111 protein-coding genes, 1 tRNA gene and 3 pseudogenes (1 of these 115 cut by a window edge) are annotated in these 114,983 nt (G+C 64.1%); 50 read left to right on the top strand and 65 right to left on the bottom strand.

The window, feature by feature from the left end; all coding sequences use genetic code 11:
* On the bottom strand, positions 1-440 hold the 5' portion of the coding sequence (locus MNAB215_RS12545) for a M18 family aminopeptidase (RefSeq protein WP_077081965.1). It extends 817 nt beyond the left edge of the window; only the first 440 of its 1,257 coding nucleotides appear in the window; its start codon is at positions 438-440; its stop codon lies off the left edge, out of view.
* Between the two features lie 227 nt (positions 441-667).
* Between MNAB215_RS12545 and MNAB215_RS12540 the strand changes: the two genes are divergently transcribed.
* Together MNAB215_RS12540 and MNAB215_RS12535 are read left to right on the top strand one after the other, a co-directional pair.
* On the top strand, positions 668-1,687 hold the full coding sequence (locus MNAB215_RS12540) for a Dyp-type peroxidase (RefSeq protein WP_077079149.1): 1,020 nt from the start codon (positions 668-670) through the stop codon (positions 1,685-1,687).
* Complete coding sequence (locus tag MNAB215_RS12535; protein ID WP_077079148.1) at positions 1,684-2,484, top strand: family 1 encapsulin nanocompartment shell protein; 801 nt, start codon at positions 1,684-1,686, stop codon at positions 2,482-2,484. The genes MNAB215_RS12540 and MNAB215_RS12535 overlap by 4 nt, the downstream gene beginning before the upstream one ends.
* Here the strand turns inward: MNAB215_RS12535 and MNAB215_RS12530 are convergent.
* A complete protein-coding gene (locus tag MNAB215_RS12530; protein ID WP_077079147.1) occupies positions 2,481-4,193 on the bottom strand; it encodes an MOSC and FAD-binding oxidoreductase domain-containing protein in 1,713 nt (570 codons plus the stop codon). The genes MNAB215_RS12535 and MNAB215_RS12530 overlap by 4 nt on opposite strands.
* Positions 4,194-4,229: 36 nt before the next feature.
* The gene (locus MNAB215_RS12525; RefSeq protein ID WP_077081964.1) at positions 4,230-4,946 is read right to left on the bottom strand and encodes an SDR family oxidoreductase; all 717 of its coding nucleotides are present in this window, start codon (positions 4,944-4,946) and stop codon (positions 4,230-4,232) included.
* A gap of 136 nt (positions 4,947-5,082) precedes the next feature.
* On the opposite strand from MNAB215_RS12525, the gene MNAB215_RS12520 reads away from it, so the two are divergent.
* The 7 genes from MNAB215_RS12520 to MNAB215_RS12490 all read left to right on the top strand — a co-directional run bounded on the left by MNAB215_RS12520 (position 5,083) and on the right by MNAB215_RS12490 (position 10,911).
* Positions 5,083-5,952 (top strand): alpha/beta fold hydrolase, encoded by an 870-nt coding sequence (locus MNAB215_RS12520; RefSeq protein WP_077079146.1) that lies wholly within the window; start codon positions 5,083-5,085, stop codon positions 5,950-5,952.
* An 85-nt stretch (positions 5,953-6,037) separates the two neighbouring features.
* On the top strand, positions 6,038-6,730 hold the full coding sequence (locus MNAB215_RS30220) for a TetR/AcrR family transcriptional regulator (RefSeq protein WP_077079145.1): 693 nt from the start codon (positions 6,038-6,040) through the stop codon (positions 6,728-6,730).
* Positions 6,727-7,407 (top strand): TetR/AcrR family transcriptional regulator, encoded by a 681-nt coding sequence (locus tag MNAB215_RS30215; RefSeq protein WP_077079144.1) that lies wholly within the window; start codon positions 6,727-6,729, stop codon positions 7,405-7,407. The genes MNAB215_RS30220 and MNAB215_RS30215 overlap by 4 nt, the downstream gene beginning before the upstream one ends.
* Positions 7,408-7,503: 96 nt before the next feature.
* On the top strand, positions 7,504-8,532 hold the full coding sequence (locus MNAB215_RS12505) for a zinc-binding dehydrogenase (RefSeq protein WP_077081963.1): 1,029 nt from the start codon (positions 7,504-7,506) through the stop codon (positions 8,530-8,532).
* A gap of 10 nt (positions 8,533-8,542) precedes the next feature.
* Positions 8,543-9,247, top strand: coding sequence for a haloacid dehalogenase type II (locus MNAB215_RS12500; RefSeq protein WP_077079143.1), 705 nt, complete (start codon positions 8,543-8,545; stop codon positions 9,245-9,247).
* A gap of 164 nt (positions 9,248-9,411) precedes the next feature.
* Complete coding sequence (locus MNAB215_RS12495; RefSeq protein ID WP_077079142.1) at positions 9,412-10,413, top strand: hypothetical protein; 1,002 nt, start codon at positions 9,412-9,414, stop codon at positions 10,411-10,413.
* Between the two features lie 30 nt (positions 10,414-10,443).
* Positions 10,444-10,911 (top strand): cupin domain-containing protein, encoded by a 468-nt coding sequence (locus MNAB215_RS12490; RefSeq protein ID WP_077079141.1) that lies wholly within the window; start codon positions 10,444-10,446, stop codon positions 10,909-10,911.
* Here the strand turns inward: MNAB215_RS12490 and MNAB215_RS12485 are convergent.
* Positions 10,905-11,303 carry a VOC family protein gene (locus tag MNAB215_RS12485; RefSeq protein WP_077079140.1) on the bottom strand — a complete coding sequence of 133 codons (399 nt, stop codon included), beginning with the start codon at positions 11,301-11,303 and terminating at the stop codon, positions 10,905-10,907. The two genes, MNAB215_RS12490 and MNAB215_RS12485, sit on opposite strands and share 7 nt — an antisense overlap.
* Before the next feature lie 255 nt (positions 11,304-11,558).
* Between MNAB215_RS12485 and MNAB215_RS12480 the strand changes: the two genes are divergently transcribed.
* Entirely contained in the window at positions 11,559-12,029 is a 471-nt protein-coding gene (locus MNAB215_RS12480) for a hypothetical protein (RefSeq protein WP_077079139.1), read from the top strand.
* A gap of 25 nt (positions 12,030-12,054) precedes the next feature.
* Here MNAB215_RS12480 and purQ read toward each other — a convergent pair whose 3' ends face one another.
* From purQ to MNAB215_RS12465, 3 genes are all read right to left on the bottom strand, one after another.
* Positions 12,055-12,729: a phosphoribosylformylglycinamidine synthase subunit PurQ gene (purQ, locus tag MNAB215_RS12475; protein WP_077079138.1), complete on the bottom strand. Its 675-nt coding sequence runs from the start codon at positions 12,727-12,729 to the stop codon at positions 12,055-12,057.
* Entirely contained in the window at positions 12,726-12,965 is a 240-nt protein-coding gene (purS, locus tag MNAB215_RS12470) for a phosphoribosylformylglycinamidine synthase subunit PurS (protein ID WP_077079137.1), read from the bottom strand. The genes purQ and purS overlap by 4 nt, the downstream gene beginning before the upstream one ends.
* A gap of 63 nt (positions 12,966-13,028) precedes the next feature.
* Positions 13,029-13,763: an ATPase gene (locus MNAB215_RS12465; RefSeq protein ID WP_174604587.1), complete on the bottom strand. Its 735-nt coding sequence runs from the start codon at positions 13,761-13,763 to the stop codon at positions 13,029-13,031.
* Between MNAB215_RS12465 and MNAB215_RS12460 the strand changes: the two genes are divergently transcribed.
* Positions 13,740-14,378 (top strand): MBL fold metallo-hydrolase, encoded by a 639-nt coding sequence (locus MNAB215_RS12460; RefSeq protein WP_077081961.1) that lies wholly within the window; start codon positions 13,740-13,742, stop codon positions 14,376-14,378. The genes MNAB215_RS12465 and MNAB215_RS12460 overlap by 24 nt on opposite strands.
* 30 nt (positions 14,379-14,408) lie before the next feature.
* Here the strand turns inward: MNAB215_RS12460 and MNAB215_RS12455 are convergent, their stop codons facing one another.
* Together MNAB215_RS12455 and MNAB215_RS12450 are read right to left on the bottom strand one after the other, a co-directional pair.
* Positions 14,409-16,076, bottom strand: a complete 1,668-nt coding sequence (locus MNAB215_RS12455) for an FAD-binding dehydrogenase (RefSeq protein ID WP_077079136.1) — start codon at positions 16,074-16,076, stop codon at positions 14,409-14,411.
* A 49-nt stretch (positions 16,077-16,125) separates the two neighbouring features.
* Positions 16,126-16,830 carry a DUF2334 domain-containing protein gene (locus MNAB215_RS12450; protein ID WP_077079135.1) on the bottom strand — a complete coding sequence of 235 codons (705 nt, stop codon included), beginning with the start codon at positions 16,828-16,830 and terminating at the stop codon, positions 16,126-16,128.
* A gap of 483 nt (positions 16,831-17,313) precedes the next feature.
* Between MNAB215_RS12450 and MNAB215_RS12445 the strand changes: the two genes are divergently transcribed.
* Positions 17,314-18,930 (top strand): DHA2 family efflux MFS transporter permease subunit, encoded by a 1,617-nt coding sequence (locus MNAB215_RS12445; protein WP_108637616.1) that lies wholly within the window; start codon positions 17,314-17,316, stop codon positions 18,928-18,930.
* 31 nt (positions 18,931-18,961) lie between these two features.
* Here the strand turns inward: MNAB215_RS12445 and MNAB215_RS12440 are convergent, their stop codons facing one another.
* Positions 18,962-21,124, bottom strand: coding sequence for a S9 family peptidase (locus tag MNAB215_RS12440; RefSeq protein WP_077079133.1), 2,163 nt, complete (start codon positions 21,122-21,124; stop codon positions 18,962-18,964).
* A complete protein-coding gene (locus MNAB215_RS12435; protein WP_077079132.1) occupies positions 21,121-22,014 on the bottom strand; it encodes a phosphoribosylaminoimidazolesuccinocarboxamide synthase in 894 nt (297 codons plus the stop codon). Before MNAB215_RS12435 ends, MNAB215_RS12440 begins: the two co-directional genes overlap by 4 nt.
* A gap of 52 nt (positions 22,015-22,066) precedes the next feature.
* On the opposite strand from MNAB215_RS12435, the gene MNAB215_RS12430 reads away from it, so the two are divergent.
* Positions 22,067-22,687 (top strand): hypothetical protein, encoded by a 621-nt coding sequence (locus MNAB215_RS12430; protein ID WP_077079131.1) that lies wholly within the window; start codon positions 22,067-22,069, stop codon positions 22,685-22,687.
* 3 nt (positions 22,688-22,690) lie between these two features.
* Here MNAB215_RS12430 and MNAB215_RS12425 read toward each other — a convergent pair whose 3' ends face one another.
* Positions 22,691-23,935, bottom strand: coding sequence for a cytochrome P450 (locus MNAB215_RS12425; protein ID WP_077079130.1), 1,245 nt, complete (start codon positions 23,933-23,935; stop codon positions 22,691-22,693).
* Complete coding sequence (gene purB, locus MNAB215_RS12420) at positions 23,932-25,350, bottom strand: adenylosuccinate lyase (protein WP_077081960.1); 1,419 nt, start codon at positions 25,348-25,350, stop codon at positions 23,932-23,934. The genes MNAB215_RS12425 and purB overlap by 4 nt, the downstream gene beginning before the upstream one ends.
* 210 nt (positions 25,351-25,560) lie before the next feature.
* Between purB and MNAB215_RS12415 the strand changes: the two genes are divergently transcribed.
* Entirely contained in the window at positions 25,561-26,307 is a 747-nt protein-coding gene (locus MNAB215_RS12415; RefSeq protein WP_077079129.1) for a DUF429 domain-containing protein, read from the top strand.
* Here MNAB215_RS12415 and MNAB215_RS12410 read toward each other — a convergent pair whose 3' ends face one another.
* Complete coding sequence (locus MNAB215_RS12410) at positions 26,308-26,934, bottom strand: TetR/AcrR family transcriptional regulator (protein ID WP_077079128.1); 627 nt, start codon at positions 26,932-26,934, stop codon at positions 26,308-26,310.
* A 51-nt stretch (positions 26,935-26,985) separates the two neighbouring features.
* On the opposite strand from MNAB215_RS12410, the gene MNAB215_RS12405 reads away from it, so the two are divergent.
* Both MNAB215_RS12405 and MNAB215_RS12400 read left to right on the top strand, forming a co-directional pair.
* Positions 26,986-27,897: an alpha/beta hydrolase-fold protein gene (locus MNAB215_RS12405; RefSeq protein WP_077079127.1), complete on the top strand. Its 912-nt coding sequence runs from the start codon at positions 26,986-26,988 to the stop codon at positions 27,895-27,897.
* A 19-nt stretch (positions 27,898-27,916) separates the two neighbouring features.
* Positions 27,917-29,500 (top strand): gamma-glutamyltransferase family protein, encoded by a 1,584-nt coding sequence (locus MNAB215_RS12400; RefSeq protein WP_077079126.1) that lies wholly within the window; start codon positions 27,917-27,919, stop codon positions 29,498-29,500.
* On the opposite strand, the gene purD is transcribed toward MNAB215_RS12400, so the two are convergent.
* The 5 genes from purD to MNAB215_RS12375 all read right to left on the bottom strand — a co-directional run bounded on the left by purD (position 29,497) and on the right by MNAB215_RS12375 (position 34,459).
* Positions 29,497-30,765 (bottom strand): phosphoribosylamine--glycine ligase, encoded by a 1,269-nt coding sequence (gene purD, locus MNAB215_RS12395; RefSeq protein ID WP_077079125.1) that lies wholly within the window; start codon positions 30,763-30,765, stop codon positions 29,497-29,499. The two genes, MNAB215_RS12400 and purD, sit on opposite strands and share 4 nt — an antisense overlap.
* Before the next feature lie 167 nt (positions 30,766-30,932).
* Complete coding sequence (locus MNAB215_RS12390) at positions 30,933-31,370, bottom strand: carboxymuconolactone decarboxylase family protein (RefSeq protein WP_077079124.1); 438 nt, start codon at positions 31,368-31,370, stop codon at positions 30,933-30,935.
* On the bottom strand, positions 31,371-32,228 hold the full coding sequence (locus tag MNAB215_RS12385) for an NAD(P)-dependent oxidoreductase (protein ID WP_077079123.1): 858 nt from the start codon (positions 32,226-32,228) through the stop codon (positions 31,371-31,373).
* Positions 32,225-32,974, bottom strand: a complete 750-nt coding sequence (locus MNAB215_RS12380; RefSeq protein WP_077079122.1) for an SDR family oxidoreductase — start codon at positions 32,972-32,974, stop codon at positions 32,225-32,227. The genes MNAB215_RS12385 and MNAB215_RS12380 overlap by 4 nt, the downstream gene beginning before the upstream one ends.
* 18 nt (positions 32,975-32,992) lie before the next feature.
* On the bottom strand, positions 32,993-34,459 hold the full coding sequence (locus MNAB215_RS12375) for an aldehyde dehydrogenase (RefSeq protein ID WP_077079121.1): 1,467 nt from the start codon (positions 34,457-34,459) through the stop codon (positions 32,993-32,995).
* A gap of 222 nt (positions 34,460-34,681) precedes the next feature.
* On the opposite strand from MNAB215_RS12375, the gene MNAB215_RS12370 reads away from it, so the two are divergent.
* The 9 genes from MNAB215_RS12370 (at position 34,682) to MNAB215_RS12330 (ending at position 41,613) form a co-directional block, all read left to right on the top strand.
* Positions 34,682-35,320 (top strand): TetR/AcrR family transcriptional regulator, encoded by a 639-nt coding sequence (locus tag MNAB215_RS12370; protein WP_077079120.1) that lies wholly within the window; start codon positions 34,682-34,684, stop codon positions 35,318-35,320.
* The gene (locus MNAB215_RS12365; protein ID WP_077079119.1) at positions 35,317-36,534 is read left to right on the top strand and encodes a cytochrome P450; all 1,218 of its coding nucleotides are present in this window, start codon (positions 35,317-35,319) and stop codon (positions 36,532-36,534) included. The genes MNAB215_RS12370 and MNAB215_RS12365 overlap by 4 nt, the downstream gene beginning before the upstream one ends.
* Positions 36,535-37,359, top strand: a complete 825-nt coding sequence (locus tag MNAB215_RS12360) for an SDR family oxidoreductase (protein WP_077079118.1) — start codon at positions 36,535-36,537, stop codon at positions 37,357-37,359.
* The gene (locus tag MNAB215_RS12355; RefSeq protein WP_077079117.1) at positions 37,356-38,708 is read left to right on the top strand and encodes a cytochrome P450; all 1,353 of its coding nucleotides are present in this window, start codon (positions 37,356-37,358) and stop codon (positions 38,706-38,708) included. The genes MNAB215_RS12360 and MNAB215_RS12355 overlap by 4 nt, the downstream gene beginning before the upstream one ends.
* Positions 38,709-38,714: 6 nt before the next feature.
* On the top strand, positions 38,715-38,921 hold the full coding sequence (locus MNAB215_RS12350) for a ferredoxin (protein WP_077079116.1): 207 nt from the start codon (positions 38,715-38,717) through the stop codon (positions 38,919-38,921).
* Positions 38,922-38,923: 2 nt separating this feature from the next.
* Complete coding sequence (locus MNAB215_RS12345) at positions 38,924-39,469, top strand: nuclear transport factor 2-like protein (protein WP_077079115.1); 546 nt, start codon at positions 38,924-38,926, stop codon at positions 39,467-39,469.
* A 153-nt stretch (positions 39,470-39,622) separates the two neighbouring features.
* Complete coding sequence (locus MNAB215_RS12340; RefSeq protein ID WP_077079114.1) at positions 39,623-40,750, top strand: NDMA-dependent alcohol dehydrogenase; 1,128 nt, start codon at positions 39,623-39,625, stop codon at positions 40,748-40,750.
* 10 nt (positions 40,751-40,760) lie between these two features.
* Positions 40,761-41,177: a ketosteroid isomerase family protein gene (locus MNAB215_RS12335; protein WP_077079113.1), complete on the top strand. Its 417-nt coding sequence runs from the start codon at positions 40,761-40,763 to the stop codon at positions 41,175-41,177.
* Between the two features lie 31 nt (positions 41,178-41,208).
* A complete protein-coding gene (locus MNAB215_RS12330; protein WP_077079112.1) occupies positions 41,209-41,613 on the top strand; it encodes an HIT family protein in 405 nt (134 codons plus the stop codon).
* Here the strand turns inward: MNAB215_RS12330 and MNAB215_RS12325 are convergent.
* Both MNAB215_RS12325 and phoP read right to left on the bottom strand, forming a co-directional pair.
* A complete protein-coding gene (locus tag MNAB215_RS12325; protein ID WP_077079111.1) occupies positions 41,610-43,037 on the bottom strand; it encodes a sensor histidine kinase in 1,428 nt (475 codons plus the stop codon). The genes MNAB215_RS12330 and MNAB215_RS12325 overlap by 4 nt on opposite strands.
* 110 nt (positions 43,038-43,147) lie before the next feature.
* Positions 43,148-43,867 (bottom strand): two-component system response regulator PhoP, encoded by a 720-nt coding sequence (gene phoP, locus MNAB215_RS12320; protein ID WP_077079110.1) that lies wholly within the window; start codon positions 43,865-43,867, stop codon positions 43,148-43,150.
* 159 nt (positions 43,868-44,026) lie between these two features.
* Between phoP and MNAB215_RS12315 the strand changes: the two genes are divergently transcribed.
* Positions 44,027-44,746: a hypothetical protein gene (locus tag MNAB215_RS12315; protein WP_077079109.1), complete on the top strand. Its 720-nt coding sequence runs from the start codon at positions 44,027-44,029 to the stop codon at positions 44,744-44,746.
* Positions 44,747-44,774: 28 nt separating this feature from the next.
* Positions 44,775-44,846, top strand: a tRNA-Thr gene (locus MNAB215_RS12310).
* Between the two features lie 211 nt (positions 44,847-45,057).
* Here MNAB215_RS12310 and MNAB215_RS12305 read toward each other — a convergent pair.
* The 3 genes from MNAB215_RS12305 to MNAB215_RS12295 form a co-directional block, all read right to left on the bottom strand.
* Positions 45,058-46,266, bottom strand: a complete 1,209-nt coding sequence (locus tag MNAB215_RS12305; RefSeq protein WP_077079108.1) for a site-specific integrase — start codon at positions 46,264-46,266, stop codon at positions 45,058-45,060.
* Positions 46,267-46,291: 25 nt separating this feature from the next.
* On the bottom strand, positions 46,292-46,480 hold the full coding sequence (locus tag MNAB215_RS12300) for a helix-turn-helix domain-containing protein (protein ID WP_077079107.1): 189 nt from the start codon (positions 46,478-46,480) through the stop codon (positions 46,292-46,294).
* An 854-nt stretch (positions 46,481-47,334) separates the two neighbouring features.
* The gene (locus MNAB215_RS12295) at positions 47,335-47,601 is read right to left on the bottom strand and encodes a DUF7161 family protein (protein WP_077079106.1); all 267 of its coding nucleotides are present in this window, start codon (positions 47,599-47,601) and stop codon (positions 47,335-47,337) included.
* 685 nt (positions 47,602-48,286) lie between these two features.
* Here MNAB215_RS12295 and MNAB215_RS29425 point away from each other — a divergent pair.
* Positions 48,287-48,574, top strand: coding sequence for a helix-turn-helix domain-containing protein (locus MNAB215_RS29425; RefSeq protein WP_131829108.1), 288 nt, complete (start codon positions 48,287-48,289; stop codon positions 48,572-48,574).
* Between the two features lie 1,001 nt (positions 48,575-49,575).
* Here MNAB215_RS29425 and MNAB215_RS12290 read toward each other — a convergent pair.
* The 10 genes from MNAB215_RS12290 to MNAB215_RS12245 all read right to left on the bottom strand — a co-directional run bounded on the left by MNAB215_RS12290 (position 49,576) and on the right by MNAB215_RS12245 (position 58,913).
* Entirely contained in the window at positions 49,576-50,208 is a 633-nt protein-coding gene (locus MNAB215_RS12290) for a hypothetical protein (RefSeq protein ID WP_245830280.1), read from the bottom strand.
* 37 nt (positions 50,209-50,245) lie between these two features.
* The gene (locus MNAB215_RS12285) at positions 50,246-50,944 is read right to left on the bottom strand and encodes a hypothetical protein (protein ID WP_077079105.1); all 699 of its coding nucleotides are present in this window, start codon (positions 50,942-50,944) and stop codon (positions 50,246-50,248) included.
* Between the two features lies 1 nt (position 50,945).
* Entirely contained in the window at positions 50,946-51,914 is a 969-nt protein-coding gene (locus tag MNAB215_RS12280; RefSeq protein ID WP_425436441.1) for an MlaD family protein, read from the bottom strand.
* Positions 51,911-52,906: an MlaD family protein gene (locus MNAB215_RS12275; protein WP_083746108.1), complete on the bottom strand. Its 996-nt coding sequence runs from the start codon at positions 52,904-52,906 to the stop codon at positions 51,911-51,913. Before MNAB215_RS12275 ends, MNAB215_RS12280 begins: the two co-directional genes overlap by 4 nt.
* Positions 52,903-54,036: an MlaD family protein gene (locus tag MNAB215_RS12270; protein WP_083746107.1), complete on the bottom strand. Its 1,134-nt coding sequence runs from the start codon at positions 54,034-54,036 to the stop codon at positions 52,903-52,905. Before MNAB215_RS12270 ends, MNAB215_RS12275 begins: the two co-directional genes overlap by 4 nt.
* Positions 54,036-55,004, bottom strand: coding sequence for an MlaD family protein (locus MNAB215_RS12265; RefSeq protein ID WP_077079103.1), 969 nt, complete (start codon positions 55,002-55,004; stop codon positions 54,036-54,038). Before MNAB215_RS12265 ends, MNAB215_RS12270 begins: the two co-directional genes overlap by 1 nt.
* The gene (locus tag MNAB215_RS12260; RefSeq protein ID WP_077079102.1) at positions 55,001-56,008 is read right to left on the bottom strand and encodes an MlaD family protein; all 1,008 of its coding nucleotides are present in this window, start codon (positions 56,006-56,008) and stop codon (positions 55,001-55,003) included. Before MNAB215_RS12260 ends, MNAB215_RS12265 begins: the two co-directional genes overlap by 4 nt.
* Positions 56,005-57,141, bottom strand: a complete 1,137-nt coding sequence (locus MNAB215_RS12255; RefSeq protein WP_077079101.1) for an MlaD family protein — start codon at positions 57,139-57,141, stop codon at positions 56,005-56,007. Before MNAB215_RS12255 ends, MNAB215_RS12260 begins: the two co-directional genes overlap by 4 nt.
* 12 nt (positions 57,142-57,153) lie before the next feature.
* Positions 57,154-57,933 (bottom strand): MlaE family ABC transporter permease, encoded by a 780-nt coding sequence (locus tag MNAB215_RS12250; protein ID WP_108637756.1) that lies wholly within the window; start codon positions 57,931-57,933, stop codon positions 57,154-57,156.
* Between the two features lie 92 nt (positions 57,934-58,025).
* Positions 58,026-58,913 carry an MlaE family ABC transporter permease gene (locus MNAB215_RS12245; protein WP_083746105.1) on the bottom strand — a complete coding sequence of 296 codons (888 nt, stop codon included), beginning with the start codon at positions 58,911-58,913 and terminating at the stop codon, positions 58,026-58,028.
* 858 nt (positions 58,914-59,771) lie between these two features.
* Between MNAB215_RS12245 and MNAB215_RS12240 the strand changes: the two genes are divergently transcribed.
* Positions 59,772-60,077, top strand: a complete 306-nt coding sequence (locus tag MNAB215_RS12240) for a hypothetical protein (protein WP_077079100.1) — start codon at positions 59,772-59,774, stop codon at positions 60,075-60,077.
* Between the two features lie 264 nt (positions 60,078-60,341).
* On the opposite strand, the gene MNAB215_RS12235 is transcribed toward MNAB215_RS12240, so the two are convergent.
* Positions 60,342-60,716 carry a DUF732 domain-containing protein gene (locus tag MNAB215_RS12235; RefSeq protein WP_077079099.1) on the bottom strand — a complete coding sequence of 125 codons (375 nt, stop codon included), beginning with the start codon at positions 60,714-60,716 and terminating at the stop codon, positions 60,342-60,344.
* Between the two features lie 647 nt (positions 60,717-61,363).
* Here MNAB215_RS12235 and MNAB215_RS12230 point away from each other — a divergent pair.
* The 3 genes and pseudogenes from MNAB215_RS12230 to MNAB215_RS12220 all read left to right on the top strand — a co-directional run bounded on the left by MNAB215_RS12230 (position 61,364) and on the right by MNAB215_RS12220 (position 63,597).
* Positions 61,364-62,104, top strand: a complete 741-nt coding sequence (locus MNAB215_RS12230; protein ID WP_077079098.1) for a hypothetical protein — start codon at positions 61,364-61,366, stop codon at positions 62,102-62,104.
* A 76-nt stretch (positions 62,105-62,180) separates the two neighbouring features.
* Positions 62,181-62,920: pseudogene (locus tag MNAB215_RS12225) on the top strand (CoA transferase subunit A); the annotation flags it as partial.
* 60 nt (positions 62,921-62,980) lie between these two features.
* Positions 62,981-63,597: pseudogene (locus MNAB215_RS12220) on the top strand (3-oxoacid CoA-transferase subunit B).
* A 120-nt stretch (positions 63,598-63,717) separates the two neighbouring features.
* On the opposite strand, the gene MNAB215_RS12215 reads toward MNAB215_RS12220, so the two are convergent.
* The 11 genes from MNAB215_RS12215 to MNAB215_RS12165 all read right to left on the bottom strand — a co-directional run bounded on the left by MNAB215_RS12215 (position 63,718) and on the right by MNAB215_RS12165 (position 74,272).
* Entirely contained in the window at positions 63,718-65,649 is a 1,932-nt protein-coding gene (locus tag MNAB215_RS12215; protein WP_342743201.1) for a flavin-containing monooxygenase, read from the bottom strand.
* Positions 65,650-65,896: 247 nt separating this feature from the next.
* The gene (locus tag MNAB215_RS12210) at positions 65,897-67,471 is read right to left on the bottom strand and encodes an aldehyde dehydrogenase family protein (RefSeq protein ID WP_077079096.1); all 1,575 of its coding nucleotides are present in this window, start codon (positions 67,469-67,471) and stop codon (positions 65,897-65,899) included.
* A 28-nt stretch (positions 67,472-67,499) separates the two neighbouring features.
* Entirely contained in the window at positions 67,500-67,985 is a 486-nt protein-coding gene (locus tag MNAB215_RS12205) for a MaoC family dehydratase (protein WP_077079095.1), read from the bottom strand.
* Positions 67,982-69,238, bottom strand: coding sequence for an acetyl-CoA hydrolase/transferase family protein (locus MNAB215_RS12200; RefSeq protein ID WP_077079094.1), 1,257 nt, complete (start codon positions 69,236-69,238; stop codon positions 67,982-67,984). The genes MNAB215_RS12205 and MNAB215_RS12200 overlap by 4 nt, the downstream gene beginning before the upstream one ends.
* Positions 69,235-69,663: a nuclear transport factor 2 family protein gene (locus MNAB215_RS12195; protein WP_165691569.1), complete on the bottom strand. Its 429-nt coding sequence runs from the start codon at positions 69,661-69,663 to the stop codon at positions 69,235-69,237. Before MNAB215_RS12195 ends, MNAB215_RS12200 begins: the two co-directional genes overlap by 4 nt.
* Before the next feature lie 18 nt (positions 69,664-69,681).
* Positions 69,682-70,107: a MaoC family dehydratase gene (locus MNAB215_RS12190; RefSeq protein ID WP_077079092.1), complete on the bottom strand. Its 426-nt coding sequence runs from the start codon at positions 70,105-70,107 to the stop codon at positions 69,682-69,684.
* Positions 70,104-70,553 (bottom strand): FAS1-like dehydratase domain-containing protein, encoded by a 450-nt coding sequence (locus tag MNAB215_RS12185; protein ID WP_077079091.1) that lies wholly within the window; start codon positions 70,551-70,553, stop codon positions 70,104-70,106. Before MNAB215_RS12185 ends, MNAB215_RS12190 begins: the two co-directional genes overlap by 4 nt.
* Positions 70,553-70,975: a Zn-ribbon domain-containing OB-fold protein gene (locus MNAB215_RS12180; RefSeq protein WP_077079090.1), complete on the bottom strand. Its 423-nt coding sequence runs from the start codon at positions 70,973-70,975 to the stop codon at positions 70,553-70,555. The genes MNAB215_RS12185 and MNAB215_RS12180 overlap by 1 nt, the downstream gene beginning before the upstream one ends.
* Positions 70,972-72,138: a thiolase domain-containing protein gene (locus MNAB215_RS12175; RefSeq protein WP_077079089.1), complete on the bottom strand. Its 1,167-nt coding sequence runs from the start codon at positions 72,136-72,138 to the stop codon at positions 70,972-70,974. The genes MNAB215_RS12180 and MNAB215_RS12175 overlap by 4 nt, the downstream gene beginning before the upstream one ends.
* A complete protein-coding gene (locus MNAB215_RS12170; RefSeq protein WP_245830277.1) occupies positions 72,138-73,010 on the bottom strand; it encodes an SDR family NAD(P)-dependent oxidoreductase in 873 nt (290 codons plus the stop codon). Before MNAB215_RS12170 ends, MNAB215_RS12175 begins: the two co-directional genes overlap by 1 nt.
* Positions 73,011-73,033: 23 nt before the next feature.
* Positions 73,034-74,272, bottom strand: coding sequence for a cytochrome P450 (locus tag MNAB215_RS12165; protein WP_077079087.1), 1,239 nt, complete (start codon positions 74,270-74,272; stop codon positions 73,034-73,036).
* A gap of 318 nt (positions 74,273-74,590) precedes the next feature.
* Between MNAB215_RS12165 and MNAB215_RS12160 the strand changes: the two genes are divergently transcribed.
* From MNAB215_RS12160 to MNAB215_RS12150, 3 genes and pseudogenes are all read left to right on the top strand, one after another.
* The gene (locus MNAB215_RS12160) at positions 74,591-74,914 is read left to right on the top strand and encodes a 2Fe-2S iron-sulfur cluster-binding protein (RefSeq protein ID WP_077079086.1); all 324 of its coding nucleotides are present in this window, start codon (positions 74,591-74,593) and stop codon (positions 74,912-74,914) included.
* Positions 74,914-76,203: an NAD(P)/FAD-dependent oxidoreductase gene (locus MNAB215_RS12155; protein WP_077079085.1), complete on the top strand. Its 1,290-nt coding sequence runs from the start codon at positions 74,914-74,916 to the stop codon at positions 76,201-76,203. Before MNAB215_RS12160 ends, MNAB215_RS12155 begins: the two co-directional genes overlap by 1 nt.
* A gap of 154 nt (positions 76,204-76,357) precedes the next feature.
* Positions 76,358-77,119 (top strand): annotated as a pseudogene (locus MNAB215_RS12150) (3-hydroxyacyl-CoA dehydrogenase).
* A 69-nt stretch (positions 77,120-77,188) separates the two neighbouring features.
* Here the strand turns inward: MNAB215_RS12150 and MNAB215_RS12145 are convergent.
* The 9 genes from MNAB215_RS12145 to MNAB215_RS12105 form a co-directional block, all read right to left on the bottom strand.
* Positions 77,189-78,805, bottom strand: coding sequence for an AMP-binding protein (locus MNAB215_RS12145; RefSeq protein WP_077079084.1), 1,617 nt, complete (start codon positions 78,803-78,805; stop codon positions 77,189-77,191).
* Entirely contained in the window at positions 78,792-80,432 is a 1,641-nt protein-coding gene (locus tag MNAB215_RS12140; protein ID WP_077079083.1) for a GMC family oxidoreductase, read from the bottom strand. The genes MNAB215_RS12145 and MNAB215_RS12140 overlap by 14 nt, the downstream gene beginning before the upstream one ends.
* Positions 80,433-80,465: 33 nt before the next feature.
* Positions 80,466-81,632, bottom strand: coding sequence for an acyl-CoA dehydrogenase family protein (locus tag MNAB215_RS12135; RefSeq protein ID WP_077079082.1), 1,167 nt, complete (start codon positions 81,630-81,632; stop codon positions 80,466-80,468).
* A gap of 18 nt (positions 81,633-81,650) precedes the next feature.
* Positions 81,651-83,087: an aldehyde dehydrogenase family protein gene (locus MNAB215_RS12130; RefSeq protein ID WP_077079081.1), complete on the bottom strand. Its 1,437-nt coding sequence runs from the start codon at positions 83,085-83,087 to the stop codon at positions 81,651-81,653.
* Complete coding sequence (locus MNAB215_RS12125; protein WP_077079080.1) at positions 83,084-83,890, bottom strand: SDR family oxidoreductase; 807 nt, start codon at positions 83,888-83,890, stop codon at positions 83,084-83,086. Before MNAB215_RS12125 ends, MNAB215_RS12130 begins: the two co-directional genes overlap by 4 nt.
* 4 nt (positions 83,891-83,894) lie before the next feature.
* Entirely contained in the window at positions 83,895-85,076 is a 1,182-nt protein-coding gene (locus MNAB215_RS12120) for an amidohydrolase family protein (RefSeq protein ID WP_077079079.1), read from the bottom strand.
* Between the two features lie 90 nt (positions 85,077-85,166).
* A complete protein-coding gene (locus MNAB215_RS12115) occupies positions 85,167-87,287 on the bottom strand; it encodes an acetate--CoA ligase family protein (RefSeq protein ID WP_077079078.1) in 2,121 nt (706 codons plus the stop codon).
* Entirely contained in the window at positions 87,280-88,533 is a 1,254-nt protein-coding gene (locus MNAB215_RS12110) for a cytochrome P450 (RefSeq protein ID WP_077079077.1), read from the bottom strand. Before MNAB215_RS12110 ends, MNAB215_RS12115 begins: the two co-directional genes overlap by 8 nt.
* On the bottom strand, positions 88,530-88,976 hold the full coding sequence (locus tag MNAB215_RS12105; protein WP_245830275.1) for a nuclear transport factor 2 family protein: 447 nt from the start codon (positions 88,974-88,976) through the stop codon (positions 88,530-88,532). Before MNAB215_RS12105 ends, MNAB215_RS12110 begins: the two co-directional genes overlap by 4 nt.
* Positions 88,977-89,160: 184 nt before the next feature.
* Here MNAB215_RS12105 and MNAB215_RS12100 point away from each other — a divergent pair, with 184 nt between their 5' ends.
* Positions 89,161-90,285, top strand: coding sequence for an acyl-CoA dehydrogenase family protein (locus MNAB215_RS12100; RefSeq protein WP_077079076.1), 1,125 nt, complete (start codon positions 89,161-89,163; stop codon positions 90,283-90,285).
* Positions 90,286-90,441: 156 nt separating this feature from the next.
* On the opposite strand, the gene MNAB215_RS12095 is transcribed toward MNAB215_RS12100, so the two are convergent.
* Both MNAB215_RS12095 and MNAB215_RS12090 read right to left on the bottom strand, forming a co-directional pair.
* On the bottom strand, positions 90,442-90,909 hold the full coding sequence (locus MNAB215_RS12095) for a nuclear transport factor 2 family protein (RefSeq protein WP_077079075.1): 468 nt from the start codon (positions 90,907-90,909) through the stop codon (positions 90,442-90,444).
* On the bottom strand, positions 90,909-92,114 hold the full coding sequence (locus MNAB215_RS12090; RefSeq protein ID WP_077079074.1) for a sulfotransferase family protein: 1,206 nt from the start codon (positions 92,112-92,114) through the stop codon (positions 90,909-90,911). The genes MNAB215_RS12095 and MNAB215_RS12090 overlap by 1 nt, the downstream gene beginning before the upstream one ends.
* A gap of 570 nt (positions 92,115-92,684) precedes the next feature.
* Here MNAB215_RS12090 and MNAB215_RS12085 point away from each other — a divergent pair.
* From MNAB215_RS12085 to MNAB215_RS12060, 6 genes are all read left to right on the top strand, one after another.
* Positions 92,685-93,572: a TetR/AcrR family transcriptional regulator gene (locus tag MNAB215_RS12085; protein ID WP_131829107.1), complete on the top strand. Its 888-nt coding sequence runs from the start codon at positions 92,685-92,687 to the stop codon at positions 93,570-93,572.
* Entirely contained in the window at positions 93,572-94,552 is a 981-nt protein-coding gene (locus MNAB215_RS12080; RefSeq protein ID WP_077079072.1) for a DUF7065 domain-containing protein, read from the top strand. Before MNAB215_RS12085 ends, MNAB215_RS12080 begins: the two co-directional genes overlap by 1 nt.
* 81 nt (positions 94,553-94,633) lie before the next feature.
* Entirely contained in the window at positions 94,634-95,095 is a 462-nt protein-coding gene (locus tag MNAB215_RS12075; RefSeq protein WP_131829106.1) for a hypothetical protein, read from the top strand.
* Positions 95,092-96,096, top strand: coding sequence for a phosphotransferase family protein (locus MNAB215_RS12070; protein WP_077079070.1), 1,005 nt, complete (start codon positions 95,092-95,094; stop codon positions 96,094-96,096). The genes MNAB215_RS12075 and MNAB215_RS12070 overlap by 4 nt, the downstream gene beginning before the upstream one ends.
* Before the next feature lie 147 nt (positions 96,097-96,243).
* The gene (locus tag MNAB215_RS12065) at positions 96,244-97,479 is read left to right on the top strand and encodes a DUF1214 domain-containing protein (protein ID WP_217348931.1); all 1,236 of its coding nucleotides are present in this window, start codon (positions 96,244-96,246) and stop codon (positions 97,477-97,479) included.
* Positions 97,476-98,426 carry an oxidoreductase gene (locus MNAB215_RS12060; protein WP_077079068.1) on the top strand — a complete coding sequence of 317 codons (951 nt, stop codon included), beginning with the start codon at positions 97,476-97,478 and terminating at the stop codon, positions 98,424-98,426. The genes MNAB215_RS12065 and MNAB215_RS12060 overlap by 4 nt, the downstream gene beginning before the upstream one ends.
* 177 nt (positions 98,427-98,603) lie before the next feature.
* Here MNAB215_RS12060 and MNAB215_RS12055 read toward each other — a convergent pair whose 3' ends face one another.
* The 6 genes from MNAB215_RS12055 to MNAB215_RS12030 are packed head-to-tail and all read right to left on the bottom strand — an operon-like array spanning position 98,604 to position 103,760.
* Positions 98,604-99,347 (bottom strand): SDR family NAD(P)-dependent oxidoreductase, encoded by a 744-nt coding sequence (locus MNAB215_RS12055; RefSeq protein ID WP_077079067.1) that lies wholly within the window; start codon positions 99,345-99,347, stop codon positions 98,604-98,606.
* Complete coding sequence (locus MNAB215_RS12050; protein ID WP_083746104.1) at positions 99,340-99,768, bottom strand: MaoC family dehydratase; 429 nt, start codon at positions 99,766-99,768, stop codon at positions 99,340-99,342. The genes MNAB215_RS12055 and MNAB215_RS12050 overlap by 8 nt, the downstream gene beginning before the upstream one ends.
* Positions 99,765-100,277, bottom strand: coding sequence for an FAS1-like dehydratase domain-containing protein (locus tag MNAB215_RS12045; protein ID WP_077079066.1), 513 nt, complete (start codon positions 100,275-100,277; stop codon positions 99,765-99,767). Before MNAB215_RS12045 ends, MNAB215_RS12050 begins: the two co-directional genes overlap by 4 nt.
* Entirely contained in the window at positions 100,277-101,536 is a 1,260-nt protein-coding gene (locus MNAB215_RS12040) for an acyl-CoA dehydrogenase family protein (RefSeq protein ID WP_077079065.1), read from the bottom strand. The genes MNAB215_RS12045 and MNAB215_RS12040 overlap by 1 nt, the downstream gene beginning before the upstream one ends.
* Positions 101,533-102,501: a hydroxymethylglutaryl-CoA lyase gene (locus MNAB215_RS12035; protein WP_245830273.1), complete on the bottom strand. Its 969-nt coding sequence runs from the start codon at positions 102,499-102,501 to the stop codon at positions 101,533-101,535. Before MNAB215_RS12035 ends, MNAB215_RS12040 begins: the two co-directional genes overlap by 4 nt.
* A 20-nt stretch (positions 102,502-102,521) precedes the next feature.
* A complete protein-coding gene (locus MNAB215_RS12030; protein WP_083746103.1) occupies positions 102,522-103,760 on the bottom strand; it encodes a CaiB/BaiF CoA transferase family protein in 1,239 nt (412 codons plus the stop codon).
* 242 nt (positions 103,761-104,002) lie between these two features.
* Between MNAB215_RS12030 and MNAB215_RS12025 the strand changes: the two genes are divergently transcribed.
* Positions 104,003-105,328 carry a TetR-type transcription factor C-terminal domain-containing protein gene (locus MNAB215_RS12025; protein WP_077079063.1) on the top strand — a complete coding sequence of 442 codons (1,326 nt, stop codon included), beginning with the start codon at positions 104,003-104,005 and terminating at the stop codon, positions 105,326-105,328.
* 125 nt (positions 105,329-105,453) lie between these two features.
* Here the strand turns inward: MNAB215_RS12025 and MNAB215_RS12020 are convergent, their stop codons facing one another.
* Positions 105,454-106,596: an acyl-CoA dehydrogenase family protein gene (locus tag MNAB215_RS12020; RefSeq protein WP_077079062.1), complete on the bottom strand. Its 1,143-nt coding sequence runs from the start codon at positions 106,594-106,596 to the stop codon at positions 105,454-105,456.
* 174 nt (positions 106,597-106,770) lie between these two features.
* Between MNAB215_RS12020 and MNAB215_RS12015 the strand changes: the two genes are divergently transcribed.
* The 6 genes from MNAB215_RS12015 (at position 106,771) to MNAB215_RS29420 (ending at position 111,913) form a co-directional block, all read left to right on the top strand.
* On the top strand, positions 106,771-108,204 hold the full coding sequence (locus MNAB215_RS12015) for an OB-fold domain-containing protein (RefSeq protein ID WP_245830271.1): 1,434 nt from the start codon (positions 106,771-106,773) through the stop codon (positions 108,202-108,204).
* A gap of 1 nt (position 108,205) precedes the next feature.
* A complete protein-coding gene (locus MNAB215_RS12010; RefSeq protein WP_077079060.1) occupies positions 108,206-109,420 on the top strand; it encodes an acetyl-CoA acetyltransferase in 1,215 nt (404 codons plus the stop codon).
* A gap of 298 nt (positions 109,421-109,718) precedes the next feature.
* Positions 109,719-110,225 carry a hypothetical protein gene (locus MNAB215_RS12005; protein WP_217348930.1) on the top strand — a complete coding sequence of 169 codons (507 nt, stop codon included), beginning with the start codon at positions 109,719-109,721 and terminating at the stop codon, positions 110,223-110,225.
* Positions 110,209-110,820, top strand: coding sequence for a cytochrome c oxidase subunit 3 (locus tag MNAB215_RS12000; protein ID WP_342743252.1), 612 nt, complete (start codon positions 110,209-110,211; stop codon positions 110,818-110,820). Before MNAB215_RS12005 ends, MNAB215_RS12000 begins: the two co-directional genes overlap by 17 nt.
* Before the next feature lies 1 nt (position 110,821).
* Entirely contained in the window at positions 110,822-111,088 is a 267-nt protein-coding gene (locus tag MNAB215_RS11995; protein WP_077079058.1) for a cytochrome C oxidase subunit IV family protein, read from the top strand.
* A 411-nt stretch (positions 111,089-111,499) separates the two neighbouring features.
* Positions 111,500-111,913 (top strand): hypothetical protein, encoded by a 414-nt coding sequence (locus MNAB215_RS29420; RefSeq protein WP_083746099.1) that lies wholly within the window; start codon positions 111,500-111,502, stop codon positions 111,911-111,913.
* Between the two features lie 170 nt (positions 111,914-112,083).
* Here the strand turns inward: MNAB215_RS29420 and MNAB215_RS11985 are convergent, their stop codons facing one another.
* Positions 112,084-112,398 (bottom strand): hypothetical protein, encoded by a 315-nt coding sequence (locus MNAB215_RS11985; protein WP_077079056.1) that lies wholly within the window; start codon positions 112,396-112,398, stop codon positions 112,084-112,086.
* 687 nt (positions 112,399-113,085) lie between these two features.
* Here MNAB215_RS11985 and MNAB215_RS11980 point away from each other — a divergent pair.
* Complete coding sequence (locus tag MNAB215_RS11980; RefSeq protein ID WP_131829105.1) at positions 113,086-114,693, top strand: hypothetical protein; 1,608 nt, start codon at positions 113,086-113,088, stop codon at positions 114,691-114,693.
* The last annotated feature ends 290 nt before the right edge of the window (positions 114,694-114,983 follow it).

Here is a 114,983-nt window from a genome sequence, read left to right as displayed (position 1 = left end):
AGCTGCGGCACCCGCAGGATCGGATCGTCGATCCGGACCAGCCGAGCGGTGACCGCGCCGCCGTCACGCACCGACAGCCTGCCGCTGATACCCAGGTCGCGGTCCAGCCAGGAGTTGAGCCACGCACCGCCGTACGGCTCCAGCGCGACGACCCGCCACCCGGCGACCACCCGATCGGGGTGTTGTTTGACGCGCAGGTTGGGACTGTCGGTGTGTGCGCCGATGATCCGGAAGGCGCCGCGCACGTCGGCGGCGTTCCAGGCGATCAGTGAAGCCGCGCGAATGGTGAAGTAGCGGCCCGGTTCGGCGGGCCACGGGTCGGCTTCGCGGAGTTCGGTGTATCCAGAGGCGATTAGTCGGCCGGCCACCGTGGCGCAGGCATGAAACGGAGACGGAGAAGCGTCGATGAATTCGCAGAGGCCTGCGGCGCTGGCCGACATGTTCACCATCATGGCTGTCCGTGACCCACGCAGTTCGCGCTGGGTCCGTATTGCGCGGCTCCTTGCTCGCGGACTTCCTGCGCTCGCCGTCGCCGCGCTGGGTCCGTATTGCGCGGCTCCTTGCTCGCGCACTTCCTGCGCTCGCCGTCGCCGCGCTGGGTCCGTATTGCGCGGCTCCTTGCTCGCGCACTTCCTGCGCTCGCCGTCGCCGCGCTAAGGTCACCAAGGTGTCTCCGGTTCAGCCGCAACCCATCCTCACGCCGTTGACGCCTGCCGCGATATTCCTGGTGGTCACCATCGATGCCGGCGGCGAGGCAACCGTGCACAACGCACTTCCCGACATTTCGGGGCTGGTGCGCGCCATTGGCTTTCGCGACCCGACCAAGCATCTGTCGGTGATCACCTCGATCGGCGCCGAGGCGTGGGACAGGTTGTTCGGTGGGCCGAGGCCCGCCGAACTGCATCCGTTCGTCGAACTGACGGGGCCGCGACACACCGCGCCCGCCACACCCGGGGATCTGTTGTTCCACATTCGGGCCGAGAGCCTGGACGTATGTTTCGAGTTGGCCGGCCGCATTCTCAAGTCGATGGCCGGCGCGGTGACCGTCGTTGACGAAGTGCACGGCTTTCGGTTCTTCGACAACCGCGACCTGCTGGGCTTTGTCGACGGCACCGAAAACCCGGACGGCCCAATCGCTGTCAGCGCCACGGCAATCGGCGAGGAGGATCCCGACTTCGCCGGAGGATGCTACGTGCATGTGCAAAAGTACGTGCACGACATGCAGGCTTGGGATTCGCTGTCGGTCACCGAGCAGGAATTGGTGTTCGGTCGGAGCAAGCTCGAAGACATTGAGATGGACGACGACGTCAAGCCCCCGAACGCGCACATTGCGCTCAACGTGATCGAAGACGAGGACGGCAACGAGCTCAAGATCGTGCGAGCCAACATGCCGTTCGGTGAGGTCGGCAAGGGCGAGTACGGCACGTATTTCATCGGCTATTCGCGCACGCCCGGGGTGACCGAGCAGATGCTGCGCAACATGTTTCTCGGCGATCCACCCGGCAACACCGATCGCGTGCTGGACTTTTCCACCGCGCTGACGGGCGTGCTGTTCTTCACCCCCACTGTCGACTTCCTCGACGATCCACCGGACCTGCCCGCGCCCCTGGAGACAGAGCCGCCGGCCTTACCCGCCGTGGGCCCCGGCTCACTTTCGATCGGCAGCCTGAAAGGAACCCCTCAATGACGAACAACCTCTACCGCAATCTGGCGCCAGTCACCGACGTCGCTTGGACCGAAATCGAATTGGAGGCCACGCGGACGTTCAAGCGCCACATCGCGGGGCGGCGGGTGGTCGACGTCAGCGAGCCGGGCGGTCCGGTCACGGCGGCGGTCAGCACTGGCCGGCTGATCGACGTCGAGGCGCCGACCGACGGCGTGGTGGCTCAGCTACGGGATAGCAAACCGCTTGTCCGCCTGCGGGTTCCGTTCACGCTATCCCGTGTTGAAATCGACAATGTCGAACGAGGGGCGCAGGACTCCGATTGGGATCCAGTCAAAGCCGCCGCCAAGAAGCTTGCCTTCATCGAAGACCGCGCGATCTTCGAGGGCTACGCCGCCGCGTCGATCGAGGGCATCCGCTCGGCCAGCTCGAACAAGCCGCTGACGTTGCCGGCGGATCCCAGCGAAATCCCGGACGTCATCACCCAGGCGATCACCGAACTGCGGCTGGCCGGCGTCGACGGACCCTACTCCGTGCTGCTATCGGCCGACGTCTACACCAAGGTCAGCGAGACCACCGCACACGGATATCCGATCCTCGAACACATCGACCGACTGGTTCCCGGCGACATCATCTGGGCCCCGGCCATTGACGGCGCCTTCGTGCTGACCACCCGCGGCGGCGACTTCGACCTTCAGCTGGGCACCGACGTGTCGATCGGCTACCTCAGCCACGACGCCGACACCGTGCAGCTGTATCTACAGGAGACGCTGACCTTCCTCTGCTACACCGCCGAGGCGTCCGTCCCGCTGAGCCTCTAGAGGTCCAGCACCAGGTCACTGGATGGAGCCGCCGAGCAGATCAACACGGTTGATGGAGCTGGCGGCTCCAGCGGCGTCTGCACGTATGTCGTCGTACCGGCCACCACTCCGGTCTCGCACACGTGACAGACTCCGCTCCGGCAAGCAAACCGAGTGGGCACATCACACGCTTCGGCCAGATCCAATATGTTGCCGTAGTCCGATGACCAGTTGACGGTAAGTCCGCTGCGGGCAAAGGTGATTGACGGTCCGGTCCCCAACTTTCCGGACGGCGGGTGGGGTGGCCGACGCGGCGCTTCGTCGACGATTCCGGGATTGATCGGCGGCAATGCGCCGAACAGTTCGCTGTGGATGCGGGCGCCGTCCAGCCCAGCCCCGGTGAGCGCGTCGCGCATATCAGTCATGAATTGAGTTGGGCCGCAAAGGTATGCGTTGGCACCAGGCGGCAGACCCAGCGCCGCGATTGCCGACTGGTCTAGCCGTCCCCGCGACTGCGTAAAAATCACGAGCTGCCGAGCGTGCGGCAACGAGTCGATCAGAGCCGTGACTTCAGCTGCGAAAGCTTGGGTTTCGCGATTCCGGGTGGTGTGCAGCCAGCAGATCTCGCGGGTGCTTCGAGCGGCCGACAACGCGTGCAACATGGCCAACACCGGAGTGATCCCAATTCCCGCAGAGATCAGCACCACCGGATCGGTGGCGTCGGTGAGATAAAAGTCGCCACGGGGGGCGGCCGCCTCGATCACGGATCCGGTCTCGATGTGGGCGTGTATCCATTGGCTCACCACGCCGTCATCTTCGCGCTTGACGCTGATACGGTATTCGGCCGCGACGGGGTCGCCCGATAAGGAATAGCTGCGCAGTGGTGTCGGCTCGGCAACACCGGGGAACCGCACCGTCAGGTACTGGCCCGCACGTGGCGGTGGCAACGCGCCGCGGTCGTTGGCCCGCAGTCGGATCGACATCACCTGCGGGCTCTCGTGGTGTACGGCGATGACCAGCAACGGGCGGAATCCGTCCCACCCCGGCTCGACTCCGACGGGCGGAGCTGGGTTGATCGTTGCTGCGTCGAGCGTGTGCAGCATGTCGTTGAACGATTGTTGCCAGCCGGGGCTCAGTGCGGGGACGTCGACGATCTTGCGGAGTTGATCGATGTCGCGGCCGGGCAGATACAGCAAGGCGTCGACGTCGGCGACGCTGAGTTCGTGAGGGCCACGTCGGGTCCGCACGATGTCCTCGCCGGGACGCACGTGGCCCTCGGTGATGACGCGAAGGTAGAAGCCCGGACGGTGCTGGGCGACAAGCAGATTGGGCATGTCAGGTTCGCCGAGCCGAAGGCCGACACGAAAGCAGGTGACCCGCGGTTGGGTGACCTCGAATTCGGCGTCTCCAATGCGGTATCGATCACCAATGCAGACTTCGGCATCGGCGAGCCCGGTGACGGTGAAGTTCTCCCCGAAGTGGCCTGGGACCAAGTCGTCGCGATTCAGGTAGCTCTTCCAGAAGTCGTAGGACTCGGTCTGGTACACCATGACAGCGCGCTGTTCACCGCCGTGGCCGGTCAGGTCGCCTTGGCCGTCGCCGTCGATATTGAGCCTTCGCACCATAACCGGCCCCTCGACGGGGGTTTTCCAAACGCCGGTGTGCACTGTTTTGTCGCGCCATCGCACGTTCTTGGGCATTCCCACGTTGACCGATACAAGCCTGCCCACTGCGTCTCCTTGGGGACTTAGACCTCGCGGAGAAGCCTAGGTCAGCGGTTCGCCGCCGTCGACCTTGAGCGTCATGCCGGTCATGAAACTATTAGTCATTGCAAACAACACCGCGTTGGCGATGTCGTCGGGTGTTCCTATCCGCCCGACCGGATTGCCGGCAGCGATGTGCTCGAAGTACTCCCGCTTGCCGTCCGCGCCGAGCCCGTCCCATGCGCCGGTGTCGATCACGCCGGGCGAAATCGCGTTGACTCTTATCGGGGCGAGTTCAACGGCCAACCAGCGGGTCACGAAGTCGACCGCGCCGTTGGTGATGCCCACGCCCAGATAACCGACGTTGTGTTTGAACGCATGGACCCCCGAGAACAACACGAACGATCCGCCCGGATTAATTTGTGGGGAAAGGTATTTCGCCAGCATCGTGGGCCCGATCACTTTGGTGTCGAATGACTGCTGGAGGTTGCCGCGCTGCAGGTCGGCCAAGTTGCCGCGGGCGCGCGCCGACGCGGTCGACACCACGTGGTCGACGGACCCCACCCGCTCGGCAAGTGCGGCGATGGACGCGTCGTCGGTTAGGTCGACGGCCTCGGCGCTGATGCCGGGGTCCTCGTAGGCGCTGGCGAGTTTGCTCCGATCGCGTCCCGCCGCGATCACCCGCGCGCCCTGAGACCGCGCGAGCAGGACGATTGCCCGCGCGATGCCGCCGGCGCGTCCCACCACGAGGACGGTCTTGTCGTGCAACGTGTTAGCCACCCGCACTCCTTCAAAATGGGACAGCCCGCCCAGAATAATGGGCGCCCGGTCGAGTGGTCAACCTATTGCAGCCCGCCGATTGGGGTGCATAATGGGATATTCATCCCAAAAAGCCATCCGGTGCAGGAGGAATCTCATGCCGGTCGTTCATCATCGTTACGCCACCGTCGACGGTCATCGGCTCTTCTACCGCGAGGCGGGCGATGCAGCGGCACCCACACTCGTTCTGTTGCACGGCTTTCCGACCAGTTCGCACATGTTCCGAAATCTGGTTCCGGCGCTTGCCGATCGCTACCACGTGATCGCACCCGACCATCTCGGGTTCGGGCTCTCCGACGCACCACCCGTCGACCAGTTCGACTACACCTTCGATGCCCTAACCGACCTGACCGCGGGCCTGCTGGGCAGCCTCGGTGTCGAGCGGTACGCGATCTACGTGCAGGACTACGGCGCTCCGATCGGCTGGCGGTTGGCGCTGCGCGAACCGTCCGCCATCACGGCGATCGTCAGCCAGAACGGCAACGCCTACGACGCTGGGTTCGTGGAGAGCTTCTGGAAGGTGGTCGAGGCCTATCAGCGCGAACCGACCCCCGACACCGAGGCGCCGGTTCGGCAGTTCCTGACGCTGGAGGCCACCCGGTGGCAGTACGTCACCGGCGTACCGGACGAGACGCTCGTCGACCCCGAGTCCTGGCATCACGACTACGCGTTGATATCCCGGCCCGGCAACGACCTGGTGCAGCTGAAGCTGCTGCGCGACTACGCGACCAACGCGCCGATGTACCCCCGCGTGCACGAATATTTTCGCGCCAGCCAGGTTCCGTTGCTGGCGGTCTGGGGTAGCGGTGACGAGATCTTCGGGCCGGCCGGCGCCGAAGCCTTCGCCGACGACCTTCCCGATGCGGAAATTCATCTGCTCGAGGGCGGGCATTTTCTGCTGGAGTCCGCTCTCGATGAAGTCGCCGGGCTGATCCGAAACTTCCTCGAGGATCATGTGACCGCCTGACCGGGCCCGCGGGCCGCCCGGCCCATCCCGGCTCTTTGGGCCAAATATCCCATAAGTCGAGGCGGCCGCGGGTTAGCCTGACGCGATGGCCCATCCCGATGTTCAGGACGAACAACGGTTGACCGCCAAGGGGCGCGCCACCCGCGACCGGATCGTGCAGGCCGCCGCCGAACTGATCGTCACCGAAGGCCTGTCGGCCGCGAGCATGGAAAACGTGCGTGGGCTCGCGTCGGTCAGCGGCTCGCAGCTCGCGCACTATTTCACCGACAAAGGCGCGCTGATTCGCGCGGTCATCCGCCGCCAGATCGGCGTGGTCCTCGACTTCCACCGCCAACCCAAGCTCCGCGATCTGGATTCGTTCGATGACTTCGAACGCTGGATCGATCTCAACATGCGGTACCTGAGAAGCATCGGAACATCGGGCGGCACTCCGACCTACCACGCCCTGACCGCGCAGCTGGCCAAGTCCGACGAAGCAACGCGCGCCACGTTGGGGGCGGGCTACTGGCAGTGGGTCGAGTTGCTCGAATCGGCGATTGCGCGCATGAAAGAAAGCGGTGTCCTGCAGGCGGACGCCGACCCGCGACGCCTGGCGCTGACCATCGTCAGCGCCCACCAGGGTGGGGCGACATTGTCCTTCACCTATCGGGCGGAATGGCCGCACGCCGACGCCACCCGATTCGCGGTCAACTATCTGCGGATGTTCGCCACCGACGGCACCGCCCGGGTCCCGCGGCCTGCGCGGCGGCCCCGGGGCAGGCGCTCGACGGCACCGTGAACGATGACAGCACATCGCGATTCACCCGCAAGGGACTGGCGACGCGGGCGCACATCGTCGCCGTCGCCGCGCGGGTCATGTTCGAACGCGGCGTCGCGAATACCAGCATCGAGAAGGTGCGTAACGCCGCCGGGGTCGGCGGATCGCAGATCTCGCACTACTTCCGGGACAAACGTGAGCTGACCCGCCAGGTCATCGCGTCCCGTCGGGGCGATGTCATCGCATTTCACACCCAACCGCAACTGGGCGCGCTCGACACTCTCGACGCGCTGCAGGCGTGGGCCGATGCCTGCGTGGCCGACATCGACACCGTCTACCGGCTCGGCGGATGCGTATACGGCTCGCTGGCAGGCGAATTGAGCGACGCCGACGATGAAGTCCGCGACGATCTCGCCGACGGCTACGACCAGTGGCTCGAGCTATTCCAGAGCGGTCTCGCGGCGATGCGACGCCGGGGCGAGCTGCGCCCCGAGGCCGACCCGCGTCATCTCGCGGTCTCGCTGGTCGTCGCTCACCAGGGCGGTGCGATGGTCACGCACGCCACCGGCGACGCTGAACCACTGCGGGTGGCCGTCAACGCCGCTGTCGACTATGTTCGCTCCTTCGCCGCAACGAATTCCGCAGCCAAGCCACGAAGAGGTGGGTCCGCCCCGCGTCGGCGCCGACCCCAGGCCTAGACATATTTGGGCACCCTCACCCATAATATTGGGTTGTATGCCCCATTTTTACGTGCGGGAAGAGGCTGGCTAATGAACACGGGCAATACCGCGACCATGCTGCCGGCACACCCGGCCGTCGTTCGGGAGCACCCCGGCGGGGACAGCATGCGGGCGATCATCCTGAGCGGGTTCGGCGGGCTCGATCGCCTGGTCTACGCCGACATCCCCAAGCCGCTGCCGAAGGACGGCGAGGTGGTGATCGCGGTGAGGGGCTTCGGCATCAACCACGCCGAGATGCATATGCGCCGTGGCGAGTGGGCCGAAGCCGCGGAAGTCAGCGGCATCGAATGCGTAGGCATCGTTGACTCCTGCCCGGGCGGGGAATTTCCCGTCGGCGCCAAGGTCGCCGCGCTGATGGGCGGGCTGGGTCGGACCATCAATGGCAGCTACGCCGAGTTCACCCGCGTGCGCGCCGCAAATGTGGCACTCATCGAATCCGACCTGGCCTGGTCGGATTTGGCGGCATTGCCCGAAACCTACGCGACCGCTTGGACATGCCTGTTCCGCAACCTCGATCTGAAGGAAGGGCAGACGCTGGTATTGCGTGGTGCGACATCGTCGTTCGGCCAGGCTGCCCTGAAGATGGCGGCCGCTGCGGGAGCGCGAGTCATCGCCACCGCGCGCAGCCGCGAACGTTTCGCCATGCTCGAGAAGCTGGGCGCCACGCGCGTCGAACCTGAACGCCCCGACCTCGCCGGGCACATTGCCGAGGCCAGGCGGATTGACGCGGTACTCGACCTCGTCGGCAACAGCACCATCCTCGACTCCCTGGACATGTTGCGCCGCGGCGGCACGGCCTGTCTGGCAGGATGGCTGGGTGGCCTCGATCCAATCGGCGACTTCAACCCGCTGCTGCGCATGCCCAGCGGCGTCAACCTGAACTTCTTCGGCAGCTTCGTATTTGGCACGCCCGGATTCCCGTTGTCCGACGTACCACTGGCCGACATCGCACGCCAGGTCGCCGAAGGCGAGCTGGATGCCAAACCCACGCGCGTCTTCTCGTTCGACCAGATTCACCAGGCGCACCGAGTAATGGAAGCAGGCGAAGCCGGCGGCAAAATGGTCGTCGTCATGGATCGCTGAGCAGCCGCACATGCCACCACATGCAGCTCGCCCCACACCGTCTGTACTTGTCTTCGATGTCAATGAGACGCTGATCGATATCGAGTCCATAGCCCCGCTTTTCGGCGAGCTGTTCGGCGATGAGCGCGTGCTGCGTGAATGGTTCGGGCAGCTCGTCACGTACTCGATGACAATTACGTTCGCCGGATACTACGTCGACTTCTTCAGGCTCGGCCGGGGCGTATTACGCATGCTCGCCGACATCCACCGGGTCGACCTCACCGACGACGACGTGGCGCGCCTGCAGACACAGATGCGCACCATGCCCGCGCACCCCGATGCCGTCGACGGACTCACCGCATTGCGCGATAACGGTTTTCGTCTGGTGACGCTGACGAATTCACCGCACCGGTCCGGCGTGCAGACTCCACTCGACAATGCCGGGCTGGCAGACCTTTTCGAGGCACAACTCAGCGTCGAATCCGTGCGCGCCTTCAAGCCGTCACCGTCGGTCTACCGATACGCCTGCCAGGAACTCGGCGTGGCGCCCGCGGATTGCATGATGGTGGCCGCCCACGCCTGGGATATCGTCGGCGCGCAAGGTGTGGGCATGCGCGGCGCTCTCATTACCCGGCCCGGTAATCCACCCCTGCCCGTTGACGGCCTGCCAAAGCCCGACCTCGTGGTGGGTGACCTGCGCCAGCTCGCCGAACGGCTGATCACCGGGCAACGCTGAGCTGTACCCTTCGACACGTGCGGGGCTGCTCTCCCCTCCCCTTGCGGGGCTCCGCCGGGTGCGCGTGGGTGCGCTCGGTGACTGTGGCGCGCGCACTCGCCGTTCTTCTTGCGATGGTTCTCCCCGCCTGGCCGTGCCCCCAGCCGCTCGCCAAGGCCGTTGCCGTGAAAGAACCACTGCGCGGCCTGATCTCGATGGGGGCCTACCGGTTCGCCCCGGCCTGGGGCGAACCCGACAACTCGCTGGAGACGGTGCGGCAAAAGCCCGGTCTGCTTCAGGGCATCGTCATTCTGGCGTCGTGGCGCTCGCTGGAGCCCACGCCGACGTCCGGCCTCGCAGACGACAACGAGATCGATCAGGGTCTTGCCAACGTGCGAAAGTACAACCAGGACTACCCGGATACACCGCTGGCGGTGAAGATCCGGGTGTGGGGCGGCTTCTGGGCACCCGACTGGGTGATGGACGACAGCGGAGGCAAGATCCCGGTGGTGCACACCAACTTCCGCGGTGTCACCAAGGACCGGACGCTGGGCCACGTCTGGGACGACAAGTACCACTGGCACTGGGCGCATCTACAGCAGATGCTCGCCGCCAAGTACGACAGCGATCCACTCGTCCACGAGGTCGCGGTCACCTCGTGCATGATGTTCACCGCCGAGCCGTTCTCCATCGACACCCGGCCACCCGCGGTCGATCCGCTGCGCAAGGCGGGCATGACCGACGCGAAGTACCAGGGCTGCCTGAACAAGATCGTCGACGACTACGCGCCGTGGAAGACGACGCGCTTCGAGACACCGCTGAACCCGTTCAAGGGCACCGACAGCGGCCACCCGAAGCATGACGTGGGCTTCACGCTCGGGTGGATGGCCGACTGCCGACAGCGCGCCGGCGAGCGCTGTGTCTTCGACAACCACGATCTGGATGTGCCGTCGAAAGTGAACAAGGACCTGCAGACGATCTACGCGGCGATGAAGAAAAGCGGCGCCGAAGTCGAATTCCAGACCGGCGGCGCCTCCCCGCCCGACCTCGGCGCGGTCGTCGGCTACGGCGTCGAAATGGGCGCGACCAGCATTGAGCTCTACCAGGACTTTGGTGGGTTTACTCAGGTGCCGGACGACGACCTGCACAAGTACGCCGCGATGCTCGAGCACAACGACGCACAATAAGGGAGCAGACAATCGCAGAGAGGAACGCACATGGCCACCGCGGATGGATTTCACCCGGATTTCGCCGAGACCACGCAGCAGCCAGCCACCAACCGCGTGCACCACATCAAGGCATCGGAGATCAATTCCGACACTGCGCAATCGGAGGGCCTTCGCCGCTTCGCGGCACTCAGCGGCCGGTCGGTCGGCGCTGAGAAGCTGTGGATGGGAGAGACTCACGCATCACCCGAAAGCGCCTCGGCCAACCACCATCACGGCGATTCGGAGACCGCGATCTATGTCCGCAGCGGCAACCCGGAGTTCGTCTTCCACGATGGCGTTCAAGAGGTGCGCATCAAAGCCCAGCCCGGCGACTACGTGTTCATCCCGCCTTATCTGCCGCACCGGGAAGAAAATCCCGATCCCGACAACACAGCAGAAGTCGTGATCGCACGCAGCAGCCAAGAGGCCATCGTGGTGAATCTACCTGAGCTGTACCCACTCTCAGCTAGTCAGTAGACGGCGATCTCGACCAGATTGCCGTCGGGGTCCCGGCAGTAGTGCGATGTCATCGGGCCCAGGGCACCGGTCTTGGTCACCGGGCCCGACGTCACGTCGACCCCACAGTCGGCGAGGTGGGCGCGTACCTGCTCCGGCGTGGCTTGCGTGATGAAGCACAAGTCCTCGGACCCGGCGGCTTCGACCGAACCGGTGACCCACTCGGGATCGTCGGCCAACGCCCCGAGCGGTCGAAGATTGATTTTCTGATTCCCGAACGACAGCGCGGTCCGATGGTTCGGCCCGAACGTCTGGCGCGTCATGCCCAGCACCCGCTCGTACCACGCCCCGGTGGCCTCGACGTCGTGGCAATTGATGACGATGTGGTCGAACCGTTCTACCGCGAATCCCACTGTTACCCCTCCCGGTTCGCGACGTATAGTAGCGCGGATATCGAGCGGGCGATGCGCGAAAATCATTCGATCTCAGCGTAGCCCGACTGCCTGATCGACCGGATTCCGGTGCCGGGCACCGCCTTTGCGGGACGCTGGTTTGCGACCGTCCGGTGACCGGCTCGTTATATCCTCAGCCAATTCTCACCAGATTCTTCGGCGCCGTCTAGCGCGGCTCCAAGGATTCGCAAAGGCCCAGGCCTCACCATTGGTTTCATGACGACTGAAGCGTTGTCCGCAAGCCTGATCGAACGTTACCTGTGCACCCGTGGCAGCCGGTATTTCCGCGGCCAGCACGACGGTGAATTCTTCTACGTCGCCAACACCCGTCCCCGGCGGCTGCATGTCCACCTCGGGATCTCCCGTTGGCACAGCGACGAGTTCACGATTCAAGTCACCCCCGGCTGTTTCTTTCCCGCCACCGAGGCCGCCGAACTTGCCGACCTCGCCGACCGCTGGAATCAGCAAACCCGCGGCGTCGTGGTGACCGTCCGCGGATCCTCTGACCCACAGCGGATCGGCGTCGTGGCGCGAAACTCCCGCAAGATCCGGGAGCCTGTCGACTTCGAAGACTTCGCCACCCGCGTCGACCACACCATCGCGGCCGCGATCGAATTCTTCGCCGAATTGTCCCCCGATACCGAGTGCCCGTCGACCGAGCGGCCCCTGGTGTTAGACGCCGGCTGAGCGCGTGGTGCTGCAGGTGTTTCGCTTAGGCCGCCAGCACCGAATCGAGAGCTGAATAAAACAGGCCCAACCCGTCGTCGGACGGTCCGGTCAGCGCTTCGATCGCGTGCTCGGGATGCGGCATCAGTCCGACGACCCGGCCGTTGGCCGAGCTGATGCCCGCGATGTTGCGCAGCGAGCCGTTGATGTCGTCGTGGTAGCGGAACACCACCCGGCCCTCGCCTTCCAGTTCGTCGAGCACGTTCACGGGGGCCACGTAGCGCCCCTCGCCGGATTTCAGCGGGACGAGCAGATCGGCGTCGCTGTCGAAACGCGATGTCCAGGCGGTCGCGTTCGATGCCACCCGCAGCCACACGTCGCGGCAGACGAAGTGCAGGCCGGCATTGCGGGTCAGCACCCCGGGCAGCAGCCTGGTTTCACACAGCACCTGAAAACCGTTGCAAATTCCCAACACCGGCATGCCGCGGCCGGCCGCGTACACCACCTCGGACATCACCGGGGCGAACCTGGCGATCGCGCCGGCCCGCAGGTAGTCGCCGTAGGAAAACCCGCCGGGCACCACCACGGCGTCGACACCCTTGAGATCGGCGTCGGCATGCCACAGGCTCACCGCCTCGGCGCCGACGCGGCGCACCGCCCGGGCGGCGTCCACGTCGTCAAGCGTCCCGGGAAAGGTGATCACACCGATGCGTGGTGTCACAGTGCTTCCCGGATGATCGTCCAATCCTCGATCACCGTGTTCGCCAACAGCGATTCGGCGATTTCGGCAAGCACGGAATCATCGACCGTGTCGTCGACTTCGAGCTCAAACCTCTTGCCCTGGCGTACATCTGAAATCCCGGGATGACCGAGCCGGCCCAGCGCGCCGACAATGGCCTGGCCCTGCGGGTCGAGAATCTCCGCTTTAGGCATCACACTCACGATCACCCGCGCCACAGTCGCCTCCTGTCCAGATCCGCCCCGGCGCCAACTCTACCGGCGCCGGGTACGGCACGCGGCTCACTGACACGAGGCGATATATGCCTCGCACAGTGGCGCGATCATTGAATCCAACAGCTGATTGTCCGCCATCGAGGGCCAGGGCACTTGCGGCGGCCCGGACGACCACAGCGTGAGCTCGCTGACCGTGCTGCTCGCCGGGTGCGCGATCAGGTAACTGTGCATGACCACGGGTCCACTGATCACCGCGGACATCCGGTCCGGTTCGTCTGTGGTGAGCGACGGCGACTGCAGCGGCGCACCCAGTTGGCAGCCGCGCAGCGCGGCGACCCCGGTGCTGAACACCGCCGCCGCGATCGAGCCGCCGCGCGCCGTGTCGCCGCGCCAGTGCAGGATCTGCGCCTGTAGTTGCCATTGACCGTCCGGGTGGGCCACGGTGACCCGGGCGGCGACCGCCGAGGCGCGGGGGTCCTGCGGCAGCTGCCGCGCCCCACACAGCTCCTCGAAGCGGAAGCGTGGGCCGTTCCCCGCCCCCGTCACCTGCACGGCCTGGGACCCCAGCGTGGGCCAGTTGTATACGGAGTTCAACGGCACCGCGCGCTGAGGAATCCACGCGGTGTTGGGGATCTGATCGCACACCGGGGGGCAGGCCTCCGGCTCCGCCGAGGCCGGTACCACCACGATCAACGCAAACACCAGGCCTCCGGCGAGCAGCATCGTCGCCAGCGCTACCCGCACCACAACCACCCCCGCCGGGGCACAATCAGAAGCATGCAACTGACGCATTTCGGGCATTCCTGCTTACTTGCTGAGTTCGACCACACTAGCGTGCTCTTCGACCCCGGCACCTTTGCGCACGGTTTCGAGGGAATCACCGGCCTGTCGGCCATCCTGATCACCCATCAACACCCCGACCATGTCGATATGTCCCGGTTGCCGTCGCTGCTTGAGGGCAATCCGGATGCCGCGCTGTATGCCGATCCGCAGACCACAGCCCAGCTTGGCACGCCATGCCAGGCGGTGCATGTCGGCGACGAGTTGCAGGTCGGCGAGCTGACCGTGCGGGCCGTCGGCGGCCGCCACGCCGTGATCCACCCGGAAATCCCTGTGATAGAAAACATTTCGTATCTGGTCGGCGACGGCGAGCATCGCGCTCGGTTGATGCACCCCGGTGATGCGCTGTTCGTGCCCGACGAGCCGATCGATGTGTTGGCCGCGCCCGCGGCGGCCCCCTGGATGAAGATCTCCGAGGCCATCGACTACCTGCGCGCGGTGGACCCGGCACGCGCGGTGCCCATTCACCAGGGAATCGTCGCACCGGAAGCTCGGGGGATTTACTACAGCCGCTTCACCGAGATGACCAGCACCGACTTCCAGGTACTGCCCGAAGAAAGCGGCGTGACCTTCTAGCGGCGGAAACTTCGACCGCGAGCAGACGGGCTAGCTGATGTCATCGGCAACACCGCGGCCGGCGGCCCGGCCAGAGAAAATGCAGCCGCCCAGGAACGTGCCCTCCAGGGCCCGGTAACCATGCACCCCGCCGCCGCCGAACCCGGCGACCTCGCCGGCGGCGTACAGTCCGGTGATCGGGTTGCCGTCGGCTTTCATTACCCGCCCGGCCAAGTCAGTCTCGATGCCGCCCAACGTCTTTCGGGTCAAGATGTGCAGCTTGACCGCGATAAGCGGTCCGGCCTTCGGATCGGTCAGCCGGTGTGGTGCCACCACCCGGCCCAACCGGTCACCCAGATAGCCGCGCGCGGCGCGAATCGCAGTGATCTGACCGTCCTTGCTGAACTTGTTCGCGACCTCGAGATCGCGAGCGGTGACCGCGGCCTCCACCGTCGCATAGTCCAGCGGCTGCACATCGGGCAGCTTGTTCATCGCGGTCACCAACTCGCGCAGCGAGTCTGCGCTGACGAAGTCCACACCCCGATCAATGAAGGCCTGCACCGGTCCCGGCGGTCCGGAACTGGCCCGGTTCCGCAGCAGCTCACGCACGCTCTGCCCGGTCAGGTCGGGATTCTGCTCCTGGCCGGAGAGCGCGAACTCCTTCTCAATGATCCTGGCGTTCAACACAAACCAGGTGTAGTCATACCCGGATTTGATGATGTACTCGCACGTGCCGAGCGTGTCGAAACCGGGATACAGCGGTATCGGCAACCGCTTGCCCGACCCGTCGAGCCACAGTGACGACGGGCCCGGAATGATCCGGATGCCGTGCAGCGGCCAGATCGGCTCGTAGTTGGTGATGCCCTCGGTGTAATGCCACATCCGGTCGGGATTGATCACCCGCGCACCGGCCCGCTCGGAGATGGTGATCATCCTGCCGTCGACGTGGGCGGGCACCCCGCTCAGCAATTGCCCGGGGACCCTGCCCATCCGCTTCGGCCAGTTCTTTCGCACCAAATCGTGGTTGCCGCCGATCCCCCCGCTGGTCACAATCACTGCTGATGCGCGAAATTCGAACTCCCCCAGCTCTTTCCGCGATGACAGCATACCACGCGGTTCAGCCGAAGGCTCCAAGATGCAGCCGCGCACCCCGGTCACCGCACCGCCCTCGACGATCAACTCGTCGACGCGGTGGCGGTGCGCGAAGCGGACCGCCGAGCGGTCCCGCAGCTGACGGGCGAAGATTTCGACCAGTGCTGGTCCAGTACCCCACGTGAGGTGGAAGCGGGGCACCGAATTGCCGTGCCCCTGAGCGTCATAGCCACCACGCTCGGCCCAGCCCACCAGGGGGAAGATTTTGAGGCCCCGATCGCGCAGCCAGCTCCGCTTCTCCCCCGCCGCGAAGTCGACGTAGGCATACGCCCACTGCCGCGGCCAGTAGTCCTCTTCCCGGTCGAAACCCGCCGTGCCCAACCAGTCCTGCAGCGCGAGTTCGTGGCTGTCCCGGATGCCCAGGCGACGCTGCTCGGGGCTGTCGACGAAGAACAGGCCGCCGAACGACCAGAACGCCTGCCCACCCAGATTCGCGCTGTTCTCCTGGTCGAGGATCAGCACCCGCAAGCCGCGGTCGACCAGCTCACAGGCGGCGACCAGACCCGACAGCCCGGCACCGACAACAATCGCGTCAGCGGCGAACCCCGCAGCCGAAGAATCGCTCATGCCGCAACAGGGTAGCCCCCGCGCGAGGCGATTAACCGGACGGCTTTAATCAGGCGGCGTCAAGAATCGCCTTGCCGGCCTGCCACCGATACACCGTCGGCGTGCAGCCGTGCATGGAAGCCAGGTCGACGGCGTCCAGCATCGCCTGCAGCGGGCCGGGCTTGCGCAGCTGACGGGCGGCGACCGCCACCCGGACGATCCCACCGCGACGGGCGATCCGCTCGGCGGACAGCACCACCATGCGGCACCACCACGGCTCGGTCAGGAAGCCCTCCCCGATGCCGAGCACGCGAGCACGGACGGTGGTATGCCTGACCAGGTCGGTGACCCCATGCAGATCCGCCAGTAGCCGAAACCCATTGCCCGGCAACGCCTTGACTACGCCCGGTGACACCACCCAGCCCGGAGCCGCGAACAACCGGGTACGTAGCCCGAGGTGCTCGAGCACCCGGTCGGCCCCCATCAGCCGCAGATTGGCCTCGTGCGCGCGCAGCGTCGCGAATTCGCCACGCCGCTTCTTGGTGGGCGCGTCGTCGTAGCCGTGCAGCACGATCGCGTCGCCACCGGTCCGCCGATCGATCAGCCATTCGACGGTGCGCGGGTCGCGGTCGAGCTGGTAGTCGGTGGACAGGCGCGGAGCCACCAGCAACGACACCGGAACTTTGCGGGCATCCATTTGTGCGCAGAACGCCTCGACGTCGCCCAGGGTGCGTTCGCCTATCCCTGAGACCGAGACGATTAGTTTCCCAGACACACTCGCAGTTTGCCCAGTTCAGATGTCGGGACGGTGAAGTACACGCAGACGGCAGGCGTATATCGGAGCCGGTTACCTGCCCTGTATGGGGTGGATGCTGCTCCGGCCCATCGGTGTTGGGTCGTTCGGCCGAACGACCCCGCCCGACAGCACGGCCAGCAAACCCGTGACGGGATCCAGCGATCGGATTCGATGTGCTTGGGGCGCAGGGAAAATGCGTGACCCGGGCGATCGCCGCTTGGGCCACCACCGGCCATACCCCCGCGATAAGCGGTTGGGCGGTCGAAAGATTGGGCTCCAGCGCCCACCATCGCGTTGCTTTGTGCGGCGGGGCGCCAAACATACTGCCGGCCGGGGCCGACGAATGGGAGGCGCGGTTGACCCTGCCCACGCGAGCGCCTGGACCCACCGCGGCCCCCTCCGGCCGGCGGGCGCGGTGTGAGCAAGTTCGCGTCAGCGGCGGCATTACAAAATCGGTTCGATATGCTAAGCAACGCCATGGAGAAGGCCCAGACCACCGCGGCCGATGCAGCGCCGCCCGATACCTTCGCACCGCAGCTAGACGCGGGCGAAGGCGTCTATCCGTACAAGCTGGACGCGAGGCTGCTGCGGATCTCCGGAGTATGCATCCTGGCCACGGTGATGGCGATCCTGGACGTCACCGTCGTCAGCGTCGCGCAGCGCACCTTCATTGCCGAGTTCTCCTCCACACAGGCCGTGGTCGGGTGGACGATGACCGGCTACACGCTCGCGTTGGCCACCGTCATCCCGCTGACGGGATGGGCGGCCGACCGGTTCGGCACCAAGCGCCTCTTCATCGGCACGCTGGTGGCCTTCATGCTGGGCTCGCTGCTGTGCGCATTCGCGTCGACCATCTTGCAGCTCATCGTCTTTCGGATGGTGCAGGGCGTCGGTGGTGGAATGCTGCTGCCCCTGGGATTCGTGATCATGACCCGCGAAGCGGGACCTCTGCGGCTCGGGCGCCTGATGTCGATCATGAGCATCCCCATGCTGCTCGCCCCGATCGCCGGACCGATCGTCGGCGGCTGGCTCATCGACACCGCCAGCTGGAAGTGGATCTTCCTGATCAATCTGCCAATCGGGCTCCTCACCATCGCCCTTGCCGCAATCGTGTTCCCGAAGGACCACTCCGCCCCGTCGGAAACGCTGGACCTTGTCGGGGTGCTGCTGCTCTCACCCGGCCTGGCGACGTTCCTTTTCGCGGTGTCGTCCATCCCGCGCTGCGGGACCGTGGCCGATCGCCGCGTATTGATCCCGGCCGCCATCGGCCTGGCGTTGATCGCCGCATTCGTGATGCACGCGTTGCACCGTGCCGATCACCCACTCATCGATCTGCATCTGTTTCAGAATCGGGTGATCACCTACGCCAATGTGACGATGCTGATCTTCGCGGGTTCGTTTTTCGGCGCCGGGCTGCTGGTCCCGAGCTACTTACAGCAGGTCTTACACCTGACGCCGATGCAGGCCGGGGTGCACCTGATCCCCCAGGGGCTCGGAGCCATGCTGACCATGCGACTGACCGGTCCGCTGGTGGACAAACGGGGACCAGGCAAGATCCTGCTGGTCGGGATCGCGCTGATCATCGCGGGCCTGGGTTCCTTCGCGTTCGGTGTGGCCAGGCAGGCCCCGTACGAACCCACGCTGCTGGTGGGTCTGGCCATCATGGGCCTGGGGATGGGCTGCACCATGATGCCGCTCTCAGTCGCGGCGGTGCAGGCACTGACCGAACACCAGATCGCGCGGGGCACAACGCTGATGAGCGTCAGTCATCAGGTGGGCGGCTCGCTGGGAACGGCGATCATGTCGATGATCCTGACCAACCAGTTCGATCGAAGCGAAAACATCACCGCGGCACACAAACTCGCGGTGCTACAGCAGAAGGCCGCCAGCGGCATACCGGTTGACCCTGCCGCGATACCCCGCGAGTCACTGGCCCCCGACTTCTCGGCCCGCGTGCTCCATGACCTTTCACACGCCTACACCTTGGTGTTCGTGATCGGCCTGGCTTTGGTGGCGATCACGTTGATCCCGGCGTCGTTCCTGCCGAAGAAGCCGGCCATTCAGGCACCCGCCGGATAGGGGCGACTGCCGCGGGCCGATGACCACGCGGCTATTCGTGCGCGGCGTTACCGAGATCGTCTTTCTGGCCGCCGCCGTAGTGCTCGCCGTCGGCAGCGGCTAGCAGCCAGGCGTATTGGAATGCCGTTTCTTCCCATGCCCGGTAGCGACCGCTGACGCCACCGTGTCCCGCCGACATCTGAGTCTTAAGCAACACCGGATTGCCGCTCGCATTGGCGTGCCGCAGCGCCGCGACCCACTTGGCCGGCTCCACGTAATAGACCCTGGTGTCGTTCAGCGACGTCATCGCCAGGATGGCCGGATAACGCTTGGTCTCGACGTTCTCGTAGGGTGAATAGGACTTCATGTATGCGTAGACTTCGCTGTCACTCAACGGGTTTCCCCATTCGTCCCACTCGGTGACGGTGAGTGGCAGCGAGGGGTCCAGGATGGTGGTCAGCGGATCGACGAACGGTACTTGTGCCAAGATCCCGGCGAACAGATCCGGTGCCAGGTTGGCCACTGCTCCCATCAGCAGCCCGCCCGCGCTGCCACCCAGCGCGACCAGCTCTTCGGGTCGAGTCAGCCCAGTACTCACCAAATGCCTTGCCGCCGCGACGAAGTCGGTGAACGTGTTCTTCTTCTCCAAGAGCTTGCCGTGCTCGTACCACAGCCGGCCCATCTCGCCGCCGCCGCGGACGTGGGCGATGACGAACACCATGCCGCGGTCCAGCAGCGACAACCGGGCGATGGAAAAGCTCGGGTCGGTGCAGATCTCGTAGGCGCCATATCCGTAAAGCAGTGTGGGCGCTGGGAATTCGACATCGGCGCGGTGCACGATCGACACCGGGATCCGGGTGCCGTCATCGGCGAGTGCCCAGTCGCGGCGCTCGACGTAGTCACTCTGCCGGTAGTCACCGAGTACCGGCTGCTCGCGCAGGAGGGTGCGCTCGCCGGTGCGCAGGTCGATGTCGTAGACCCGCAACGGGGTGACCAGCGATCCCGCTCTGATCCGCAGCTTGGGCGAAACCCAGTTGGGGTTGCCGCCCAGACCCGACGACATCAACTCGGAGTCGAATTCGATCTCCTCAGGTTCACCGTAATCGCCGCCGGAATCGATGGGCCACAATTGAATCCGTGGCAACGCCGCTCGGCGGTAGCTGACCACCAGATGATCGGCGAAGGCATCCACACCTTCGAGGCGTACGTCGTCGCGGTGCGCAATCAGGGTGCGTTGCTGCGTCGGGTCGCTCACCGGGGCCTCGGTCAGCGTGAAGTTCACCGCGCCGTCGTTGTGCAGGATCAAGAAGCGGTCCTGTCCTGCCACCACCGCGTGCTCCACCGAGTACTCGACGCCTTCGCGTCGGGGTAGCACAACGGTGAACTCCGCATGCGGGTCCGCGGAGTCGGCGTAGCGGATCTCGGAGGTGATCGACGATCCCGAGGCGATGATCACGTAGGCCTCGCTGCGGGTGAGCCCGGCACCGAGCCAGAACCGTTCGTCGGCTTCGTGATACACCAGCTCCGCCGGCTCGCCGGAGCCCAGCCGGTACCGCCACACCTTGTCCGGTCGGTGCGCGGAATCCAGGGTCAGGTAGTACACGGTGCAGTTATCGGCGGCCCAGGTCACTCCCGCCGCGATGTCGGCGATCTGGTCGGGAAGCTTCTCGCCGGTGCGTAAGTCCTTGAACTGCAAGTGGTATCGTTCGTCGCCGACGGTGTCGACAGAGTACGCGAGCAGGTGGGCGTCCAGGCTGACCGAGGCGGCGCCGAGGGCGAAGAAGTCGTGCCCCTCCGCCTCGGCGTTGGAGTCCAGCAGGATCTGCTCACCGGGCACTTCCGTGTCCTCGTCCAGCACCGGTGGATCCCAGTCGTCGGGATCCGATACCGGACAACGGCATTGGACGCGATACTGCTTTCCCTCAAAGGTGCGGGCGTAGTACCACCAGTCACCCTGCCTGGTCGGCACGCTGAGATCGGTCTCCTTGGTGCGTGCCTTGATCTCGCCGAAAATCTTTTGCCGCAAGGGTTCCAGATGCGCGGTGCTCTGGTCGGCGAAGTCGTTCTCGGCCTCGAGGTAGGCGATGACTTCCGGGTTCTGCTTGTCGCGCAGCCATTCGTAGGGATCGATGAAGAGATCCCCGTGGTACTCGCGACGGGTCTCCACGCGTTTGGCGACAGGGGGCAAGGACGGCGGGGTACCGGTCCGCGTCATGCGCCCCCACCGATCCAGTCGTCGAATGACAAACCCGAAATCCTTTCGTAGGCGTTGATATAACGATCGCGGGTGGCGTCGATGATGTCATCTGGAAGCGGCGGCGGAGGCTGCGACCCGTGCCTGTCCCACCCCGACTCCGGGCTGATCAGCCAATTGCGGACGAATTGCTTGTCGAAGCTGGTCTGAACCACACCGGCTCGATAGTCGGCGGCCGGCCAGTACCGCGAGGAATCCGGAGTGAAGATCTCGTCGCCCAGCACCAGGTCTCCGTTGCGGTCGGTGCCGAATTCGAACTTTGTGTCGGCGATGATGATGCCCTTGGTCAGGGCGTGGTCGGCGGCCTGAACGTAGATCTGCAGCGTCCGGTCACGGAGTTGGTTGGCCCGCACGGCGCCCACCGTCTCGATCACGTGAGCGAACGATACGTTCTCGTCGTGATCGCCCAGTGCGGCTTTGGTCGCCGGGGTGAACAGTGGCGTGGCGAACCTGCTCGCCTCGACCAGGCCAGGCGGCAGCGCGATGCCACAGACTTTGCCCGTCGCCTGATAGTCAAGGAGTCCCGAACCGGTCAGGTAACCGCGGGCGACGCATTCCACTGGCACCATCTCGAGCTGGCGCACCACCAGGGCACGGCCCAGTACCTCGTCGGGGATGCGTGGGTCATCCGGCGGCCCGGCCAGGTGGTTGGCAGCCTCGACGAGGCCGAAGAAGAACACGCTCATCGCGGTCAGAATGCGACCCTTGTCCGGGATCGTGCTGTCCAAGACGTAGTCGAATGCGGAGATCCGGTCGCTGGCGACCAACAGCAGGTGCTCGTCGTCAACGCGGTACAGCTCGCGGACCTTGCCGCTGGCCAGATGCTGATAATCGGACAGTGCAGGGCGCATCGGGTCAGCCTATCGGGCGCCGCAGGGGCCGCCCTGTGCTGGGATCAGCGTTATGACATCCCGGTTCTTGCCCTACGCCACCACACCCGGCCGATTGCTGGCCCAACTGTTCAGCGATGCCGCGATCGTTGTGTGGACCGCGATATGGGTGCTGGTCGGCACCGCCGTGTACGACGCGATCTCGACGCTCGCCGACGCCGGACGGCAGGTCGAGAGCGGCACGAACGGCGTCGCAGGCAACCTGGCATCGGCGGGCCATGGAGCGCAGGACATTCCGGTCGTCGGCGATACCGTCAGCAAGCCGCTCAACTCGGCCAGTCAGGCCGCGGTCGACATCGCGAACGCCGTGCACGATCTGGATACGACGGCCAGTTGGCTGGCCTGGCTACTCGCGATGGCCGTTATCGCACCGCCGATCCTTCTCGCGGTGCTGCCGTGGCTTTTTCTGCGGCTGCGGTTCTTCCGGCGCAAGTGGACGGTGACCGCCCTGGCCGCTACCCCGGCCGGCGAGCAGCTGTTGGCGCTGCGGGCGCTGACCAGCCGGTCACCGCGCAAGCTGATTGCCGTCAGCGCCGACCCCGTCGGTGGCTGGCGTCGTGAGGATCCGTTCACCATCCGCGCCCTGGCCGCACTCGAACTGCGGTCGGCAGGCATCACGCTTCGCGCGCGCTAGAGGCTAGGCCTCGAGCAGTTCCACGACGAGATGACGAATGCCGGTATGCCGGTTGCTGCGCGTCCATTCGACGGGCTGCACCAACCGCGCACCGCTGAAGCGCGACAGCAGCTCCTCGAACAGCACTCGCAGCTCCAGCCGGGCCAGGTTCGCGCCTAGGCAATAGTGCACGCCCTGACCGAAGCCCAAGTGCGGGTTGGGTTTACGCGCGACATCGAACTCGTCCGCGTGGTCGAACACGCCCCCGTCGCGGTTGGCTGAGCCCTCCCATACCTGGACCTTCTGCCCGGCCTCGATGGCCTGGCCGCCGAGGGTGACGTCGCGGGTGGCGGTGCGCCGTTTGGACGGCGACGGCGACGTCCACCGGACCATCTCCTCGACGGCGGTCGGTAGCGTGTCGAGATCGGCTCGCAGCACACGGAATTGGTCCGGATGCTGCGCCAGCGCCAAGAGTCCGCCCGCGACGGAGTTGCGGGTCGTCTCCGCACCGGCACTGAACAGCAGGCTGAAGAACAGGTACACCTCGATATCCGACGGGACCGGTCCGTCCACCTCGTCGACCGTCGCGTTGGCGACGACGGACAACATGTCATCGGTCGGCTCGGCGCGCTTCGACGCGATCAGCTGCTGGCCGTAGGAGTACATCCGCGACCCGGCTTCTTCGACCGACAGTTGGGAAAGGGCGGCCTTGCGCGAGCCGCCGAAGTCGAATTGCGGCTCGATCGCCTCGAACAGCCAATGCCGTTCGGATTCCGGCACTCCCAGCAGAATACAGATCATCTGCATCGGCAGTTCGGCGGCGACGTCCACCACAAAGTCGAACGGCTCGCCCGGCTGCACCGCATCCAGCAGCCGGCAGGTCCGGGTGCGCAGATCGTCCTCGACGCGGCGGATCATCCGCGGCGTCAGCCCGGAGCTGACGAGTCGGCGGATCTGCGAATGCCGCGGGTCGTCCATCATATTGAGCACTTGCCCCGCAATGGACAGGTCCTGCAACAGCGTGCCGCCGTAGGGTCGCGACCCTCCGGTGACCGACGAATAGGTTACCGGATCCTTCAGCACCGCAAGCGTTTCCGGATAGCTGGCAACCGACCAGAAGCCCTCGCCGTCGGGGGTGTTATCGGTCGGCTCATGCCAGTACACCGGGGCCTCGCGCCGGTGTACGGCGAACAGGTGATGCGGAAAACCGTTGGCGAAGTTGTCAAGATCGGTGAAGTCGATCTTGGACAATGCGCGGGCGAGCGTCACAGGATGGCACCCGGAGAGTATTTGGCCGCATCCGGGTATCGGCTCACCAACGCCTCGACCGCCGCGGCCACCTCGTCGACCTGGTCGCCGGCCGCGCCGGTGAACGCCTGCTTGTCGGCCAGCGCCGCGTCCAGCGCCGCCCGGTCCAGCGGCAGCCGTTCATCAGCGGCCAACCGGTCCAGCAGGTCGGGCTCGGCCCCGTGTTCCCGCATGGCCAGTGCGGTCGCGACGGCGTGTTCGCGGATCACGTGGTGGGCGGCTTCCCGGCCCATGCCGGCTCGCACCGCGGCCATCAACACCTTGGTGGTAGCCAGGAATGGCAAGTAGCGGTCCAGCTCGCGAGTGATCACCGCCGGATAGGCGCCGAACTCGTCGAGCACCGTCAGGAATGTCTCGATCTGACCGTCGACGGCAAAGAAGCTGTCCGGCAAGGCAACTCGGCGTACCACCGAGCAGAAGACGTCGCCCTCGTTCCACTGCGCACCGGCCAGTTCGGCCGCCATCGACGCGTAGCCGCGCAGCACCACCTGTAACCCGTTCACCCGTTCACAGCTGCGGGTGTTCATCTTGTGCGGCATCGCCGACGAGCCGACCTGTCCGGGTGCGAACCCCTCGGTGACCAGTTCATGCCCGGCCATCAGCCGGATGGTGTGCGCCATCGACGACGGTCCTGCGCCCAGCTGCACCAGCGCGGAGAGCACGTCGTGATCCAACGAGCGCGGATACACCTGCCCGACACTGGTCAAAACGTTTGTGAATCCCAGGAAGTCAGCGACGCGCCCTTCTAGTTGGGCCAGCTTCGCGGTGTCGCCGTCCAACAGGTCCAGCATGTCCTGCGCGGTGCCCATCGGGCCCTTGATACCGCGCAGTGGGTAGCGGTCGATCAACTCTCCGAGCCGCGTCAGCGCGATCAGCGTCTCTTGCGCCGCCGAGGCGAACCGCTTTCCCAATGTTGTTGCCTGCGCGGCGACGTTATGACTGCGCCCGGCCATCACCAGGTCGCGGTAGGCCACCGCCCGCTCGGCCAGCCGTGCCGCCACCGCTACGCCGTGGGAAAAGACCAACTCCAGCGACTGGCGGATCTGCAGCTGCTCGACGTTTTCGGTCAAGTCGCGGCTGGTCATGCCCTTGTGCACCTGCTCGTGCCCCGCCAGCGCGTTGAATTCCTCGATGCGGGCCTTGACGTCATGGCGCAGCACTTTTTCGCGGGCGGCGATCGAGGACAGATCCAATGTGTGGAGCACTCGCTCGTAGTCGTCGACCGCGCCCGCGGGCACCGCGACACCCAGTTCCGCCTGAGCCCGTAGCACCGCCAGCCATAGTCGGCGCTCCGCGACGACCTTGGCCTCCGGCGACCAGATCGCGACCATCTCGGGGCTGGCGTAGCGGGCGGCCAGCACATTCGGAATGCTCACAAACACACAGCTTACGGTCGGCGGACTCGCATTTTGATGTCTGCTCCGACGAGCACACGATTTGCCCGCCTCGGAGCGACAAATCACCAGGACTCCCGGGTTCCGCGCCGGAAAGCCCCCACTTTGTCGCTCCGAGGCGGGGCACACCGGATATCCCTTGCGGCAGAGGCGATATGACGAACGTGGCGAGAGCGCCAGTAGTCTGTGCCGATGTACTTCGTCGGCGTGGACCTCGCCTGGGGCGTCCGCAACCCGACCGGCGTCGCCGTCGTCGACGATGACGGCCGGCTGGTACATGTCGGCGCGGTGCGCGACGACGACCACATCCTCGCCGCGGTGCGCCCGTACACGCGCGACGTTTGCGTGGTCGGTTTCGATGCGCCTCTGGTCGTGAACAACCCCACCGGCCAGCGTCCCGCCGAGACCGCCCTCAATCGCGACTTCCGCAGGTTCGAGGCCGGCACTCACCCGTGCAACACCGGAAAGCCCGAATTCGCCGACGGTCCGCGCGGCGGACGTCTGGCGCAAGCCCTCGGCCTCGACATGAACCCGCGATCATCCGCTCCGCGGCGCGCCATCGAGGTCTACCCTCATGCGGCGACGGTCGCGTTGTTCCGGCTCGAGCGCACGTTGAAATACAAGGCCAAGCGCGGCCGCGGCGTCGACCAGCTCAAATCCGAGCTGCTGCTGCTCATGGACGGCATCGAGCGGCTCGCACACGCCGATGTGCCGTTGCATGTCACCGGCAGCGCCGCCTGGGTCGAGCTGCGCCGGTGGGTGGTCGCCGCGCAACGCAAAAGCGAGTTGCGCCGCGCCGAGGATCCGGTTGACGCCGTCGTGTGCGCGTATGTCGCCGTGTACGCCCACCGCCGGCCGGCTTCGATCACGATCTACGGCGACGTGGCGACCGGATATATCGTGACGCCGTCGCTGCCGGCTGACCTGCTCAGCCGGTGATCAGATCCGTACGGGCCGCTCGTCAATCGGTGCGAGCACCTCGATGAGATCGACCATTGTGGTCAGCGCCGCCGCGCGCGGATCAGCGCCCTCGACCAGGGCGGTGACCACGGCACCGTCGACGGCGCAGATCAGCGTGCAGACCAACTCGATGTGCACACTGCGGCCCGACCGTTCGATGGCGTCGGCCACCGCCTCGGCGCGCTGCCGCAGGCTGCGGCGCATGGTCTCGCGCAATGCGGGCAGCCGCGTGCAGGCGATATGCCGCTCGTACCGGGATGTCAGCTGCTCGGCGAGTCCGGGACTCGCGAGGTCTCCCACCAGCAGATCAACCAGCAACTCACCGGTGGCCTCGGGCCCGCGGCGCCTGCGCGACAGCGCGTTGACGCGCGACCGCAGCTGCGCCACCTCGATCATCCCGAGATGCTCGACCGCCTTGGCGATCAAGTCATCGAGCGAGGAGAAGTAATAGGTGGTCGAGGCCAGGGGCAAACCCGCCCGACGGGCGACGGCTCGGTGTCGCACCGCCTCGAACCCGCCCTCTTCAAGCAGCTCGGCGGCGGCGCTCACCAGAGCGTACCGTCGACGTTCTCCTTTCGGAGTAGCTGCTGAACTCACGCCGAACATGCTGCCAGTCAAAGTGGTACTGCATTGCCATTTCGGCCAAACGGCCATGGCATGATGGCCCGCATGCCCGACTTGAGCCGCCGCGCCGTGCTCGGTCTAGGTGCCGGCGCCATCCTCGGCGCGGCCGGCGGATATGGGCTCGACAACCTGCTTCGGAGCCAGAAAACGCGGACCATCCCGGTGGCGACGGCCAGCACCCAGGCCCGGTTAGCGCCGCCCCCACCGCTCGAACCGGCCCCCCCGGCCGATCCGGCGCCCACCATGACAACGGGCTCGTTCGTGTCGGCGGCGCGGGGCGGGATATCGACCAACTGGGCTATCGCACGTCCGCCCGGTCAGACCAAGGCGCTGCGGCCGGTCATCGCGTTGCACGGTAAGGGCAGTGACGCGGCCACCGTGATGGCCGGCGGTGTCGAGCAGGGTCTGGCCCAGGCCGTCAACGCGGGGCTGCCGCCGTTCGCGGTGGTGGCCGTCGATGGCGGGGGCGGCTATTGGCATAAGCGGGCGTCCGGCGAGGACAGCGGGGCCATGGTGCTCAATGAGCTGATCCCGATGCTGGACAGCCAGCGTTTGGACACCTCACGGGTGGCGTTCCTGGGCTGGTCGATGGGCGGCTACGGTGCCCTGCTGCTCGGTGGCCGCCTCGGACCGGCACGCACCGCGGCGATTTGCGCGGTGAGCCCGGCGCTGTGGATGTCCTCCGGAGCGGCGGCGCCCGGAGCGTTCGACGGGCCCGACGATTTCGCGGCCAACTCGGTGTTCGGGATGCCCGCCCTGGCATCCATCCCGATCCGGGTGGATTGCGGCGACAGCGATCCGTTCTACTCCGCGACCAAGCAGTTCGTTGCCCAATTGCCGAACCCGCCCGCGGGTGGCTTCTCGCCCGGTGGGCACAATCCAGAGTTCTGGAGTTCGCAACTGCCGGCGGAGCTGACCTGGATGGCGCCGCTGCTTACCGGCTAGCGGCGTTACGCTCGCGGACGTGACCACGCCTTTCAATTGGACCTTGCCCTACGCCTGGCCGCGAAAGCCCGTCCTGGCGGCCAACGTCGTGTGCACATCACAACCACTGGCCGCCCAGGCGGGTCTGCGGATGCTCGCCGAGGGCGGCAGCGCCGCCGACGCCGCCATCGCCACCGCCATCACCCTGACGGTGGTGGAACCGGTTTCCAACGGCATCGGCTCGGACGCGTTCGCCATCGTCTGGGACGGGCAACAATTACACGGCCTCAACGCATCTGGCCGCTCGCCCGCGGGATGGACAGCAGAATATTTCGGCAACAATGCCATTCCCGCCGTCGGCTGGAACTCGGTCACCGTGCCCGGCGCGGTGTCGTCGTGGGTGGAGCTGCACGCCAAGTTCGGAAAGCTGCCCTTCACAAGGCTTTTCGAGCCTGCCATCGCATATGGCCGCGCCGGCTTTCTGGTCTCGCCGACCGTCGCCGCGCAGTGGGCAGAGCAGGTGCCCGTGTTCGCATCACAGCCCGGGTTCGCCGAAGCATTCCTGCCCGCCGGGCGAGCGCCACTGCCCGGCGAGCGGTTCAGGCTTCCCGATCACGCGGCCACGCTGGAGCAGATCGCCGCGACCAACGGCGAGGCGTTCTACCGTGGCGAGCTCGCAGCCAAACTCGAGGCCCACTCGACGGCTCATGGCGGTGTCATGCGCGCCGACGACCTTGCCGCACACCGCGCCGACTGGGTAGGGACCATCAGTGGCACCTACCGCGGTTACACCATCCACGAGATACCACCAAACGGGCAGGGCATTGTCGCCCTGATCGCGCTGGGGATACTGCAGAACTTCGATATGGCCTCGCTGCCAATCGATTCCGTCGACAGCGTGCACCTGCAGATCGAGGCAGTGAAGTTGGCCTTCGCCGACGCCGAGGCCTACGTCGCCGACATCGACGACATGTCGCTACGGCCCGATCAGCTCCTCGATGACGAGTACCTGAAGCAGCGGGCGGCGCTGATCGATCCGAAGCGGGCCAAGCCCGCCGCCGCCGGTGCCCCGAATGGCGGCACGGTATATCTGACCGCCGCAGATGCCGCGGGGATGATGGTGTCGATGATTCAGTCGAACTATATGGGATTCGGCTCCGGCGTGGTGGTGAGCGGCACCGGAATTTCCCTACAGAATCGCGGTGCGAATTTCGTTGCTACATCAGGTCATCCGAACCGAGTCGGTCCGAACAAGCGTCCATACCACACGATCATCCCGGGCTTCGTCACAAAAGACGGCGCGGCGGTGATGAGCTTCGGGGTGATGGGGGGACCGATGCAACCGCAGGGCCACGTCCAAGTCTTGGCGCGCATCGCCGACCACGGACAGAACCCGCAGGCGGCGTGCGACGGCCCCCGGTTCCGCTGGGTGCAGGGCATGCAGGTCAGCTGCGAAAGGGGCTTCCCGCCGGCCACGCTCGACGAACTTCAGCAGCGCGGCCACGACCTACTCGCCGTGGACGACTACAACGCATTCGGTAGCTGCCAAGCGATTTGGCGGCTCGACGAGGGCTATTTCGCTGCCAGCGACCCGCGCCGGGACGGTCAAGCCGCAGCGTTCTAGACGCTGATCTTGCCCTCGGCCGCCCGCAGACCGATATCGCTACGGAAGTGGCTGCCGGGCAGCCGAATTGACTCGATAATCCGATACGCGTCCGCACGCGCCGCGGCCAGGTCGGCGCCGACGCCCACCACCGAGAGAACCCGGCCACCGGAGGAGACGATGGCGCCGTCGTCGCGGCGGGCCGTGCCGGCATGCAGCACGCCATCGGCCTCGGAGCCGACGATGACGTCGCCGACCCGGGGGCGTCCCGGATAGTTCTCGGCGGCCAGCACCACCGTCACGGCAGCGCCGTCGCGCCAGCGCAATTCGCCAAACTCGGCGAGCGTGCCGGCGCCTGCGGCGTGGAGTAGCTGGCCCAGCGGCGAATCCAGCAGGGCGAGCACCGCCTGGGTCTCGGGATCCCCGAAGCGGCAGTTGAATTCGACGACCGCCGGCCCCTTCGTCGTAATGGCAAGGCCGGCGTAGAGCAATCCGGAGAACGGGTTGCCCCGCTTAACCAGTTCGGCCGCAACGGGTTCGACGACGTTGCTGACCACGTCGCGCAGGAGGCTCTCGGGCAGCCACGGCAGCGGCGCGTAGGCCCCCATGCCGCCGGTGTTCAGTCCGGTGTCGCCCTCACCCACTCGCTTGAAGTCCTGTGCCGGCAGCAGCGGCACCACGGTCGCACCGTCGACGACGCAGAACAGTGATACCTCGGGGCCGTCGAGGAAGGACTCCAGCAGCACCGGATGCCCGTCGTCGAGCAGACTCGCCGCATGCGCACGCGCTGCGGCGCGATCGGCCGTCACCACCACACCCTTGCCCGCGGCCAGGCCGTCGTCCTTGACCACCCAGGCCGGATCGCCGGCCGGTGGCCCGAACCGGTCCAGCGCCGCATCCAATTTCGCTGGGCTGTCGACGGTTTCGCTGCGGGCAGTCCGCACGCCCGCCGCGCCCATCACGTCCTTGGCGAAGGCCTTGGAACCCTCGATACGGGCCGCGTCCGCGGAGGGCCCGAAGCAGACGATGCCGGCGGCCCGCACGGCATCGGCGACCCCGGCCACCAGCGGCACCTCAGGACCGATGACCACCAGGTCCGCGGCGACCTCGCGGGCCAGCGCAACGACGTCGTCGCCGGACGCGACGTCGACATCGTGCTGCTCGGCGATTCGTGCCGTACCCGCGTTGCCGGGAGCAACGATTACCGCCGTGACCTGCGGATCCCTGCGAAGCGCCAGCAGCAGGGCATGTTCACGGGCACCGGAGCCGATTACCAGAACGCGCACGACACGTCAGACTAGCCGCAGATGACCGTGGGTGGTCACAGGAGTCGCCGGATTCGGCGGACACAGGCGGTCTGCGACTTGATAGCGAATGCGCTATCACATTTGTGGTTTGGCTGGCCAGAAGTTTCCTGGTGCCATCGGGACTGATGTGACTTGCCGGCCCGACGTTAGTCGAGCGTCTTACCCGAGTTCATCTTGATCGCGGCGTTGACGTTGGCCTTCTTGTCTTCTCCGACGCCCTTCTCCGCGGCCTTCTTGCGCTTGGCGACAACGGTTGAGACCGCGCCATTGAGAGCAGAGCCCAACGGGAAGCCGAGATAGTGGGTGAGGAAGACCGCCATCTCTTTCAGTTCGGTCTCGGTGAGCTCGCCGTTGAGCAGTGCGGCGTTGATCTGGATCTCGGCGAGGTCGCGACTACCGGTAGCAGTCACGGCGGTCAACGTCATGATGCGCTTGTCGCGCATGGACAGCCCCGGTCGTGTCCAGATGTCGCCGAACAGGTGATCAACGGTCAGGTCGAAGAACGCGTCGCCCTCGATGTTGGGCATCTCCCAGCCGTAGACCTCATTCATCTTCTCGAGGCCCTTGCGGCGCAGCTCGTCCATCTACGTCTCTTTCTCTGTATGCGGAACGCCGAGGCCGGCCGCCAGGCGCTCGTATGCTGCCTGAGCCAGCGGCAGGTCGACTGACACCGCCTCACCCAAAGCTAGCGCCAGGCTCAGATCCTTCTCGCCCAGGCCCCGGGTGTGCAGGAAGGGCTGGTACAGGAAGTGGTCCGGCTGAAGGTCTTTCATGTCGTCGCGGACCATGATCGCTCCCGGCCCACTCGTGAGAGCATCGGTGTGGCGCACCACCCTGCCGAGTGCCTGCAGGTCCAGCCCGGCCGCCTCGGCGAGTTTCATGGCCTCGCATGCCGCCACGTACGAGGTGAACGTCAACATGTTGCGGGCCAACTTCATTCGGGTGCCCGCACCAGGTTCGCCGGCATGGATGACCACCGCCGCCCAGTGCTTGAATGCCGGCTTGATCCGTTCGTACACGTCGCGGTCGGCGCCCACCATAGTGGCCAGCTCACCCTTCGCGGCGGCCGCGGCGCCACCGCTGACCGGCGCGTCGACAAGATGGATGCCCTGCTGTTTGAGTTCGGCTGCGAGTTCGACGGCGGTGGTGTCGCTGATGGTCGAGTGAATCGCGATGACCGTTCCCGGCTTGGCGTGCGCCGCCAGCTCGCCAACGACCTCACGCACCTGCGCGTCGTCCAGGACGGTGACATGAACGATGTCGGCGGCGGCGACGTCGGCGACGCTGTCGGCCAGGCTCGCGCCCTTCTCGACCAGCGGCGTCATCGCCTCGGTTCGAATGTCGTAAACCGTGACCCCGCCAGGCCATTCGGTCATCTTGGTGGCCATCGGCGCACCCATATTGCCCAGCCCGATGTAGCCCAGGCGCAATTCGTCACTCATGACCGGAAGATCTGTCCGCCGTCGACGTTGAAGATCTGCCCGGTGATCCAGGACGCCTCGTCCGACAGCAGGAACAGGCACATGCCGACAAGGTCTTCGGGCTGACCCATGCGCGACAACGGAATTCCCTTGACGATATCGGCGACCATCTCCTGCGGGGTGGTGCTCCGATTGGCCTCGGTATCGATGGGGCCCGGGGCGATCGCATTGATCCGGATGTTCTGGCCCCCGAGCTCGGTGGCCAGCTGTTGGGTGAGGCCGTTGATACCGACCTTGGCAAGCCCGTAGAAGTTCGAGTACAACCAGGCCGCGGTGGACGACTGGTTGATGATCGCTCCGCCGCCGCGCTTCGCCATCTTCTTGTACACCGCGCGCGTACACCACAGCGCGCCATCGAGATTGACGCTCATGAACTTCTTGTAATACTCAGGGTCGACAGTAATCAGAAAGTCGAGCTTCATTCCGCCGAAGATCGCGGCATTGTTGACCAGGTAGTCGATGCCGCCGAACTCGGCCAGCGTGCGGTCGGCCATCGCCTTGGCCGACGCCGGATCCGACACGTCGACGGGCAGAGCCAGCGCGGTACCGCCTTCGCCCTTGATCCCGTCGGCCACCTTCTCGGCGCCCGCCACGTTGATGTCGGCGACGACGACCGCCGCGCCCTCCCGGGCGAGCGCCTCGGCATAGGCCTGCCCGATACCGCCACCCGACCCGGTGACGATAGCGACCTTGTTCTCAAATCTCATGCTCTCGAGCTCCTCTGGTTAGACGGCTGTCGCAATGGTCTTGGTTTCCAGGTACTCCTCGAAACCGGCCAGACCCATCTCGCGGCCGTTCCCGGACTGCTTGTACCCGCCGAATGGCGCGTCGGCTGAATACCAAACGCCGCCATTGACATTGATCGTGCCGGCCCGGATCCGCGAAGCGACCCCGGCCGCCCTGGCCGGGTCAGCGCCGAACACGGTGCCCGACAAGCCGTACGGCGAGTCGTTGGCGATGCGCACGGCGTCGTCGTCGCCGTCGTAGGCAATCACCGTCAGGACAGGACCGAAGATCTCCTCGCGCGCACAGCGCGCGTCGTTGCCCAGGCCCGCGATCACGGTGGGCTCGATGAAGAAGCCGACTTCCCGATCGGCGGGCCGGCCGCCACCGGTTGCGAAGGTCCCGCCCTCGGCGATCGCCGAGTCGAGGTAGCCCTGGATCCGGTCGCGCTGGCGCGCCGAAATCACTGGACCACAAATGGTTCCCTTGTCGGTGGGGTCGCCGGCCTTGATGCCGCCCATCGTTGCGGCGGCGATGGCGACGGCCTCGTCATATTTCGCGCGCGGGACGAGCAGCCGGGTGGTGATGGCGCAGCCCTGCCCCGCATGCATGCACACGGAGAACCCGGCCACGCCCACCGCGCCGCCCAGGTCGGCGTCGTCGAGCACGATGAACGCCGACTTGCCGCCCAGCTCGAGGAACACCCTCTTGATGGTCGGGGCGCCGTCGGCCATCACGGCGCGGCCGGTGGCCGTTGACCCGGTGAACGAGACCATGTCCACCCGAGGGTCTTTCGACAGCAGCGCGCCAACGCTGTGGTCGCTGGAGGTGACGATGTTGATCACGCCGGGCGGAAAGTCGGTGTGTTCGGCGATGAGTTCGCCCAGCACGGCGGCGCACCAGGGCGTGTCGGGGGCGGGTTTCAAGATGACGGTGTTCCCGGCGGCCAGCGCGGGCCCGATCTTCGCCAGGTTGATTTGGTGGGGGAAGTTCCACGGGGTGATGGCGCCGACCACACCGACGGCCTCACGAGCGATGGTGCGCCGGGTCGGGATGCCCATCGGCGACGCCTCGCCGAGATCCTGGCTGTACTCATAGGATTCGGCGGTATCGGCCGCAAACGACAGGTCGTTGACCGGAACTTCGAGCTGAGCGATCCCGGTGAGCATCCGTGGCGCGCCGACTTCGGCGATGGTCAGGTCGCGCAGCTCCTCGAGGTGCTGCTTCATGGCCTCCTGCAACTGCCGCACGCACCGCACCCGCAACTCGGTGTTGCGCGACCAATCGGTGTCGTCGAAAGCGCGCCGCGCGGCATCGATGGCGCGGCCCATGTCGTCGATGCCGGCGTCGGCCGCGACTCCCAACACCTCCTCGGTGGCCGGGTTGATCGTCGGGAAGGTCCCGGCGCTGCCGGTCGACACCTTGCCGTCGATAAAGAGTCCGCTGACACCGTCGGCCAACAAGGCCATCTCCCGCTCCCGTCTATGCGTGGCAAATCCAGGGTGAAATCTGCTAGGCAATCTAAGTGGACAGTTGTCCGATATTGCCCCATCGCACGATAGACCTCAGGTCGTCGGCGGTGCAAGAGGCGAACTCGACCGCGAGGACGAAGATCCGAAAAACAGCTCATTAACCCCCATATTTGACTGACGGGCTTGCTTCGTATCGCATCTTTCCGATAGCTTGGACATGTGTCCAGCGATGCCGTGGTTACGGTCACATCCCCGGCCGAGCAACCGCCCGGTCAGGCCACGCGCAACCGTCGCCAAGAGGAGACCTTCCGCAAGGTGCTCGCCGCCGGCATCGAAACCCTTCGCGAAAAGTCGTACGGGGACCTGACGGTGCGCGCGGTCGCCGCCCGCGCCAAAGTCGCCCCGGCCACCGCCTACACCTATTTCTCGTCGAAGAATCATTTGATCGCCGAGGTCTACCTCGATCTGGTCCGGCAGGTCCCGTATTTCACCGACGTCAACGACCCCATGCCGACGCGCGTGGACAAGGTGTTGCGCCATCTGGCACTGGTGGTCGCCGATGAGCCCGAGGTCGGGGCTGCCTGCACGACGGCGTTGCTCGGCGCCGGCACCGATCCCGCCGTGGGCGCCGCACGTGACCGGATCGGCGCCGAGATTCACCGCCGCATCGCGACCGCCATCGGACCCGGCGCCGACCCCAGCACGGTGTCAGCGCTCGAGATGACGTTCTTCGGCGCACTCGTACAGGCCGCCAGTGGCCAATTCACTTATCACCAGATCGCCGACCGGTTGGCTTATGTGGTGAGTCAGCTCTTGCCCGGCGCCGGAACGACAGGCCAGGAGACAACAGCCCAATGACTGTCCATGCTGGAGACCACGAACTGGTTCTCGATCCTTACAACTACGACTTCCACGAGGACCCCTACCCGTACTACAAGCGGCTGCGCGACGAGGCCCCGCTGTATCGCAATGAGGAGCTTGGCTTTTGGGCCTTGTCCAGGCACGCCGACGTCCACCAGGGGTTCCGCAACAGCACCACGCTGTCCAACCGCTTCGGCGTCTCGCTGGACCCCGCGGCGAGGGGTCCACACGCCTCGAAGACCATGTCGTTCCTGGCGATGGACGACCCGGCACACCTGCGGCTGCGTACTCTGGTGTCAAAAGGCTTCACGCCAAGGCGGATTCGTGAGCTCGAGCCCCGAGTCACCGAGATAGCGCACCAGCACCTCGACGTCATGGTGGAGAGAGCAGCCGACGGAGTTGTCGACTACGTGAACGAGTTCGCCGGCAAGCTCCCGATGGACGTCATCTCCGAACTGATGGGGGTCCCCGAGCCGGATCGAGACCAGGTGCGGGCCTGGGCCGACGGCGTCATGCACCGCGACGAGGGCGTCACCGACGTTCCGGCCGCCGCGGTCGAGGCGTCGATCAACCTGATCGTCTACTACCAGGAGATGGTCGCCGAGCGCCGCGAGAAGCCGACCGACGACCTGACGACCGCGCTGCTGGAAGCCGAGATCGACGGCGACCGCCTCACCGACGACGAAGTCCTCGGCTTCATGTTCTTGATGGTGATCGCCGGCAACGAGACCACCACCAAACTCCTTGCCAATGCCGCATTTTGGGGCCACAAGAACCCCGACCAGTTGACCCCGGTCTACGCGGACCTCTCGCTGGTGCCGGCGTGGGTGGAGGAGACACTGCGCTATGACACCTCGAGCCAGATCCTGGCCCGCACCGTCGCCGGCGAGCTGACGCTCTACGACACCACGATCCCCGACGGCGACATCCTGCTGCTGCTGCCCGGGTCGGGGCATCGCGACGAGCGGGTGTTCGAGAACCCCGACGACTATGTGATCGGCCGCGAAATCGGGCCTAAGCTCCTGAGTTTCGGCAGCGGCGCGCACTTCTGCCTGGGCGCGCACCTGGCCAGGATGGAGGCCCGGGTGGCGCTCACCGAACTGTTCAAACGGATCAAGGGCTTCGATGTCGACGAGGCCAACTCAGTTCGTGTCCATTCCAGCAGTGTGCGCGGGTTCGCACACCTACCGATGACTTTGGAGGTTGCCTAAATGCCCCGCTTTGCCCCCCTTCCCGAACGCCGGCCGGCAATCGTTGCCGGCGCCTCCTCCGGCATCGGAGAGGCCACCGCCGTCGAACTCGCGGCGCACGGCTTCCCGGTCGCGCTGGGCGCGCGCCGGGTCGAGAAGCTCGACGACATCGTCGGCAAGATCAACGCCGAGGGCGGCGAGGCGGTCGGATTCCACCTGGACGTCACCGATCCCAACTCAGTGAAATCCTTTGTCGCACAGTCGGTCGATGCGCTCGGTGACATCGAGATACTGGTGGCCGGCGCCGGCGATACCTACTTCGGCAAGCTCGCCGAGATCAGCACCGACGAGTTCGAGTCGCAGCTGCAGATCCACCTCATCGGCGCAAACCGGCTGGCCACCGCGGTGCTGCCGGGGATGCTCGACCGGCAGCGCGGCGACCTGATCTTCGTCGGCTCAGACGTGGCCCTACGCCAGCGACCGCACATGGGTGCCTATGGCGCGGCCAAGGCCGCGCTCGTCGCGATGGTCAACAACTTGCAGATGGAGCTCGAAGGCACCGGAGTGCGGGCCTCGATCGTGCACCCGGGTCCGACGAAGACCTCGATGGGCTGGAGCCTGCCGGCCGACAAGATCGGCCCGGCGCTCGAGGACTGGGCCAAGTGGGGCCAGGCCCGCCACGACTACTTCCTGCGCGCCGCGGATCTGGGACGTGCCATCAGGTTCGTCGCCGAGACACCGCGCGGCGGCTTCATCGCAAACATGGAGCTTCAGCCCGAAGCCCCGTTGGCCACGACCAAAGAACGCCAACAACTGAAACTGGATGAGAAGGCATTGGATTCATGACGACTGCTATCGTGCCGCGGGTTTCCGGCGGCGAAGAAGAGCACGGCCACCTCGAGGAATTCCGCACCGACCCAATCGGTTTGATGAAGCGTATCCGCGAGGAGTGCGGTGATGTCGGCTGGTTCCAGCTCGTCGACAAGCACGTCATCTTCCTGTCCGGCGCCGACGCCAACGAGTTCTTCTTCCGGTCCGCCGACGAGGATCTCGACCAGGCCGAGGCATATCCGTTCATGACGCCGATCTTCGGCAAGGGCGTGGTGTTCGACGCCAGCCCGGAGCGGCGCAAGGAGATGCTGCACAACTCCGCGCTGCGCGGCGAGCAGATGAAGGGTCACGCCGCCACCATCGAGGGCGAAGTCAAGAAGATGATCGCCAACTGGGGCGACGAGGGTGAGATCGAGCTGCTCGACTTCTTCGCCGAGCTGACCATCTACACCTCGACGGCCTGCCTGATCGGCCTGAAGTTCCGCGAGCAGCTCGATCACCGGTTCGCGGAGTACTACCACCAGTTGGAGCGCGGCACCGACCCGCTCTGCTACGTCGACCCGTACCTACCGATCGAGAGCTTCCGTCTTCGCGATGAGGCGCGCGTCAAACTCGTTGCGCTGGTGCAGGAGATCATGGATCAGCGTCTGGCCAATCCGCCGAAGGACAAGGCCGACCGCGACATGCTCGACGTGCTGGTGTCGATCAAGGACGAGGACGGAAACCCACGATTCTCTGCCGACGAGGTCACCGGGATGTTCATCTCGCTGATGTTCGCCGGGCACCACACCAGTGCGGGGACCTCGGCGTGGACGCTGATCGAGTTGATCCGCCACCCCGACGTGTACGCCGAGGTGCAGGCCGAGCTCGACGAGCTGTACGCCGACGGCCAGGAGGTGAGTTTCCATGCGCTGCGCCAGATTCCGAAGCTGGACAACGTGGTCAAGGAGACCCTGCGGCTACACCCGCCGCTGATCATCCTGATGCGGGTCGCCCAGGGCGAGTTCGAGGTCGAGGGTTTCCCGATCCACAAGGGAGACTTCGTCGCGGCCTCGCCGGCGATCAGCAACCGAATTCCGGAGGACTTCCCCGACCCGGACGCCTTCAAGCCGGACCGCTACAACAAGCCCGAGCAGGCCGACGTGGTGAACCGGTGGACGTGGATTCCGTTCGGCGCGGGCCGACACCGTTGCGTCGGTGCGGCGTTCGCGCAGATGCAGATCAAGGCGATCTTCTCGGTTCTGTTGCGCGAGTACGAGTTTGAGATGGCACAGCCCGCTGACAGCTACCACAATGACCACTCCAAGATGGTCGTGCAGCTTGCCAGGCCGGCCAAGGCGCGCTACCGCAAGCGGAAAGCCTGACCGGTCATGGGTTTTCGGATCGAAGTTGATCTGGACTTGTGTCAGGGCCACGCCATGTGCGAACTGGAGGCGCCCGACTACTTCCAGGTGCCCAAGCGGGGCAAGGTCGAGATCATCGACCCCGAACCGCCCGAAGACGCCCGCGACGAAGTCGAGCGCGCGGTCGATATGTGCCCAACGCATGCCCTGTTCATCAAAGAGAAAGAAGACTGACAATGGCGTCACACTCCCGCGCGGAACTCGAGGCATGGGCCGACCGCTGGCTGCAGGCCAACAAGGACTGCGAAAAAGCCGGTGACTGGAAGCCGCTGGCGGACTTCTACACCGATGACGCCACCTACGGCTGGAACATCGGCCCCAAAGAAGACGTGATGTGCGTCGGCATCGACGAGATCCGCGACGTCGCACTGGGTCTGGAGATGGAAGGCCTGGAGAACTGGGTGTACGAGTACCAGAAGGTGCTGATCGACGAGAAGCAGGGCGAGATCGTCGGCTTCTGGAAGCAGATCATCAACAAGACCGACGGCACCCGGGACGAGATCTACGGCATCGGCGGCAGCTGGTTCCGGCTCAACGCCGACGCCAAGATCGAATGGCAGCGCGACTTCTTCGACTTCGGTCACGTCGCGAAGGGGTTCGCGAGCCTGATCGAATCCGGCGATCTCAGCCCCGGCATGCAAAAGCGGATCGAGCGCAGCGTCGCCGGCGAGAAGCTGCCCGGCTACTACCCGCTGGGTCAAGCGCCCTCCCCGATCTGGTGATCTCCCGACCGGTTGGTGGTCCCCCGGGTGTTTACTCCTCGGTGACGCACGTCATAATGGTGTCCGAATGAGAACACGTTCTAAATTGCCGTACCGCACCGGTCGGTCCCTTTCCCCGACACTCGGGTCAGGGCATGCTGATGGAGGTCTTTCATGAAAACAAAAGGCGCGCTGATCTGGGAATTCAATCAGCCGTGGTCGATCGAGGAGATCGAGATCGGCGACCCCGTCAAGGACGAGGTCAAGATCCAGATGGAAGCGGCCGGCATGTGCCATTCCGACCACCATCTAGTTACGGGCGGCATCCCGATGGGTGGCTTCCCGGTGCTCGGCGGACATGAGGGTGCGGGCATCGTCACCGAGGTCGGCCCCGGCGTGGAAGACCTCGCCCCGGGTGACCACGTGGTGCTGTCATTCATCCCTTCCTGCGGGCAATGTCCGACCTGTCAGTCCGGCATGCGCAACCTCTGCGACCTGGGTGCCGGGCTGCTCGGCGGCGCGGCGGTATCCGACGGCACGTTCCGCATCCAGGCGCGCGGCCAGAACGTCTTCCCCATGACGCTGCTTGGCACGTTCTCGCCGTACATGGTCGTGCACCGCAGCTCGGTGGTGAAGATCGATGAGTCCGTGCCGTTCGAGGTCGCTGCCCTGGTGGGCTGCGGCATCACCACCGGCTACGGCTCCGCGGTGCGCAGCGCCGACATCCGGCCGGGCCAGGACGTCGCGATCGTCGGTGTCGGCGGCGTCGGCATGGCAGCACTGCAGGGCGCGGTGAACGCGGGTGCCCGGTACATCTTCGCGATCGACCCAGTGGAGTGGAAGCGCGACCAGGCCCTGAAGTTCGGTGCCACCCACGTCTACCCCGACATCTTCGCCGCGATGGCCGGTATGGCCGAGGTCACCTGGGGTCTGATGGCCCACAAGGTCATCGTCACCGTCGGTGAGCTGCACGGCGCCGACGTCGACAACTACCTGAACATCACCCAAAAGGGTGGCACCTGCGTGCTGACGGCCATCGGCAGCCTGCTGGACACCAACGTCAACCTGAACCTGGCGATGCTGACCCTGATGCAGAAGAACCTCCAGGGCACCATCTTCGGCGGTGGGAACCCGCAATACGACATCCCGCAGCTGCTGTCGATGTACAAGGTCGGCAAGCTGAACCTGGACGACATGATCACCCGCCAGTACAAGCTGGAGCAGATCAACGACGGCTACCAGGACATGTTGGACGGCAAGAACATTCGGGGTGTCATCCGGTTCACCGACGCCGACCGGTAAGGGCACGACCATGACCCAAACCGCCCAATCCGCTGCACTGACGGCGTCGCAGTCGTCCTGGCGCTGCGCACAAGGCAAAGACCGGGACGGCTGGCTGGCACTGATGACCGACGATGTGGTCATCGAAGACCCGATCGGCAAGTCCGTCACCAACCCCGACGGCACCGGGGTGCGCGGCAAGGAGGCCGTCGGCGCGTTCTTCGACAACAACATCGCCCAGAACCAGCTCACCATTACCTGCGAGGAGACCTTCCCGTCGAGCTCACCCGACGAGATCGCTCATATTCTGGTGCTGCAGAGCAAGTTTGAGGGCGGGATGACCAGCAAGGTGCGCGGCGTCTTCACCTATAAGGTCAACGACGCCGGGCTGATCACCAACATGCGCGGGTACTGGAACCTCGACGTCATGGAGTTCGGCCAGGAGTAGCCAGCCGATCCGGCCGCCCTATGCTGGGCCCATGGCATCGATCTTCACCAAGATCATCAACCGTGAACTACCCGGCCGTTTCGTTTACGAGGACGACGATGTTGTCGCGTTCCTGACCATCGAACCGATGACGCAGGGCCACACACTGGTGGTGCCGCGCGCCGAGATCGATCAGTGGCAGGCCGTCGAGGAGGGCGCGTTCGCTCGCGTCATGGGGGTGAGCCAGCTGATCGGCAAGGCCGTCTGCAAGGCGTTCCGGGCCGAGCGGGCCGGGTTGATCATCGCTGGGCTGGAAGTGCCGCACCTGCATGTGCACGTCTTCCCCACCCGCAGCCTCAGCGACTTCGGCTTCGCCAACGTCGACCACAACCCGTCACCGGAATCCCTCGACGCGGCACAAGCCAAGATCAAGGCGGCGTTAGAACAGCTGGCTTAGCCCACCTGGGCGGGGACATCGCTGACGCGCGGCAGTGTGACGCGAAAGCAGCAACCTTCACCGGGTGCGGTTTTCACGGTGACGACACCGCCGTGTGCCTGGACCAGCGAGTTGACGATCGATAGTCCCAGTCCGGTACCGCCGCTGGCCCGTGCCCGCGACGAGTCGGTGCGATAGAACCGCTCAAACACCCGCGACGCGTCCTGCTGGTTCATGCCGGGTCCCTGATCGGCCACTTCGATCACTGCGTCGTCGCCCTCGGTGCCGACCCGGACGACGACGGCGGCGCTGGTCGGCGTGTGCTGCAACGCGTTGGCGACCAGGTTGCTGAGCACCTGACGGATCCGCGCCTCATCACCGAGCACCTCGGGGGTGCCGGGACCGTCGAGGACTTCCACGGTGATGCTGCGCCGGGGATCGATGGCCTGCCCGTCGTGCACGGCATCGCTGGCCAGCGCCAACAGGTCAACTCGGTGGTGTTCCAGCGGCCGCTGCACATCGAGGCGGGCGAGCAGCAGGAGGTCGTCGACCAGCAAGCCCATCCGGCCGGCCTCGCTTTCGATCCTCGACAGCAGCATCGACACATCGCGGGTGGCTCCCTGCCGATACAGTTCGGCGAAGCCGCGGATGGTGGTCAGCGGCGTGCGCAGTTCGTGGCTGGCGTCGGTGATGAACCGTCGCATGCGGTCTTCCGATCCGCGGGCTTTTTCAGCCGAGGCCTCCGAGGAGGCCATCGCCTCTTGAATCTGGGCGAGCATTCCGTTGAGCGCCAACGAAAGTCGCCCCACTTCAGTCCGGGGATCCCGTTGCGAAACACGACGATCCCATTGGCCGGCGGCAATCGCCGCGGCGGTTTGTTCGACCTCGGCCAACGGCCGCAGGCTGCGCTGGACGACCGCAAAGCCCGCGATTCCAACGACCACCAGCACGGCCACGCCGATGCCCACTTGCAGCCAGACCAGCGACCGGACCGTCTGGTCGACGTCGGACAGGTCGACGGCCACGGTGGTCAAGCCGTGGGGCCCTCGCACCGTCACCGCCCGCCATTGAATCTGGGAGCCGTTGACCGACGGCAGCGTCGTCGGATTGGGACCTACGTCGTTGCCCGGCGGCAGCGCTGGTTCGGCGTTGCGGTCGTTGATGGCCGTGAAAGGTTCGCCGTCGTTGTCGATGCCGCGCACGTAGAACTTCGACGGCGGCCGCTCGGGGTCCGAACCCAGATAGGGGCGCGGTGGGCGGCGCGGGGCGACGGCCCAGCTACGGGATGCCTCGAGCAAGGTCTGGTCGATGCGGCTGACCAGGCTGTGCTTCAGGATCGAGGTGACCATGATCCCCGAGATAGCCAGACCACAGGCGACCAGGACAAGGGTGGCGGCGACCAGGCCCACCCGCAGTGGCAAACCCCGCCGATGTTGAGTGGCCATACCTTCAACCAATCTTCACTGGCTAATTGCGCGCAAGCTTAGCGCGGCTCGCGCAGCACATATCCGACTCCGCATTAGCGGGGCTCGCGCAGCACATATCCGACTCCGCATTAGCGGGGCTCGCGCAGCACATATCCGACGCCCCGCAGGGTATGCAGCAACCTTTTCTCGCCGGTGTCGATCTTGCGGCGCAGATACGACACATAGGACTCGACGACGTTGACGTCGCCGCCGAAGTCGTAACGCCAGACGTGGTCGAGAATCTTCGGCTTGCTCAGCACGGTGCCCGCGTTGATCACGAAGTAGCGCAGCAACGTGAATTCGGTGGGCGACAGCGATATCGGCTCGCCGGCCTTCCACACCTCATGAGTTTCCTCGTCGAGTTCGATATCGGCGAAACTCAGGCGGGCATTGCGGGGTTCGGCGCCGCCCTTACCGGCCCGCCGCAGGATGACCCGGAGTCGGGCGACGACCTCCTCCAGGCTGAACGGCTTCGTCACGTAGTCGTCGCCACCGAGGGTCAGACCCGCGATCTTGTCCTGCAGGGAATCGCGGGCGGTCAGGAACAACGCCGGGGCATCGATGCCGTCGGCCCGCAACCGCCGCAGCACCCCGAAGCCATCCATGCCGGGCATCATCACGTCGAGGATCACGGCGTCGGGCCGGGCTTCACGGGCACGGTCCAAGGCTTGGGCGCCGTTGGTCGCCGTCGCAACCTCAAATCCCTGGAACTTCAGGCTCACCGAGAGCAGCTCGACGATGTTGGCCTCATCGTCCACCACGAGCACACGTGCCTCCGGTTTGGTTTCGGTTTGGGTCGCCGCCGTCATTGGTCACACTTCCATCTCTAACTTGAGTATTGCCTTCGCAATCATTGTGTAATTGCTGGGAGCTCGTTGCCAACCGTCTGCAAGTAGTCTGCCAGAAATGTTTGCGTTTGCTTTGACGGGCCTGGGTTTATAGGGGCGCGTCGTGCATAAACTCGAGGTATGAATCTCGCCAAAAGCATGGTGGCTGTCGCAACCGCCCCCGCACGGGTGGGCCTTGCCGCCGCGGAGGCGAGCCTGAACCTCGCGAGTGTGGCGGTCGGTGTGGCCAAACGGTCGTTGGGTGAGGGAGACGGCAGGACGAACGCCGTGACCTCCATGCTGGGGATCGACGACACGATCCTTCGGGCCAATCGGATTGCCAGACTTTTGGACGACGATGCGCCACTGGGACGCGCGGTGGCTCCCGACGGGCCGATCGACCGCTTGCTTCGTCCGGGCGGGGTGGTCGACATGTTGACGTCGGAGGGCGGTTTGCTCGACCGCCTCACTGCCGAAGGCGGCGGACTGAATCGCGCGCTGCAGCCAGGTGGGCTGGCCGATCAGCTACTGGCGGAGGCAGGGTTGATCGATCGGCTGCTGTCCGAGGATGGGCTCGCCGATCGGCTGCTGTCCGAAGGCGGACTGGTCGACAAGCTGACCGCCAAAAACGGCCCACTGGACCAACTTGCCGACGTCGCCGACACCCTGGCCCGGCTGACGCCGGGGATGGAAGCCCTCGAACCGGCCATCGCCACGCTGCAGGACGCGGTCATGGCGCTCACCATGGTGGTCAATCCGCTGAGTAGTATCGCCGACCGCATCCCGCTGCCCGGCCGCCGACCACGTCGCTCGCCGTCGCGCCCGGTGCCGTCACAGCGCATCATCGACAGCGACGGGTGACCCGTTAGGCTGTCACCCGATTTACCCGGCCTCCTTAGCTCAGTGGTAGAGCACTCGCCTTGTAAGCGAGCGGTCGTCAGTTCAATCCTGACAGGAGGCTCGACAAAAACGCAGATCAAAGCTGCTATCTCGCGATCCTGCAGCAATCAAGATGGCACTCTTGCCGTCATTTGCCGTCAACTTGATCCTTGCCGTCAACGCCGGGAGGCGGAAATTGACTTCGACCCGCACGTGGGGACGAAGAAACCGGTTCGAGAACCGCGTTCGATGCCCGGATCGGCCAGGAAGGACCAAATCGCAGGTCAGACGACCTACTGTGCGGACTTCTTTGCCCTCGTCCACGACGAGATGCTCTTGGCCGCGAGGGCGAGCTTCTCCGGTTGGTTGTGCACGTAGGTGCGCATTGTGAACGCGGTGTCGGCGTGCCCGAGCCAGGCCGAGATGATCGCCACTGGCACATTGTGCTCCAGGTGCATGAGCGTGCCGCAGGTGTGCCGGGCGTCGTGCAACCGGATGCGCTTCACGCCCGCCTTCGCACACGCGGCCGCCCAGTAATCCGACACCGTGTCGGGGTGGTAACGCCGCCCTAGCGGGTCGACGACGACGTGGCCGCTGCGCTCATATGCAGGCCCGGCGGCGAGCTGCTCAACGGCCTGCATGCGCGTGGCAGCCCTGAGTGCCGCCAGCAGCTCCGGGGTCAGCGGCAGCACACGGGTTGAGGTCTCGGACTTCGTGCCACCCTCGACGACCTCACCGTCGACGACGACGCGGGTGATCTCGATGTTGATCGTATGTGCCTCGAAGTCGATGTCGGTCCAGCGCAGCCCGCACAGCTCACCGCGCCGCAAACCAGCCAGCGCAAGGTGCCACACGTGTGCGAGCCGGTCCTCGGCGAAGGTGTCGAGGAGCCTCTCGACCTCGACGGTGGTGAAGGTCTGCATAGGCACCTTGCTGACCGGCAGTCGGTCGACGAGCGCGGCCACGTTGTAGTTGACCTTGCCCTGCTTGAGCAGCTCGTTCAGCATCGATTCGAGGTAGTTAAGCATCGGATTGATCGTGGTAGCTCTCCACGGCCGCCGATAATGTCCCCGCACACCGCGGCCCTCCTTGACGTGGACTGGCACGACGCCGCCCGCCATCAGGTCGGTGACGAGTTCATCGAGATGCCGCTTCTCCAGCGCCTGTATCGGCATTCCGCCGTGCCGGTCGCGCAGTGGCTGCAGACCATTGCGGTAGGCGGCCTTGGCCGACTTGCGCAGACCGTGTCGGCCGGCCAGCCAGTTCGTGCAAGCCTGTTCGACGGTGAGGGTCGAGCGCATCACGTAGGTGCCCCGAGCGGTCTGGTACTGGAAGTCGCGCAACGCGTCGCGCGCTTCTTTCTCGGTGTCGAATCGCTTGTCGAGCTTGGGGCGCTGTTTGGTGATCGAGTCGACGCGGCCGTTTTCCTTGACGTGATAGCGGACCTTGCCGTTCTTGAGGGTGATCTTCTTGATCTGCGGGGGGAGCTGTTGGCGCGGCATAGTTCGCGGGTCCTTCCTGGCATCTCTATCCGGTAAGGCGCTGCGCGCTTTCGTCGAGACGTGTGATGAAGTCGTCGAGCGCTGCGTCGGTAACAAATCGGCGTGAACCGATTTTCACACTGCGCAGCTCCCCCGAGTCGATCAGCTCGTACAACTTTGTGCGGCCGATGCCGAGGCGTGCCATCACCACCGGGACCGCAATCAGCTCGGCCATTGCATTCCTCCTGTAGGTCTACCTCTTCGAGGTAGGTCCTTCTCACTCGTCCTGTCCCATTCGCGTGTCGCGTCCAGGCGCGCCACTCGACGGGCTTCGATCGCGGCGTCGTCGGTGTGGCGATCGTTCATACCGCGATCCTCCCGCCCGCATGAGGCATCCGTCTATCGCCAAGGGCCGAATCGCCCACGTAAAACCCTGATTCGTCGGCGACCCCTTACCGAGCGGTGGGCACGGTCGTGGTCGATCCCGATTGCCTCAGTCGTGCCGGTGAGCCTGTAGGTCAGCATGATGACCGAGGGCTTCCGCGGGAACCGTGGATTGGTGCCATCGAGCCCCAGCGTCAGACGTTTGAGTCTCCCGCCTTCCCCACGACGAACTCCCAATTTGGTTGTGCGGGAAGGGGAGACAAGCACTATGGAAGTCGTTCATGCCCTGTGCGCCGGGATGGACATTTCGAAAAGGAGCGCACGGGACTCGAACCTGCGACGTCTGGGTTGTGAGCCCGCCGGTGACAGTTTCACGGCGATCCCGACGTCTCAAACATCCAGTTCACCGCTAGTGGGCGGTCTCTGCCACAACGGTACGTTCCGCGCGATCTCGGCCGTCGCGCTGTGTTTCGTTCACAAATCCGTTCACAATCCGGCAGCAATACGCCACGTGTGAGGGAGACAGTCTCCTCGATGGTCTGACCCGTTGGCCCCATCTTGGCCCCCACAAAATAGGCTGCACGTGGCAGCCGGCCGGTCGGGCTATGTCTGCCCTGCATCAGGGCGGGTTTGATCGACTTCGTTCGGCAAGGTCGAAGAAGACATTAAGACCTCGCGAGACTCAATCGGAGGTGCCGCTGATGCTCATTGCTCGTCGTAGATGGCAAGCTGTTCGAATCCGACGAGGGCCACGCAGTGGGGATCGTCGGGAGCGTGGACCCGCACGCTGAGATTGATGTTGGGTTCGTCGTCGATAGCAATCACCTCGGTGACGCCTTTAGGCAGACCTTGGGGCACCCCGGCGTCGTTCACTGGAATGTCGGACAACACCCGCAGTCGCTTGCCGCGCAACCCGGCTGTGTCGTATCGGAACTGATGAAATGCGCGGTCGCCGCCACGATGTTGCGCCATAACTTCATTGTCCCCCAGCGCAGCAAGGGCAACAACGACCGCCGAATACCCTTCGGCAAAGAGCTTCTCGATTTCTCAGTGGCTCAGCCGAGCGTTAGTCCGGCCAGCCAGGTCAAAAATTGATTTGCACTTTGTGACCATGCCGCCGACAGCTGCTCCGGTTACGGGCGAGATGACTCACTGATTCAACGCCGCTTGACGAGTCTCAGTGTGTTTCCCAAGACGTACTCGACTTCGTACGTTGCGATCCCCGTCTGGCCAACGCTTCGACCGTCTTACCCTCCCGGCCCCGTTGTGCAGTCATGCCTGACGCTTTTGCGGCGACATTGATCGAAGATACCCATCGTTTGTGCGGTGGAGCTAAGGGGATCGAACCCCAGCCTCTACCTGGGGAAATACGGTTTTACCTGCGGGTTCGCTCCATCTCGTTGCGTTTCGTTCCCGCTCGGTACCTGCGGTTTTGTTTTCGGGTCTTGACGGCGTCAAGACCGTCGATGGACTGCTCTGGCATCCAGGAACACCTCTCGCCGCATTTCATGGAGGTGCGGAAAGCCGGCCACAGGATCTCCATCACCTCTCGAGTGATTCTTAAGGTGAGGACCTAGCCGGTTCGTCGGGGGGCAGTTTGCGCAGTGCGTTGAATGGCAACGTCGAGCGTGCGCGGCTGCGACCCACAATGTGCGTTATGCCCGACGACAACCTCGACATCAGGACGTACTCGCTCGCTGAAGTCGCGGAAATGGTGTTGCCAGAAATGACTAAAGGTGTGCCTTGGCTGTGCAACGACTGCGGCGAGCTGTCAGGGTGCCGAGTTGGCCGCACGTGGCGGTTGACGCGCGGTGACGTCGAAGACCTGATCGAGCGACACCGCCATATTCCTTCGCCTCGAGTCGATGCGCGACCGAGGCGATCTGATTTACCTCCCGGCTTGACGCCGACCGCGCACCGTCGACTGATGCATGGCGATACTTGATCAACGGCCCCGCCAGTCACTGATGACAGCTGCGAGTGAGCTGCCGGCAAGACCCAGTGTTGATCCGCTGTTGATGTAGGGCGTGGCTGGAGGTAACGACGGAACGATGATCAGGATCCCGTCCCGAGGAGCTGCCGGGAATCGAACCCCGTCCTGGAAATTGCCCTGAACTGGGAAAATGCCAGTTTTGAACACGCGAAACGACATGAAACGACGCGGAATGACCTGCGGATACGCGACAGGTGTTGATGGCATCAACACCAGAGAAGGTTGGTGCCTCGGGCGACCTTGAGGGCAGGTTGCCAACGCTGGGCTGCAAGAGCTGCTGCAGCCCGAAAGCTTGCCAGCAGTCTGGCGCCCTTAGGCAACCTGCCAATTGCCCTGTCCGTCTCGGTAGAAATAGTAGGCCGGGCAATATTGCGATTGGGTCACCCCAGCACAGCCCGTCCCGTTATAGGTTGTGTTGCTTATGACAGGGTCGGAAGGTGCGAGCGCACTCGATGCCAGAGCTTGCCTGATCGTGACCGTCACCAGCGCCGTGACCGGGTACATGGGGCTGATGCCCTGGTCAGGGTAACCACAACGGACACACCATGGACGAGGTGGGGGGTTCGCGTGTTCCGTAAGCTGGCCAACCAGGATCGGGCCCTCGAATCGAACATCGACCGTCGAGCCCAATGGATGCCCCGCACTGTAGAAATCGATAAGGGTCTGTCTGATCTCCGGCTCGGCCGGGGGCGGGCCTAGATCTCCGACGTCGCCGCGGGCCTGGCTTGCACCGAAGGCCGCCACGATGCAATAGCCTGCGACGTACAGAGCAGCCAGAACAGAAATCCGCTTTGTGAAACGGGAGGCCTGTTGTGCGCACCCGCGACGGGACGGGTGGAGTGTTGCTCTCACGGCTCCTCCTGCGAGTCCGAGTTTCCAAGAGTTGTCGCGATATTGGCTTGGCCCGCAACGGCAGGCGTCAACGTGGACGTCGCGGCCGCGAGCCGGTCAACTCAATTGCAGACATGCGATCGTTCTATCCTGCTGCCCCAATGCTCGTCTCGCTGCTGGGAGGGACCGTAAATCCAGGCCGTGTTTCGAGCCCTGATACCGACGCCGGTGTTCGACAGGTGCTGCCACAACCGATAGAAACTCTCCCCTTGGTAAAGCGGAAAATAATTGTCGCCGACGTAGTCCTGGCTCTGAGTCAGGGCCTCTGCCCGCGGAGCCAGGTAAGCAACAGACTGTTCGATGTTGGAGGCCACAGCGTCGGCATGCGCCTGGATGCCAGGAACCGTCCAGTCGTTATTGGCCTGGAGTAGATCGAACCCGAATTCGTCCATCTGACGGCGTAGCTCCCGATATTGCGCATTGAACCACTGACACATTTCACGCTCCGCGTTGATATCAGCTTCGGTTACATTCTTTTGGGTAGCCTCATACGAGTATGGGACTTTTGGTGTCCAATTGCTCGCGGTTGGGATGAACAGCGGTAACGGTGGGGCAGGCGGCGCCGAAGGGTCAGCGGCCGCGCGCCCGCACAGCATCGTGACCATCGACGCGACAAGCGCCAGACACGCCAGTACAGCGAGGGCCGAACGCTTTTCGATATTGCACGTGGCATTGCCCAGAGGCGCGTCTCTCATACAGATCACTCCTAAGAGGTAACGTGACGGGCGGCCGCTATTTTTCGGTGACCATAGCGGCGATACCGCCGACGTCGGTGATCTGCCAAGCGTTATTGCTGTCGATGGTGATGCTATATGTCGCCGTGGATTGCAGGTTGTCTCCTGCCTGAACCGTTTTTGTCATCACACTGACAAATGTGTCTACGATATATACGCCATTGTTATGCGACCGCACTTTGGCGGCGAGCGGTCGTGCCGACGAACTCCATTGCAGTGGGAGCAGGATCTGCTCCATGCTCGTACCTGCTTTGCTGAGTTTATCCTTGAGTTCGGGTGTGGTGCCCTTAACGAGGTTTTGTTTCCAGGGACCTAGATCTTTGTAATCCATTATCGCAGCATTGACCGCGTAGTCGAGCGCAATCTGCTCAGCGCGCTTGTCGTCGCTGGCTTGTCGAGCCTGGTCGTGGAGAGTTGCTTTCGCGCCGATGTACAACCACGTCATCACGGCCACGGCGGCTATCAAAATCGCAATAACTGCGCTGACCGCCAGGCTACGAACAGAAACCGATACACGCCGGCTCTTCGTCGTCGTGGATTTGCTCGGCGCGTCGTCTGTTGCCGACTCGTTTGCGGTCTCGGAGTCTCCCGACTCCTCAGCAACCGCGGCTTCCGCCCTCTCGACCGACTCGGCGATTTCAGTGGCCTCGTCGTCCCCCGCAGGGGCGGTCTTAACTTCCTCAGTGTCGGAACGCATTTCAGTTACCAGCCTGTCTTTCCGGGATTGTTACGTGTAAGTTGATTGCGCCATCTGCGGGCACCGCCGACAACAGGTTGGCGAGCACCTGGCTCGTGTCGATGGTCGTCAGCGAAGCCGCGATTGCCTTGATGTTCGCCGTGAGTGGCTCGGTCAGCACCCTGATATCGGGTGCACGATCGTCCAATAACCTCTGGATGCGCTGGATGAACTTACCCAACAGATAGACACTGCCCGGCGCAGGAAGGCGCGTCGGAACAGTCATGGCATTGTTCCACGCCACCTGAAGCTGCGGTCCTAGCTCTTGGACAGCAGGTATTGTCTCGGCGAGCGCCGGCCCGACGAAGCCAGCGTTCTCGAGAAGGCTCTGAGAATTTTCCAGCACCGTCTTGCCCCGCCCATTCAAGTCGGCTGTGGTATTGCGCAGCAGCACACTGGCACGTTTCAGGTTGGGCAGCACAGAATATGGATCCGGTAGCCCTGTGTCGGCTTCACCAATAACACGTTTGAGCTGATTTGGGTCGAGTTGGTTCAGCATGCGCACAACACTGACCCCGAGCTCGGATATTGAGCCTGGTGGTTTTATGGACTGCGGCGCGATGCGCTGGCCGTCCTGGAAGACGGGGCCGCCAGAATTTCGGGGCTCCAGCTCGATATAAGATTCGCCAAGAGCGGAGAGGTTCTCTAACCGAACTACGCTGTCAGCGGGAATTTTGTACTTGTCTTCAATATAGAAATGAATGGTCGCATGTGAGGTCGTCGCGTCGATGCGACTCACCTTGCCTACCGGCACCCCACGAAGCAACACATTGGATTCGACCTCAAGATTACTGATGTCAGCCACATCCATCGAGAGGGTGGCGCGCGCCGCCGGCGGAGCGATCCGGACACCCAATGACGCGACGTAGCCAATAAAGGCGATTACCATCGCAAGAAATACGACGAATGAAATCATGCTCTTAAAGTTCACGGAACCGCTCCAAGCATTCGCAGTACCTGCTCGACATTTCCCGACAACTCGCGACCGTCAGGTCCAATAATTGACGTGATGTTAATAGCGGGATACTTGTCTTGCGGGAGGAAATAATCAGTAATGAATTTCCGGTACGCCGGGTACTCCGCCTCCACGGCCTGTTTAGAGCCTTGTACTGCTTTCAGCGCATTCCCCAGCGAATCTATCAACGGGGTCAACCAATATCCGCCGTTGTAGATAGAACCAAGGGATGGCAATAATGTGCCAAAGATGTTCCCCAAGATAACGTCTCGCCTGAATCCGGCCACACCGGCCGGGGATAACAGCAAAGTCAGGGCCGGCGTACGAGTGGCCAGCACCGTCGATGTTTCGTAAAGGCTGTTGATCAATAAATCGACATTATCGATGTTATTAGAAAGATCTTTGAGGTCGGTCGTCACCTGCGACACAACCCTGCGTAGTTCATCTTTGGGTGGTGTCACTCTATTGATACCGATAACTGTGTTCTGCGCCCGCTGGATTGATCCGCTGCCGATGAAATTCGCTAAGTGGGCGATGGTGTCTTCGAGCTGAGGCGGGGAGGTGGTTTGAGCAAGTGGAATCCGGCCGCCGGGGCCCAGTGGTGGTCCCGCCGATCTAGTGTCTTGTCCTCGTTCGAGGGCAATGTAGATGTCACCGAGGACAGTAGCCTGCTGTAGAAGTGCATGGATGTTCGACGGCACCACGACATCGCGATCGATGCGTGCCGTCACATCAACTTGGCTGCTGGCGATGCTGACTTTCGTCACCACGCCCACCGTGGTGCCGTCCAACACCACTTTTGCCTTGTCCGGCAGATTCAGCACATTGGCAAATTCCGCTACGATGTTGTATCCGCCCTGATAACTGGTGCCAGGCGCCGGGATTGCATTAATGTTTAGCGACGCACACGACGTCGCCGTCAGAGCGCACATGATTGCGCCGATCGCCGACCGCACTGCATATCTCATTGCCGCGCTGCCTGCGTCAGAACGTACTGCAGGAGCGCAACATCCACCGCATATGGCCGGCCGCCCACGTCGGCGCAGCTGCCTGGCATAGACGCGTTCATGTTTCCGCAAGTGACAAGTCCGTTTGGCGTAGGGATGCGATACAGCGGTGGCCGCCAAGTCAGCAGATCGAACACGTGGTTATTGATGTGCTTGGCCAGTCCCCCCGCGGTCGCCCCGGGCGGCTCGCCGTTGAGCCCGCTGATGAAACGCGGCAACGGGTTGAGCGCGTCAGCAACCCACTTGTAGTGCGGGCTCCAAATTCGCAGCTCTTCACTGATTTCATCCAACGCCAGCTGAATTTCAGGGCCCAGTTTGAGTTCGAGATCATCGGCCAGAAGGATGAGTTCCGGAAGCGGGTGAGTCAGATCTTTGGCGCCAGCCACTCCGGTCACAATGTACGGGGTGGTGCTCGGCATATCCTGAACTATTTGTTTCAGCCGACCCCGGTTCGCTCTCATCATGGAAGTCAGCTCGGCCATGTTCCTGGTGATCGCGCCAAGCTCGGCAGTGGCCTGGTCAGGATTGTCCAACAGCGCTGACGACCTGGTCAGAAGCTCGTTTGCCCGTTGCCCGTTACCTTCGACTGCCTGGTCGATTCCTTTAAGCGCGTCCTTGATGTTGGTCGACCCGCCCGGATTGATCGCATTCACGAAGTTGGTCGCCGACCCAATCACGCGCGAAATGCTCTGCTGGGTGAAAGAGCGGCTAAGTGGGATGCATTCACCGGCCTTTAGCTGCGGACCCCCGCTGTAATTTCCAACCAGTTCCAAGGAACGATCGGCAAGGATCGAGGGTGAGCGTACGACTGCCTTGACATCCCGCGGTATCGCGCGGTTGTCCTCTATCGTGAATCCCACCTTGACCTCAGTATCTCGGGCCTCAATGGTCTTCACGGTGCCGATCTTGTAGCCCATTTGAGTCACGGGATTGTTGAGGTACAGACCGACGCTGTCCGACAGGATCGCGCAAAATTCAACTGCCGCGTTTTCGGGTGAGCGCCCGCACGATGTGGCGCTAAACGCAAGAACCAATGTGGTTATTACCGGGGCGGACGCCGCCCTTTTCCCAAAACGGGAACCCAGCATCATCAGCAGCGACTCCCCTCAACCGGGATGCACAGGTCCGTGGCGAACAATTCAGGCGGCGTACCGCCGTTCTGCGCGGCCAGGGTACTTTCCATCCGCTCTCGTATTCGACGAAGCACGCGGACTACCACGCCGTTTCGGTCCGCGATCGCCTGGAACTCTCCCAACACGCCTCGAACTCTTGCAAGGAAGTCCGAGCGATGCGGCATGTAGAAGCGATCGAGGGGATCCAGGACTTGTTTTCCTAAGTCGCCCATTCCTCGAATTGCCGCCGCAAATCCTTCACCATACAAGACGAACGATTCCTCTAAGATAGCGACTCGCGAAATCATATATTCGAGTAACTCGCGGTTGTTATTCAACTCTCGAATATACTCGTTGGAAAACTCGAGAACACTAGAAATCTGGCCACGCTGCCGCTCTAGGTTTTGGGTGATGGCATTGCCGGCGTTGAGCAATTCGGTTATGACGTCACTATTGGCACCGGTGAGACCCTGCTGCACCTGGTTGATGGATTCGTTGATTGGCTTCGTCGCAACGTTGTCAGTGATCTTCGTCGTGTCCGCGAGCGTGCGTATTAGGCTGTACGGCATCGTGACACGCGACAAGGGGACCGCTCGGGAGCCAAGAGGGACGTCACCAAGCGAATTGATGGTGACGTAATAGCCGCCGACTACAGTCAGCATTCGAACTTCGATTTGAGACTGGTCACCAACAAACGCGTCGCGGTCCACAGTCGCCCGCACGCGGACTTGCTTCGGTTCGATTGCAAGGTCCTTGACCTCACCCACGACGATTCCAGCGATACGGACGGTGTCGCCTGGACTGATCGAGACCGCATCGTCGGTGTAGAAGGTGACGATCTGTTTCCCCGGTGGACTGACGTATAACCAGGCCACGACCATGCCGATCACCGTGGTCATAACCAGCGTTGTCACGCCCCAGAACATCGGGCTATGCACCTGCTTCATGGCTGATTGCATAACACCACCTTGCGGCCGTTGAGAAGGACGTCCATCGGCAAGGGAAGCTCAGCCCGTCCTTTAGCGCACGGGGCCGGAGTACCTGGCACAGGCGGCGGCCCGATATTCTCCCAGATCACTGGAATATGTTTGACCCAGTCGATGGCGTCGTACACGTTCGTGAATGCCGTGTCGAGCGCCGTTCCTATATCGATATCGGCCTGGATTCCCGCGCTCTTGAACAGACGCAACACCGCGCCAAGGAAGTCGGCACCGTAAATTTGCGATTTACGAAATTCGTCCAGCACCGTCAAGGCGGAGTCAATGGGCTCCTTGACTAGTTTCAACACCTGAACAAGAGAATCGGAATGTCCTCGGACAGCATGAGCGAGAAGAGAGAGATTCTGTACGATTGTCGTGATCACTTGCGATCGATCTGAAACGAGCGCGGTCAGTTTGCGGATGCTATCGAGCATGGGTCCGAGTCCATCGCCGTCGCCGGCAAGGAATGCAGCGACGTTGTCGGTGAACGTATTGATCTCGTCTGGACTCAGAGTTGCCAATACAGGTTGTAATCCATTGAACAGCACAGTGATGTCAAATGACGGCTGCGTCATAGTCGTTGGCACCGTCGTCATCCGGTTCGCCGTTGCGGCGCCCTCGGCGGCGCCAGTCACATCGACGTAGCGCAAGCCCGTTAATGCCTGAAATTTGATCGCCAGGCGGCTCGTGGGCACGACGCTGAATCGGGTATCCATCGTGAATCTCACCTCCGCGAGACTCCGCCCCTCCGAGCGCTTCAACCGGAGCGCTTCGACCTTGCCGACCCGCACTCCGCGAACGCGCACGTCGTCTTTCTCGTGGAGTCCGGAAACGTCGGTGAATTCCGCGCGGTAGGTGCGTGTAGAGAAGGCAACCGGTTGCGTGATCACATTTGCAATCCCGATCAGCAACACGATGCTCACGACGGCGGCAAGCGCGAGCCGCCACAGTGCGGCCAGAGGCTTTTTCATTGGGCTGCCCCCAACGCCAAGCCAATGGGACCCGCAACGCCAGGAAGCTCATCCAAGATGACACGAACCTGTAGCGCGCGCTGGTCTCCAGACCCCGTGTACATGCGCTCCAGTCGCGTGCGCAGTTCTCGGAGGGTATCTGCGATGTTCGTCGGGGGAATCAGTTTCGGCACGACATCGGTCAAAGCACGAATTGAATCAACAACTGGGAACAACTCGTAGACATGCGACGACAAGAGGTGGCCTACGGGGCCAAAGAGGTCGGTTTTGGCGCCCACCAGCCATTCCCCCCATCGGCCGAACACAAACTTATCCGGGTGCGACTGCATTAAATGTAGGGCGTCCTTGTAATAATTCAGGAGCGGATTATCATAAGTCGACACATATGGATTGTCCTTGAAGCTTCTCTCAGCGTCGAAACCCGTACCCATGTCGCTTCTCACCCACATGTCTTCAGTGTTGACCAACGCGTCGACGAATCCTGGAAAGGCAACATTTATTCCGGTGGTATTCCTCAAGAGCTGTCCAGTGCTCACTTTCTGCACATTGGTGACAGTTGTTGTGACGATGATCATCGTGTCCAGCAGCGGATTCAGGGCGTCCGTATAGCGTGTGGCGCGCTCGACGACTTGGACCAGTTGGTTAGTGACTACTTGGTTCGATAATTCACCAAGGCGATACAGCAGCGCCTGAAGAGCAAAATTGCCCTTCGGCTTGACGCTGATCGCGCTGCCCCTTCGAAGGGGTTGCCCACCGTCACCGGGTGTCAGATTGATGCCGGTTACGCCGAAGTAGTTGGACGGCCGAAAGTCGATTCCCATGGCGTCTGTCAACCCGGTTGTGGGGCCGGACTCCAAATCGGCGTTCAGTCGAACGCGACCGCCAGGCAAACTGGAGATGGCCGTGACCTGACCTACCTTCACACCGTGCATGATCACGGGCGTGCCGCCGACCACGCCCTGTCCGACATACGGTGTTTCGATGGCCACCGAGATGAGATTCTTGGCGTGAGCAAACGGGTGGATCACAAAATACGCAGCCACTGCAATAGCGACTAACAGGACCGCGACGGCGCCAATTCTCGCGAGAATGCGCCCCTGATCTCTCTCAGATACCCTGAGTAACGAGGTCATCCCATCAACCTTCTACCCTTTAAACACGAATGTCGGCTCAAGTCCCCACAGGGCTACAGTCAGAATGAAGTCCAGCACCATAATGGCCACTAAGCTCACCCGCACGGCACGTCCAGACGCTAGGCCGACACCGACTGGACCGCCCGACGCGAAATAACCGTAATAGCAATGGATTACCGTTACCGCGGCGCAAAAGATAACAGCTTTCAAGGTCGAATAAGCGAGATCAGTAGGCGACAAGAACTGAACAAAATAGTGGTCGTAAGTGCCGCCGGGCTGATTGTAAGCACCCTTGATCATGGCGTTCGAAACGGAGAAGCTCACCAGTAACGTAAACAGAATGCCCGGTATTACGATCAACATTCCGCCAACGAGGCGCGTCCCCACAACATATGGTATTGGCCTCAGTCCCATTGCTTCGATGGCGTCGATCTCCTCAGCGATCCGCATCGAACCTAGCTCTGCCGTCATGCGGGTACCGGTCTGCGCCGCAAACGCGATGCCCGCTATGAGGGGCGACATCTCACGCACGTTCCATAGACCACCGATAATCCCCGACAGCGCCCCGAATCCGAGTAGGTTCAAAATCGCGAATGCTTCGATCGCTATCGAAGCGCCGATCGCAATACCGAGAATGATCAGGACGCTGATCAGGCCACCGTCTACAACTAAGGAACCGCGGCCCCAGGCCAGACTGTTCATTCTTGCCAGCGTTTCCTTGCGATACTGGCGGATCGTCAGCGGAAGGAGATAAATAACTTGCGCGGTGAACAATATCCACTGTCCCAGCATTCCGAACTGCGCCTCGACGGCGCGAGTAAGTCGCTGCCACCTGTGGAAATACGGGGTAGGCGCCCCAGTGCGGATTGAAGTGCGAGCACCCATTATGCGACCTGCATCGGAAAGAACATCGTCTGCAATTGCGTTATCACCAGGTTTGCGATAACGATGCCGACCACGTTGATCACGACGGCTGCATTCACCGCATCCGCGACACCACGTGGCCCACCCTTTGCCTCTATACCTCTAAGCGATGAGACGATTCCAACGATCGCCGCGAACACGGTGACCTTGCCGATTGCAAACCAGACATCTACCATCTTGGCAAATGCGCCGAAGGATGCCCAGAAGCTCCCGCTTGTCACCTTACTAACGGTAATTGCGAGGATAAACGACGCTGTTACTGCCGAGGCGATGATGACCATCGACAAGATGGGGGCTAATAAGATCAACGCTAGAAAACGAGGCACGATTAAATTACGAACCGGGTCGACTCCGATTACGCGAAGCGCGTCGAGTTCCTCACGTATCGCCCGCGCGCCGAGATCGGATGCGATCGCGGCCGCCGCGGCGCCGCCCATCAGTAGCCCCGCGGTGAGCGGGGCGCCCTGACGGACGACACCGACGGCGCTCGCGGCCCCGACAAGTGAGTTGGCCCCGACTTGGTTGATCAAGCCCGAAGCATCCACGGCTATCATTCCACCGAACGGAACGGCCATCAGGACGGCTGGTAGAGCCGTAACCTTGTAGAGCGTCCATGCCTGGGCGATCATTTCACCAAACGGCAAACGTAAAGTTATCGCATCGGTCACGGAGTAACGTACGACCGCCGCGGCCAACATCACACCTCGGCCGATAGTTGCTGCACTCTTCAGCGGAATCGTCCCGATTCGCTTCAGTGGAATCGTCCAGCTTCGCGAAATCCTCTTCCGTGGCAGCCCGGGGTCTACCGCCACCAATCCCGGCACCGGACGACTTTGCGTGCTTGTCATCAGGCCTTCCTACTCAACCAAGCCCCGCGCGCATGGTCACCATGAAGCACTACCCCGCCGCGTTGTCCGCTGGGCGCCGGATTCCTCTCGGCCGAACTCGACCGACGTCCAGTTCGCCGAGCAGGCGCCGTATCAACCGGCTCCGGCGCGGCGATGTAGTGACCAGTCACGATGGACCTCCACCATGTGGCCCCGCGTGGTGTCTGTAGTCACCCGCCATGCGCATGGGCACTGGCCCCTCCGCCCCGGAACCGGGTCGCCCCCCAGGTTCCTACCTAATTCTGCGTCTGATTAGAAGCACGCTGTTTCTATCTCTCATCCCTTACGATGTCAAGTGCGTCACACCTTAGGACATATTTCCCCAGGAAAGCCGCTGCGCCGGGCTGGCGCGCCAAGTCGCCAACCGCTCGAGTTGTAGTAGCGCATGGACAAAAATCTGTTCTTATTTAGACTCGATAGACAGTCGCACGACAGGAGCTGGACACGAGCGTGGTGAAGGTGACGTACGTACATGCGGAGACGATGGCGGCCGCCTCACTGCGGACGAGGAGGAAATGCCTGACCACACCTCCTCACCGCGGCCCCATCAGATCAGGCGGACTCCCGGCTCAGCTGCCAGACGGCAGCGCGATTCGAATTGGACGGCTCTGGGTTCGGGAGGTGCGCGAATCGGGCTGGCGGGCAGTCGTTCGGCCGACGGCAGTTGGGGCGCAAGTGAAGGCATTCCTCTCGAGCACGATGATTACTGCAGTCCTGGCTGTATCCCTAGCTCCCGCATCGACTGCTGATGCAACAGCAGATTTGAGGTCGCAGGTAGACGCCGCTCGCGGGGGATGCCCACCATTGCAATCGGACCGCGTGCTCAACGACGTAGCCCAGCGCGCAAACGGCGAAACACAGTCTTATATCGAACACACCGCAAGGTTTGAACCCTTTGAAGATCCGATGCCGGTGTTGCGTGATCTGGGCTACAAAGCCGGCAAGGCGAAGCTGATTCCGGGCTACGCAGATATCGAAGCCAAGGCAACCCACGGTGTGATCGTGCACGGCTGGCAAGCAATCCCGGATTGCACGTACACGAAATACGGCGTCAACGTATTAGAGAATCCTCAGGGCTTGCATGGAGGGTATGTGTTGGCTGCCTTGGTCCTGGCGGGCGACTGACTGCGGCGACTGAAAGTCGTATCGGGTTGGCACTGTGGCGATGTCGATCACGACGCCGCCGAAACCTGATACGACCAGAACACCAAACCCACCCTCGAAGACGTGGTCACCAGGCTCCGCCGCATCCTCATTGCCGCACAATTTTTGGCTGCGGCGTACCCCAGATCGGGCCGACCCCTTACATCATCCGTGACTACGAACTGGCCTGTGTCGCATCGCTGCGAGAGTAGTAATTCGAAAGTCTCAGGAGAAAACCCGGGAATCTCAGGGTAGTTCCCGCCCACCGCTGGTGTATCTACCATCAGGAAACGGGCACAGATCTGTCGCGGCGAACTCCACGAAATCATTAGCCTGCTCGACGGTCATTCCATACTGTGGGCGGGAACCGGAGTTATACACCGCCTGGTCCCTCACCTTGTCTGGCTTGACGCCGCTTGCAAGCAGTGCGCAGACCTCCCAGCCCCACTCCTTCATTTCGTTGTCCCCGCGGGGGAGGTTGATTCCGGCGTTGTGCAATTTGTTGAGATAGGACTCGGTGTCAGCTCGGGACGGGGCAGCAGTGACCATGCCAGTCAACACCAATGTCCCCACGGCCAGGGCCGTGCCGAAAACACTTGCATCGCGTCTGCGCATCACCATCAGGTGCTCCTTTGCTGCATCGCCACCTCAGACTAAATCGCTTCTCGCACATGGAGACTCAAGAAAATGTACCTAAAAGGGAGTTGTGGCAGTTCGGTCCGGTGCCCGGGAACTCTTGAAGGCTGCCAGCCACGCGTCGCGCGCCCCGCGGCAAATCCACGCCGAAGCCGATCATCGGTGTTCACAGCTCCTTCCGGCCAAATGGCAGGTCGAATCAAATCATAACCTAACGAAAATTAGGGTCAATCTGCCCGGAAGGGATTGGATTCCAAGTTTCCCCTGCGATCCCCTTCAGCGACGACCGGCGCGGTGGCTTCGGGCTAGTAAGGGAACACGATTTTCGGTTGGAATCCCACGACTTGGAACAGATCATCGCCCGGTCGCAGCCCTGGAAGACTAGCGAGACGACCTGGCGTGATGCGTCCACGTCCCCGCCGGCGTGAACCCGAGGGCTCCGTATTGGCTCTGAGCGGATAGACCGCGCGAAGCGTCGCGCGGTCTATCCGCTCAAATGGCTGGGCGGGCCGACCAAGGCCGGCAGCTTCGAGACACTTGCCACCCCATTCAAATTCTAACTAGAATATGCCTGCCACATGAGCTGGAAGGCGAAGATTTGCGTGCTTAATACATGGTCGCAGCGTGCATGTGTGTGGAGCGGTGCCCTATTCGCCAGTTTGTTCTTCCTCGGCTTCGGGCTGATTGCCGGGTACATACCACCCCCGGCTCCGGCCCGACCCGCAGCCGACGTCGCGTCGTTCTACCGCGACAACGCCAACGTCATCCGCACCGGAATGATCCTCAGCATGTACGCGCTGGTGTTCTTCGTTCCCTTCACTGCCTCGATCTCGGTGCAGCTCAAGCGGATCGAAGGCGAGCACACACCGCTCACCTATGCCCAACTCGGCATCGGCTGCACCCTTCCTGTCGCGTTCTTCCCCGCGCTCTACTACTTCCAAGTGGCGGCATACCGGCCCGACCGAGCGCAAGAGGCGATCCAGACGCTTAACGACATGGGCTGGCTTCCTTTCACTGGAATCATCTACGCGATCTTCGTTCAAAACCTCGTCATCGGTGTCGCAGTGCTTGCTGATCAGCGGACCCAGCCCGTGTACCCACGGTGGTACGGCTACTTTTGTCTCTGGACAGCGCTGCTGTATTGCCCGGCAAGTCTGGACGTGTTCTTCAAGGAAGGCCCGCTCGCCTGGAACGGTCTGTTCTCTTGGTGGCTGTCGCTGGTGGCCTTCTTCGCCTGGATCGTCGTCACAGTCGTGGTCACCTTGCGCGCCATCGGTACGCAACTACCCGACCATGGAGCCGAAGCGAGACCGGTCGATAGCGCCAATGCGCCAACAGCGTTGCCTCCTTTGGGCATCCGGCGCACCACTTGACCTGAGAGCGCGTTTCGCTAAACCAGGTGACAACCGCAACCCACCCACATGTCCCCAACGACAACCGGAGGCCAACATCAGCGGCAAAGTCTTCCCCTCGGCCGCCGAAGCAGTTGCCGATATCGAACAGGGCGCCTCGCTGGCAGTAGGCGGGTTCGGCCTGTGCGGTATTCCAGCAGAGCTGATCAACAGGCTGGCTGATCGAGGCGTGGCGACCTGGAAGTCTTCTCCAACAACTGCGGAGTCGACGACTGGGGATTGGGAATTCTGCTGGCAGCCAATCAGATTCGTCGCATTACCGCGTCCTATGTGGGTGAGAACAAGGAGTTCGCGCGGCAGTACCTATCGGGAGAACTGGAAGTCGAGCTGGCCCCGCAGGGCACGCTGGCCGAACGGCTACGCGCAGGCGGTGTCGGTATCCCCGCGTTCTTCACCCGCGCCGGCGTCGAGACCCTGGTCTGCGAGGGCGGGCTGCCGTGGCGCCACCATCTCGATGGCTCGGTGGCGCTTGCGTCTCCCCCCAAAGAAATCCGCGTCATCGACGGCCAACGCTACGTATTAGAGCGTGCGATCATCGCAGATTATGCACTGGTACACGCCGAAATCGGTGATACCCAAGGCAATCTCATCTTCGGCAAGACCGCGATGAACTTCAATCCGCTGGCCGCCATGGCGGGACGTGTCACCATCGCCGAAGTCGAACGGCTTGTCCAGCCCGGCGAGCTCGATCCGTCGCATGTTCACCTGCCCGGGGTCTTCGTCCAACGCGTCGTGCACGTCCCCACTGTGGACAAACGTATCGAAAAGCGCACCGTGCGCAGCGGCCTCGTTCCCCCCGCCGAGCCTTCAGCGCCGGCGGGTTGGAGTCGGCGCCAAATGGCCGCACGAGCGGCAGCCGAGCTGCGCGACGGTGAATATGTCAACCTCGGGATCGGGTTGCCGACGTTGATTCCGGACTATCTGCCCCGTGGCGTCGAGGTGGTGCTGCATTCGGAGAACGGCATCCTGGGCACCAGCCCCTACCCCAGCGACGAACTCGTCGACCCCGACCTCATCAACGCCGGCAAAGAGACCGTAACGGCCAACCTGGTGCCGCGTATTTCGATTCGGCGGTGTCGTTCGGCATGATCCGCGGTGCCCACATCGATACCGCCGTCCTCGGCGGCATGCAGGTCTCACGCACCGGCGACCTGGCGAACTGGATGGTGCCGGGCAAAATGGTCAAGGGCATGGGCGGCGCGATGGACCTGGTCCACGGCGCCCGGCGCGTCATCGTGGTGATGGAACACACCGACCGTGACGGTGCGGCCAAAATCGTGGAGCGATGCACATTTCCGTTGACCGGCAAGGCAGTCGTCAACCGCATCATCACCAACCTGGGGGTTTTTGATGTCGACCCCCAGGAGAGCCTGACGGTTCGCGAACTAGTGCCGGGGGTAACTGTTGCCCAGGTCCGTGCGCTAACCGGCACCACGCTGGTCTTTAATGACTAGGGAACTGATCGGAGCGTGTCGATGACCGCGACGGTGGGAACTGAAACCGCTGGGGCGGTTGAGATGCTGTACAGCGCAAAGCGATCTCGGCTTGGCCGATGTGGGTGCCCAATCATCGGCTTATCGTCTTGCCTCCATTTGGGGGCGCAGCGCCGACTCGGTGGTGAAGTCCGCTAAGTCCGCGTCGTGGGTCATCAACCAGTAGTCAACGACGCGGTAGGGCGAATTGTTAACCACCCGTCCGCGCTTGTTGCGGTAGTAGGTCGTCATCCCGGGATGGCTCCACACCATCGTCGAATGCGCTTCGTCGACTTGCGCCACCCATCCGTCATGCGCCTCGGTGCGACATTCCACCGCGCCGATGCCGCTGCGGACCATTTTGGTGATCACATCGACGATGTAGCGACCCTGCGACTCACCGATGAAAAAGTACGATCCGCCGGCGCCGGAATTCGTGTTGGGCCCGTACATCAAAAACAGGTTCGGAAACCCCGGCACGGTGATGCCGAGATAGGCGGTGGCATCATCGTCACCCCAGATGTCCCGTAACCGCTTCCCACCTCGTCCGACGAACTCGATCGGCTGCAGGTAGCGCGTCGTCTCGAAGCCGGTGGAGAACACCACCACGTCGGCCTCGACCTCGTCGCCGGCGCTGCTGAGGACGCCACGCTCGGTGATGCTGCGGACTTCCTCGGTGACTAGCCGCACATTGTCGCGCTTGAGCGCCGCGAACCAGCCGTTATCGAGCAGCATCCGCTTGCCGAACGGCGGGTAGTCCGGAAGGCACTTCTCGATCAGATCGGGCCTCTCCTCAAGCTGGCTGACGAGGTAGCGGGTGAAGTAGCGGCGATGACCGTCGTTGACGGCATTAAGCGAGCGGGCCGGATCGCTCCATCGCGGGTCGATCTGCAACGACGGATGAACCCGATCGTTGAAAACCCATGCCAGCCGGAACCGGTACCAGGCCTGGTAGTAGGGCACACGGTCCATCAGAAAGTGCACATCCTCGGGTATCGGTGCGAAATATTCGGCGCACGGCCCGACCCATTGCGGGGAGCGCTGGAAGACCGTCACCTGCGCGGCTTTGTCCGCAATGGCCGGAACCACCTGCATCGCGCTGGCCCCGGTCCCAATCACGGCCACGCGCCTCCCGGTGACGTCGAGGTCCTCGGGCCAGTGCGCCGTGTGAAACATCGGGCCAACGAAGCGGTCCATGCCGGCAATGTCGGGGATCTTCGGCTTATTGAACAGTCCGACAGCACTGATGACGACGTTGGCAGTCACCGCACACGGTGACCCATCGCTGTCGCGGGATGAGACCGTCCATGTCTGCGTGGCTTCGTCGTACGCCGCGCTGTCGACTTCGGTGCCGAAGATGATGTGGCGGCGCAGATCAAAGTGGTCGACCGCGTCGGCCAAGTAGGCCACCATCTCGTCGCGCTTACCGAAGTGCGTCGACCAGTGTCGCGGAAAGAACGAGAACGAGTAGAGGTAGCTGGGGGTGTCCACGCCGGCGCCGGGGTAAGTGTTGGTGAGCCAGACGCCGCCGACCTCCTGATTGCGCTCGAGGATGACGAACGGCACGCCCAGTTCGCGCAGCAGCACTGCAGCGATGATCCCCGATATTCCCGCACCGATGATCACCACGCGAAACTCGTTGGTGTGCAACGGCTCGGGCGGCTCTGGCGGAACCAACCCCATCTCCTCGCGCATCACTCGTTCATATTCGGCGGGTATTTCCTCGGCCATGCAGATGCTGAGCATGCGGCGCAGCAGCTCGGGGTCCGGTATCGGAACCGCCGCGGTCCTGCCGCGTGACCAGGTCATAATCGCCGACGCCGCGCACCGGCGGATCTCCTCGGCGACCTCGTCGGGGAAGCCGCCCGAGTCGTTGGGACCCAGACCCGAGCTGCGTTCCGGCCGATAGGGATCGTTAAGCCAACGCTGATCCCCGGTCAGCTGAAACAGCACCATCGTCAGGGTGGGCATATTGGCGACGCGCAGGGCCTGCTCGAGGCGTGCTTCGTCGATCGGCCGATCCGGCTTGGTCATCGACATGGCACGCCTTCTCCTCGGGATGCCTGGGCCAGATCGACGGGCTCAGGAGTTCTAAACTATGTTAGATATTATTGCTGATTTACACGCGAAGCACAACAGCATTGGGAGAATGTACGCCTTTGTCCTGGTGGTTTAACTCACAACCGGCCCTGCCCTGAGGCGAATCTGACGCAGAAAAATTCCCTACAATCGGCCCAAGGGACTTTGAGGCGACGCCCGGGTACGGCGGCAGACCCTCGGCTCAGCCCCGCGGCGAGCGTCCCAAACGTCGGCGCCAGTCGTGGGCGCCGAGCAGGCGCACCAGCCGGGCCTGAAATTTGTTCTTCTTGGGCGCATACGGGTACCAGTGCGGCTCGGAACCCAAGGAGATCCGCTCAGAGACCACCGACTGTTGCCGGCAGAACTTGAGCATGCCGGCGGCCCCGCCGGAGCGGCTGCCCACACCGGATTCCTTCCAGCCGCTCATCGGAACGGGAAGCTGGAATGTGCTCATCATGACGTTGTTCTGGTTGACCGCGCCCGCCTCCAGCTGGCGGGCGATCCGGTCGGCACGTTGCGAGTCGCGGGTCCACACGCTAGCGCTCAGCCCGTAACGCGAGTCGTTGGCCAGCCGGACGGCCTCGTCTTCGTCGGCGACCTTCATGATCGGTAGTGTCGGACCGAAGGTCTCTTCGCGCATGCACGCCATGCTGTGGTCCACGTCGACCAGCACGGTGGGTTCGAAGAACTGCCCGTGCTGGTCGCGCTTGCCGCCGGTTAGCACCCGCGCTCCCCTGGCTACGGCATCGTTGACATGGCTTTCGACGATGTCCAGTTGAGCCGGTGTGCACATCGCCCCGACGTCGGTGCTGAAGCTGCCGTCCGGATCCATACCCTGGCGAAGGTTCCTCACCTTGTCGGTCACCTTCGCGACGAACTCGTCGTAGACAGCAGCTTCGATGTAGGCGCGTTCCACCGAGATGCAGATCTGACCGGAATTCCACATGGCGCCCCACGCCGCGGCGCCGGCGGCACGGTCGATGTCGGCGTCGGACAAGACGATCATCGGATCCTTGCCGCCCAGTTCCAGGCTGCAGGGGATCAGTCGCTCACCGGCACGCGCGGCAATTCGGCGGCCCGTGCGAGTCGAGCCGGTGAACATGATCATGTCAACTTCCTCAACCACAGCGGCACCGGTTTCGGGACCACCAGTCACGTTGGCGAGGACCGGGGGCGCGCCGATGTCCAGTAGCCAGCCTCTGCTGGCCTCCGCCCACGTCAGCGGGGTGAATTCCGACGGCTTGAAAAGCACTGCCGCCCCGGCCATCAACGCCGCCACACCATCGAGCATCGGACCGCCCAGCGGGCCGTTCCACGGGGTGATCATCCCCACCAGCTGATAGGGGCGGGCAAAGACCCGCAGCTTCTTGGTAACCCCGCTGGCTCCCCAGCTGGCGACCTTGCGGTCGGCGAGAAACTCTGCGGCGTGTCCGCTGTAGTAGTTGATCAGATCCACCGCCATCGAGATTTCCAACGCGGCGTCACCCCACGACTTGCCGGTTTCCTCCTGCATGATGCCAACGAGACGGTTTTCGTTGTCCAGGATCCAATCAAGGAAATTGCGCATGTGGGTTGCCCGCCCGGTCGGGCCGAGCTCCTCCCACGCCGGCTGCGCGGCGCGCAGTTGCGCGGCCGCGGCAACCACTCCTGCGGGTCCTAGATCGGGGACATGCCCGACCACCCGCCCGTCGGCGGGGCAGCGGACCTCGATGAGGGCGCCGCTGTGGCCGGCGATCCCGGCGTCTTCGGACCGGTGAGCGGCTTCTGTTGCGGCCATTTTCACTCCTCTGTTGTAGACGCGTGGGCTAGCCGCTGCTGGCGGCCGCCGGGCTGGCGCACAGCACCAGCGCAGCCCGCCGTGCGGTGCACACAGTCTCCCCGCGCTGGTTGCGGCCGCGGTGCTCAAACGTCACCACACCCTGCCCCGGTCGCGAGGCAGACAAACGTTTGTCGATGACCTCGGTTTCGGCTGTCAGCGTGTCACCGATGAAGACCGGTGCGGGAAAACGGATTTCGGCGAAGCCGAGGTTGGCGACCGTGGTTCCTTCGGTGAGGTCGGCGACGCTGAGGCCCACCACCGTCGACATGGTGAACAAGCTGTTGATCAGACGCTGGCCGAATTCTTGACTCTGGGCGAACGCCGCGTCCAAGTGCAGGCTTTGAGTGTTCATGGTGAGCGTGGTGAAGAGAACATTGTCGGCCTCGGTCACTGTGCGGCCGGGACGGTGCACATAGATGTCGCCGGGAACCAGTTCGTCGAAGTTTTTGCCCCGTCGGTGATGGACGGTCATGGCGTTGCGTCCGCCGCAGATGCCAGCGCTGCCCGGTGCTCGGGATGGGCGATCGCAATCAGCGCCTGTTGACGCTCGGCCACACTGCGACCATCCAGGCGAGCGACGCCGTACTCGGTCACCACGGCGTCGACCATTGACCGCGGAACGGTGACCGTGGCGATCGAAGACACGATCCGGGAGCGCGAACCGTCGGGGGTCGCCGAGGGCAGCGCGACCACGCGCAAACCTCCGGCTGATCGACTTGCGGCGTCGACGAAGTCGAGGCTGCCACCTACACCGGATATCTGCCGCCCCCGCAGCACCTCGCTGTTGACCTGGCCGCTGACGTCGACTTCGATGGCGGTATTGATCGACACCAGCCGAGGCGTGCGGCCCAAGACAGCGGCGTTGTGGGCCCTAGAAGACGGATAGACGGCCAGGGCCGGGTTGCGGTCGGCGAAACGCATCAGTCGCTTGGTGCCCATCAATTCCGGGGAGAGGATTGCCGGGGCGTCGCCGTCGGCGGGAATAACGCCGCGTTCGAACAGTTCGACCATCTCGTCGGTGGCCATCCCGGTGAACCGCACCTCGCCGAGGTCGGCGTCGGACAGCGCGTTCACCACGGCCTCCGGGATGGAGCCGATCCCGATCTGCAGCGTCGGACTTCGGGGTAACAGATCCACGATGTGCTCGGCAATCCTGTTGCTGACCGTGCTGGGCTTGGCCGAGCCGTACTGTGGTGCCTCATCGGCGGTGTCGATGAGCGCATCGAAAATCGAGTCGTGCACCGTGGTGTTGCCGAATGTCCACGGCAGGTCGGGATCGACCTCGCCGATGCGCACCCGGGCCAACCGCAGCGCGTCGAGGCTGTAGCCGGCGGACGGGCCCAGCGAGCGGTAGCCGTGCCGATCCGGCGGAGTCACCCGCACCAGCGCCACGTCCACGCCCCACGCTTGCAGCAGCGCCGCGATCCGCGACGCGCGAGCCGGTAGGAATGCGGCTAGTCCCTCGGCCACCAAGCCAGCGACCGGTGCCATGACATGCCAGGTCCGGTAGCGAAGGTCCCCCGCGCGGATGGCGTCGAGGAAGGGATAGTCGCCGAGCAGCAGACCAGAGCTCAGAGTCCACCTGCGGCCCGCGGCTTCCTTGTTCACCGCGTGCAGCAAGGTGGTGGGGGCGCCGCAACCCGGCGCGGCGACCAGGTGGGCACCGTCGCCGGCCAGCGCAAGTGCGGCGACCGGGTCCATCGTGGGAGCGGTGACGCCGCTCATTGCGGGCGGGCAGTCGCGGCCTCGACAGCCGACTCGGAGAACGCTTTGTCGAATGCCCGTTCGTCGGACTGGAATTCGTCGACTTCGACAACGCGTCCGTCCTTGATTCGGTACACCAGGCACTCACGGAGCCGTACCGTCGCGCCGCCGACTTCAACGATGCCGTATTGGTAGGCGGCGGCATATCCAGGGCTGGTGGTGATGTCAATGACGTCGAATCGCGCCGGCCCGGTGAAGATCCGCTTCATTTTGCCGAACAGCGACAAGATCGCCCGGCGGCCTTCGTAGACGCCGGAGAGCACGTTGGCGCCGGGCACCCGCCAGATGCAGTCCTCGTCGAGGACGGCTTCGATCTCGGCGCGGTTTTGCTCCGATAGCGCCGCCATCAGGCGACGCACCACGAGCGCGTTGGGATGCTCAGCCATCGGTTCCTTTCCCATGAGTCAGATGCGTGCCGTGGCGCTGCCCGACAGGACAGTGACACCGTGCTGGTTGATGGTGCGGACATCGAGGTCGACGTAGCTGCTCTGCGGGTTGCCGCGCACGTCGAGCACGGTCACGATCGCGTAGAGCGAGTCCCCGGGCCACACGGGGCTGACGAAGCGAACCCGGTAGCGCATCAGCCGCTCTCGGCCCACCCACTCAGCCAGGAGCCTTTCCGCGGCGCCCATCGCGAGCATTCCGTGTGCCATCACGCTGGGGTAGCCGGCGCCCAGCGCGCGCGGCTCGTCGGTGTGCAGGGGGCTGTAGTCGCCCGACGCGCCGGCGAACTGCACGATCTGGGTGCGAGTCACGTCGGCGATGACGGTGCATTCGCGGCTGGCGCCGACGGTGAACTCGTCGTCGGCGCGGCTCGTCTGACTGTTCACGTCCCACCACCGGGGCCGGAGACGGCGACCTCGGTGTCCACCAACACCATGCGTGAGCGCAGCACCAGGGCGCCTGCGGCATCGTGGTAGTCCCTGACGATCTCGCGAAAGGTCAGGGCGCCCGCGCGGCGGCTCTGTTTACGCCAACTCGCACCGTCGTACTCGGTGACGGTGAGGCTGTCGCCGATATGTAGGGGGGCGAAGTATTCGAACTCCTGCTCGGCGTGCAAGACGCTGCCGCCGGCCGTTGAGCTGCCAGCAGCAAGTGCCCCGGACGGACGCAGCCCGCGCATATGCGTCGGATCGAATTGCACTGCCGCGGCGGGGAACGTCACCGGCACCGGCGTCCCGGGTACAGGAACGCCTTGCGCGAGTTGCTCGTCACCGACAGCGCGAGCAAATGCCAGGACATGACCCGGTTCGATGTCGAACGCATAACTGCCCATCACAGCCCCGGGTCCGCCGGGCGGAAACGGGGCAGCGCGCCGCCTCCGCCGGTGTCGCAGAAGACCACCTCGACCCGCTGGCCGATCGCCAGGTTCGCGGGATCACAGTCGACGATGTTGGTGATCATCTTGGGGCCTTCGTCCAACTCCACCATCGCTAGCACATAGGACCCGGCGTCGGCGTACTCAAGGATTCCGCGAGTGGTAATGGTGTAGCTGTAGATCGCGCCCCGACCCGTGGCCACGAAATTGATCAGATTGGTACTGTGGCAGTCAGCGCACAGATAGCGCGGGTAGTACAACGCCTGACCGCAGTCCGAGCACCGCTGCAGCAGTAACGTTCCGTCCAGGGTCGCCGCCCAGAACGCCGCAGTCTCGGGCTGGATGTCGGGCGCCGGTGTCGGCAGTTCGCGGTCGCTCATGCGTCGCCTCGACCCAGGATCACGGTCGCATTTCCCATCCGGGTGGACAACCAGCCTCCGGTTCCATGCGCGAGCGCCAGAGCGCAGTCGCGAACCTGCACCGCCGGGTGCGCCTCGCCGCGCAGTTGGCGCACCGCCTCGATGATCTTGGTCATTCCGCCCCGGTTGGCCGGGTGGTTGTTGCACAGCGAGCCACCATCGGTGTTGAACGGCAGCCGACCGTGCGGCGAGTGCAGGGCGCCGTCGAGGACGAACTTGCCGCCATCGCCCTTTGCGCAGAAGCCGAGATCCTCCAGCGCCAGTAGGACAGTGATGGTGAACGAGTCGTACAGGCCCACATAGTCGATGTCCGTGGGACGGACGCCGGCCTCGGCGAATGCGTCGGCACCCGAGCGCACGCCGCCGGTCACGGTGATGTCCTGCCAGCCGCCGCGGGTGTGTTCGACGGCCTCACCGTGGCCCAGGATCTTGACGCAGTCGCGGTCCAGTGCGGCGGCGATGTCCTCGGCGACCACAACCAGTGCGCCTCCGCCATCGGTCACCACACAGCAGTCCAGCCGGTGCAGGGGTGTCGACACCATCGGCGAATTGACGACATCCTCTACGGTGACCACATTCGGCAACATCGCGTTGACGTTGTACTGCGCGTGTACCGAAGCGGCGACCTTGATTTCGGCCAACTGTTCGCTGGTCGTGCCGTAGGAGTACATGTGCCGGTGGGCGGCGAGGGCGTACAAGGCACTCACGTTCGCGCCGAAAATCGGCTCGAAGGCCTTCTCAGGCGGTTCGCCCATCAGCTGTCCAGGGGCCCGCAGTGACGTTGTTCGGGGCCGCCCACCAAGGGTGATCAACGCGACCTGGCACTTGCCCGCGGCGATTGCTGCGGCCGCGTGGCCGACGTGCGACATATATACCGATCCGCCCATGTCAGTACTGTCCATGTGCCGGAGGCGAAGTCCGAGGTAGTCGGCCATGGCCAGCCCGCCCAGGCCCGGGGCGTCAGCGCCGCAGTAGTAGGCGTCCACATCGGCCAGACTGAGGCCGGCGTCAGCGAGTGCGCCCAGTGCCACCTCCGCGTGGATCTGCGGAATCGATGTATCCGGCAGCTTCCGCCCGGGATGCTCGTAGGCCCCGGCGATGAACGCCTTCCCTCTGATTGACATCAGACGAATGGATTGGGCGGGGCCGCATCGGTGATCGGCCGGAACTGCGACTCCACCTCTTTCGCGAGTTGCCCTAGGTCCCAGGGTCCATCCGATTTCGCTGTGACCAGCGGCTGCGGATCGCTGTACAGCGACACCTCGTAGCCACGGGCGTGGATCACGCGCCCGTTGCACCAGCCGGACTGTTCAGAGGCGAGATAGGCCGCAATCGGGGCGATACTGTCCGGGGACAACTCATCGGCACCTGAGCTGTAGGCGGCGGCATCCTTGAACGTGGCTGTCATCCGGGTAGCCGCGGCGGGCGAGACCGCGTTGGTGGTCACGCCGTACTTTTTGAGTGCCACCGCGCACGAGTAGGTCAGCCCGACGATGCCCATCTTGGCCGCTGAGTAGTTCGGCTGTGCGGGCGCGCCATGCAGTCCGGCCCGTGAGGTGTAGTTGATGATCCTGTTCTGGGCGTTCGGATCACCCACCTTGCGCCAGTGCGCAGCGGCCGGCTTGATCGTGTTGAAATGGCCCTTGAGATGGACTCGGACGACGGCGTCCCACTCCTCCTCGGACATATTGAAGATCATCTTGTCGCGCAGAATGCCAGCCACATTGACCAGTACGTCGAGTTTGCCATAGCGCTCGATGGTCCAGTCGACGAGCTCTTTGGCGGCATTGTGATCCGAGATGTCGGCCCCGTCCGCCACCGCGGTACCGCCCGCTGCTTCAATCTCGGAAGCAAGTGCAGCGGCCGGACTTTCGTCCATCTCCAGCCCGCTGAGCGAGGCGCCGATATCGTTGATGACAACCGTGGCCCCTTCGGCGGCGAACAGTTTCACCACCGCGCCACCGATCCCGCGCCCCCCTCCGGTCACGATCGCCACGCGCCCGTCCAAACTTCCCATGATCAGCGCTCCAAACGGATCGGCAGGGCGACGGGACCCCGGGCGAAGGACGGCCGGTACTTGACGTCGTAACCGGGTTCGAGTTCGAAGACATGCAACTCGCTGATTGCGCGGATTGCGGCCCTGATCTCTCGGCGGGCCAGATGGTTTCCCAGGCAGCGGTGGATGCCGGCGCCGAACGCGAGGTGCGCCGAGCCGTTGGGGCGCTCGAAGTTCAGCGCTTCGGGGTCGGGGAACTTGTCGGGGTCGTGATTAGCCGCCGCCCAGTTGAGCAGGACTCGATCGCCCTGCTTCATCGGGCAGCCGCGCAGCTCGGTATCGGCGGTTAGCGTGCGACCAGCCGTCGGAACCGGCGTCTCGAAACGCAGGAACTCCTCGACGTGTTTGTCGAGCACCTTGGTCTCAACGTCGCGCAGGCTCTCGCGCAACGCATTGTCGGTTCCCAGGATTCGCGCGATACTCGCCAGCCCACCCATCGTGGTCTCCATGCCGGCCATGATGGTCATGTTCAGCGTCTCCATCCGGACCCGGTCATCGAGCTCGAGTCCGTCGTCGAATTCGCCCGTGCCCAGGTGCGCGATCACTCCCGCGAGGTCGTCGGTGCGGCCTTCGGCGCGGCGTGCCTGCAGCAATTCAGCGCAGAAGACGAACAGCTTGGGCGCCGCTTCCAGCGCCTTTTCGGGTTGGGTCAGCAACACGTCGAGGACCTCCAGCACCCAGCCGATGTCGGAGGCCTTCTGGTCCAGGAAGGTCTCAAAGAACACGATGGGCGGGAGCTGGGAGGTGAAGGCCGCAACAAAATCGACGGGACTGTGTTTGACGCATGTGTCGATCAGGCCGTCGACGGTCGCGCGGATGCTGGGCTCGGCCGCGGTCAGCGCCTCGGGGGTGAAGAACGGGTTCAGCGCTCGGCGCACACCGCGATGCAGGGGTGGGTCGGTCTCCAGTGGCACCATGCGCAAGATGTTGAGGTCGAATTGGACCGGCGTCGCGCCGTCGGCGCTGCTGTAGGTGTTCCAGTTAACCGCCGCGTCCATGACGTCCTGATACGCGTTGAGCACCCAGAATCCCGTATTCTCGGCGCTCCAGTGCGCTGTGCTGCGCGCAACCGGACACGTCTCGCGCAACCCGTTGATGCGCGGCCAGAAGTCGTCAGCCAGCTCAGGGTCGAGCGGATTGAAGTCGACCCCACGGGGGGACGTATCCACCGACGCCGACCCCGCGATGTCGTGATCATTCATGGTAGAGCTCCTGTCTCAATTCACTGGCCACTTGCGTGGGCATTCGACCCATCCCCCACAACTGGCCCGGCGCCGGTTCCCGAATAGAATTCTGCGTCGCATTAGAGCTAAATCCTGCGTCGTATTAGAACTACGATGTTTCTATCTTGCGGCCCCTGTAATGTCAAGGACGTCACACTTAGGGGCCGTTTTGCCAGGATATACCCACCCTCAGTGGCTCCTCGAACGTGCGCGACGCCGACGCTCAGATCGCGGTTGATGCGGGATATTCGGTTATGGTTTAGACTCAACGGAGCAAAGTGGCGGGAGGAGCGCAGCGTGGCGAAAGTGACCTACGTGCGACCCGACGGTGAACAGGTCATCGTGGAGGTGACCGAGGGAACCTCGGTCATGCAGGCGGCCCTGGCCAACGACATTTCCGAGATCGTCGCCGAATGCGGCGGCACCCTGGCGTGTGCCACCTGTCATGTCTACGTCGACCCGGACGACCTCGGCCGCCTCAGTACGCCCAGCACTGACGAGGAGGAAATGCTCGATTACACCGCCTCTCCGCGCCAGCCCAACTCCAGGCTCAGCTGTCAAATCACCGCCGGACCCGAGCTGGATGGTCTGGTGGTGCGATTGCCGCCGACCCAGTACTGATGTCGACTCCCACCATCGTTATCGCCGGCGCAGGGCAGGCCGGTTCCCGCACGGCCGCCTCCCTGCGCGAGCTGGGTTTCGAGGGCCGTGTGGTGCTCGTCGGCGACGAACCCCATCTGCCCTATCAGCGACCACCGTTGTCCAAAGGCCACCTCACCGGGGCGGCCGCACGGGACAACCTGTGGCTGCACCCGTGGACGTTCTACGACCATCACGAGATCGAATTGCGCCTGTCCAAACGAGTCAACCGGATCGACCGTCCTAACAATCGCGTTGAGCTGGCCGGCGGCGAGATCCTCGACTACGACCATTTGGTACTCGCACTTGGTGCCCGCAACCGGACCTTGCCGCTGGACGGCAACGAACTCGACGGCGTCGTCGGGCTGCGAAACCTCGCTGAGGCGGATGACATCCGCGAGCGGTTAGCCCGTGCCCGACGTCTCGTCGTCGTGGGCGGTGGCTTCATCGGGCTGGAGGTCGCCGCGACCGCGGTCAAGCTCGGCCTGGATGCCGTCGTCGTCGAAATCGCCGATCAGCTAATGGGACGGGTGCTGTCTGCCCAAATGGCCGGCTTCGTCCTCGACGCCCACAGGGCCCGCGGGTTGCGTGTTGAACTCGGCACGAGCGTGACCGGCTTAACCGGCACAGCAGGTCGGGTCAGCGCTGTGACGACGACAGACGGCCGCGAGTTCCCCGCCGACATGGTGCTCGTCGGCATCGGAGCGGCACCCAACACCAACCTCGCCGAGGATGCCGGCCTTCGGGTCGACAACGGGATCGTTGTCGACGAATACCTGGCCACCGACGACGCGCAGATCTCCGCGGTCGGCGACTGCACGTCGTGCCCGAACAGGTTCGCCGGCGGAACCCGGGTGCGGCTGGAGTCGGTACACAACGCCACAGCGCAGCCACGCGCGCTAGCTGCCCGACTCGTCGGACGACCCGAACTCTACGACAGCGTGCCGTGGTTCTGGAGCGATCAGGGCGACCTTAAGCTTCAGATCGCCGGTCTGGGCGTGCAATCCAGCCATGCGGTACTGCGCGGTGACGTTGACAGCGGGCGCTTTTCAGTTTTCTGCTTCCACGACGGCGTGCTGCGCAGCGTGGAGTCGCTCAACCGCCCCGGCGACCACATGGCGGCGCGAAAACTGCTTGCCCTCGGCAATTGTCTGACCCCCGAACAGGCCCGGGACCCCGATTTCGACCTGCGCGCCCACATCGCAGCCCACAGCATCGGCGATCCTGTCGTCCCCGCCCATCGCGCAACCTCCCCGCGGGCGGCCGGGTGAGATCTAAACCATGACGGCTATTTAGCGTTCGTTAGAAGTGGCAAACGAATGGGCGACTGCAGCCTCAAAGTTGTCGACTTGGGCGGGCTGACCGCGATCGAGCCAGGTTCGGTGACAGGACAGTCCGACTCGCGAGTATTAAGGAGCTCTTCATATGGACATCCGGGACGGCGTCGCGTTGGTGACGGGGGGTGCCTCAGGTCTAGGCCTGGCGACCGCACGCGAGCTGCACGACCAAGGCGCCAAAGTGATCATCCTCGACCTGCCTTCGTCGACCGGCCAGGTCCTCGCAAAGGAGCTGGGAGAAAACGTCGTGTTCGCCGCCGCTGACGTCAGGAGCGAGTCGGAGGTAGCCGCCGCCCTTAGCGAGGCAGCCCACCTGCGCCCGTTGCGGATTGTGGTGAACTGCGCCGGGATAGGCAACGGCATCAAGACGGTGGGCAAACATGGGCCTTTCCCGCTAGTCGACTTCGCCAAAGTTGTCAACATCAACCTGATCGGCACCTTCAATGTGATCCGACTTGCGGCCGAACGGATATCGAGCAACCAACCGGTCGGCGAGGAGCGCGGCGTCATCATCAACACCGCTTCCGTCGCCGCCTTCGACGGCTAGATCGGCCAAGCTGCTTATTCCGCCTCTAAAAGTGGCATCGTTGGAATGACCCTGCCGATCGCGCGCGACCTTGCCAGCTTGCAGATTCGTGTCGTGACCATCGCCCCAGGTCTGTTCCACACTCCCGCGTTCGCGACCCTTTCCGGAGAAGCCATAGCCGCCCTCGGCGCGCAGGTACCACACCCACCTCGGCTCGGCGAACCCCGCGAATTCGCCGCATTAGCCCGCCACTTTGTTGAGAACCCAATGCTCAACGGCGAGACGATCCGCCTCGACGGCGCGATCCGCATGGCACCTCGATAGTTCTGGGCATGCGCCAATCTGTGGTCTGCGACAGCGCCCCCGCGCCCACGTGGCTCGGGGTGCGCGTGTTCAGGCTTTACGGCGATCGTTGCGGGCCACCACCAGACCGAGCTTCTCGAAGTCGAGGGTGGTCGTGGTGATCCCGCGTTCGCGTAGCTTGTACTTTTGCACCCGGCCGTTGACGTTGGCTGGCAACGATTCGAGCAGCTCTACGTAGCGCGGGATTGCGTAGTAGGGCATCGACTTTCGAAAGAACTCGAATAGTTCCTGCGGCTCAATGTCGCTTCCCGGGGCCAATACCAGACAGACCTTGACGTCGTCCTCGCCGAGGTCGGAGGGAACAGCGTGCACGGCCGCCTGGGCGATCGAGGGGTGCGCCATGATGGCCTGCTCCAATTCAATGGAGGACACGTTCTCACCGCGTCGGCGCAACGAATCCTTCTTGCGGTCAGCGAACCAGAAGTATCCCTCGTGATCGACGCGGCCGCGGTCACCGGTGTGATGCCAGAGGTTCCGGAACGCCTGCACGGTTGCGGCGTCGTCGTTCCAATACCCGGAGAACAGGCGGAACGGTTCATCGGGCCGCACCACAATCTCGCCGGACTCCCCCACCGCGACCTCGCGGTCGTGATCGTCAACGATCTTCACCTGTAGCCCTCTGGTCAGCTTGCCCATGCTGCCGGGATGGCGGTTGTCGCGCGGATCGCCGAGGAGCCCGGGCCAACATTCCGACTGCCCGAAGACTTCGGCATAGGGGGCGATGCCGAAACGCTTCTCGAACTGCTCGTTGAATTCCGCGGTTGAAGGCATGAAGGTGATGTGGCGCAGCTTGTGGTTGCAGTCGTCGTCGTTGGGCGGCTGCGCCATGATCGCCATCCCCATCGCCCCCATGCCCAGTGCGGCGGTGGCACCGGTCTCGCGAATGCGTGCCATGTAGGTACTGGCATGAAATGCTGGCTCCACGATGGCGGATCCGCGAACCGCCAATGCCGCGGCGACCAACCAGGTTTGACCGCTGAAGTGGAACAACGGGTTGGCGCCGAAGATGACGTCACCCTTCTCGTACCAACCATTGTCGACGAATACGTTGATCAGGTTGCAGTAGTAGCCGTGGGTGATGGTGCAGCCCTTCGACGGCCCGGTGGTGCCCGACGTGTAGATGATCGCGCACACATCGGTGGGGTCGATGTCGGGCTCGGCGAGATCCCCAGAGAAGTCCTGCAACCACGCGTAGCGCAGGTCAGGCTGCAATGTCGCGTCCTGCGCGGGCTCTCCTACCAGAACCAGCTCAGGCCGATCGGTGAGGTTCGCGAGGACCGGCGACAGCATTTCCATCGCCGCGCTGTCGCCGATGTAGACCTTGGCCGTGGTCTGGACGAGCTGGTGGCGCAGGAAGTCCCCACGCAGGTAGGTGTTGAGTGGCACCTGAATGGCCCCGACTTTGGCAATCGCGTAGATGAGCACGATGTATTCGAGGCGGTTGCTGAGATTGATCGCGACCCGGTCGCCCTTGCGCACGCCCGTCGCCTGCAGTCCCGCCGCGACGCGATCAGATTGCTGGTCCAGGCCGCCGAGCGTGACCCAGTCGCTATCGCATTGGATGAAAGGCCGGCCGGGGTCCAGCGCAGCTTCCTCGCGCAGCCAACCGCCGAGGGTCAGGCCGGGTCGCTGATCATCGCGAGCCATTGGTCACTCCAGTCGGGTTGTGCCGTGCGCCGAGGATCAGCTCGGCCGCCCGTTCCCCGATCATCATCGACGGGGCATTGGTGTTGCCGGTGGTGATGGTGGGCATGATGCTGGCGTCGGCGACGCGCAGGTCGGCGATGCCGTGCACCCGCAATTCAGGATCGACCACTGCGAGGTCGTCGATGCCCATTTTGCAGGTCCCCACCGGGTGATAGGACGGTGTCACCGCGCCGCGCACGTAATGCTCCCAGTCGGCGTCGGTGGAGCAGTTCGCCTCGGGTTCGAGCTGCCCGTCGGTGATCGCTGCCATCGCCGGCTGGGCCATCACGTGCTGCACTGCACGCAGCCCGCGCAGACAGTCGCGCAGGTCGTCGGGATCGGCCAGGAATTGATAGGAGATGCGGGGCATCGAGTCCGGCGCTGAGTCGCGCAGCGTGATCGAACCGCGGGTGCGGGGCCGCAGGAAAGTGGACGACGACAGGAAGCCCTGCTCCTTGGCCTGCTGCACGTTGAACATCCCGTCCTCGTCGACGGCCCGGGTGATTGCAAATGGAACGAACTGCAGCTGCAGGTCGGGCGTCTCCAAGGTGGGATCGGTGCGGCCCATGCATTGGACCTGGACCATCGTCATGGCCAGCAGGCCGCTGCCGTTGCGCACGTAATCGACCAGTCCTTTCACAGCGGTGCCGATGCGCATCTTGTTGATGGTGGGAATCGTCGCCCGCCAGCGTTGCATCAGGTAGGGGTGGTCGTGCAGGTTCTGGCCCACCCCCGGCAGGTCCAGTACCGTCTGCACCCCGGCATCCGACAGCGCTGCGCGAGGCCCGATCCCAGACAGCTGCAGCAGGCGCGGCGAGCCAATCGCGCCGGCGCTGATCACCACTTCCTCGCGGGCAGTCGCGTCCCGCACCGTTCCTTTGTGCCGATACTGCACTCCGACTGCCGCGCCTCGCTCCAACAGGATGCGGTACACGTAGCTGTGGGTGCGCACGGTGACCCGGCCCCGGGGTGCGACGCGGCGCAGGTACTCGCGCGATGCTTGGGAGCGAGTGCCGCGGCGATGGTTCACCTGAGTAAGTCCGACGCCATCCTGATAGGTCCCGTTGTAGTCCGGGTTGGACGGGTAGCCCGCCTGCAGACAAGCGTTCAGATATGCCGTGTTGGCCTGACCGTGGTTGGTCTGCACATTCACCGAGATCGGACCTAAACCACCGCGCAGCTCGCTGGGACCGCCTTCCCAAGTCTCCATGCGTTTGAACGCGGGCAACACCGAGTCGTAATCCCAGCCCGTGCATCCCTGCTTGGCCCAGCCGTCGTAATCGGCCCGGTTTCCGCGGACGAATACGCACGAATTGATCGAGCCGCCACCGCCCATCACCTTGCCGGCCATCCAGGCTTCGGGATTGCCGGTGCGCGACAGGTCGGGCTCGGCAGGGTATTTCCAGTTGACTTTCTGGTAAGCGATGCCCACCGCAGCCGGGATCCGCACGTCGATGCGCCGATCACTGACGCCGGCTTCCAGCAGCAGTACATCCGCACCCGCTGCGCCCAGCAGGGCCGCCACCGCCGACCCCGACGAGCCTCCCCCAACGACGACATAGTCGAAGGTTTCAGCGCTCTTTGTCACCTGTCGGCATTCCTTCCGTGAATTCGCTGAGGCCTAGTAGCTCTTGGGCAGGCCGAGGACGTGCTGACTGATATAGGCCAAGATCAGCTCCTGGGGAATCGGTGCGATCTTCATCAGCCGCGCTTCGCGCCAGTACCGCGCGATGTGATATTCCTCGGCGTAGCCGAACCCGCCGTGGGTCTGCATGGCCGTGTCGGCGGCCTGGAAGCCGGCGTCGGCGGCCAACAACTTGGCCATGTTCGCCTCAGGTCCGCTGGGCACGCCGCGGTCGAGCATCCAGCCGGCACGCCGGGTGATCAGCTCGGCGGCTTCGAGCCGGGCGTAGGCCTCAGCCAGCGGAAACGCGACGCCCTGATTCTGGCCGATAGGTCGGCCGTACACCACCCGCTGGTTGGCGTAGCCGACCGCGCGGCGCAGTGCGGCCTGACCGGTACCGATGGCCTCCGACGCGATCAGCACCCGTTCGGCGTTGAGCCCATCGAGAAGATAGTAGAAACCCTTGTCTTGCTCCCCGACGCGGTCGGCTGCCGGTACCACCACGTCGTCATAGACCGTCTCGCATGAGGACACCGCGTTGCGGCCCGCCTTGGCGATGGGAGTGATGGTGACGGCGGGATCGTGCAGGTCGACCATGAACAGCGTCAGCCCGTCGGTGCGACGCGCGCACTCCTCGACCGCTGTGGTGCGCGCCAGCAACAGCACCCGGTCGGCGTCCTGAGCTTTGGAGGTCCAGACCTTTTGGCCCCGAACGACATACGAGTCGCCGTCGCGGACAGCCCGGGTCTTGATCGCCAGCGTCTCGGTACCCGCGTCGGGTTCGGTCACACCAAACGCCACATGCAACTCACCGGAGGCGACCCGGGGAAGGTAACGCTGCTTGATGTCCTCCGAGCCGTGCAGGATGAGCGGATGCATCCCGAAGATCGACAGGTGGATGGCGCTGCATCCGTTCATCGCCGCGCCGGACGCAGCGACCTCCTGCAGGATGACTGAGGCCTCCAGCAGCCCGCGGCCGCTGCCGCCGTAGGCTTCGGGTATCGCGATGCCGATCCAGCCGCCCTCAGCCAGCGCCCGGTAGAAATCCCACGGAAACTCGTGGCGGCTGTCGCGTTCGGCCCAATACTCGTCATCGAACTTCGTGCAGATGGCCCGTACGCCTTCGCGAATCAGGGTCAGGTCAGTGTCGTCCGAGAAATCCACCCGTACATGCCTTTCCGGTCATGAGCCCGCCGGCGCTTGCTGGACCGCTTTGAGCTCGTAGAACTCCGCCAGGCCGTGGTGGCCCAGCTCGCGGCCGTTGCCGGACTGCTTGTAGCCGCCGAACGGCGCGAGCATGTTGAAGAACGAGCCGTTGATGTCGACCGCGCCGGTGCGCAACCGCTTCGCGACACGCAGTGCGCGGTCGTGGTCGGCCGACCATACGGCGCCCGCCAGTCCGTACTGGCTGTCGTTGGCGACAGCGACGGCTTCGTCCTCGGTGTCGTAGGGCAGGATCGACAACACCGGCCCGAAGATCTCCTCGCGGGCAATCCGCATGTCGTGGCGGACGTTGGAGAACGCGGTGGGTGTGACAAAGTAGCCGGGCGGCACACCGGTCGGCGGTTGGGTGCCGCCGTAAATGAGTGACGCGCCCTCGCTGATCCCGAGGTTGACATAGTCCCAGACCTTTTGGCGCTGCACCGACGTCGCGAGGGGTCCCATGGTGGTGGCCGGATCAAGCGGATCACCAAGGGTGTAGGTCGCTAGGCGGGCGCGCACGAGGTCGTCCACCTCGGCGAGGCGCTCCCGAGGAACCACCATCCGCGTCCAAGCGGTGCACACCTGGCCGGTGTTGGTGAAGCAATTGGCCACCCCGACCTTGACCGCCCGCGCCAGGTCGGCGTCATCGAGAATGACGTTGGCCGACTTGCCGCCCAGCTCGAGGGCCACCCGTTTGACCGTGCGGGCCGCTACCTCGCCGATCCGTCGGCCAGCCGCTGTCGAACCGGTGAAGGTGATCATGTCGACGCCGGGGTGGGCGACCAAGGCTTCGCCGACCACTGCGCCGGTGCCGGACACGAGGTTGAACACGCCTGGCGGAAGACCGATCTCGTCGATCATGTCGGCGACGAGGAAGGCGCTCAGCGGCGCCACTTCGGACGGCTTGAGTACCACGGTGCAGCCGGTCGCCAGCGCGCCGCCCACTTTGCCGATCACCTGCTGCAGGGGAAAATTCCATGCCGTAATCGCCGCGACGACACCGATAGGTTCGCGCAGCACCAGCGAGTCGCCGATCTGCTCCTCCAACGGAAAGTCCGCCATCAGTTCGCGGTAGCTGTCGAGAACGCGACGCGGCTGACCCACTTGCACCGCCGTGGACACCCGCAGCGGGGTACCCACCTCGGTAGTAATTAGCTGGGTGAGTTCGTCGGCGCGCTCGTCGAGCTTTTTGGACAGCCGCGCCAGAAAGTCGAGTCGGACGTCTATCGGTGTCTGTGACCAGCCCGGGAACGCCGCGCGCGCGGCGGCCACGGCCGCCGCGACGTCATCGACCGTGCCGTCGGGAATCGTGCCGATGATCTCACCGGTGATGGCCGAGTCGACCTCGATGACTTCGCCGGCGGAGGCTCTCCAGCCGCCGTCGATGTAAACGTGCCGCCGGTCGTAGCTGCTCATGATTTCAGTCCTGGGGTTTTGGCGTGCAGTTTGCGCATTTTGGATATCCATTCGTCGTAGTCGGCGGCCTTGCCGCGAAAGTACTTCTCCACCAACGGATGAGTGAGGATCAAGAACTGTTCTTTGTTCATGCCGTCGACGATGCAGTTGGCCGCTTCGTCGGGTTCGATCGCGCCGGCGACCGCGAACCATTCCCCCTGGGCGCCGCGCAGCATCGCGGTGCGGACCCCCTCGGCGACGATGCAGGACACCCGAATCCCTTTGTCGCCGTAGTGAATCGACAGCCATTCGGTGAGCCCGAGCACGGCGTGCTTGCTGGTGGCGTAGGGGGCGTTGCCGAGCGCGGTGAGCAAGCCTGCTGCGGACGCGTTTTGGATCAGGTATCCCGAGCCGCGTTCGAGCATGTGCGGCAGCACGGCCCGGGCTGCGTAGACCTGGGGCATGACATTGACATCCCATACCCGCTGCCACGCCTGGTTGGAGGCCCACGGGTTTCCCCGCTCATGCAGCGCTGTGATGCCGTCGTGCGGCCCACCCCAGAGCACCCCGGCGTTGGACACGAATGCGTCGATACGTCCGAATTCCGCCAGGGTGGCGTCGACCAGATGGATGACCTGGGCTTCCTCGGCGACGTCGGTGACAACGCCGAGCGTGCCGATGTCCTCGGCGACGACCACGGTGCGCGGCGCGTCGATGTCGGCGACAACGACCGAGGCGCCCAGGGCGGCGAACCGCCGGCACATGGCTTCCCCCATGCCAGCGGCGCCGCCGGTGACAACGATGACTTTGCCTGCGGGCTCCACCGGCCTAGGTCAGCTTCGTCAGTTTCGCCGCGTTGTCCCACATGACTTTGCGTTCGGCGACGGGATCGTTGAGCTCGGCGGCCACCTTCTCGTACTGGCGGGGTTCGGCAAGGCCCTCCGGGTGCGGGTAATCCGACCCGAACAGCACCTGGTCGATGCCGAGATGCTCCACCACATCGAGGAGGTTGTCCTCCCAGAAGGGAGACACCCACACGTGCTCGCGGAACTGCTCTACGGGATCTGAGGCGAAGTAGCCGGGGCGTTGGAAGCCCGCTCGGTTCAGCCCGGAGATGAGCAACGGCAGGAACTCCGCTCCGTTTTCCACCGAGGCGATGGTCAGATCCGGGAAACGCTCAAAGAGCTTGTCGCAGGTCACCGCGGCCAAATAGTTGGCGACTGCCCGCTCGTGTCCGACGGCAATCTGCAGCGGTGAGGCGATGTCGCCGATGATGTTGCCGCGGTGTTCGACGTATTTGTCCAGGCCTGCTCCGCCGACCTCACCGACGTGAACGACCACCGTTGCCCCGGCCTCCTGCACCCGCGCCCAGATCGGGTCGAAGATCTCATCACCGGGAGAGTGCCAGCCGCCGTCGGTGTAGGTGGCCTGGGCGCGCACCACGAAAATCCGGGCGCCGTTGGCCAGGCCGTGCTCGACTTCGCCGATCGCGTTCGGGATGTCGCCGAAAGCCAGGTAGGGGGAACTGAAAATCCGGTCCTTGTAGTTGTAGCCCCAGTCATCGAGTAGCCACCGGTTGAAAGCCTTGAACGCCTGTCCGGCCGCGGGCGGGTCGTACTGCAGCGCTTCTTCGTATCCCATCGCCAGCGACGGCAGCATCCACACCGCCTGCAGGCCCTGCTCGTCCATCTTGGCCAGCCGGTCGTCGCGGTTGCGGTAGTGGCTGGGAATCGGCTCGCGCTCGGACAGGATGTCCAGAAGCGAGCGCTTCTGCGGATTACCGCGGAAGTAGTCGGCCATCGCCCCCGGCTTCACGATGGGGTCAAAGGTCGGATTCGTGACGGTGTGGTCAATCTTGCCGGCCACAATCTGGCGGGTGCGGCCGTCGATAACCGCGGTTTGTACGGTGCGCTCACGCCATTCCTTGGGACGGTGCCGGGTGAAGGCGTCCAGAGGCTCGTAGTAGTGCTGATCGACGTCGAGCACGGGAAGAAGGTCGGTGCCAGTCACGTGGTCCTCCAAACGTTGACAGGTCTATCGGGATGTCCATCTCGGCGCGGCAGAACAGCCTCCACGCTGGGATTTATTATTCTAAATCTACTAAGAATTTGGTGAACGGACAAGGGCAGGCACAGCAGCCAGAACACATAGAGCGTCCACGATCGTCCCGCCGTTTTTGTCGGCAATGGCAGGATTCACCTCGATCTCGGCCAGGTTCTGTTCCGCGAGCAGAACAGTCATCCGGTTGAGCGTGTCGCCGATCCAGGCCTCATCGACGGGTTCGCTTCCGCGGAAACCAAAAATCAGTTCGGCTAGCCGCAGCCGCGTCAGCGCCTTGTGCAGGGTGGCCGCATCGCACGGCAGCGGAACGTGTTCGACGTCGCGGTGCACCTCGACGGCTGCGCCGCCCACTCCTACCGTGCCGAACACCCCGAGGTCATCTGCGGTGCGCACGGTCAGGATCAGCTCCACTCCGGCGGTCACCATCTTCTGCACCAGCCAAGTCGGGTTGGTCGCCACGCTCGTAGCTGCCATCCGTGCCACCGCGTCCTCGACCTGGGCGGCGTCGGACAGGTTGACCGCGACAAGCCCCAGCTCGGTGCGGTGCGCGATGTCCTCATCGGCGGACTTGACGACTACGGGGTAACCGAGCGCCCCGGCCGCCGCTGCCGCCGAGCCGGCGTCGCACACCGTCATCGCCGCGACGTCCAGGCCGTAGTCAGTCAGCAACCGCAATGCCTGGGCGCCGCCGATCGTCGCCGCACGCGTGGCGGGCTCGCCGGCGAAGGTGGGGGTCGGGTCCAGCACCCGCTGCGGGCCGAGCAGCGCTCGTACCAACCGGCCCAGGTCTGATGGGCTCTGGGCCACCAACACCCCCGCCTCGCGCAGCTCTTTGATGTAGGGGTCGACCGCGCGGCCCCCATACCAGAGCACGACGCAGGGTTTACCGGTAGCGCGGCGCACCGCCAGAATGTCGGCAACGCTTTGGGCGTTCCACCCCCGGGCGCCCATCGGGAGCGGCACGCACACCGCCTCCACGGCCGGATCTTCGGCCACCGCGGTGAGATAACCGCCGAAGTGCCCGGGCATCGAGCCGGGTCCGACATCGAGCGGATTGGGGATGGCGGCGAAGCTCGGCAACAGTGCCTTGAGGCGTTGGGTCGTCGACGTCCCCAGCGGGGGGAACACCACCCCGGCGCTGGCCAACTGCTCGGTGGCCAGCACTGCCATGCCGCCGGAGTAGGCGACCATTCCCCAGCGTCGCGGGAACTGCCGCTGCGACGGCGCGGTCACGGTGCCCAGCACCCACAGGTCGTCGGGGTCGTCGACCACGGTCACATCCAGCGCCCGCAACAGCGCCAACTCCAATGCGCCACGACCGATGATCTTGCCGGTGTGGCTGGCTGCGGCCTGCTCGCCTGCCGCGGTGCGCCCGCCCAGATAGGTGATCAGCCGTTTGCCGGCGTCGTGCAGTTGCTCGACTGCGGCGGCGAAACGGCGGCCGTCGCGGATGGATTCCATGTACAGCGCGACGGTGTGGACTTCGGGTAGCCCCGCGAAATAGGAGATGAAGTCGGGGATGTCCATGTCGCGCTGATTACCGGTGCTAACGATGTGGGAGATACCCACCCCGGCGTCTCGGGCCCGTTCGACGACGGTGCTGCCGATCGCGCCGCTCTGCGCGATCACGGCGATCCCGCCCGCGGTGATGGGCACCCCCTCGGTGAGTACCGAGGTCATGCTCATGGCCAGGCCGGTGCGGACGTTGACCAGTCCGGTGCTGTTGGGCCCGACGACATGGATGCCGTGCTGCTTGGCGAACTCCAGCAGCGTGCGCTCCAAGCTGTGTCCGTCCGCCCCCATGTCGGCGAAGCCCGCCGTAAGGATCAGCGCCTGACGGGCGCCGACGGCGGCGCATTCCTCCAACACCCCTAACACCGCGGCCGCAGGGACCGCGATGACCACCACGTCGGGCACTGAAGTCGCGTCGCTCAGCGACCGGAGTGCCGGGTGGCCGTCAACCTCAGTGGCGGTGGGATGGATCACCATCACCTGGCCCGCGTAGCCGTAAACGCGCAGATGCTCAAGTACCGCCCGACCACCCGCCTTGTAGGCCTGTCCGCTGCTGGTGGATGCCCCGACGATGGCCACCGACGATGGCTCAAGAAACCGTTTAGCAATGTGCCCGCGGGGCGGCGCCAGCCCCAGTGCCTCAGTCACGCCAGGTCCTAAACGGCAGCACTGCCAGGCTTCGAGTCTGACCGCCGTACGCGGCGAGCCGGGCGTTCTCCGGCAGCGAGAAGCGGGGTATCCGGCGCAGGATCTCCTCGAACGCGATCGTCAACTCCAGGCGCGCCAGATGAGACCCCAAGCACCGGTGGCTGCCGGCGCCGAACACCATGGACTGCTTCGCTGGACGGTCAAGGAGGATCTGATCGGCCTGCGGGTAGGCGTCTTCGTCGCGGTGCGCCGACGCCAGCGGCACCACCACCCGGTCACCGGGCTGCAGTTGGACCCCGTTGATCACCGCGGGTTCGGTCACCGTCCTGCTGGCATGCACGATCGGCTCGTACCGCAGCAGCTCTTCTACGGCCGCAGGGATCAACGCCGGATTCGCCGCAAGGCGGTCTTGCAGATCTGGGCGACGGGCCAGATGCAGGAAACTGAATCCGATCGCGGTGGTCACCGTGTCCAGACCGGCAAGCACCAGCACGTAGGCGAAGTTAAGGATCTCCCGATAGTCCAGCTTGCGCTGCCCGGGCATCTCGGCGGTGGTTAGGTAGGAAATGATGTCGTCGCCGGGATTTTTCAGCCGCTCGTCCAATAACGCGCGCAGGAAGTCGTTGAGCGCCTTGCCGGCGCCCAGCCGGGCTGCAGTCTGCGCCTCGACGTCGCCATGCGAAGCGCCGGTGGTCGTGGTGTGCAGGATGGTGCTCGCCCAGCTGCACAGCTGATCACGCTGCTGCACACTGAAGTCCAACCCGACCAGGCGCAGGAACACCGCACTGGGGAAGGGCTGGGCGAATTCGGCCATGAAATCGAACTCACGCTTGTCCAACATGGTGTCGACGAGTTGAATCGCGTACTCGCGAACCGACTCCGCGATGTGCTCGATGGCCTTAGGGCGAAACAGCGGATCGACGATCGTGCGGTACCGGCGGTGCTCGGGTGCATCAACCTCCAGCGGGATCAGCGCGCGAGTGTGGCCCGGAGTGGGCGGAGTGTCCGCCGGCCACGATGAGAAGGTCTGTGCGTTGTGCAGGACCGCGGCGATGTCGTCGAACTTCGTCATCACGTAGAAGCCGCCATAGTTCTCCGTACGCGCCACCGGACATGTCGTGCGCAACGCGGCGTAATCAGCGTGCGGGTCCAGCGCGAACTGCGGATCGTAATGGTCATACTCGTGACCCAAGGCATGCAGCGCGGTGCAAACGCCTGTGCGCTTGCCGGGTTGTTCGTCGCTCACGGGAGCTCACCTCGATCGTTGGAAATGGTGGACGGGGGCTGGCCGGACGCGGCCGGCGCCAAGTCGGAGTCGACCGAGCCGCGGCACAGCTCAGCCAGGGCACCCGGTTCCTTGTAGTGCACGTCGACGCGCACGATCTTGCCGTCACGCAGCCGGTACACGTCGACGCATTCGACGGGCATGCTGCGTCCGGTCCGCCGCGAGGTGAAGGTCCCGTGTACCACGACCGCGACCCAATCGTCAGTCCCGGCGATCCCGGGCGGGTCCAGCACGACTCGGAACTCGCGGCTCACCGCCCCCAGCATTCTGCGAAACCCCTCGACGCCGACATAGTCACCACCGAACGGCAGGCTGGCAGCCTCGGAGAACACGTTGGCATCGTCGAGCAAGGCCGCACAAGCGCTGATATCCCCGCAACGTAGTCCGTCGGTGAATCTGCGCACGACCTCTATGTTGTGCTGCCCAGCCACCGAAAACCGCCTCTCCAATTCGTCCAACCCGTCGGCTCAGCGTTGGCCTATTCATTATTTTTCTACACAGATTTTGGTAGTTAGTCAACGGTCACAGCCTTAGGTGCATATATTAGTCTGTGATAAGTTAGATGAAACTTCGACGGGAGAGGACGCCTTGACATTCGCGCTCAGCGACGAGCAGCGCCAACTTCAACAGCTGGTGCGCAAGTTCTGCGAGGCCAAATCCCCGATCGCCGAGGTGCGGCGGCTGATGGACACCGAGGACGGCTTCGACGCCGCGGTGTGGGCCCAGCTGGGTGGTGAGCTGGGCCTGCAGTCCCTCGTCATCCCGGAGCGCTTCGGCGGTGCCGGCTACTCCCTGGTGGAACTGTGCCTGGTCATGGAGGAAATGGGCCGCGCCCTGCTGTGCGCGCCGTTCCTGTCGTCGATCGCCCTGGGCGCTAACGCGATCCTGATAGGCGGCACCGCCGAGCAGCGCGAGCGCCTCCTTCCCGGTATCGCCTCCGGCGACGTGCGCGCCGCGCTCGCCTTCGCCGAGCGGACCGACGCCTGGGCGCCCTACGAGGTGGCCACCACGGCCACCGCTGACGGCACGGACTACCGCCTGCGCGGGACGAAAACGCTGGTTGTCGACGGTCACACGGCGCAACTGCTCGTCGTGTCGGCACGGCTGGCCGGCTCCGCGGCGGTCTCGTTGTTCACCGTGGACATCTCCGACGCGCAGGGCCTGCTGCGCACGCCCCTGCCCACGCTGGATCAGACGCGCAAGCTAGCCGAAGTGCATTTCGATGAGACGCCGGCGCGGCTGCTGGGCGGTCCAGACGACAACGGGGTGGCGACGTTGCAGCGCACCCTGCAGCGTGCGGCGGTGTGCCTGGCCGCCGAGCAGGTTGGCGGCGCGGCGCACTGCCTGGACGCCTCGGTCGCGTATGCGCAGATCCGCACACAATTTGGGCGGGCAATCGGCAGTTTCCAGGCTATTAAGCACCGGTGCGCCGACATGCTGCTCGACGTCGAGTCGGCCCGCTCCGCCGCCTATTACGCGATGGCCTCGGTCGTCGACGACACCGATGCGGCGGCGGCGCCATCGCTGGCCTATGCACATTGCTCGCAAGTTTTTTCCCGGGCAGCCACCGCCATGATCCAGATCCACGGCGGCGTCGGCTACACCTGGGAACACGAGGCGCACCTGTATCTGAAACGGGCCAAGGCCTCCGAGGCATTGCTGGGGGGCCTCGGTTACCACCAGGATGTGGTGGCCCAATCGATGAACCTCTGAACTGACCCTTTGAGTCAGGCCGAGGATCCGCCGTCGACCCGCGGGGCTTTGTCCGGTTTGGCCCCATCCCGCAGCCGGGTGTAGCCCACCATCACGTGCTCACCGTCCTGATCGGCAAAGGACCGCAGAGTCCCGGCGCGATCACACCGGCACCGCTCATCCACCCGGGATGGGGCTGAACGCGACGCCGGGCAGCGGCGCGAAGTGGTGGATCTCGACGGTGCGGCGGCTGATCCGCCACCGCCCCGACTGGCGCGAGAATTCGTCGTGGTAAGTGGCCGCGACGACGATCGCAGTGCCGTCGGGGGCGCTGCCCTGGAAGGTCAGATTCGACATACCGGTCGCTGCTTCCGCTCCCTCCTCCACGTCGAGCACGAGGTTGACCGTCCAGTGGTGCAAAGCCGAGAAGACCGGCCACATCGACTCCTTGAGCCCGCGCTCGATGTCGACCAGGCCGGTATAGCTGCCGAACGGGCCGCCGGTGTCCCAGGTCGCGTTCTCGTCCCAGACGGAAAGGAAGCGCTCGAGGTCGTGCCGGTCGATGCCGTGGCAGTAGTCGTAGACCAGCCGGGTCAGCGCCCGCTCGGTCTCAAGCCGCCCCACACGCGCCTCGAGGTCAGTCATCAGGCCATCCCTTCTGTTCGGAGACGGGGAAATCGCTCGATATAGGGCACAAACGCGGCAAGCACCTGATCCTCAGTAAGGCCGCAGGACTCGAGGGAGTACGAGTGCTTGCCGAATTTGTGCTGCGGGTTGTCCTGCTCCCAGCCGACGAAGGCCTTCTCGGCCTCGGGCGTGAGGGTGCGTCCGTGCTGGTCGTAGATGCGACGGATGACATCAATGGGGTTGGCGACGATGTCGTCGTAATAGATGTCGACGATGCGCGGGTCATCACCAAGGCGGTCACGCTGGTCGAGGCCCTTGAGCATCTCAGCGGACCACAGCTCGAGCATCACGGGGCCGACCTTGCGGGGGTCGACCGAGTTGCCGAAGAGCCCCCAGAAGATCTCGAAGAGGCGCACGAACGACGGCACGACCACGGTTGGATCGCGGTGGCAGAAAGCGATAGTCGCGCGGGGAAACGCCCCCAGGATCGGCTCGATGCTGCCGACATGCGTTGGGGACTTGAGCACCCACGGACGGTCCCGGCGCCCGCCGTCCTGCCACTGCAGGTAGCGCAGGATGCCTGCGAGGTAGTCGTAGTTGGGGCGCTGGTCGCGCGACTGCACCCGCTTGACGAAGGTCGGGATGTAGCCGACGCTCCCGCCGGCCAGGTGGTTGAAGGTGAGCCACAGCAGCAGCGAGTCCTCATCGGGCTCGTCGGCGATCCATGGATGGGCGGCCATGAACTCGGGTGACTGGGATGCGAGCCCGTCGACGTAGTCGCGAGCGATCGCGATGCGAGGGTCGGGTTCCTCGGGCGTGGCGCCGGGGAGCGGCGCCACGTTGAGCAGACGCCAGAACGTGAGTTCCTGGACACCGGGGTCGGTCGAGAGCATCCGCTGCAGTTTGGTCGTGCCGGTGCGGAAGAGTCCCGCGACGACGATTGGGTCGCTGACGTCCTCGGCCGCGATCTGGGGGTGTGTGGCGAGGTCGGCCTGGTAACGGAGTCTGTTGACGAGTAACCCGTGTACAAGGTGCTGCAGGCCCAGACCGCCCACCGGGCTGATATCCGCCTCAGTGCTGATGGCGTCGAGGTAGGCACGCACGTTGTCGGTGAATCCGGGCTCTCCGAAGTCGTCCGAACCTGCCTCGGCCACCGCCGCAGCAATGCGGTGCTCGGCGTCGAAGTCTGCGGTGGGCATCCCCTGCAACGTCTGCTCTGACATGACAACTCCTCGATCGACCGGGCTTCGGGGTTGAAAGCTACCGGCCAATGCTCCTCCATTGGTCAAAATCGGCGCAGATTTGTAAATTCTCTTGGCGACGTAATCAGTGGAGATCTCGAGGTAAAGTCCGATGCAGACTTCGAAACGCTATTAGGAGAATGGACGATGGCCAAGGCCACGTTGGCTGGCACGTGGTGTTCGGGATCCCTTACACAGCCTGGGAGACCCACTACCGTCGAGGCGATCTGCGCCAACACGAACCTGAGTCCCGGTGATGCGATCGCCAGCCCATCACCGATGAGGTCCGGACGATCTGACCGGCCGCTAAAACAACGCTTGCCAAGTTTGCTGCCTGGCATCCTCGATCCCCATGTGTGTCTGAGTCAGCACAGTTTCTTCTCGTCACTGTGTGTTAGATCTCAAGCTCAAGTGCGTTTACGTACCCATTTTTGAACCGAAAATGATCTCGCACATCGTGTATAGATAGCCAAAACTACCTTCTAGCCATCTTGCTGTAGCGCGTGCTACCTTCGGGACCCAGGTGAGCTTGCGCAAAACGGAAGGCTGAAGGTGTCACGTCACCAACCCACGCCCACGCCGATTCGTAACGGCACGACTGCGCATGGCAAGGTCCGTCGATCCCCTGAGGAAGTCGATCGAGTCGTCTGCGACGCGGCGCGGCACCTGTTCGCGATGAACGGCTACGCCGGCAGCACGACCCGGGAAATCGCCGCACTGGCTGGTGTACACGAGCCGCTGCTCTATCGACGTTATGGATCGAAAGCCGGCCTTTTTCGCGCCGCGGTGTTGGTGCCGTTTGGCGAAGTGATCTCGTCGTACTTGACGACCTGGGAGACCCAGGTCGATGAGCCGGCGCCGCTGCGAGATCTGGTCCAAGGGTTCATCGATCCGCTGTATCGGTTGTTGCGCGAGCATCGCGAGCTCGCGATGGCGCTGGTGCAGGGACACCAACTGCTCCCGAACCCCTCTGATCCCTCGGAAACCGGTGCCGCCTGGCCTGCTGAGATCGCCGAAATCCTGCAGCAACTCGTCCCTCAGCTGGAGCTCGAAGGAGCGCGGCGCGGCCTTCACGTGGACCCCAGCACCACCAACATCCTGGTCTTGGGCATGGTGGCCGGACTCGCTCTCTTCGACCCGATCCTGTCAACCAATGCAGTCAACGCAACACCCTCGCAGCTGAGCCAAGCCATGGTTGACCTTGTCCTGCACGGTGTTTCGCCCAGTGATGCCACCGAACCCGATCCGCCACCCGCCGACGCTCCGGTTACAACCCAGCTGCTCATCGAACTACACGAACGTGTCGTCGCTGCGGAGCGGCGGGCCGCTCGAGCCGAGGCAGCACTGGCCCAGTACCTCAACGTCGCCGGGGGAAACACGATCCCTCGACTGAACCTGGAGATACCAGGCGGCTCGCCACACGACAAGGAGAAAAGCTAATGGTCGATGTCGTTCGTCCCGAGGACGATTACTTCCACACCACCACGATGACCGACAGCCCGTTCTGGAACGAAAGTGCCTGGTTTCCGTTCTACGTGGCCGAGCGAGATCTCAGCGGATTCGTCTACATGAATCACCGCCCCAACATGAACTTCTCGATGACCGGGGTCGCGTTGTGGGACCCTTCGGGCGAGGAAATGTATGACTGCCTCTACCACGATTGGCACGAATTCGCGCCACTGAACCCCTCGACCAATACCGAGATGTTCGACTACACCACACCCAACGGGCTGACCGTGCACTGCCTCAAGCCGCAGAAGGCGTTCACCATGCAGTACGACCGCGACGGCTGTCAGTTCGATCTGCGGTTCGACGCGACGATGGAGGTCGCCAACGCCGGTTTCCCTGACGGCTCCGAGGAATGGGGACCCCACCACTACGAACAGGCCGGCCGCGTGACGGGAACGGTCCGCATCAACGGCGAGGACATCGCCGTCGATTGCGGATCAAACCGGGACCACTCCTGGGGACCACGGCTCTACAAGGACAACCCCCGAGGCGACTTCCCCTGGTTCAACGACGGCAAGGGCTTCGCGTTCCAGACGTACAACATGGGCACCGAACCCCAAGACACCGACCCAATCGTCGGGACCACCGAACCGGCAATCACCGGCTGGCTGCAAAAGGACGACAAGGTCGCCAACGTGGTCACCGGCACCCGCAAGGTCGTCGAGCGACGCCCCGACGGCGTGCCATGGCGGCTGGTCATCGAAGGTACCGACGAGCTCGGCCGCACGGTGCACGCCGAAGGCCGCTGCAAGAACGTCCTGAAATGGGTGCCCTGGGCGCGGTACCTGCAGTACTGGTCCCTGTGCGAGTGGACCCTCGACGACGGCTCCATCGAATACGGCGAAGCCATCGAATGGTTCCCCGGCATCCAGGCACGAAAATTCCTACGCGCACAGACCGAGATTCGTTGAGCGTTGCGGAGATAGCCGCAATAAGGACGTAGGCGCACCAAGCACGTAGCCCGACCAAGAACGAGCGGATCAACTTCAATGATGAATCATCCATCCTGCGAACAGCTGGTTCAGTTGGTTCGCGAACACCTGGAAACGTCGGTGGGAGGATCGATCACCGACGTCCCGACGAAGACCGTCCTGGCGATGATCGACTCCATCCTGGCGAACGTGGCCAGCCGTTGCGGCCACGAAGTAGCCTGGATGCACGAGGAGGTCGCCGTCGTACTCGCAGAGGCGGACGACTACGTGGACAATGGCCGACCCGGAGCGCGGCTGGTCGCCGAGGCCCTCGCGGTGTTGAGAGAGTTGGATTCGAGCAGCCTGCACTTCGATGACGTGCAGCGGCGTTACGACGCGGCCGGTGAGGTTCTCTCGCGACTGCTCGAGAACTGCCGGACGGCCGACGAAACAGTACGGCAGCGGGTAGAACACCTGCTCGAACAGCGGCTCCACCGCGAGTTGCACATCCGCGGGTCCTTCGAGTTAGCGGGCCGGTCATGAACGAACCAAACGAGATCTGCCAGCGACTCGAGCGCTTTCTCTCCAGCCGAATACCTCAATCCGCCACCGTCAAGGTGGACAACTACGAGGTCATCGCCGGCGGATACAGCCGGCACATGGCGCGGTTCACCGCACACTGCGACGGATCGACCAGCAATCTGATCATGCGGGCGGACCCGCTCGACGCCAACGTGACGATCGAGAGCGACCGGGCAAGGGAGTGGGTACTGCTGCGAGCGCTCACCGAGAAGACCGACGTGCCGATGCCTCGTGCCCTGTACTACGACGAGGACGGCTCCGACCTCGGCAGCAAGACGATCATTCTCGAGGAGGTCCAGGGACGCTCCTTCCTCGCGGAGATCCGCGGCGGCGAGAGTCAGTTGGTTTCCGATCCGATCGATGCGTTCGCCGAACTCGCCGCACACATCAATCGCACCGACCTCTCGGTGCTACCGGAGGAAATCGAACGGCCCGCCAGCTGGGACGACTACGTCGACGGACGGATCGAGGAATGGCGCAAGTCCGAGCAGCAACAGCTCGACCGCAACCCGCTGTTCCGGTACATCGCCGGCTGGCTTGAGGACAACCGTCCCGAGCCCGCTCCGTTCTGCTTGGTGCACGGCGAGCTTCAGCCGAGCAACATCATGGTCGACGAACAGGGACAACTGTTGGCCGTCGACTGGGAGATGGCGCGGATCGGCGATCCTCGCGAGGAGTTGGGCTGGTGTACGTGGGTTGAGTCCATGCAGCCCCCGCACACCATCACCAAGGATTCTTCTCGACTGCGGCGTCTTTACGCAGCCAAGTCCGGACTCGACGAGTCGCTCGTCACTCCGGAGGCAATCCGGTACTTCACCGTGATCGCTGGCCTGCAAGGCTTGCAGGGGCTCTACACGCAGGTTCGTGAGCTGGCGGAAGGCCGGAACAAGTCACTCCTACCCGCGTACCTGCTCAGTGCCCTCACGACGGCGCACGAGCAATGGTGGCTAGCAACCCGATAGCAGTGACCTCCAACGGTCCAAGTCCGTAGAGCGGTGCCGAGCGTCGGCCGGTACTTAGAGAGTGAAGCTACCGATAATCGACCACCTGAGAATCAAAATCAGCGTAGATTTACGCATACTTTCAACGACACCAACAGTGGAGATATGGTGGCACAGACCAATCTGGGATTCGAAATCTTGTTAGAAGATCTGACTGCAACCTTTGATCACGTTGGCTCGCACGTGGTGTTCGGGGACCCTCGTTTTGAGAAGGAGCCGTTCAACCGTGACGGCGATTTGCTACGCGGCGAGGCCCTGCGCTACTTCACCCGGTTGTTCGCCGCGGGCCTGACCGCCGAAGTCGAGTTTCACAGCCCGGCCTACCCCAACTTCACTAGCTTCCTGACCCCCTGGCTGAACTGGGGCTACCCCAACCCCGATGGGCGCTACCACTGGACGATGCTCTCCGGCGAGTACACGTACCGCGTGTGGGGCAACCGCGGGACCCACCGCCTCCTCGACATCGAAGTGTGGGAGGGCGACCTCGCCAACATGAACCTGTGTTCACCTGTCGGCGGCTATCGCCACATCTACGGCGGCAAGACGGACCTAGAGGTCTCCGAAGACGGGTCTTTTGAAGTCATCCTCAGCTGCGACGAGCATCCAGGCAACTGGGTGCCGCTGCCCGAGGGCAAGGGCCACATCTACATTCGCGAATGGTTCTATGACCTCGCCACCGAGCAGCCGGGCGCGTACTTCATCGAGCGCGTCGATGCCACCTATCCCCCGCCCGCTCCGGTCGCTGCCGACTACGAGGACGCCTACCGCCGATTGATCGACTTCCTGCGCAGCCAGCCAGATTTCCTTCAGCGCGGCATCAACATGCACTACGACGCGCCTGAGGGTTCCGTCGCGTTCCCGCCCAACCTCCTGACAATGGACTCCGGCCGCGAGGTCGCATTCCGCAACCAGGTCTATGCCCGCGGCACCTTCGAATGCGAGCCCGACGAGGCAATCATCATGGAGGTCGAGCCCCCCAAGGCGCAGTACTGGCTCTTCGTCCTCATGAGCAACTTCTGGGAGCACTACGACCGCCGGGGACGACAGATCTCGATCAACGGCAGCGAAGCTGTCCTCGACAGCGACGGCAAATTCCGCGCAGTCATCAGCCACACCGATCCCGGCGTGCCCAACTGGCTTGACACATACGGCCACATGCAGGGCTTAGTGGGCGGTCGGTACAACTGGACCGAAACGGTGCCCGAGCCGACCTTGAAGAGGGTCAAGCTCGCCGAGCTCTTCGACCACCTGCCGGCGGACACCGCGCGCATCACCCACGAAGAGCGGCAGGCCGTCCTGCGCAGCCGACTCATCAACGCCCGCCGGATCGGCATCGACGCGTGACAGTAGGGCTCTTTTACCGCCCTCAGCAGCGCGGCTTCCGGTGGTCCGCAGCCAACATTCCCAATCTCACCGGCACGACCGGCCTTGTTACCGGGGCGAATTCGGGTATCGGCCTCGAGACCGCAGCTGCACTCGCCGCCGCGGGAGCGCGGGTAATGCTCGCATGCCGCAACGGCACCAAGGCTGCGGCGGCGATCGAGGTCATCCGTGAGCGACACGGCGCGGCGCAGCTGGACTTCATACGCATCGACACCTCCGACATCGAGTCTGTGCGCGCCGCGGCGGCCGAAATCTTGGACCGCACCGACCGCCTCGACCTGCTGGTCAACAACGCGGGTGTGGCGTGGCCGCCGTACGCCCTGAGCCCACAGGGTGTGGAGATGCAGCTGGCAACGAACTTCCTCGGCCACTTCGCACTCACAGGACTGCTCCTCGACCGTATGCAAGCCGCCCCCGCCGCACGCGTGGTCTCTCTCACGAGCCTCGCCCACCACGTGGGGCGCCTGCGCCTGGATGACCTCGCGCTCGCACGGCGCTACCGGCCGTTCGCGGCCTACGCGCAGTCCAAGTTCGCGATCGTGTCGTTCACCATCGAGCTCCAGCGCCGCCTCGACAAGGCCCACTCCCCGGTAAGGGCACTGACCGCACATCCGGGCGGCTCGCGCACCGAGCTCCTGCGCAACGACCTCCCCGGGGCGCGCCAGGCAATGATGCGCAGAGTGGGGCAGCTCCAAAGCGCCGCGATGGGAGCGCTACCGACGCTGCGGGCCGCGACCGACCCCGACGCCCCTGGTGGCGTCTGCTTCGCGCCTAGGGGATGGCTGGAACTCAAGGGCAACCCCGAAGTCGGCCGCGTCAGCAGACGTTCCCGGGACTCGGAGGTCGCCGCACGGCTGTGGCTGACCTCCGAAATGGCCACGGGGGTGCGTTTCCCGCTGCCGGGCTGACCTGTGCTATCAGCCCGTAAGGCGGAGTTGCGGGACCGCCTTTCGTATGCGAGGGGTCTCGGTATGAAATTCGGCGCTGCATCCGAAACCGAGCAAGGTCCGCGAGGCATTGCTGGGCGTCGGTTGCCACCACGATTCAGCGACTGACTCGATGAACGGGTGGACTGAGCTGCTGAGTCAGATGGAGTATCCGCCGTCGACGCGCAGGGTCTGCCCGGTGACGTAGGCCGAGCGGGGCCCGGCCAAAAAGGCCACCACGTCGGCGAGTTCCTCGGGCGAGCCGAATCGCCGCATCGGAATGGCCCGCCGCGCCGCCTCTAGTGCGTGTTCGTGGTAGTCGCCGCTGTCGATCAGGTCGTCCAGCAGCCCGGCCGCGATCACCCCCACGCCCACGCAGTTGGCGCGCACACCATTCTTGGCTTCCTCGGCAGCAATGGCCCGCACCAATTGCTCGACGGCGGCCTTGGGTGCCGCCGACAGCAGATCCCGGGTGGCATAGCGCAGCAACGCCGTCGTCACGAGGGCAACGATCGAACCCCGGCTAGCCCGCAGCCGCTCGATCGCAGGTTGCAGCAGGTTAAAGCATGCCGCGGCGTCTGCCCAGAGCTGATAGGCGAACTGCTGCGACGTGATCTGGGCGGTGTAACCCATCGGGATGGACGGCCCGGCGGCATAGATGACGGTGTCCAGCCTCGGCACACTGCGAACCAAGGCGGCCGCGGCGTCGGCGTCTGTGAGGTCGAGCTGATGCACCCACGCCTTCGCGCCAACATCGCGCACGGCCTCAGCTGCGCGTTCGGCGGCCTGGACGTCGTGTCGGTAGGTCAGCGCGACATCGAATCCATCCCGGGCCAGCGCCCGGCAGATCACCGATCCAATACCACCGCTGCCGCCAGCGACCAGAGCCGATCGTTCATTCATCCGCCACGCCCTCTCCCCACAGCCGGGCGTAACCGGTCATCACGGGCTCACCGTGCTGATTGACCGTCGACACCTCCAGCTCCACCATGCGGGACCCGTCTTGGTCCTCGATCGCGCTGACGGTGGCATTCGCGGTCAGCGTGTCACCGGGCCAGACCTGGTGCTTGAAGCGCACCCCGAACCCGCTGAGCTCCCCATCGTCGATCCACCCGGTGATTACCTTCGCCGTGAGCCCCATAGTGAGCTGTCCGTGGGCGATGACGCTGGGGTAGCCAGCCACCGTCGAGGCGTACACCTCGTCGGTGTGCAGCGGGTTGTAATCACCCGAGGCGCCGGCGTACATCACGATCTGAGTTCGGGACAGCTCCTGCACCACCGTTGCCTCATACCGGTCCCCGACCGACAATTCGACGAGCTTCACGGCGCCACCGCCCGCTCGGTGATCACCCGCACCCGCCGGGCGATCACGGCGAGCTCTCCACGCTGGTTGACGAACCGGGTGATCTCCTCGGAGAACCGCAATGCCCCGCCGCGTGCACTGTGCTTCGCCCAGGTTTTGCCCGCCTCGCGAGAGACAGTCAAGACGTCGCCAGGATGCAACGGGACGTGAAATTCGTAGTGTTGCTCGGCATGCAAGCTGGTTCCGCCCCCCGACGAGGCGGGGGCAAACCCCGGTCCGCGGCCCGAGCCGTTCCACTCAACGCCGGGCCGCGGACGATAAGGCCACTCAGGGTCGAACTGCGCCGCGGCGGCCACGAACGTCGGTGGCGCGACCACCCCGCCACGTCGGCGGGGGTCGTCGTGGTCCTCGTCGAAGTAGATCGGGTTGTCATCACCCAGCGCCCGGGCGAACATCAGGATGTGCCCGCGTTCCACGGGAAAGCGGAAGGTGCCCGCAGCTGGTTCTGGTGCCGGCGATTCGGCGGGCATCACTGCTGCCCATCCGGCACTCGGGGCTCGCGGGGCAGCCCCAGAAGGTTCTCGCCGATGATGTTGCGCTGCACTTCACTGGTGCCAGCGTAAATCGTGCCGGAATGCGCGACCAGGAAGGTGTCCTGCCAGGAGTCGACGGCGTAACCCGGGCCCGCCGGGCGCACCATCGCGGCCGGACCGGCGATTTCGAGGGCAAGCGCCCCGAGCCGCAAGTGGTATTCGCTCCAGGCCAGCTTCCACGTCGACATCTGGGGGCCGGGTTGGTCTCCGGCAGCGACCTCTGCCACGGTTCGCTGCCAGCTGCTGCGCATGATGGTGACCTGAGTCTTCGCCCAGGCCAGCTCCCGGCGCACCGCCGGGTCACGATGCCGCCCCCGCTCTCGGGCCAGCTCCACCAGTTGGTCAAGTTCGCGTTCGCGGGCCTGCAGGACCATAGTGGTCGCGCGTCCGGCGCCGCCACGTTCGAAACCCAGGGTGGACTGCACGACCTGCCAGCCGCGCCCCAGGCCGCCGATCACCCCGGACAGTGGAGCCACGGTGCCGTCGAAGAAGACTTCGGCGAACTCCTCGGCGCCGGTGATCTGCCGGATCGGGCGAACCTCGATCCCGTTGCGCCCGGGGGTGAACTCGGTGATCGCATATGACAGTCCGCGATGCTTCTTGGCGGCCGGGTCGGTGCGGCACAACACGAAAATCATGTTTGCCGTGGTGAAGCGGGAGGTCCAAACCTTCTGTCCGGTGATCAAGAGGCGGTCACCATCCACGACCGCGCGGGTCCGCACCGACGCCAAGTCTGATCCCGATCCAGGCTCGGAGAATCCCTGGCAGTAGCGGTGCTCCCCAGAGAGGATCCGCGGCAAGTAGTACGCCTTTTGTTCGTCGGTACCGTGCAGAATGATCGAGGGACCGACCATCGACTCCCCCTGCACCCGGTCCACGCGTGGCAGTCCCGCGCGATAGAACTCCTCATCGAGCATCGTCATCTGCGGCGCATCCCAGCCGCGTCCGCCGTACTCGATGGGCCACGCTGGACAGATCAGCCGCGCCTGGGCGCAGCGCCGCTCCCACTCCTGGAACAGAGGATGGCCGTGGGCGCTGGCGAGTTCGGATTCGCTTTGCAGGCTGCTCACCGAACCGGGCAGGTCAGCGCGAAGGCGCCAGTCGATCAACTCCGTCAACCCCGCGGGAGCGTTTTCAACGATCCAGTCGCGCAGCTGTGCCCGCAGCTCTTCCAGCGGGACGTCGAGGCTTCTCACTGAGCGGCCGACACGGTTTCACAGTCCACTTGAGCATCCACCGCACACCCGGCTAACGCCCGCACGGTGCGCGATACGCACGGCCTGCCCAGGTGCTCGGCCATCCACAGGCTGATCGAGACCACTGCGCTCAGGTCAACTCCGGTGTCGATGCCCAGACCCTCCAACATCCACACCAGATCCTCGGTGGCCAGGTTTCCCGCTGAACTGTCCGCGAACGGGCAGCCACCCAGTCCGCCGGCCGAGCTGTCGATGATGGTCACCCCCGACTGCAACGCCGCTAGGACGTTGGCCAGCGCCTGCCCGTAGGTGTCATGAAAATGCACGCCGATCGCCCCGACGTCGATGCCCGCGGCCACCACCGCATCGATGAGCGCCCGGACCTGTCCGGGCGTTCCGACCCCGATCGTGTCGCCCAGCGCCAGCTCGGTGCAGCCCAACGCCATCATCTGCGTGGCGACGTCGACAACCTTCGCGATGGGCACCACCCCCTCCCAGGGATCCCCGCAACACATCGACACGTAGCCGCGCACACTGGCGCCGGCCTCGCGTGCCCGCGTCACCACCGGGGCGAACATCGCTAACGACTCGTCAATGGTGCGACCGAGGTTGCGCTGCGAGAACGTCTCGGTCGCGCTGGCGAAAACGGCGATATCGCGAACGCCGCGGCTGAAGGCCCGGTCCAGCCCGCTGACGGTGGGAACTAACACTGGGTAGCGTTGGCCGGCGTTGAGGTCCAGGGCGTCGATGACGCGTTCGGCGTCAGCGAGTTGCGGTACCCGGCCCGGATGCACGAACCCCGCCGCCTCGATGGTCTGCAGGCCGGCGACACCGAGCCGCTCAATGAATTCGACCTTGACGTCGGTTGGGATGACGCCCTTCTCGTTTTGCAGGCCATCTCGGGGCCCAACCTCATAAATGGTCACCCGTTCGGGCAGACCCGTGGCCCGAACACGGCAGGGCATACGCATCACCATGGCGCGCCTCACACCACTCCGCGGTCGCGCAGCGCCGCTATTTGGTCGCTGCTATACCCGATCTCGGCGAGCACTTCGTCCGTGTGTTCACCCAGCGCGGGCGCTGGGCGGCTGGTCTCGAAGGGTTGACCGTCGACCGGAGCCGGCCAGCCGGTGCTGGTGTAAGGCCCAGCTACCGGGTGCTGCGAGTGGTGCACAATTTCGCGGGCCGCCAAGTGTGTGTCGGTCAGGGTGTCGGTCTTGGAGTTCGCCGGGCACAAAGGGATGTCGTACATCCGTGCGATGTCCATCCATTCCGCGGCCGTGCGGGAGCGGAAGATGGGGATCAGCTCGTCGAGCAGGTCGGCTTTGCCGCCGTCAGCGAAGTCAACCGCGAAGGTCTTGTTCTGCGCGTCCAGTAAGTCGTCGCGGTCGATCGCCCCGCAGAAGTTGTCCCAGAACTTGTGCTCAATGGCGGCCAGCAGCACAACCTTGTCGTCCTTGGTTTGGTAGTAGGTGTACTTTGGGCGCCGACGTGGATCCAGTCCGACAGGGGGCGGGGGGTTGCGCCGATCGGTGATGCGGTCCCGATTCCACGCCAGCACTGCATCGAGGCTTTGATTGGCCAGCACCGCATCGGCTCCTGCGGCATCGATATAACAACCCTGCCCGGTATGGTCCCGGTGGCGCAGCGCGGCGGCTGCAGTCAGGGCGGCATACAACGCAGTCGACAGCGGCCCGTCAATGGAACCCGAGAAGTACAAACCCTGCGGATTGACGACCTCGGTGACCACGCCGTCTTCGGACACCTGCAGCTGCGACTGCCCGGCCACGGCGCCCATCATGTATCCGTGCACCGGGATTTGGCTGTAGCTGCCCCGCTTCCCGAAGCCGTTGGCCTGGCAGTAGATGATGTCGGGTTTGACATCGCGCTGTGCCAGGTAGCCGATGCCCAGCTTGTCGCACGCATCGCCCGCGAACCCGTCGACGAAGATGTCGGCAGTGTTGAGCAACTCGAAGAAGATCGCGCGACCCTCGTCGCTGCGCAGATTCAACTCGATGCTGCGTTTGTTGCGATTGCAGAACAGGTGAAAGACGCTGTTCTGGTCGGTGATGCGATCCCCCAGTTCGCGAAGGTAGTCGCCTGTCCCGGGCCGCTCAATTTTGATGACATCCGCGCCGAGGTCGCCGAGCAATCTGCTGGTCTGGTCGCCGGTGGGCAACATCGCGCACTCGAGCACACGGATGCCCTCCAACAGTTTGATCATGCCGCGTGGCACTCCTTCCGGCGGCACGACCCGCCCAGCCCAGATTCTAACCTAATCCAGATTAGAGTCAATGAGAGCTCTTGGCCGGCGATCCGCTCAGGTAACCATCACCGCAGCTCGAAACCCGCCCGCTGTGCTGGCACTCGCGCTCCCTCCATCGGGTATATCGACCAAAACTCGCATAGAATCGACAACCATGTTGGAGAGCTGGGTTCAGAGAGTCTGGAGCGCGGAGAGCACTGATGGCTAATGGACGCCCGCGGCCCGGCAAGAAAGGCGTGGCGACCCGGGCACGTATTCTGGATTCCGCCGCCCTGATATTTCGCAACAAAGGCTATGCGGGGACCCGCTTATCTGATGTCGCCGCGGCCGCCAATACCCAGGCCGGCAGCCTCTACTATCACTTCCCCTCGCGAGAAGAACTCGTCGAAGAAGTGCTGCGGGTCGGCCAGGAACGGACCAGCGGTTTCGTCAGACGACGCGTGGCCGCCCTACCTGGCGACGCCTCGGACCTCGACCGGCTCCGCGAGGCGATTTCTGCGCACCTGGACTGTGTTCTGGAGATTGGCGACTATACGGCCGCGACGATCAGGATCATTGGCCAAGTCCCCGAGGAAATCCGCAGACGCCGGCTTCACGAACAGCGCGAGTACGGCGAGTTCTGGCGTTCGCTGGTCAACCGCGCCCATGCCTCGGGCGACTTCCGCACCGACCTCAACAGTTCGGCGCTGCGGATGCTGCTGCTCGGCGCGATCAACTCAGTGCCCGATTGGTTTCGCCCCCGCCGGGACGGAATGTCCACGGCCGAGCTTAAAGCCCAGGTCGATTCACTGTTTCTCGACGGTCTCGCGGTGCATCGGCAAGAGAACCGGTCGATCGACAAGAACCTCGCCGCCATCGCCGTGGCCGAGGAGAAGGTCCTTCGCCGGAGCCGGGAGGACGACACCAAGGCCGAGGGTGCCCAACGAATCCTCGACGCCGCCGCCAAGGTCTTCCGGGACAAGGGCTACGCCGGCACCCGGCTTGCCGATGTGGCGGCAGCTTCTGGTATCCAGACCGGCAGCATGTATTACTACTTCAGGTCGCGTGAGCACCTTGTGGTCGAAATGGTGCTGGTCGCCTGGAAACGCACCGACGATCTAGCCCGCCTCAGCGTCGACGCACTGCCCGCCGATGCCACCGCGCTGGACCGGTTCTCCACCGCGTTGACGGCCCACCTGCTGTCGGTGCTGCGAAACACCATGTACACCTCGGCACTGGTCCGCATCCTGGGTCAAATCCCCGACAAGGTCCGTGACCAGACCGTCAAGTATCAGCGGGCTTACTTGGAATATTGGCGCGGTCTCCTCGAGGACGCCATGGCCTCCGGTGAGATCAGAACCAACATTGACCCGTCGGTCACGACCATGTTGCTTACCGGCGCTTTGAATTGGGCCGTCGAGTGGTATCGACCCGACGGCGCTTTGAGCCCCGAAGATCTGGCAGGCCAGGTCGCCACGGTGGTATTCGATGGGGTCACTAAGATCCCCGCGGACCGCAGCCAATCGAGCTCGCCCACACCTGTCTAACCCGCAATCACCCGCACCGGCCCCGTCCTCGTTCCAGTCGTGGTCAGTGGCCAGCATGTCCGTGGTTGCCCAACTTCCCGACACTTACCCGGCAGGCAACGGGAGGACGTGCAAATGACTGCCCGCTACAGACCCAAGTCACGTCCGATGATGTCTTTCATGATCTCGGTGGTCCCCCCGAAGATCGTCTGAATCCGGGTGTCCACGTAATCCCTGGCCACTTTGTACTCGTTCATGTAGCCGTAGCCGCCATGCAGCTGCACGCAGGCGTCGACAACTTTCTTCGCCAGCTCGGTGCACCACCACTTCGCCTTCGCGGCCTGCACCGCGCTCAGCTCGTCGTCTACCACGGCCCGCAAGCATCGGTCGATGTACTGCTCGGCAATATCTAACTCCGTATCCAGTTCGGCCAGTACAAATCGGTTGTGCTGGAAACTGCCGATCGGCTGCCCGAACGCCTTGCGGTCCTTGGCGTATTGCAAAGTCTGCCGCCATGTTTCACGGGCGCCCGCGACCGCGCCGATCGCGATGGACAACCGCTCCGAGGGCAGGTTGTGCATCAGGTGGTAGAACCCGCGATCTTGCTCGCCAATCAGATTGGCTCCCGGTACCCGCACGTTGTCGAAGTGCAATTCAGCGGTGTCCTGCGCGTGCTGCCCCATCTTGTCCAGCTTGCGTCCGCGACTGAAGCCCTCCATACCGCGCTCGACGGCCAGCAACGAGAACCCTTTGTGACCCGCGTCGGGATCGGTGCGGGCGACCACGATCACCAGATCGGAGTTAAAACCTGCGGAGATGAACGTCTTGGAGCCGTTGAGGATCCAATCATCACCGTCACGCGTGGCTGAGGTGCGGATGCCGGCCAGGTCGCTGCCGGCCCCGGGCTCACTCATCGCGATCGCGCCGATGATCTCACCGGTGATGTAGCCAGGCAGCCAGCGAGCCTGCTGCTCCTGGTTGGCAAGCGATTTCAGGTAGGGCCCTACGATGTCGTTTTGCAAATTCAGCGCCGGCGTTACCGAGCCGAACTTGGCCAGCTCCTCCACGATCACGGCATTAAAGCGAAAGTCGTCGGATCCCCCGCCGCCGTACTCTTCCGGCATATTGAACCCAATCAGCCCGTACTTGCCAGCCTCCAGATAGGCGGCGCGGTCGACGAGTCGTTCGCATTCCCACTTCTGCGCGTGGGGCACCACCACCTGCTCGATGTACTGACGCGTTGTCTCCCGCAACTGTTCGTGTTCGGGTTCGAAAACTAGTCGCTTCATCGGGACGCCCTTCCTCGACAGGCCCTCGGATTCCGGTGACCACCCCCAGCCACGACGATCAGGGCTGCGGCCATGATTTCCTCCTCCGCGCGGTGTATGCCGGAGATCCTACATTGAAGTCTAACCAGAATTAGATTAGATTCCGGTCTTATGCGGTCCCAACCAAGGAGCCCTGTGACCGGTGTGGTGGCATGGGCGACTTATCTCCCCTACCATCGCCTGCGGCTCAGTGAAATCGGATCAGTATTGGGCGGCACCGCACCTCGCGGGACCCGCTCGGTGGCCTCCTATGACGAGGACACCACCTCGATGGCCGTCGAAGCCGCTCGCCCCGTTGTACGCGGGCTTGCCCGGGCGTCAGAGCCGCCGCGGGTCTACTTCGCCACCACCCATCCGGCCTACCTCGATAAGACAAACGCAGCGGTGATTCACGCCGCCCTGGGCCTTCCCCGCGGCACCCTGGCCGTCGATCTCGGCGGCGCGCCACGCTCAGCAGTGGGTGCCCTGCTGGCGGCCGCGGACAGCCCCGAGGGGGCGCTGGCCGTACTGGCCGACATCCGCACCGGACTGCCCGGCGGCGCCGACGAGAAACAGGGCGGCGATGCCGCGGCGGCGGTCCTGTTCAGCGCCGGCACCGCCGAACGTCCCGTGCTCGCCGAACTGATCACCAGCGCCTCGGTCACCGACGAATTCCTTGATCGCTGGCGGGCCCCGGGCGCCCTGACCTCGCGGATATGGGAGGAGCGGTTCGCCGAGAACGTGTACGTCCCGCTGGCGATGGAGTCGTTTTCCGCCGCGCTCAAGCAGGCCGATCTGACCCCCAACGATGTCGATCACCTGGTCGTGTGCGGCCTCTCGCCTCGGGCCAACCGCCAATTCGCGGCGGGCTGCGGCGTTGCGCGCGAGGCCGTCACCCCCGACCTGACCAGCACGATCGGCAACCCGGGAACAGCGCAACCCGGCGTCCTTCTCGCAGACGTGCTCGAACACGCAAAACCACATCAAGTGATCGCGCTCGCGGTGCTGGCCGATGGTGCCTCAACGCTGATCTTGCGCACCACCGAGGCCCTCGCGGCCCATCGACCGTCGGCGCCCACGGTGGCCGATCAGATCGCCGCCGCTAACGACTCACTCAGTTACGGCACCTTCCTCACCTGGCGGGGAATGTTGCGGCGTGAACCACCACGCCGACCCGAACCCGACGCCCCCGCCGGCCCGCCCAGCCATCGGTCGGAGAACTGGAAGTACGGGTTCGTCGGATCTCACTGTGAAGAATGCGACACCGTCCACCTGCCGCCGGTGAGGGTGTGCTTCAAGTGCGGCTCCGCCGACCGTATGCATCCCCAACCGATGGCCGACACGCCCGCGCGGGTGGCCACTTTCACCGTCGACCGGCTCGCCTACACGCCCAGCCCGCCGATGATCGCGGTGGTCGTCGACTTCGACGGCGGCGGTCGCTTTCGCTGCGAACTCACCGACGCCCCTCCTGAGGTTGCGATCGGGGACGCGGTCGAAATGACTTTTCGACGGCTGACGACATCGGAGAGCGGTGTGCACAACTACTTCTGGAAGGCCCGTCCGGCCCGCCGCACGACCGAGGAGAGCTGACATGGCCGTACACGGAATCTGCGACCGGGTCGCCATCATCGCGATGGGATGCACCGATTTCGGGGAGCATTGGGACCGCTCAGCTGACGACTTACTGATCGAGGCTGTGAACGGCACGACCGCAAGTGCTGGGCTGACCCCGCGCGACATCGACGCGTTCTGGCTGGGAACCTACATGTCCGGCGTGGCAGGACTGAGCCTGAGTCGGCCGCTGCGGCTGCACGGCAAACCGGTCACCCGGGTAGAGAACATGTGCGCCACCGGCTCGGAAGCGCTGCGCAACGCGTGCTACGCCGTAGCCAGCGGCGCCTACGACACCGCGATGGCGGTCGGTGTCGAGAAGCTCAAGGACTCGGGCTTCTCCGGTCTGCTGCGCCATTCCATACCCTCTGACGGCACTGGCGGCACCCTCGGAACCACCAGCGCACCAGCCAATTTCAGCTTGCTTGGCCCCGCCTACGCCGAGAAGTACGGAGTCGACCCCGCTGAGCTCAAGGACGTCATCACCCGCATCGCCTGGAAGAACCACCACAACGGCGCCCGCAACCCCCGTTCGCAGTTCCGCAAAGAGGTTTCCACGCAGACAATCTCCAGCTCACCGCTGGTCGCCGGACAGCTCGGGGTGTTTGACTGCTCGGGCGTTTCCGATGGCGCCGCCGCTGCGATCGTTGTGCGCGCCGAAGACGCCCAGCGATACACCGACAAACCGCTGTACATCAAGGCACTGTCACTGGTTTCCGGAGCCGCGGACGGCAACGTCGACCAGGCCTACGACTTCACCACGTTTCCGGAGGTGGTCGCCTCGGCGCGCAACGCCTACGCCGAGGCGAAGCTCACCGACCCACCGGCCCAGATCGCGATGGCCGAGGTACACGACTGCTTCACCATCACTGAACTCATCCTCATGGAAGACCTCGGCTTCGCCGAGCGCGGCACCGCCTGGAAAGCAGTGCTGGCCGGCACATTCGACCTCGACGGCACCTTACCGGTCAACCCCGACGGCGGTCTTAAGGCATTCGGACATCCCGTCGGCGCCAGCGGACTGCGCATGCTCTTCGAGTGTTGGCTGCAGCTGCGTGGCGAAGCACCGGACGATCGCCGGATTCACACAGTCACCGCCGGCAGGAACATCGGTCTGACCCATAACCTGGGCGGCGGACCGGGCGAATGCGTCTCCTTCGTGTCGCTCGTCGGCACCGAACGCAACTCCTACTGATCAGGAAGTAGCGACAGGGGCAAATGCTCTAACGGGGGTGGGCTAAGAAAGGGCCGACATGGTTACGAACGCGACGACTCAACGCCTGTGCCTATGGTGCGGCCCTTTGATGGCCCTCGTCTTCTTCATCGGATTCGGGCTCATCGCCCGTTTCATTCCCCCACCCAATCCAGCGCTGAACGCCGCCGACATCGCGGCGCTCTATCGAGGCCGCTCAATTCCCATCCGCATCGGAATGCAGTTGTCGATGTGGGCTGGCGTCCTATGCGTTCCATGGGTGATCGCCGTCGGACTGCAAATGAAACGCATCGAGGGCCGCGTGGCGCCGCTCGCCTACTTGCAGATCGGTCTCGGAATACTGCTGCCGCTCGAGTTCATCGTTCCGCTGTACTTTTTCCAAACCGCGGCGTATCGAGCTGATCGGCCCGCCGAAGTTGTCCAGGCACTCAATGACCTCGGATGGCTGCCATTCACCGGATTGGTCTATACCGTGGTCGCCCAGGCAGTCGTGTTCGGTATCGCCGCACTGGCCGACACCCACGCGACTCCGGTTTTTCCCCGCTGGGCTGGCTACTTCAGCATCTGGTGCGGGCTTTTGATGGCACCAGCCAGCCTCGACGTCTTTTTCACCAACGGTCCGCTGGCCTGGAATGGCGCCATCGCTTGGTGGGTGCTTCTCGTCGCCTTCTTCGTCTGGCTGATAGGGCTGACGGTGGTCACGTTCCAGGCCATCAGCAGCGGCCAGATGGAGTGTTCCGCGCATCGGACGGAGCCGACAATTGGCAGCCGTGCAGCTGAAAGGTAGCGGTCAGCGAGCCGAGACTGCGACCGACAGCCAGCGAGCGAACAACGTTCCCGGTGAGCCCGGGATCTGGGTCTTCATCTTCGGCGACCTTCTGCTCTTCGCCTACATTTTCCTGCTGTACCTCTACTACCGAAGCCACGACCCCGAACTCTTCGCACGCTGGCAGCGCCACCTCAACACCGATCTCGGCGTCGCATACACCCTCTTGCTATTGACCAGCTCGTTGTTCGTTGTGTTTGCGCTACGGCGGATCCGTCTCGGCAACAACCGCACAGCACCGCGCCTCGTACTGGGCGCGATGGGATGCGGCATCGCGTTCGCGAGCATCAAAGTTCTTGAGTACTACACAAAGGTTCATGCTGGAATCACGCCGGCCACAAACGATTTCAACTTGTTCTACTACATCCTCACTGGCCTCCACCTGGTTCACGTGTCCATCGGGCTCGGCGTGTTGGGCTTCATGTGGCGGCTGGCCCGCCGCGCTCCAGATCTCTCACCTCTGCAGCTACACCTCGCCGAGGGGTGCGCCTGCTTCTGGCACATGGTCGACCTGTTGTGGCTCGTTATCTTCCCGCTCCTGTACCTGGTGAGGTGACATGGGCCGTCTTCGTCCCGACCCGATTGTCACGGTCTGGTCGACCCTAATCGCGGCGACGTTTCTGTCACGGTGGTTGGCAATCGAAGAAGCGCGCGCCGGCAACGTCATCGCAGTGGTCATCTTGATCGTCGCCGCCGTCAAGGTATGGCTCGTGGGAATGCATTTCATGGAGCTGAACGACGCACCCCGTTTGCTCCGCGGCATCTTCGAGCTCTACGTCGTTGCTCTACTCGCCGGGTTGGTGGGATTCTTCCTGGCAGCCTAGGAATCGACCCGCTCAACAGCAGCGATACGTTGCTGGGCGATGCAAGGTCGCCCTACTGCGGCGACAGCTGGTAACTCGCTAGCCCACGCATAGCCCAAATAGTCTTGAGACCGGTACGAAATCCGCTGTGAGCTGGCCGGACGTCCAGCTGGTCTGCTGGTAGGGAGACAGTGGGTACGCCGAGGGTCGCCGCAAGCCCCAGCTCCCACCAAGATGTCCACATCTGTCCACGTGTGTCGTATCCAGTTTTGCTGCCCGCCAACACAGCCCATCTCACCGCCCACACACTCACCACCAACGCCCAACGCCACCACCATTTTTCAACCACTCCGCGCACGACACACCTCTTGCATTCGGGGCACAGATCGGTCAGTGCTTTTCGTCCGTACGAAATTGCGGTAGCGTTTCATCGTGTCTGATCGGCCTGTCTGTCCGCGCTGTCGGGCTGAGCTGCCCGCGGCTGCGGGCAGGGGTCGTCCACGCTTGTGGTGCTCGCAGGTGTGCCGCCGGGCCGCTTACGAGGAGCGTCGAGCTGCTCGGTCTGGAGCGATCGGATTGCGCGTCGAGCGTGTTGTGGAGCGGGTCGAAAAGCCGGTGGTGTGCGTGGAGTATCGCGACCGCGTAATTGAGCTGCACGCGCCGTCGCCCGACCCTGCCCAGGCGGCCGCGATCGTCCTTACGTCGCCACGTGCGTGCCGCGATGTGCTTGACGGCCTCGCCGATGCCGCAACCCTGGGCAGCCTGCATCGCGGCGAGCACGACGCCACCGTGCGCGCAGCTGCGCGCCTCCTGACTGCGCTTCGGGCCGCCCGGCTGCTGGCCTAACCACAGAGGCGCGGTCCCACGCCCGCGGCGCTGCGCAGCGCGCCGCGCTACTACCGTCGCGCCGGCCCGGGCTTCATCTCCTGCTGTCCTCGCGCCGCGAGCTGGCCCATCTAGCGATTCCGACGGCGGCCACCCGACGACGCAGCGGCGTCGACGCGGCGGCTAAAAAATCAGGCCACCGCAAAGAATTCGGCGACTGGCACCTCGGGCAGCACCTCGCACAACACCGCCACCAGCGCGGATCTGCGGGCATGCCGCACCAGATCGGCCTGCGTTTCAGCATCGGGCAACTGCCAGCGCCCTCGGCCCCATTCGGTCACCGCCCGCTCCGCCCAATCATCGGCCAGCTCAGCCGCTCTGTACGCAACTTCCTGAGCGGCTTCCGAGACGAACTCCCCCCGCTCCGCGTCATCCCAGCTCGCTGGCAGCCGCAAATGCCTGCCCAACACTCGGGCAACCAACTCGGTAGGTACCAGATCGTCCATACTGCAATTCTGCGCTCGCGGAACATCTTTTGGTGCGAATGCGCGCCGTGAAACTAGTGGCGTCTCGTTGGCGGATCTCAATCTAGGAACGGTTGCGCTTAGGACGGGCGGCCACGCGGCGAACTGTTGCCGAGAACTGCAGATCGTCGGCACGCTGCCGTTGCCACCGAACGCGTTGCGCGCTGCTCGCGAACCGTCGACATCGCAATTCCGGAGGGTCCGGGACTTTTCGACGTTGCGTCATGCCGTGGCGAGTTATTTCCGGGTCACTGGTAGACGGCTTTCCGCGCTTCGTTTTACGCTGCGGCAATACAAGGCCCGTGCGAACCGAAGCGACACTCTTTGCCCACCAAGCGGACTGAGTTCGGCGTCGTTTTGTCGGGGGTTCGCACCGGGTCGCGGCCAGTAACGGGAGGGGCCAGCACTATGGGACGCAAAAGTCGCCACAAGCTCGAGCGCAGGCTCGGTCAGGTGCAACCGACGCCCAAAGAAGCCGAGCGTGCGATGGTAAAGGCCGAACGACGCGCTCGGCACATTCCACCCACCGTCGAAGCATATGCACGCGTCGCTGCAAGCGGCCCAGCACAACTTGCCGCGGCACTCGTCAGTCGTCACACGACTCGGATCGACAATCTTGATGCCGTTGCCCAACGTTCAATGGACCACTGCGTTGGGCATCTTTTGTCGGTGTGCGAACTGGACGCGGTCTTTATCCGCCAAGGTAACCAGCTGAACCAGTATTCGCCGCCGCATGACAGCCCATGGCCGACGCACCTGTCCTGGAGTGTGGAAAGCACCATCGCGGCTCTGCGCTTGATCCTGGCCGGCCAAACCGTCGGCGCCGCAATTATTTTGCGGCAGCAACTTGGCCGATGGACACTACTGCTGGCGCGGGCCGAACCTGTCGCACAGCGCCGTCGCGAATCGATTGAATCGTTTATCGCCAGAGCGTGGACGCGGGCCGCCATGGATCTGCTAGGTCGATGCAGTCCCGACGTCGGGGCAGGCGACATATTCGACGATATCGACACCCACCCACGCACGAACGGTGTTATCAACACCGACCACGAGCATGTCCAACTCGGCGAGCGAACCGTATGCCCCGCCCACGTGTATCACGAACTCTGTCAGCTCATCGACCCACAACTACCTGAAGGGCGAACCGAGTGCGAGGTTGTTCACGACCTCGACGCCGAGGACTCGGCGACCGATGCTCTCTCAGATGCGCTGTCGCTGTGCCTCATGCAGATGCGGCTCGCCGCAGCAGGAAGATGTGCACTGTCAAGAGACCCCGACACGGCACGTGCGATCGATGCGGTGTCGGCTCCGCAGCGGCAATCCGCCCTGCAGGCGTCGGAAACACAAGTGCCGCTGTGCACGTCGCCGGTCATCCGACTGACCCCGGCCCTGGTGCCGCTGGTGCGCACCGAACTTGCCTCCTCCACGAACATCAACGAACTCGGCCAGCTCTACGCCGACTACCACGCTGTGCTCGCTGACAGATCCCGCGCTGAGCATCCCACGCCGCGCGAGCTCGCCGAACTCGCCTTCGGCGCGCACCGCTACGCCAGATTCTTGATCACCGAGCACTCTCATGCCCAAGATCTCAAAATCTCACACGGGCGCCTCGGGATTCGCCAACATCTGGGCCCGCAGCCCCCGCAGATCTTGACCGCGGAGTTCGCCGCGCTGTGCGCGCACTGGAACCAGTCCCGACCACAGATCGCTGCCGCAGCCACCCAAATCTCGTCGACCCTGCTCTCGGGGTATTGGCTATGGCTCGAAGAAGACGACCGCGCCATGGGGATACTGCGCTGCACACTGCACCAAGCCGCACGATTGCGCTTGTGGCACACCAACCCGGACGCCGCCCAAGAATTGCAGACCATCCCCTCGACCACCCCGCGCCGCTGGCGCAACGTCGCAGGCTGGTCGCAACACCGCTCGCTCGATTTCGCGCTCTACGATTACGCCCACGCCAACCGCGAAAGCCGCATCGACGCCCCAGCCCTCCTCTTCCGCGATGACGACCACTACGCCCAAGATTGGCTCTCCCAGCGCCAAGCCCGAGAAGTAGCACTGAACAAAGTCACCACCCTCGCCGCCACCGAAATCATGAAAGTTGTTGATACACACCAATCACGAACACTCGCCGCCACCCTGCGCGAAGCACTGCACAACAGCGGACTCGACCTCCGGACCAGCCCAGCACGCCGACAACCCGAGGGCCGCACGACGCCAGACCGCACCGCACACGACACCACCGCAACCCCCGACACACCACTTTTCGACTAACCCGATACGCGATGTCCACCAACCCGCCAGGGGAAAACAGTAACCACAACAGGGTCGAACGCGGACTCGGTCTGAGGCAACCGACACCCGAGAACGCCGCGCGTGCCAGCACACACGCCGAACCCCCCGCTCAGTACGTCGCGCCCACCGTCAGAGCATACGAACGCCTGGCAGCGAGCGGCCCGGCACAACTCGCCGAGACACTGATCAGCCGCTACTGGGCTCGAATCGACAATCTCGATGCGCCAGCCCAACGCTCGATGAACCAGTACCTTCCTCATCTGCTGTCG

The sequence above is a fragment of the Mycobacterium numidiamassiliense genome (assembly GCF_900157365.1).
Lineage (GTDB): Bacteria > Actinomycetota > Actinomycetes > Mycobacteriales > Mycobacteriaceae > Mycobacterium > Mycobacterium numidiamassiliense.
Note: the sequence above shows the minus strand (reverse complement) of the source record. Positions and strands in the feature narration are given on the sequence as shown.

Bases quoted from the DNA above. Each gene is read 5' to 3' on its own strand.
- MNAB215_RS12070 (WP_077079070.1), top strand. From the start codon at position 95,092: ATGAACGAACCAAACGAGATCTGCCAGCGACTCGAGCGCTTTCTCTCC.
- MNAB215_RS12210 (WP_077079096.1), bottom strand. From the start codon at position 67,471: ATGGCCGCAACAGAAGCCGCTCACCGGTCCGAAGACGCCGGGATCGCC.
- MNAB215_RS12155 (WP_077079085.1), top strand. From the start codon at position 74,914: ATGTCGACTCCCACCATCGTTATCGCCGGCGCAGGGCAGGCCGGTTCC.
- MNAB215_RS12415 (WP_077079129.1), top strand. From the start codon at position 25,561: ATGTACTTCGTCGGCGTGGACCTCGCCTGGGGCGTCCGCAACCCGACC.
- MNAB215_RS12245 (WP_083746105.1), bottom strand. From the start codon at position 58,913: ATGACAAGCACGCAAAGTCGTCCGGTGCCGGGATTGGTGGCGGTAGAC.
- MNAB215_RS12460 (WP_077081961.1), top strand. From the start codon at position 13,740: ATGCAACTGACGCATTTCGGGCATTCCTGCTTACTTGCTGAGTTCGAC.
- MNAB215_RS12005 (WP_217348930.1), top strand. From the start codon at position 109,719: ATGAAACGCATCGAGGGCCGCGTGGCGCCGCTCGCCTACTTGCAGATC.
- phoP (WP_077079110.1), bottom strand. From the start codon at position 43,867: ATGACGGCGGCGACCCAAACCGAAACCAAACCGGAGGCACGTGTGCTC.
- MNAB215_RS12430 (WP_077079131.1), top strand. From the start codon at position 22,067: ATGACATCCCGGTTCTTGCCCTACGCCACCACACCCGGCCGATTGCTG.
- MNAB215_RS12465 (WP_174604587.1), bottom strand. From the start codon at position 13,763: ATGCCCGAAATGCGTCAGTTGCATGCTTCTGATTGTGCCCCGGCGGGG.
- MNAB215_RS12325 (WP_077079111.1), bottom strand. From the start codon at position 43,037: ATGGCCACTCAACATCGGCGGGGTTTGCCACTGCGGGTGGGCCTGGTC.
- MNAB215_RS12445 (WP_108637616.1), top strand. From the start codon at position 17,314: ATGCTAAGCAACGCCATGGAGAAGGCCCAGACCACCGCGGCCGATGCA.
- MNAB215_RS12055 (WP_077079067.1), bottom strand. From the start codon at position 99,347: ATGAATGAACGATCGGCTCTGGTCGCTGGCGGCAGCGGTGGTATTGGA.
- MNAB215_RS12435 (WP_077079132.1), bottom strand. From the start codon at position 22,014: ATGCGCCCTGCACTGTCCGATTATCAGCATCTGGCCAGCGGCAAGGTC.
- MNAB215_RS12295 (WP_077079106.1), bottom strand. From the start codon at position 47,601: ATGGCGCAACATCGTGGCGGCGACCGCGCATTTCATCAGTTCCGATAC.
- MNAB215_RS12520 (WP_077079146.1), top strand. From the start codon at position 5,083: ATGCCGGTCGTTCATCATCGTTACGCCACCGTCGACGGTCATCGGCTC.
- MNAB215_RS12020 (WP_077079062.1), bottom strand. From the start codon at position 106,596: ATGAAGCGACTAGTTTTCGAACCCGAACACGAACAGTTGCGGGAGACA.
- MNAB215_RS12390 (WP_077079124.1), bottom strand. From the start codon at position 31,370: ATGGACGAGCTGCGCCGCAAGGGCCTCGAGAAGATGAATGAGGTCTAC.
- MNAB215_RS11985 (WP_077079056.1), bottom strand. From the start codon at position 112,398: ATGGACGATCTGGTACCTACCGAGTTGGTTGCCCGAGTGTTGGGCAGG.
- MNAB215_RS12385 (WP_077079123.1), bottom strand. From the start codon at position 32,228: ATGAGTGACGAATTGCGCCTGGGCTACATCGGGCTGGGCAATATGGGT.
- MNAB215_RS12410 (WP_077079128.1), bottom strand. From the start codon at position 26,934: ATGTTCGGCGTGAGTTCAGCAGCTACTCCGAAAGGAGAACGTCGACGG.
- MNAB215_RS12200 (WP_077079094.1), bottom strand. From the start codon at position 69,238: ATGAGCGGCGTCACCGCTCCCACGATGGACCCGGTCGCCGCACTTGCG.
- MNAB215_RS12315 (WP_077079109.1), top strand. From the start codon at position 44,027: ATGAATCTCGCCAAAAGCATGGTGGCTGTCGCAACCGCCCCCGCACGG.
- MNAB215_RS12405 (WP_077079127.1), top strand. From the start codon at position 26,986: ATGATGGCCCGCATGCCCGACTTGAGCCGCCGCGCCGTGCTCGGTCTA.
- MNAB215_RS12360 (WP_077079118.1), top strand. From the start codon at position 36,535: ATGCCCCGCTTTGCCCCCCTTCCCGAACGCCGGCCGGCAATCGTTGCC.
- MNAB215_RS12335 (WP_077079113.1), top strand. From the start codon at position 40,761: ATGACCCAAACCGCCCAATCCGCTGCACTGACGGCGTCGCAGTCGTCC.
- MNAB215_RS12440 (WP_077079133.1), bottom strand. From the start codon at position 21,124: ATGACGCGGACCGGTACCCCGCCGTCCTTGCCCCCTGTCGCCAAACGC.
- MNAB215_RS12270 (WP_083746107.1), bottom strand. From the start codon at position 54,036: ATGATGCTGGGTTCCCGTTTTGGGAAAAGGGCGGCGTCCGCCCCGGTA.
- MNAB215_RS12235 (WP_077079099.1), bottom strand. From the start codon at position 60,716: ATGGTGATGCGCAGACGCGATGCAAGTGTTTTCGGCACGGCCCTGGCC.
- MNAB215_RS29425 (WP_131829108.1), top strand. From the start codon at position 48,287: ATGCCCGACGACAACCTCGACATCAGGACGTACTCGCTCGCTGAAGTC.
- MNAB215_RS12080 (WP_077079072.1), top strand. From the start codon at position 93,572: ATGGTCGATGTCGTTCGTCCCGAGGACGATTACTTCCACACCACCACG.
- MNAB215_RS12090 (WP_077079074.1), bottom strand. From the start codon at position 92,114: ATGTCAGAGCAGACGTTGCAGGGGATGCCCACCGCAGACTTCGACGCC.
- MNAB215_RS12330 (WP_077079112.1), top strand. From the start codon at position 41,209: ATGGCATCGATCTTCACCAAGATCATCAACCGTGAACTACCCGGCCGT.
- MNAB215_RS12145 (WP_077079084.1), bottom strand. From the start codon at position 78,805: ATGGCTCGCGATGATCAGCGACCCGGCCTGACCCTCGGCGGTTGGCTG.
- MNAB215_RS12535 (WP_077079148.1), top strand. From the start codon at position 1,684: ATGACGAACAACCTCTACCGCAATCTGGCGCCAGTCACCGACGTCGCT.
- MNAB215_RS12350 (WP_077079116.1), top strand. From the start codon at position 38,715: ATGGGTTTTCGGATCGAAGTTGATCTGGACTTGTGTCAGGGCCACGCC.
- MNAB215_RS12250 (WP_108637756.1), bottom strand. From the start codon at position 57,933: ATGCTGGGACAGTGGATATTGTTCACCGCGCAAGTTATTTATCTCCTT.
- MNAB215_RS12260 (WP_077079102.1), bottom strand. From the start codon at position 56,008: ATGAAAAAGCCTCTGGCCGCACTGTGGCGGCTCGCGCTTGCCGCCGTC.
- MNAB215_RS12455 (WP_077079136.1), bottom strand. From the start codon at position 16,076: ATGAGCGATTCTTCGGCTGCGGGGTTCGCCGCTGACGCGATTGTTGTC.
- MNAB215_RS12380 (WP_077079122.1), bottom strand. From the start codon at position 32,974: ATGAGATTTGAGAACAAGGTCGCTATCGTCACCGGGTCGGGTGGCGGT.
- MNAB215_RS12035 (WP_245830273.1), bottom strand. From the start codon at position 102,501: ATGCCCTGCCGTGTTCGGGCCACGGGTCTGCCCGAACGGGTGACCATT.
- MNAB215_RS12180 (WP_077079090.1), bottom strand. From the start codon at position 70,975: ATGAGCGACCGCGAACTGCCGACACCGGCGCCCGACATCCAGCCCGAG.
- MNAB215_RS12025 (WP_077079063.1), top strand. From the start codon at position 104,003: ATGGCTAATGGACGCCCGCGGCCCGGCAAGAAAGGCGTGGCGACCCGG.
- MNAB215_RS12500 (WP_077079143.1), top strand. From the start codon at position 8,543: ATGCCACCACATGCAGCTCGCCCCACACCGTCTGTACTTGTCTTCGAT.
- MNAB215_RS12490 (WP_077079141.1), top strand. From the start codon at position 10,444: ATGGCCACCGCGGATGGATTTCACCCGGATTTCGCCGAGACCACGCAG.
- MNAB215_RS12010 (WP_077079060.1), top strand. From the start codon at position 108,206: ATGGCCGTACACGGAATCTGCGACCGGGTCGCCATCATCGCGATGGGA.
- MNAB215_RS12290 (WP_245830280.1), bottom strand. From the start codon at position 50,208: ATGAGAGACGCGCCTCTGGGCAATGCCACGTGCAATATCGAAAAGCGT.
- MNAB215_RS12355 (WP_077079117.1), top strand. From the start codon at position 37,356: ATGACGACTGCTATCGTGCCGCGGGTTTCCGGCGGCGAAGAAGAGCAC.
- MNAB215_RS12195 (WP_165691569.1), bottom strand. From the start codon at position 69,663: ATGGCTGAGCATCCCAACGCGCTCGTGGTGCGTCGCCTGATGGCGGCG.
- MNAB215_RS12505 (WP_077081963.1), top strand. From the start codon at position 7,504: ATGCTGCCGGCACACCCGGCCGTCGTTCGGGAGCACCCCGGCGGGGAC.
- MNAB215_RS12255 (WP_077079101.1), bottom strand. From the start codon at position 57,141: ATGACCTCGTTACTCAGGGTATCTGAGAGAGATCAGGGGCGCATTCTC.
- MNAB215_RS12275 (WP_083746108.1), bottom strand. From the start codon at position 52,906: ATGAGATATGCAGTGCGGTCGGCGATCGGCGCAATCATGTGCGCTCTG.
- MNAB215_RS12165 (WP_077079087.1), bottom strand. From the start codon at position 74,272: ATGAATGATCACGACATCGCGGGGTCGGCGTCGGTGGATACGTCCCCC.
- MNAB215_RS12365 (WP_077079119.1), top strand. From the start codon at position 35,317: ATGACTGTCCATGCTGGAGACCACGAACTGGTTCTCGATCCTTACAAC.
- MNAB215_RS12185 (WP_077079091.1), bottom strand. From the start codon at position 70,553: ATGGGCAGTTATGCGTTCGACATCGAACCGGGTCATGTCCTGGCATTT.
- MNAB215_RS12300 (WP_077079107.1), bottom strand. From the start codon at position 46,480: ATGGCCGAGCTGATTGCGGTCCCGGTGGTGATGGCACGCCTCGGCATC.
- MNAB215_RS12205 (WP_077079095.1), bottom strand. From the start codon at position 67,985: ATGACCGTCCATCACCGACGGGGCAAAAACTTCGACGAACTGGTTCCC.
- MNAB215_RS12130 (WP_077079081.1), bottom strand. From the start codon at position 83,087: ATGAGCAGCTACGACCGGCGGCACGTTTACATCGACGGCGGCTGGAGA.
- MNAB215_RS12345 (WP_077079115.1), top strand. From the start codon at position 38,924: ATGGCGTCACACTCCCGCGCGGAACTCGAGGCATGGGCCGACCGCTGG.
- MNAB215_RS12075 (WP_131829106.1), top strand. From the start codon at position 94,634: ATGAATCATCCATCCTGCGAACAGCTGGTTCAGTTGGTTCGCGAACAC.
- MNAB215_RS12030 (WP_083746103.1), bottom strand. From the start codon at position 103,760: ATGATCAAACTGTTGGAGGGCATCCGTGTGCTCGAGTGCGCGATGTTG.
- MNAB215_RS11995 (WP_077079058.1), top strand. From the start codon at position 110,822: ATGGGCCGTCTTCGTCCCGACCCGATTGTCACGGTCTGGTCGACCCTA.
- MNAB215_RS12480 (WP_077079139.1), top strand. From the start codon at position 11,559: ATGACGACTGAAGCGTTGTCCGCAAGCCTGATCGAACGTTACCTGTGC.
- MNAB215_RS12175 (WP_077079089.1), bottom strand. From the start codon at position 72,138: ATGTCAATCAGAGGGAAGGCGTTCATCGCCGGGGCCTACGAGCATCCC.
- MNAB215_RS30220 (WP_077079145.1), top strand. From the start codon at position 6,038: ATGGCCCATCCCGATGTTCAGGACGAACAACGGTTGACCGCCAAGGGG.
- MNAB215_RS12285 (WP_077079105.1), bottom strand. From the start codon at position 50,944: ATGCGTTCCGACACTGAGGAAGTTAAGACCGCCCCTGCGGGGGACGAC.
- MNAB215_RS12265 (WP_077079103.1), bottom strand. From the start codon at position 55,004: ATGAAGCAGGTGCATAGCCCGATGTTCTGGGGCGTGACAACGCTGGTT.
- MNAB215_RS12045 (WP_077079066.1), bottom strand. From the start codon at position 100,277: ATGCCCGCCGAATCGCCGGCACCAGAACCAGCTGCGGGCACCTTCCGC.
- MNAB215_RS12095 (WP_077079075.1), bottom strand. From the start codon at position 90,909: ATGACTGACCTCGAGGCGCGTGTGGGGCGGCTTGAGACCGAGCGGGCG.
- MNAB215_RS12340 (WP_077079114.1), top strand. From the start codon at position 39,623: ATGAAAACAAAAGGCGCGCTGATCTGGGAATTCAATCAGCCGTGGTCG.
- MNAB215_RS12305 (WP_077079108.1), bottom strand. From the start codon at position 46,266: ATGCCGCGCCAACAGCTCCCCCCGCAGATCAAGAAGATCACCCTCAAG.
- MNAB215_RS12375 (WP_077079121.1), bottom strand. From the start codon at position 34,459: ATGGCCTTGTTGGCCGACGGTGTCAGCGGACTCTTTATCGACGGCAAG.
- MNAB215_RS12215 (WP_342743201.1), bottom strand. From the start codon at position 65,649: ATGACCAAGCCGGATCGGCCGATCGACGAAGCACGCCTCGAGCAGGCC.